Below are 115,343 nucleotides of genomic sequence, written 5' to 3' on the forward strand. Positions count from 1 at the left end.
AAGGCACCGGTCTTGAAAACCGGCGTACCTTCACGGGTACCTAGGGTTCGAATCCCTATCTCTCCGCCATTTTATATAAATAATTATTTTTAGCTTGGAGAAGTACTCAAGTGGCTAAAGAGGCGCCCCTGCTAAGGGTGTAGGTCGGGCAACCGGCGCGCGGGTTCAAATCCCGCCTTCTCCGCCAAGATAGAACGATATAATCGTTCTATTTTTTTTTGTCTAAAACATAATATAGTAGTATATAATAATTATAGATTACTTATTTTGACAGGGGGTAAGTTAAAGTGTTGAAGGGTGAAATGGTATATCTAAAAGCTATTGAAAGAAAGGATATGAACATAATATATAATATTTGTTCAGAGAAAGAGGTAAGATTATATGATGGTGGTGGTATGGAATTACCTCCATATAAGGATATAATGAAGAATTACGATAAGTTCATGACTATTGATAGAAAAAGCCTTACAATAATAAATGAAAAGAATGTAATAATAGGATACATTAGTTATAAAGAACTTCAAAATACAGTTGGAGTATATGATATAGGAATAACCATCGGGAGCAGATATTGGGGAAGAGGTTATGGGAAGGATTCTGTAAGAACATTAATTAAATATTTGTTTGAGACTCAATCAGCTCATAGAATTGAATTAGAGGTAGTGGTTAACAATGAGAGAGCTGTTAACTGTTATAAAGCGTGTGGATTTATAGAGGAAGGCAGAAAGAGAGAAAAGTATTATAATAATAAAAAATATTATGATACATTAGTGATGAGTATTTTAAAACAGGACTATAGAAGCCATTAAGATTAGCGAAAGAGCCAATTTTAATGGCTTTTTCTAAATTAAAAAATAAATTTTGAAAACGTATTGACTAAACTTGTACGTACAACTATAATGTAAATATAAAGAACTTGTACGTATAGGTATTGAATGATAATGTTTACTAAAATTTATCAAGTTACAAAAATATTGTGGGGGGAATAACAATCATGGGAAAATTCAAAAGTGACGCAGAGCAATTACTTAAGTTCGTTGGTGGAAAAATAAATATATCAGCAGTAACCCATTGTGCAACAAGAATGCGCTTTGTACTTGCTGATCCAAAAGTAGCTGATGTTAAGGCTATAGAAGCACTTAAAAGTGTTAAAGGTACATTTACACAAGCAGGACAATTCCAAGTAATAATCGGAAATGAGGTTCCAACATTCTATAATGAATTCGTAGCTGTTGCTGGAATTGATGGTGTTAGCAAAGATGAAGTAAAGGTTGCAGCAAAAGGTAATATGAGCTTTATTCAAAGACTACTTGCTGGACTAGCAGAAATCTTCACACCACTTATACCAGCATTGGTAGTTGGAGGTTTGATATTAGGTTTCCGTAATGTAATTGGAGATATTAAATTATTAGAAAATGGGACAAAGACTATAGTAGAGGTATCTCAATTCTGGGCAGGAGTACATTCATTCTTATGGTTAATCGGTGAAGCAATATTTCATTTCTTACCAGTAGGTATAACATGGTCTATTTCTAAAAAAATGGGTACAACTCAAATCTTAGGTATTATATTAGGTATTACATTAGTTTCACCACAGTTATTAAATGCATATGCAGTAGCTGGAGCAAAAGAAATTCCATTTTGGGATTTTGGATTTGCTAAAGTTCAAATGATAGGATATCAAGCTCAGGTTATACCAGCTATGTTAGCAGGATTCTTATTAGCATTCTTAGAGACAAAATTACGTAAGATAGTTCCAGAATATATATCAATGATAGTAGTTCCATTCTTCGCATTGGTTCCTACTGTATTGATTGCACATACAATTTTAGGACCAATAGGTTGGAAGATAGGATCAGCAATTTCATTTGTTGTTTATACAGGTTTAACATCAAGTTTAAAATGGTTATTTGCAGCACTTTTTGGTTTTGCTTATGCACCATTAGTTATTACTGGATTACACCACATGACCAATGCAATAGATATGCAACTTGTAGCTGAATTTGGTGGAACAAACTTATGGCCAATGATTGCATTATCTAATATAGCTCAAGGATCAGCTGTTTTAGGTATGATTTATGTTAATAGAAAAGATGAGGATGAAAAACAAGTATCAATACCAGCATGTATATCATGTTATTTAGGTGTAACTGAGCCAGCTATGTTTGGTATCAACTTAAAATATGTATATCCATTCCTATGTGCTATGACTGGATCTGCACTTGCAGCAGTTGTTTCAGTTGGATCAGGTGTAATGGCAAACTCAATAGGAGTTGGAGGACTTCCAGGAATACTATCTATAAAACCTCAATTTATGGCAGTGTTTGCAATATCAATGTTAATCGCAGTAGTAGTTCCATTCATATTAACAGTAATAATAAGTAAAAGAAAAGCAGCAACAGTTTTAGCAGGAAAAGAAGCAGTAGCTAAATAAGATAAATAATATTAACGAGGTTAATCTAAAGACCTTCTCATCTATGGTTTTTGAATTGACCTCGTTAAGAAATTTTTGACATTGTAAAGAGGGGATGTTTTATATGAAGGATTTCAAGAAAAGTGTAGTCTATCAAATTTATCCAAAGTCCTTTAGTGACTCAAATGGAGATGGTTTTGGAGATATAAAAGGTGTAACTGATAGATTGGACTATTTGCAGAACTTAGGAGTAGATTATATATGGCTAACACCTTTTTTCATATCTCCTCAAAGGGATAATGGCTATGATGTAGCAGATTATAAAAATATAGATCCGAGATTTGGAACCATGGAGGATTTTGAAGAGCTTGCATCAGAAGCTAAGAAAAGAAACATAGATATAATGTTAGATATGGTATTTAATCATACTTCTACTGAACATGAATGGTTTAAGGAAGCTTTGAATGGTAATGAAAAATATAAAGATTATTATATTTTTAAAGCTCCAGTGGATGGACAAGAACCTACAAACTGGATATCAAAGTTTGGTGGTTCTGCATGGCAGTATGTAGAGAAATTTGATGAATATTATTTACATCTTTATGATAAAACACAAGCTGATTTAAACTGGGAAAATCCACAAGTTAGAAATGAAATTTATGATATAGCTAATTATTGGATTGAAAAGGGAGTAAAAGGGTTTAGACTTGACGTTGTTAACCTTTTATCTAAACCAGAAACACTTGAAAATGATTATAAAGGTGATGGACGTAGATTTTATACTGATGGACCTAAAATACATGAGTATTTAAAAGAACTAAATAGAGAAAGTTTTGGTAAGCATAAAGATATATTAACAGTAGGGGAAATGTCTTCTACCTCAATTGATAATTGTATTAAATATTCAAATCCAAAAGAAAAAGAATTATCCATGGTATTTAATTTTCACCATTTAAAAGTTGATTATAAAGATGGTGATAAGTGGACATTAATGAAATTTGATTTCTTTGAATTAAAAAATTTAATTAATACTTGGCAGATAGGAATGGAAGAAGGAGATGGATGGAATGCACTTTTTTGGTGTAACCATGATCAACCACGTATAGTCTCTAGATTTGGAGATGACAAAAAATATCCTAAAGAATCTGCTAAGATGTTAGCAACTACCCTACATATGTTAAGAGGAACTCCTTATATTTATCAGGGTGAAGAGGTCGGAATGACTAATGCTTATTTCGATAATATTGAAGATTATAGAGATGTAGAATCTATAAACTATTATAATATTTTAAAGAAAAATGGTAAAAGTGAAGAAGAAACTATTGAGATTCTTCAAGCTAAGTCAAGAGATAACTCTAGAACTCCGATGCAATGGAATGACGATAAATATTGCGGATTTACAAAAGGAATTCCATGGATACCAATAGGGAAAAACAAAACTATAAATGTTGAAGCAGCGCTTAGAGATGAAAATTCAGTATATTATCATTATAAAAAGTTAATAGAATTAAGAAAAAGTTATGATATCATAGCTTATGGAGGTTATGAGCCTTTATTATTAGATAATGATAGAGTTTTTGCCTATACAAGGCGTTATAAAAATCAACTATTAGTTGTATTAAGTAATTTTTATGGTGAAGAAATAACAATAGATTTAAGCAAAGAGGTAGATATAAAAGAATATAATACTAAAAATATATTGATATCTAATTATAAGGATTCAATATTGGAAATGAATAGTATATTACTTAGACCTTATGAATCAATAACATACCTTCTTGAGAAGTAGAAGAGTACATGTTAAAATATTTATGGTGATTGAAAATGAATAGTAAATATTTTACATTGTATAATAAAATTGTTGAAGAAATTGAAAATGGGACTTTGGATCATGGTTCAAAACTTCCTTCAGAAAGTGAATATATGGATAAGTTTAATATATCTAGGGATACAGTAAGAAAGGCTCTAAACATGCTAGAGCAGAACGGATATATTAATAAGGTAAAGGGTAAAGGATCTTTTGTGCTAGATATTAATAGACACAATTTTTCAGTGTCTGGATTGATTAGTTTTAAGGAAATGTCTGAAAAAATGGGTGAGAAAACTAGAACATATGTTAAAGAACTTGAACTTATAGATGGAGATGATTTCCTTAGTAAAAAACTTAATACCGAGGATAAAATTTGGAAAGTCTTTAGAGTAAGAGAAATAGGTAATAAAAAAATAATATTAGATAAAGATTATTTAAATAGCGCCTACGTAAATGAATTAACTAAGGAAATATGTGAAGATTCCATATATAATTATTTAGAAAATGAATTAGGTCTTAAGATTGGATTTGCTAAAAAAGAGATAACAGTTCAACCATGCTCAGATGAAGATAGAAAGTATCTTAATGTAAAAGGCTTTGATATGATGGTTGTAGTAGATACAGTAGTGTATTTACAAGATGGAACATTATTTCAGTATACGCAATCACGACATAGACCAGATAAGTTTAAATTTGTAGATTTCGCTAGAAGAAACTATTAATTAAATATTTTATATATTTATGGAAAAGATAGGGTGTATCAAAATTATTTTGATACGCCCTATTTTTAATTTATAATGTATATAATTAGAATATAATGAAAAGGAATTATTTAAAAGGAGAGATGCTTATGGGCATTAAGTTTATATATGGAAGAGCTGGAGTCGGTAAGAGCTATTTTTGTCTTCAATCAATTAAAAAGAGAATTGATGAAAAAAAAGAAGGAAAATTTATATTAATAGTACCAGAGCAGTTTACTTTTAGAACTGAAAGTAATCTTCTTAAGTTTGCCACAGAAAAAGCTTTGCTACAAACTGAAGTTCTGAGCTTCAAGAGAATGGCCCATAGAGTATTCTCTGAGTGCGGTGGAGCTTCAATCATTAAGATAAATGAGTCTGGCAGAAGTATGATAATATATAAGGTTCTGCAGGAATTAGATAAAGAATTAAAGATATTTAATAAGGCCTCAAAACAAAATGGATTTATTGAAGTAATATCAACCCTAATAACAGAATTTAAGAAATATAATGTAACTCCAGAAATATTAGAAGATTTGTCAAAGTCTTTAGAGGATAGGGATACAGAGCTTAAATACAAACTTGAGGATTTAAAGCTCATATATTCTAAGTTTGATACTTATCTGCATGAGAACTACATTGATAGTGATGATGAACTTACAATGCTTGCTGAGAAGCTATCTGGGTGCACTATATATGATAAAACAGAGATATGGATAGATGAGTTTACAACATTTACCCCTCAACAGTATGAAGTAATAAAGATATTAGCTAAGAAGGCTAAGAATGTTTACATAACATTAGTAGGGGAGCAATGGAACAACTTAGACGATATTGATAATACTGATTTATTTAACGTAACAAAGAATACTGAAAAGAGAATTCTTAGGTTAATGGAGGAGAATAGAATTCCTTTTGATGGGGTAATTGACTTAAATAATGAAGTTCCTTATAGATTAAGAAATTCAGAAGAGTTAGCTCATCTAGAGAGGTACTTTTATTCATACCCTTTTAAGGCATACCCAAAAGATAATAAAGATCTAACAATATATAAAGCAGCTAATAGTTATGAAGAGATAGAGGAAATTGCTAAAAATATTAAAGAATTAGTTAGAGATGAAGGCTATAGGTATAAGGATATTTCTTTAGTATGTAGGAATATTGAAGACTATGAGAAAATAACTGCTGTTATATTTAATGAATATGAAATTCCATATTATATCGATAAGAAAAAAGATATATTAAATAATCCATTTGTTATATTAATTACATCATTATTTGAACTACAAAATAAAAACTGGAATTATGAGAGTATGTTTAAATATTTAAAGACAGGGTTAACAGGAATAGATAAAACCTACATTGATATAATAGAAAACTATGTATTGGCTAATGGAATTAAGAAGGCTAATTGGCTTTCAGAAGATGAATGGGAGTACTATCCACTAAGCTTTGGAGAAGTTACTGAGGAAGATCTCAAAATGAAGGTACTAATTAATGAGATAAGAGATGAGATAAGAACTCCTTTAATTAATTTCTATAAAAAGACTAATGGGAAAAGGACAGTTAGAGAATTTTGCGAAGGTGTTTATGATTTTCTTATAGAAATTAAAGCAATAGATACGGTAAAAAGTTGGATAGATAAGTTTTCAGAGAGAGGACTTAAGGAGAGGGAAAAAGAGTATTCACAAATTGTTTCAATAGTAATGGAAGTGCTAGATCAAGCAGTTCAAGTTATGTCACAGGAAAAGATGGATCTAAAGAAGTTCTCCATAATCATTAATGGAGGTTTTGAAAAGTATGAGCTTGGATTAATACCATTATCATTAGATGAGGTTACAATAGGGGATATTGCTAGAGTTAGAAGTAAGGAAATTAAGATATTATTTTTAGTTGGAGTAAATGATGGAGTTATACCTGCTGCCATAAAAGATGAGGGAATACTATCTGATAAAGATAGAGATACAATGAAAACTAGAGGTATACCACTAGCTTCTGATACAAAGGTTAAAGCCTTCGAAGAGCAGTTATTAGTATATACTGCACTATCCTTTGCCAGTAAAAAGCTAATAATTAGTTATCCTATGGCTGATTTTGAAGGAAAATCTCTTAGAGCGTCAATAATAATACCTAGACTTAAAAAGATTTTTCCAAAACTAATTGAAGAAAGTGATATTAGTAGAAATCAAGAAAAATATAATAAAGTTATATCGCCAACGCCAACCTTCAATAATATGATAGAGGCTTTAAGAAGAAATTATGATGATGAAGAAGTAGAGGAATATTGGGGTGAGGTTTATAATTGGTATAAAAATCATGAAGAATGGCATCAAAAAGCCCAAAATGTTGAAAGGGCTTTATCATATACCAATATGGAAGACGACATAGATGAAGATAAGGTTAGAAAATTATATTCTACTGCAAATGGAAGAATGATGTTCTCTGTTTCAAGGCTAGAGAAATATGCACAATGTCCTTTTTCTTATTATGTTCAGTATGGATTAAAGGCAAAGGATAGAAAAATATATGAATTTTCAGCTCCAGATCTAGGATCATTTATGCATGAGATTCTAGACGGATTTACTAATTACGTTAAAAATGAAAAGATCAATTGGAGCGAATTAAATAAAGAAAGATGTACGCAAATAGTTTCTACTTTAGTTGACAAGAAACTAGAAGAGAATCAAGGATTTATACTAAATAGTTCAAAAAGATATAAGTATTTTACAGATAGATTTAAGAGAATTCTATCAAAATCAGTTTCAGCAGTCTCAGAACACATGAAAAGAAGTACCTTTGAAATATATAAAAATGAGTTTGAATTCTCAAGCTTTAAGGATGCTGAGCCAATAAAGATTAAGGTGAATGATGGAGAAGAGGTCTTCTTAGTAGGTAGAGTAGATAGAGTTGATGTGGCAGAAATAGATGGGGAAAGTTATATAAGAGTTATAGATTATAAGTCTGGAAGCAAAAAGTTTGATTTAACAAAGCTTTATCATGGGCTTCAAATTCAACTTTTAGTATACTTAGATGCATTGATTAAAAACTCTAAATACTTTTTAAATAAAAATACTTTGCCTGGAGCCATCTTATACTTTAGGATAGATGATCCACTAATTTCAGTTGATAAAAGAATAACTGAGGAAGAGATAGAGAAGAAAGTGTTGTCGTCATTTAAGATGGATGGGTTAGTTTTAAAGGATCCTAAGATAATTAAAGCTATGGATGATGATCCAGGACTATACTCAGTAGTTATTCCAGCAGGAATAAAGAAGGACGGAGAGGTATCCTCAAGTAGTTCAGTAGTAACAGAAGAACAGTTTGAGGTTTTAAGAAATTATGTTAACCATAAAATTAAAGAGTTATGTTCAGAAATGCTTAAAGGAAATATAAAGATAAATCCCGCAAAGGAAAATACATTTACTTATTGTGAGTTTTGTGATTACTCATCAGTATGTCAGTTTGATCCTAACCTTAAAGATAATAAGTATAAGTTAATTAAGCTTAAAAAGAAGGATGAGGTTTGGGAGGATATGAATAAGGTGATTAATTCAGAGAAGAAAGGAGGGGAATAGAAATGGCAACAAAGTGGACCAATGAGCAGCTTATGGCTATTGATACTAGGGGATGTAATTTATTAGTTGCAGCAGCAGCCGGTTCAGGAAAGACTGCTGTACTAGTTGAGAGAATAATAAAGATTATTACTGATAAAGAAAATCCAGTGGATATAGATAGACTTCTAGTTGTTACATTTACTTCTGCAGCAGCAGGAGAAATGAGAGAAAGAATAGCAGATGCTATTTCAAAGGAATTAGAGAAAGATCCTAATTCTAAGATATTACAAAAACAGCTTACATTGCTTAGTAGAGCTAATATAACTACAATGCATTCTTTCTGTTTAGATGTAATAAGAAATAACTTTCATGAAATAGATTTAGATCCATCCTTTAGAATTAGTGATGAAACAGAAGGAACACTAATGAAGCTTGAGGCTATTACTGAAATATTTGAAGAACTCTATGAAGCAGAAGATAAGGAATTTTTAAACTTACTAGATGCTTATGGAGGGGGAAAAGATGATAAAAGACTTCAGGATTTAGCACTAAATTTATATGAGTTTTCTATGAGTGGACCGTGGCCTGAAAAGTGGCTAAATGAAAAGGCAGAAGAATTTAATATAACTAGCGAAACAGAACTAGAAAATTCTAGTTGGATAAGAGTGTTAAAGGAATCAATTAGTACAGAATTACAAGGAGTAATTAGGAATTTAGAAGCAGCTTTAGAGTTAGCAGAAAATTCTGCTGGATTAGAGCCATATGGGGAAAACCTTAGGGAAGATATATCACTTATAAGGGATATAAGTGAAAAGCTATATTCTGGCAGCTTAGAAGAGTTATATAGGGCAATTAGTTCCATAGAATTTTCTAAACTTAAAAGAGTGTTAGCAAAAAATGTTGAGGAACCAAAGGTTCAAGAGAGAATAAAGAAGGTAAGAGATGAAGCTAAAAAGTCCCTGGGGACTATTTCCCAAGAAATATTTAATGCCCCTCCAAAGGATATAATTAGTGACTTAAGAATTACCTATCCATTAATGAAATCTTTAACTAAACTAGTTATTAAATTTAAAGATACTTATGAGGAAAAGAAAAGAGAAAGAGGAATATTAGATTTTAATGATCTAGAACATCTTTGTTTAAAAATACTCATAAATGAAGAATCAGAATCAGTAGAACCATCACAAGTGGCTCTAGGTTTTAGAGAAAAGTTTGATGAAGTATTAGTTGATGAATATCAAGATTCTAATAATGTTCAAGAAACCATAGTATCATTAGTATCAAGGAAAGAACTTGAAAATCCAAACTTGTTTATGGTTGGAGATGTTAAGCAAAGTATTTATAGATTTAGGCAGGCAAAACCAGAACTGTTTTTACAGAAGTATAACAGTTATTCTGCTGAAGTAGGAAGTAAAAACAGAAAAATAATGCTTTATAAAAATTTCAGAAGTAGAGAAGAGGTAATAAGCGGAGTAAACTTTGTATTTAAAGAGCTTATGTCTGAAACTCTAGGAGAATTAGAATATACTGAGGAAGAAGCTCTAAATCTAGGGGCTTCCTATCCAGAAGCAGATATAGATGAAGCAATAATAGGTGGGGCACTTGAACTTCATATAGGAGAAAAAACTCCAGAAGAGGCTCAAGTGGTTGAAGAAGAAAGTGAAGAAATAGCGGAAGAGGATGAAGATTTAACAGGCGTACAATTAGAAGCAAGAATAGTGGGAAAAAGAATAAAGGAACTTATGACAGCTAAAGATGATAAAGCTTTCATGGTTATGGATAAGACTACGGGAACTTATAGAAAAGTTAGGTTTAAGGATATAGTAATTCTTTTAAGAGCAACTAAAAATTGGTCAACTGTGTTTTCGGAAGAATTAGGAGCTTTGGGGATTCCTGTATATTCTGATACAGGTACAGGATATTTTGAAACTATAGAAATAAGAACTATATTATCACTATTACAAATTATAGATAATCCACTTCAAGATGTACCTATGCTTGCATCCTTAAGAAGTCCTATTTTCTCATTTAATGCAAATGAATTAGGAGAGCTAAGAATACTTGGAGAAAATAAATATTTTTATGAAACTATTGAAGATATAGTAGAAGGTAGAATAAAGGCATCAGAAGAATTTAAGGAAAAGTGTAATTATTTTATCACAAGTTTAAGCAAGTGGAGAAAAAGGGCTACATATACGCCTATAGATGAATTCATATGGTATCTTTATATGGACACATCTTATTATGGATTTGTAGGGGCTATGCCAAATGGAGCTCAGAGGCAGGCTAACTTGAAGATTTTATTCCAAAGGGCAAAGCAATTTGAAACCACAAGTTTTAAGGGATTATTTAATTTTATAAACTTTATTCATAAGCTAAGAAAGTCTTCAGGAGATATGGGAAGTGCAAAGATACTTGGTGAAAATGAAGATGTAGTTAGAATAATGAGTATTCATAAAAGTAAAGGGTTAGAGTTCCCCGTTGTGTTTTTAAGTGGTACTGGTAAGAAATTTAATCTGATGGATTTAAATAAAGAGGTTATGTTCCACGATGAATTAGGCTTAGGGCCACAAGTTATAGATCTAGAACATAGGTTAACATATCCGTCCATAGCTAAGAATGCTATTAAGAGAAAAATTCTTTTAGAAACCTTATCAGAAGAAATGAGAATACTTTATGTTGCATTAACTAGAGCAAAGGAAAAGTTGATTTTAACTGGCTCAGTAAGTAATTTTGAAAAGGCAGCAGAAAAATGGAATTCTTCAGCATCAATGGGTGATGAAAAGATACCAGCAGCGGAATTAATAAAGAAGAGAAGTTTTTTAGATTGGATTGGGATAGCTCTTTGCAGACATAAGGATGGAGATATGCTAAGGGGTTCTAACGAAGTATCTAAGATAATTGATGGTGATAAATCTAATTGGAACATTAAGTTGTGGATAAAATCTCAGCTTGTTGGGGATGAAATTTCAACTGATGTGGATAAAACAGAAGAAAAAGAATTATTTGTAGATAAGAAAATAAATAAAGTAGATGAAGAGATTGAAAGAAGATTAGGATTCAAGTATGAATATATAGAATCTTCAATACTACCATCTAACATATCCGTTTCAGAACTAAAGAAAAGGGCTTATAGTGAAATAGTTGAAGAAGTTTCTCAAGATTTATTTAAAACTGATTTTATAGCTAAGCCTAAGTTCTTGCAAGAAGAAAGAGGATTATCTGCAGCGGAGAGAGGTACAGTTATTCACTTTTTCATGCAAAAACTTGATTTATTAAAAGGTAATACTTTTGGTGAAATAAAAGAACAGTTAGAGGAACTTGTATCAAGAGAATTACTAAGAGAAGATGAGGCAAAGGTAATAAATATAAATAAGGTAAGAAATTTTATAAATAGCAGTTTAGGAAGAAGAATGCTTGAGTCAGCGAGTCAAGGTAAAAAAGTTGTTAGAGAACTTCCTTTTTATACAGAAATAAGTGCATTAGAATTTAATAAAGAGCTTGGAAAAGAATATAAAGATGAAAATATAAGACTTCAAGGAGTAATAGATGCTTATTTTGAAGAAGAGGATGGTATAGTTTTATTAGACTATAAAACAGACTATGTAGAGGAAGGAACCATCGATAAAATAGTAGATAGATATAGACTTCAATTAGATTACTATACTCGAGCTTTGGAGAAAATTACAGGTAAAAAAGTAAAAGAAAGATATTTATATCTATTTGGTATAGATAGAGAAATTAAGATATAAAAACAAAGGCTGAGGCACTAAATAATTAGTGCTTCAGCTCTTTTTTATATCTTAACAATTATAGAACCTAAGTAAAATCCTAATACACCCAAAATAAGAGAGCCTAAAATATAAATAAAAGCATTTAGCTTTTCCTTGTCTTTAAATAAATTAAAACCTTCATACATAAAGGTCGAAAAAGTTGTGTATGCACCTAAGAAGCCATCAGCTAAAAGCAGCATAGTGTTATTGCTTACTCCTATAGAACTAACTATTCCTAATAAAATAGCACCTGTAACATTTATAATAAATGTTCCTAAAGGAAAAGATTTATTAGATTTTTCACTTATGTATTTTCCGAGAATATATCTTACGATACTTCCAGTTCCTCCGCCTAATGCAACTAAAATATATGACATCTATTAAACCTCCTCATCTATTGAAGCTTCAGCATCTATTTCATTTAAAGTATTATTCTTAAGTATAAACTTAGAAATAACCTTTCTAGTAAAAAGGACTCCTAAGTAAGCTGCTATTAGGCCAAGAATAACTGAAGAAAATAAATAGAATATAGAAGAATAATAGTGTCCTTGGCGTATAAGGTTAACAGATTCCTTACATAAAGTAGAGAATGTTGTAAAAGCACCAAGAAAACCAGTTGCTATACCTAGTCGTATATTTGAATTAAAATCGTAAACTTCTAATGCTGTTGTTAAGACTAATGCTAAAATAAAGCTTCCACAAATATTTATAACTAATGTATTTAGTGGAATTACTCCTGAATAGAAGCTTGTAATATCAATATTTTTTATTAAATATCTTAAAATAGCTCCAAGCATTCCACCTATAAAGATAAAAATATATTTTTTCATAAGTCATTGTCATTCCTTTTTTTATAATATTCAGTAGCAAGTGATATTAGTGTATGCTTATTATTGAGATTTGGATCTTCAAGAACCATATCCATTAAGTAGTCTAAAATAACGCCGACTTCTTTACTAGGTTTTAAGTTTAGAGAGTCCATGATTACTTTACCATTTACCTTTAATGAATTTTTACTTAAAGGTTCAGAGGACTCTATTATTTCTTTAGTTCTCTTCTCCATATAGTCTAAGTCAGACAAAACTTTAAATGGAGGTGCTGATGATAATATATCAGCTCGTTGTAGTTTAAATAAATCAAAAACTAAGTCTATAGAAACTCTATTAATTAGTCTTTTGAGTGCAGCATCTGAAGGGTTGAATAAAATATTCATATGTTCCTTAACTAAGATAGATGCTTTATTAATAGTATCATTATCAAAGGTTAGTCTTTTTAAAATACTTACGCACATTTCTGCTCCAATATTTTGATGATTATAAAAGTGTCCGTGACCATCTTCTCCAATAAAGAAGCAAGGTGGCTTAGCTATATCATGGAATAAGGCAGCTAACCTTAAATGAACTTTATTAGGAACCATCTTAACAACAGAGAGTGTATGTTCAAAAACATCCTTATTATGATACGGAGTTTTTTGATCAAAATCAACAGTAGATTGAAGTTCAGGTAGTATATGTTTTAGAATACCAGTAGAATTTAACAACCTTAACCCACTAGTTGGATAAGGTGAAGTTATAATCTTAAGGAATTCTTCTCTTATTCTCTCTGAACTTATATTTAGAATGAGTTCAGAATTTTTTTTAATTGCGTCTAGAGTGCTTTTTTCAATGGTAAAACCTAATTGGCAAGAAAAACGAATAGCTCTTAGCATTCTTAAGGCATCTTCATTAAATCTTTTATCTGCATCTCCAACAGCACGTATAAGCTTTGAGTTTAAATCATTAATACCATTGAAATAGTCCATTAATCCATATGTTTCATTGTATGCGAAAGCATTTATAGTGAAATCTCTTCGAGCTAAATCTTCTTTAAGAGAGGAAACAAATGTTACTTCCTCGGGTCTTCTATTGTCTTTATATTCACCATCAATTCTATAGGTAGTAACTTCAAAGGGAATAGAGTTCTCCATTACTGTAACAGTTCCATGCTTTAGTCCTGTAGGAATTGTTTTATTAAAAATTCTTATAACATCCTCTGGAAGAGCATTTGTTGTTATATCAAAATCCTTTGGAGCTAAGGATAATAAGGAATTTCTAACTGATCCTCCAACCAAGAAGCCTTCAAAGCCATTATCATTTAACTTATCTATAATATACTTAACCTCTTTTGGGTAAGAGATAAACATAAATATCACCTCAAATATTCTAAAATAAATATTTAAACTTATTCTACTATAAATAAAAGGGATGTATCAAATTATTTTAATACATCCCATGAATTGTTAATTAATTATGACTTTAGTTCCTTTATTTATATTATCATATAGCCATTTTGCATCCTCTAAAGATAAACGAACACAACCATGTGATAATGGAGCTCCTAATGAAGGATCTATAACTGTCTTTTTATCTTCTTCGAAAGGAATTGAATGGAACAAGTAGTTACCTTGGAACTGAACCCAGTACTTAGCACCTTGTTTATATTTGTCAGAATAGAACCAATCTCCTTTTTCTTGAACTTGATAAACTCCTTTTGGAGTATCTGTATCATCTTTACCTGTTGAACAAGAAAGAGTTTTTAATAATTTCCAATTATTTTTTGTTCCTTTAAAAACATAAGTCTTTTGATTAGTAATATTAACATAAAGCATATAAGAGGTTAAGCTAGTAAGATTTAGAGTATTAATATTACTAAGGCTTAATGATAAGGGAGCTGTTGATGCAGCCTTTGAAGAATTAGATGTATTTTTACTTGCTAAGTAATCAGCTTTCTGTTTTTCATAGGATGCAATAGTATCTGAGATTTCCTTATCATCATTGTAATAATCTTTAAGATCAGATTTTATGAGATTTATGGCATCAGTATAATATTTCTGGCTTGCCAAATCATTTGCTTTATCTAGAGTAGCCTTTTTAAACTTATCTAGGGAACTTTTTTCATATTCTAAAGCTAATTTATAATTTGAATCATACTCAGAAACTTTTGAAAAATTCGTAATTGAGGCTTTGTAATCTTCACTTTTAATAGCATCTAAGCCCGCTTGAAAGTTTTTATTTGACTCCTTAATGGTAGGTAATGTTGCTTTAAAGTCTTCGATCTCCTTTGAAAAAAGTCCATAATAATCAATTTTTGATACTAAGTAAAGTGCTTCACTTTCTGAGATATCAGCATTTTTATATGAATTAATAGTGCTACTCAGAGAGTCACTTAAGAAGTTTTTTAAATCTCCTTTAAACATCAAAAGCTTAACAGGATTATATGTCTGACTAGATATGGCTATTTTACTTGCTTCAGTATAATCCCCATTATTAAACTTTGCTTTGAAGTTTTGAATTAGATATGTATAATTTACTACTGAAAAAATAACTAAGGAGGTAGATATGGATAATATTAAAATGTAGAAGAATATAAAAACTTTGTTTTTATTTATAAGTGATTTAATAGAAAATTTTTTATTCATATAAAGCCCTCCTGATTGGAAAAATTTATTATGATTATTGACCAAAAACTTAAAGAATAAACAAAAGAAAGATATTATAAATTTTTTTAATGGTTAGAATAATAACTAAAGTAGTACTTATTCCATAGGAGGTGAGATTTAGCCAAGTATGTAATTTGGCATTAAGTTATGGAGAAAATTAATTTTTTAAAAAAGATTTACATAAGCATTATCAAGCCAAAGGATTACTATATTTTAATTAGAGAAACAGTAATTAAGGCTATTCTATATATGATGATCCTAACATTAATAACAGGAATTATAAGCTTTATAGTACCTGCTATGGGGTATTATAAGTTCATATCGCTAATGGAAAATGAAATAAATAACGGATTTCCTGAATTTACTCTTAAGGATGGAATTTTGGATGTAAAAGAAAGAGAACCTATAGTAATAACAAAGAAAAATAAGCCTACTATTATAATTGATACGTCAGGAAATACTTCAGAGAATGTACTTAATAAGTATGATAAATGTATACTTATATTAAAAGATAGGGCCATATCAAAGAGAAATAGATATAAAATAGATAGGGCTACATATGACTTTTTAGATGGAATGAGCTTAGATAAGAAAAAAGCACAACAATTTATTCCTAGGCTAAAATATGTAGTATACTTAATAGTATTTTTAACACCCTTATTAATTGTTATATTAAATTTATTTTTAGCACTTATGATATCATTAATTGGAACATTAATTAATGCAGTACTCAAGTGGCCGTTAGAATATAAAAATATTTATAAAATATCAATTTACTCTATAACACTTCCAATTATTATTGCAGCTATTCTTAGAGTAACAGGAATATCAATAAGTTATAGATATTATTTTTATATAATAATTGGAGGAGTATATGTAATGATTTCAATGACTAGAGGGTTAAAGAAAATGGTGGAAAATACATAATTCTATAGGTATTTGCATGTAAATAATGTATAATAATAATTACATGGAAAATTAAGGGGGAATTATATAGTGGAAAAATTGAATATTTTTCAAAAGTTTATATATAGTATCACCAATATAAAAGGTTATCTAGTATTTTTAAGAGAAAAGACTGCTAAGGGAGTATTATATATACTATTATTAAGCGTGATTTTTGGGGGAATTAAAGGTTATGATTTATCAAGAGATGTAAAAATCTATTTTGATAATGCAAGAACATATTTAGAAGAAAATAAAAATAACTTTAAACTTGAGAATGGAAAATTAACTATAGGAACAAGACCAATTCTAAAAGAAGAACAGAATACATTATTATTTATAGATACAAGTTATGATTATGATCAATATGATCAAAACAAACTTGCTCAATTAAACATAGAGAAGTATATGACATCTACCCTTATATTTAGAGATAAAGTTATAGTAAATAATAATGGAAAACAAACAGTTCAGAAGTTTTCAGAACTTGGATTTAACCTGGATGTTAATATGATAATAAATATATTATCAGCAACTACACTTGTAATGATAATTTTAACTATATTTACAATAATTCAAGTATTTATTGGAAATATATTATGGGCAGTGGTACTAGCTTTAGCAGGATTAAGCGCAGCTTACTGGTTTAAGGTTAAGATTAGATTTAAAGGCTTATATAGAATTTCATTATATGCATTAACTGCATCTATAATTTTAGATACCATTATATTTTTAACCAGAGTAGTCATACCATTTTTTGATATTATATATATAGTTATAGCTTTCGTATATTTAATTTTAGCTTTGAAGCATATAAAAGAAGAAGTTTCAGAAGAAGAATTATTTATTATTGGATAAAGAAAAAGGAGAAATTAAATGAAAAGAGTACAGGATAGATTTTTAGAATACGTTAAAATAAACACAACAGCAGATGAAAGTACAGGAACAACTCCAAGTTTTAAGGGCGAATTTGATTTGGCAAATGTTTTAGAGAAAGAATTAAAGGCATTTGGCTTAAAGGATGTTGAAGTATGCGAACATGGATATGTTTATGGAACACTTCCAGCTAATACTGATAAAGAAATACCAGTTATAGGTTTTATATCTCATATGGATACTTCTCCAGATATGACAGGAGAAAACGTAAATCCACAAGTAGTTAAATATGATGGCGGAGATATAATACTTAATAAAGAAAAAAATATAGTGTTATCACCAAAAGAATTTCCTGAGCTTGAGGATTATAAGGGAAAAGAACTTATTACAACTGATGGAACAACCCTTTTAGGTGCAGATGATAAAGCAGGCATTTCAGAAATAATGACTGCAATAGAGTATTTAGTAGAGCATCCTGAAATTAAGCATGGGGAAATAAGAATTGCATTTACTCCTGATGAAGAAATTGGTGAAGGAACTAAATTCTTTAATGTTGATAAGTTTGGAGCAAAGTATGCGTATACAATAGATGGTGGAACTATAGGAGAATTAGAATACGAAAACTTTAATGCAGCTAGTGGTAAGGTTATAGTTAAGGGAAGAAATGTACATCCTGGGTATGCTTATAACAAGATGATAAATTCTATGAAAATAGCATTAGAATTTGATGCACTTTTACCTCAAATGGAAGTGCCTGAAAAAACTAAGGGATATGAAGGATTCTTTCATTTAACAGATATAAAAGGAGAAGTAGAAGAGACTACTTTAAGCTATATAATAAGAGATTTTTCTTTTGAAGGATATAAAAATAGAATGAATCTAATGAAAGAAAAAGCTAAAGAATTAAATGAAAAATATAAAATGCAGTTAGTTGAAGTTGAAATAAAAGAAAGTTATAGAAATATGAAGGAAAAAATAGAGCCGGTAATGTTTGTAGTTGAAAATGCTAAACTAGCTATGGAAATGTCTGGTGTAGTTCCTAACATAAGACCAATAAGAGGGGGAACAGATGGAGCAAGACTTTCATTTATGGGAGTACCAACACCAAATATATTTACAGGCGGAGAAAATTTTCATGGAAAATATGAATATATTCCAATAGAGTCTATGGAAAAGGCTGTAGAAGTAATTTTAAATATCGTTAATGTTTATACAAAATAAAAAGTTATCGGATAATATTAGTATTATCCGATAACTTTTTTTAGTTAAGGTCAACAATATAGGTATCTGAAGTATTAATAACTACATAAACTTTGTTTTCTGAAACATTAAAATATAGCTTTAAGCTTTTAACTTTTAATAAATCAGTTTTTCCTTCTAGGGAAGAATAAACTCTAGATATAAGATCTTCTTGAGATATTTGATTTCCTTGATATTCTATAAATAGTTCAGGTTTTAATGTAACTTTTTTAGCTTTTCTTGCAGTGGTTTTAACTACTTTTTCCCCTTCTTCAGCTAATCCACCAACTGTATCTTTTACTCCATCTACAGCTTTTTTTACACTTTCTTTGTTAAGAGTAGTAGATATTTTTTTTGAAGTAACCTTTGCAGCGGTATTTACGCTATCTATTACTTCATCAAGAACTTTTTTTCTATGTGGCATTTTGATTCCCCCTTAGTATCTATTACTACCATAATTATACTATAGCTATAGATAAATGTAAATAATTGGATATTTACATAAACCTTAACTCTAAATTAAGTTTCATATAAAAAAATCTATATGTTAGAATTAAATTATAGAATTAATTATGTAAAGCTCATAATTAAGAGGAGGAATTGAAACATGAAGTTCATTCATACAGGCGATTGGCACATTGGAAAAATAGTAAATGAATTCAGTATGCTACAAGACCAAAGATTTATGCTTAATCAATTGGTAGATATAATTGAAGAGGAAAAACCATCAGCATTAATTATAGCGGGTGATTTATACGATAGATCAGTTCCACCTGCAGACGCAGTAGAGCTGTTAGATGAGATATTTAATAAAATTATAATGGATTTAAAGGTGCCTATATTAGCTATTGCAGGAAATCATGATAGTCCAGAAAGACTATCATTTGGAAGCTCATTACTTAAGGATAGTGGACTACATCTAGAGGGAATACTACAAAGCAAAATCAGGAAAGTAACCTTAAAGGATGAACATGGGAATGTAAATTTTTATCTTATGCCTTATGGAGATCCAGCCTATGTAAGAGAGTTATATGGGGATTGTGAAATAAAAACTCATGAAGATGCTGTTAAAAAGATATTAAACAATATAGAGTTAAATGAAGAAGAAAGAAATGTTTTAATAGCTCATGGCTATGTTACAAATATGAAAAATATTGAGGATGAAGATGAGAATGAATTTATGAGAGCAGGGCTTATAACATCTTCCTCAGAAAGACCTTTATCAATAGGGGGAACGGATTTAATATCAGCAGGTATATTTGAAAACTTCAATTACGTTGCGTTAGGTCATTTGCATGGGCCGCAAAAAGTAGGTTCTGATAAAATAAGATATTCAGGATCACTACTTAAGTACTCTTTCTCCGAGGTTAATCAAAGAAAGGGAGTAACTGCTGTTGAAATAGATGACAAGGGAGAAGTAAAAATAGAGTTTAAACAAGTTAGACCATTAAGGGACATGAGAATAATAAAGGGGCCAATTAAAGATCTAATTTCTCCAGAAGTATATGAAATTGGTGATAAGGAAGATTATATTCAGGCAATACTTACAGATCAAGGAGAAATATATGACCCAATATCTAAACTAAGAGCTGTATATCCGAATATAATGGCTCTAGCAAAAGAAAATAATTTTAATGAAGATTCCAGCATAACATCTGCAAAAGAAGGTTATAAAGAAAAAAATAAACTAGAACTATTTAATGAATTCTTTGAAAGTATAGAAGGAAGAAAATTAACCTCAGAACAAAGATCTTATATGGAGGTTGCATTAGATACTTTATGGAAGGAGGATAAATAATGAGGCCTTTAAAGTTAACAATAAGTGCATTTGGACCTTATGCATCAAAAGAAGTTATAGATTTTAATGTACTTGAAGGAAGAAATATATTCTTAATTACAGGTCCCACAGGGGCAGGAAAAACTACTATTTTTGATGCAATTAGCTATGCATTATATGGAGAAGCTAGTGGAACTAGTAGAACTATAGATAATTTAAGAAGTGACTTTGCAAAGGAAGAGGATATAACCTATGTTGAACTTGAATTTTCACTAAGGGGAAAAGTTTACTATGTTAAGAGAGTTCCTGTTCAACCTAAAAAGAGAACTACTTCTGCTGAACTTATTTATCCTGATGGTTCCATAGTAACTGGAGCAACAAATGTAACCAAAGAAGTAATAGAATTAATAAGAATAGATAAAAATCAATTCAGACAAATAGTAATGCTTCCTCAGGGAGAATTTAGGAAGCTACTAGAATCAGAATCAAAAGAAAGAGAAAAGATTTTTAGAGAAATATTTGGTACAGAGGAGTTTAATAGAATTCAGTTTCTATTAAATATAAAGAAAAAAGAACTAGAGGAAGAATTAAAAGCTATAAATGAAAGAAGAGCAACTAACCTTAGAAATATAAATCCAGGTGAAGACACTTTCTTAAAGGAAAAAATTAAAGAAAAAGAACTTAATATAACTGAAGTATTAGGTTTATTAGATACATTGTTAGTGCTGGATAAAGAAAGCTTAGAAAAAATATCCCAAGATAAAAATAACATTAATGAAAAGCTTAATAACTTAAGAGAAAAATATATTAAAGCTCAAGAAAGAAATTTAAAGTTACAAGAGAAAGAAAATCTTATAAAAGAAAAAGAAGTTCTAGAAAATCAAAAAGAAGAAATAGTAAGTATAGAAAAGAAAGTATCCCTAGCTAAAAAAGCACTTGAAGTAAGTTTCATAGAGAAAGATAGGAATCAAAAGAAAGAAAAATTAGCTAAGTTAAAGGAAGAACTTATTTTAAATACCAATAGAGTTAAGGACGGAGAAATAGAATTAACCAATGCAACAAAAGTTCTAGAAATAGAAGAAAAGAAGGAAGACAATAAGAAAGTAATACAAGAAAAAGTAGCTAATCTTAATTCTATTAAGGAAAAGATAGTTGCTTATGGAGAGAAAAAGAAGGAGCTTCAAAGTCTTAATATAAATTTAGTAAAAGAAAAAGAAGAGAATGAAGCATTAAAAAAGAAGCTAGATTTAAATAACGCAGAGATTCTTAAAATAGATGAAGAGCTTAAGGAAGCATTAAAAGCTGAAACCTTAAAAGAGAGATTAGAAAGTAAGTATAGAGAAATAAATAACTCACTAAAAGAAGTTAGAGAGTTATATTCAGCAGAGGATAAAGTAACTAAACTATTAGAAGACCACAATATACTAGCTAAGGAGTATTCTAAAGTTGAGGAAGAATATAAAATATCTAAAAATAGATATGAAATGCTAGATGAAGCCTACAAGAAGGGCCAAGCTGGACTATTAGCTAGTGTATTAATTGAAGGAGAACCATGCCCAGTATGTGGGTCTACTGACCATCCTAAAAAAGCAATTATACATGAAGGGGTTCCATCTGAAAAGGAGCTCAAAGAGTCAAAGGAAAGCTTAGAATTAATTAATAATAGGCTAAAAGAAAAGCTAAATAAAACAACTGTTGTATTTACATCAATAAAAGAGCAAAGAGAAAATATTGAAGGTAAAAAACAAAATCTAAAAGCTTTATTTAAAGATGATATATGGAACTTAGAGGGGACAGAGGCACTAAAAGAAATTGCTGTTATAGGTAAGGAGTTAGCTAAAGAAGCTAAGGAATTAGAAGAAAAACTTAAAGAAATTAAGCTTAAGATTTCAAATAAAGAAAAGTTAGAAAAGGATCAAATACTATTAGCTGAAGAAGTTGAGAAGCTAAAGAAACAACAAGGGGAAAGAGAAAGTATAATATTAAATCTATTTGGAAGGATTCAAGGAGAAGAGAAATTAGTTAAATCCATTGAAGAAGAAATTCCAGAAGAATTAAGATCCTTAGAGAGTTTAAATAAAAGTATTAATGGGCTAAATATTGAGATAGATAATATAGATAAAGAAATTAAGTCAGCAAGAGAAAAGGTGACTTCCTTAAAGGCTAAATTGTCAGCTGCGAATGAGGCTTTAGTATTAAAACAAAAGCAAATAGAGGATACAGAGAAAGAACTAAAGGAAGTAATTAGTGAATTTGAAAATAAACTTAAGGAAAATAGATTTTTATCTGAAGAGGAATATAGAGAATGTTTTATAGCAGAAGAAACTATAAATTCACTAGAAGAAAAAATAAAAGTTTATTATCAGAACATGAAATCCTTAAGTGATAGATTAAATAAAAATATTGAAGAATGTAAAGGCCTAAAGCTTGAAGATTTAGAGATCTTAAACAACATTATTGAAGGAGAAAAAAAGGTACAAGAAGATATATTTAATAATGAAAAAGAATTATATACAAGAATATCAAATAATGAGGCTATATTAGAAAGAGTAAAAGCAATTAATCTACAGTGTGAAAAGGAAGAAAGTAAGTATAACATTGTAGGAGAGATAGCAAGAGTAGCAAATGGAGATAATAGTCAAAGAATCACCTTTGAGAGATATGTCCTTGCAGCATATTTTGATGACATAATAAAAGCGTCTAACTTAAGACTTACCAAGATGACTGGAGACAGGTATTTACTTAAGAGAAAAGAAGAAAAGGGTAAGGGAAGAAAGCAGGAAGGCTTAGAGCTTGAGGTGTTTGATAATTACACTGGAAAAGCACGTCATGTAAAGACTTTATCAGGAGGAGAAAGCTTTAAGGCTTCATTATCATTAGCATTAGGCTTAGCAGATGTGGTGCAAAGCTATGCTGGAGGGGTAACGGTAGATACTATGTTTGTAGATGAAGGATTTGGAACATTAGATCCTGAATCATTAGATAATGCAATAAACTGTTTAATAGAACTTCAGAATAATGGAAGATTAGTAGGAATAATATCTCACGTACCAGAACTAAAAGAGAGAATAGATGCTAGATTAGAGATAACACCTGCTAAGGAAGGTAGTAAGGCTGGGTTTAAGATTTAAATATTTAATATAAAAAAATCCCTTTAGTTCAAAACTAGAGGGATTTTTTATGATATTAAGGCTCTCTATGTTCACCTAAGAAGAATAATGCTAGAGTTCCAGCACCTGTATGACTTCCTATTACTGTTCCAATATAATTTATTATTACTTTTTTTACATTAAAAATTTCTTTTATAGACTTAGCTAAAGCTTCAGCATCTTCAGGGCAATCAGAATGAGTTACCATGATTGTTTGATCTTCTGGATTAACAATATTTTTTTTCATATTATCTAATAAGTGAGCAGTAGCTTTTTTCCTACCTTTAGCCTTAGCAAAAGGAACAAGGGACCCCGCATCATTAATATACATAATAGGTTTAATATTTAATATTCCACCTACAACTGCAGTTGTTGAGGATATTCTTCCACCTCTTTTTAAGTGGTTTAAATCATCAACAAAGAAGAAATGATTAACCTTAGGTATAGTAGCTTCTATCCAAGAGACCAATTCTTCCTTTGAACATCCTTCTTGTCTTTTCTTAGCAGCTAAGTAAACTAAAAGACCTTCACCACCAGAGGCAGCTTTGGAGTCAATTAAGGTTATATCTGCATCAGGATATTCTTCTAATACTTCGTTTCTTGCCATAACTGAGCTATTAAAAGTTCCGCTTAAGGCAGAGGAGAAGCCTATATATATAATTCCTTTTCCTTCTTTAACATGTTTAGTAAATTCTTCTGCGAATCTATATGAGTTAATTTGCCCAGTTGTTGGTTGTTCCAAATTTCTTATACCATCATAGAAGTCTTTGTATTTTAATGTTATACCGCCATCGTCTACATACTCTTTTCCTTTAAATAAGCAAACTAATCCAAGTGATGTGACTTCAATTTCATTAAGTAAATCTGCTGATAAATCACTAGGTGAATCAGTTATGATAACATAATCTTTCATATCTACTCTCCTTTAATATATAGGATTTTAGCTTATAAACCTAATATATACTTTTTAGTAAAGTATATGTATAAAATATAAACTTAGGATAATACTTTTATAATATCAATTTAATTCTAATGTATTAGAATTAATTATTCAATGCACTAATTTTAATGAAAAGCTTTAACTGCATATATTTTATAAATAAAGGGAATAATTTAGAAGGTACAAATATATGGACAAATTTTCCAATTTACTGTAAAATTGTAAGGGGAGAAAATTATATAAAGTGTATGCACTATGATAGAGGAGTATATGCCATGGTTGAATTAAGGGAAGAGACTAATTTTTATGAGATTTTGGGAAATACCTTAACTGATTATGAAAAGAAAGTAAACTTGTGCAAGGATCTTCAAGGGGTAAGAGAAGATTTTATTTTAAATATAGCACATGACCTAAGAACTCACTTAAATGTAGTTTTAAGTGTTATTCAGTTACTTAAAATTAAGCATAAATCAGTAAATGAAGGTGACAAAAAGTGGGAAGAGTATACACAAACTATTACAAAGAGTTGTTACAAGATGTTAAAGCTTGTGAATAATCTTATTGATGTGACGAAATTAGAAAATGACTATTTCATATGTAATAAGGAAAATCTAGATATCATATGTTTAGTAGAGAATATAGTTAATTCTGTTAACGAATATGCTAAATGTAAAAATATATCTATAATTTTCGATACAAATGAAGAGGAATGCAAAATGTCAGTAGACCCTGAAGTTATTGACAGAATAGTTATGAATCTACTTTCAAATGCAATTAAGTTTTCTCCAAAAAATTCAGAAATTCTAGTTAATCTAACTGTTAGTGAGGAAGAGGTAAAGATAGAGTTTAAGGATCAAGGGCCTGGAATTCCAAAAGAAGAAATGGAGTTAATATTTAATAGATTCCACAAGGTTGTAAAAAATATTACTTCAGAGTATGAGGGAAATGGAATTGGACTAAATTTAGTATATAATTTAGTAAAAACTCACAATGGAAATATATCTGTATATAATAATACAGATAAGGGATGTAACTTTGTAGTAACATTACCTAGGTGCATTGACGAAGAATGCGGATGCAGCAGAAAAATAAAAGCAAATACTAAGGTGCAAGTATTAGAAATCGAATTTTCAGATATTTACTAGCTTCATGTATTGACTTTATAAAATTATATATGATATTATAAAACTTGTGAATTAAATATTTGCGGCGATAGCTCAGCTGGATAGAGCATTTGACTACGGATCAAAGGGTCGGGAGTTCGAATCTTCTTCGCCGCACCAAAACCAAAGGTGGTTAGGCTTGCAAAGGGGTGCTTGTTTATCCACTTTTTTATTTTGGATAAATATGGCTTTTGCAGGCCTTTTTTTGTTATTTTGTTGTTGAATCTAATTTTTTAAATTGTTTAATATCATCATCATTAAAATCATTTATATCTAGAGACTGTTTTATGTCACCTGTTTTACTATCAACTTTTGTATATCCTTTTTTTCCAACAACATAACCAATACCGGAAGTGATTTTATAATCATATACTCTAGGTTCAATAGTATGTGATTCAGAAAGAACATCTGTTGACTCATCATCCAGAAGTACATATTTATTACCATTTTCATCATATCCTCGTGAAAATTGAAATCTACCGTCTCCAATATATTTAAGAACATCTTTCCCATCTACAGGATATTTAGTTTGACAGCCTATAAGTGCTGAAATAGAAAATAATATAATAAGTAATAAGAATAAAAATCGGTTGCTTTTTTTCATTTAAAATCCTCCAAAAAGGCTAGTCCCATATAGCATTTAATATGTCTAGTAACTTATCACCAGGTAGTAATGGACCAACAGGACCGTATCCATCACCTTCAAATGACATTTCATTACTAAGAGTATCATTTTTATCTAAATTAAAGTAAAGCTTGGTATAAGTGAAGGTCTCCTTTTCACCATTGTCTTTAGTGTATTCAAAGGTGTGTTTTTCAGGATAATCAAGTTCTAGAAGAATACCTTTCTTTTTTAAATCATCATTTAGCATAAAAATACTTGAGTATGAACCTTTAATTCCTTTAGCTCGTGCGTTAAGTTCATTAACTAGTGCATTAAATTTATTATCATCTTTTGTAAATGTGGTTGTATTACCTTTACCATAATAAATTATGCTTTCGGGTATAGCTAAACTATGGGTATCTTCATTAGTCTTATTTTCACTAGAATTAGTAGATGTATTTGTAGTATTAGGCTTTTGTGATGAGCAAGCAGCAAATAATGATATAGAAAAAGTCAAAACTAACAGTAGTAGTGCAAAGCGTTTATTCAAAAAATCCACCCCTTCAATTTTATTTAAAGTTTGAAGTATTCTTTAGCCCTGTCATAAAGTTTAGTGTCATATGAAAAGTTATAATTACTTGATTTAAATTTGTTTCTAACTCTTATGGGAAACTTCCTCATAGAATCTGAACCTGCTGCTTCAGTGGATATATAAAAATCCTTTAAGGCATAGGTATTATTTTCTTTCTTTAGATGAAGGACAGCGGGATCTATAGTTCCAGTTCCATTTTTTATTTTATTAGAATCAACATAAAGTTCTTGGCTGTAAAGCCATAGATAAACATTTACTTCACCATATTTTTCTTCAGATGTAACAATAGAATAATCACAAAATACTTTACCACCAAAAGACTTTACACCTGCAGCAGGTTCTACGTTATTTTTAACTATATTTTCTATAACATTACTAGGTACATTAACTGTATTTAAGGAATTATTATAGATTATCAAAGATGTTATAATTACTAAAATAAATAAAGATGAAATTATTAAAGGATGTTTTTTCATTAAAGGAATCTCCTTTTTATTGTTTACAGTATTAGCTATACTACTTAAATTTTAGTACTCAACAGCAAATCTTTTAAAAAGTGTGTAATAGTTGAAGCAAATATAGAATTTGATTTAGCACAAATAAAAGTATAGTAAAAGTGGCTAATACAATAAGTTGCAGATTGAATTATTAGTGAAGTAACTAAAAATCTGTCTATATTTGGAAATGGTATATATTGACACAAGTGAATTAATGCAAACATTAGGGATACTAAGAAAATTGATAGAAATTTATTTTTAATAAGACAACTAATTCTACTTTGTAGATATCCTCTAAATATTATTTCCTCAACTAAAGCTACTTGTACAAGAAGAATAAAAGTATCTATAATCAAGGTTAAGTTAAAATTTATACTATATTTAAGCCTAAAACAAAAGGTATATATGAAAATAATAGGTATAAAAAACAAAATACCTTTAATGCAATCCATTAATATATTAGAAAAGTTTATTCCAACGCTTTTTAATGAATTATTAAACTTTTTTAATAAGATGTATAGAGGTATTAATTCAAAAAATACCATTATAAAACCTATAGTCAACTTAAATATAACCTTATTTAAGCCTACTAAAAGAAATGAGCTTGAATTAAGAACATATTTAATGATATGCCAATATACTAGAACTAAAAATATTAAGTAAATATAGTAACATATAGCTAGTATACTTTCATTTTTCGAGTATTTTGGAAAAGACAAATAATCTTTCACATAATCCCCCCCCTCTAAAATAATAACAGAATTATTATTGTTAATAGTAACATAAAAGTAAAAATTTTACTAAAGTTATTTTACATATATGAATTTTAATAAAATTAGACTGATTAGATAACAATGTTAGGAAAAAATGTTTATATAATGTTATTATGTGCTACACAATTATGATATAATTTCCATAATAGGTAAAATGTTGAGAGGTGCTAAATGAGAAGAGAACCCCTTAGTCAAGAAGAAAACTTAGATATATTTACGGAGATGCTGAAAGAACCATCCTTAAGTAGAATAAATATAAGTAAAGTAACCATAGGATTAGTATTAATAATTTTAAGCCCAGCACTTGGAGCTTTGCTTTTTTCAGTTTACCTTGGTTTTGCAGGCTATACTATATCTACAGATATGGGAGTATCAGTTTTTATGTTCAGTTGTATATTAGCAGTTGCTTTATTTGGACTAGCTTTAGTATTAGTCGGAATTAGTGAAAAACAAAGCCAAAAGGCAGAGTTAAGGGATATCCTTGATGAAAATAGAGATAAGACTCAGAAGTCTGTAAATCATGAAGAAATTAAGGGAAAAGAGGAATAGCTTATTTAGTCAATAATTTTATAATGGGGGTAAAGTATGATCTTTATAAAAGTTATCGTTAGTATAATTTTAATTATTGGAGTAATTAATCCTAGACTTTCGTGGAAGATATCTGAAGGATGGAAGTTTAGAGATGTGGAGCCGAGTACATTGTATCTTATTATGACTAGAGTTATGTCCGTAGTAATGTTGATTGTAGTATGGCTAGCAATTCCTAATTAAGAAATTATATTACATTGATTGGAAGTGGGGTATAAAGAATGGGTGAAATAGATAAAAGGAATAAGTTAGATGAAGAACCTTTTAATTTTAATATTTCAAAGGATAATAAAGTATTTATATATTGGAGTGGAAAATTAATTAAGATTCTAAAAGGTAAAGAAAGTGAGAAATTTCTACAAAGAATAAAGAATGTTGACACTAAGGAAGCTCAATTAATCATGGCAAAGGTAACAGGTAACTTTAAACATGGCAATGAAAAATATAATAAAAAAATGTAATATTATACACTAATTTGCGATATTTTATATTTGAAAAACTAAAAAGTGCAGTGCTATAATTTTATATGACATTAGAATTTACTGCAGAGAAAATGGGAGAAATTTATATTTAATCAGATTTACAAAGGTGAATAAGTTTGCAAAGGGGGCTTACTTATTCACTTTTCGCGTTTGAAAATACTTATTGTATATATATATAATTTATGATAATATTTTATAGATGTTAAGAGGGAGTAACTGCCTTTTTTGGTGATAAAGTCAACATACTGACCTTTGGTCTGGCTTTATCGTGGCTTATTTTAGTCAAGTGAGACTTTTAGCACAATGGTTTTATTATTAGAATTAAAGACCTTTATATTAATTTACAGGTTTTTAATTCTAGTAATGAGATTTCGTTGTGTTAGAGGTCTTTTTTATTTTTAAATTTTAAGTTAAGAGGAGGACAAAAATGGCGGAGTTTATTAAGGCTTTGTTTTTAGTTGTAGTTGCAGAAATGGGAGATAAAACTCAATTACTTGCAATGGCTATGGCTAGCAAATACAAAGTAAAGCAAGTAATGATAGGAGTTTTAGTTGCTACTGTATTTAATCATGCCCTTGCAGTAGCAGTAGGAAGTTACATAGGTTCATTAATACCTATGGGAATAATTAAGATGGTTGCAGCTATATCGTTTTTGATATTTGGTCTTTGGACACTAAGAGGAGATAAAATAGATGAAGATGATGATAAAAAGCGTAAGTTTGGCCCAATTGTAACAGTTGCAATAGCATTTTTCTTAGCAGAAATGGGAGATAAGACTCAGTTAATGACAATAGCTATAGCAGCAGATAACAGCAATCCATTAGTTATATTAATGGGAACAACAACAGGTATGTTAATTGCTGATGGTATAGGTATTATTGGTGGAGCATGGATGTGCAGACATATACCTGAAGTATATATAAAATGGGTTGCAGGAGTTATATTTATGTTCTTCGGAACCTTAACCTTATATAACATAGCACCTATATGGATGATCAGCCCACTATATATAATTCTGTATTTCTTATTACTAGGAGTATTTATTTATATATTTGGAGTAAAGCTTGCATATCATGGACAAGCGTGTGATATAGTATTAGCAAATGAAAATTCAGAAGGTGAAGTAGGCTAAAGAATATGCCTAATTTGATACATAAAAGCCCTATTATTAGGGCTTTTATTATTTTAGGCAAGAAAATATTATAGCTTCTTATAGAAAAATCCAGAATAGTAAAATATAATTAATGATAATAAGATGGATAAGAGAGGCGTAAGCTATGAAAATAAAGATAATAATAGCAGATGATAACTCCTTTATAAGAGAAGGAATGAAAATAATTTTAAATACCTATGAAGAATTTGATGTAGTAGAGACGCTAAATGACGGTAAAGAAGCACTAGACTACTGCATTAATAACCAAGTGGATATTGCTATACTAGATGTTAGAATGCCTAATATGAATGGTGTAGAGGCAACAAAACTAATTACTGAAAAGACTAAAACAAAACCATTAATATTAACAACCTTTGATGATGATGAGTATATACTTGAAGCTATAAAAAATGGAGCTAAAGGGTATCTACTTAAAAATAATGAGCCAGAAAGAATCAAGGATGCCATAATAAGTGTTTATAATGGAAACAATGTTATGCAGGATGTAGTTCTTGATAAGATAAAAGAAAATTTAAAAGAGGATAAAAATGAAAAAGAAGGAAAAATAGATAGAAGTTTGTTTACAGAAAGAGAGCTGGATGTTATGAGTTTAATTGCAAAAGGAAACTCAAACAAAGAGATATCAAAAGCGTTATTTATATCCGAAGGTACAGTAGCAAACTATATAACCTCTATACTTAATAAAACTTCTCTAGAACATAGAACTCAGATAGCTATATATTATTTAAAAGGTAAGCTAGAATAGTATGGTGCAGTAATGGAGAAGTGGATTATAGTTAATAAATTTATTGTTACCTTATATATTATTATAGAGCATATTAATACTGGTAAAGAAAACAGAGCATTAGTAGTATTGTGGCTCCTCATATATTGTTCTATTAATAGTAGCATCTATATAATAAAACCAGAAAAATATAAAAAAGTGTTTATCGGGCTTTCTATGATATTTATCATTCTTGGATATATGTATATAAATCCTCTATTTATGGTGTTCTTACCTATAAATATATATGAATTATTAGATTATTATGTAGAGAAAAGAATCTTCTCATTAGCAGTAGCCTTAGTTCCGGGATTGTTTTTAGATAAACCGGTAGTGTCTATATATGTCCTTATACTAGGATTTAGCTTTGTTGTTTTTACAATGTCAAGAAATTACACAAGTAGATTAGATAGTTTAGAAAATCAGGCAGATAGTATGAGAAAAGATATGCATAGATTAACGAAGAACTTTAATGAAAACAAGGAATATCTGAGGCAATCAGAATATACGTTTAAGCTTGAGGAGAGAAATAGATTATCCCAGGAAATACATGATAAGATAGGACATTCTATGACTGGGGCTTTAATTCAAATGGAGGCTGCTAAGTCATTAATAGATAGGGATAAGGAAAAGGCAAAAGAACTCTTAACTAATTCAATAAATATATCTAAAGAGGGAATAGAGGATATTAGAATTACCCTCAAAAATTTAAAGCCACCAAAAGAGCAGATAGGAATAAATAGACTTAAACTTATGATAGATGAATTTATTGAGAAAAGTAGAATTAAAACTACATTAATATACAAAGGTGATATTGATAAAATATCCTATATTCAGTGGAAGATAATAATTGAAAATATATCTGAAGCTCTGACAAATTCTATGAAATATTCTAATGCAGATAATATTTTAGTTAATATTGAAGTATTAAATAAATTCATAAAAGCAGAGGTAAAAGATAATGGAGAGGGATCAGCTCTTATTAAAAAGGGGCTAGGGATAGTTGGCATGGAAGAGAGAACTGCAACTATTGATGGTAAGATAATTGTTGATGGAAGTAATGGGTTTTCTGTAACAACGCTACTACCAATAAAATAGACCATGTAAAATCTCATATATAAAAAGTGAATATTATCATGTATGAAAGGTGAACTTATATACTAAATAAGTCCACCTTTTTTCTATATAATAAACTCATAAGTTAAAGAAATGAATTTAGAGGTGATTAAATGAAAGCGTTAGAAATTAAAAATCTTACAAAGAAATATGGAGATTTTATTGCAGTAGATAATATGTCATTAACAGTAGAAGAAGGAGAGATATTTGGTTTTCTTGGTTCAAATGGAGCAGGAAAAAGTACAACTATAAATATGATATCTGGGCTTTTAAGAAGTAATGAAGGAAGCATAAGTATACTTGGAAAAGATATTAAAAAGAATAGTAGATTTACAAAAATGAACTTAGGGATAGTTCCTCAAGATATAGCGATATATGAAGATTTAACTGCTTATGAGAATGTAAAATTCTTTGCAGGATTATATGGCTTAAGAGGGGAAAGTCTTAGGGCAAAGTCAGAAGAGGCACTAAAATTTGTTGGACTTTCAGATAAGATGAAGGAATATCCAAAGAACTTCTCTGGTGGTATGAAAAGAAGATTAAATATAGCTTGTGCTATAGCTCATAAGCCTAAACTTATAATAATGGATGAACCTACAGTTGGGATAGATCCTCAATCAAGAAACTACATCCTTGAATCAGTTAAGGAATTAAATAGAATGGGCTGCACAATAATTTATACAAGCCACTATATGGAGGAAGTTGAGGAAATCTGCTCAAGAATTGCTATAGTTGACCATGGAAAAATAATTGCAGATGGAACAAAGGAAGAATTAAAACTTATAGTAACTGATACAAGTGAGCATTTAATTAAAGTTAAATCTACAGATAAATTAAGCAAGGAAGAAATAAAAAAGATAAACGGAGTAAAGGCAGTAACAATTGAAGAGGATTCAGTAACGATTAACTCAGAAGTTGAAGTTAATAATTTAAATAAGATAATTCAATATTTTATAAATAATGATATAGAAATAAGGGATGTTGAAACCAAAACACCTAATTTAGAAACTGTATTTCTAACTTTAACAGGAAGAACATTAAGAGATTAATATAGGAGGAATAATAAGTGAATATAATAAATTTTGCTATTAATGAGATAAAATCTACATTAAGAGATACAAGAACACTTACCTTTATGCTGGCTTTTCCAATAATATTAATCTTAATATTAGGTACAGCTCTATCTGGAGCTTTTAGCAGTGATAATGCAGTATCACTAGATAAGATAAGTATAATATATAAAGACAATAGTACAGGAGAATTTTCTAAGTACTTTGGAGAATTTGTAAAACAAGCTGAAAGGGAAGGAATAAAGTTTGAACAGGTTAATGATGAGGTAGAAGCTAAAGATAAGGTAGAAAAACGAAAATATCAAGGATTTATTGAAGTAAGTAACGATAGTGTTAAATTATATGAAAATGATAGAACTTCAATAGAGGGTAATATCGTAGAAGCAATGTTAAAAGGTTTTATAGATAAATATAAATTAGTTTCTGAAGTGGTAAAAGTTAAACCGCAGGGGGTTGGAGTAGTAGTTAATGATAATAGTGAAGGAAGCTATATTAAAGAGTCTTCATTAAACTCAAAAGGTGCCCCAGGAGCTATAGATTATTACTCTATAGCTATGACAACTATGATAGCTCTATATGGAGCAATCTCAGCTTGTTTCTTAATAAGAGGAGAGAGAATGAATAAAACAGATACTAGACTTATTGCAGCACCAGTAAGAAAAAGCGAGATATTAATTGGGAAAGTTCTTGGAGGGATAGTATCTAATTTACTTTGTGTGCTTGTAGTTATGCTAGTAAGTAAATATGCCTTTAAGGCAAATTGGGGCTCAAATATAGGACTCGTGGTATTAGTTCTTTTAACTGAAGTTATATTAGCAACTAGCTTTGGACTTGGAATAAGTTATATAACTAAAAAACCAGAAACACCTAGAGCAATTGTCATGCTAGTAGTACAAGTAGCTTCATTCTTGGGAGGTGCATATTTCCCAATTACATCGGAAAATAGCACTGGAATTTTAAGCTTTTTAGTGAAGTTATCTCCACTTTCTTGGAATAACCAAGCAATAAATAAATTAATATATACCGCAGATAATTATGCAGTTATACCAGCGATAGTTATAAATATGGCAGTAGCGTGTTTGTTTTTAGTAATCTCAGGAGTAATAGCAGGAAGAAGGGAGGCTCTTTAAGATGAAAGATATATTATGGTTAGTTAAAAATGGATTAAAGGTCACCTTTAGAAAAAAATCGAATATTTTCTTATATATATTTGCTCCTTTGATTGGAATATTAATATCTTTAGTTGCTTATGGTGGAAGTAGTCAAACGAGCTTAAGAGTTGGAGTTGTAAATAAGGATAGTAATTATATAGCTAAAGATGCTGTAGATTATATGCAAAAGTCAGGAAATTTTAAAATAGAAAATATTGAAGAATCAGATATAAATGACAAAGTAACCTCTGGTAAGCTAGATTGTGTGATAATAATTACAGATGGATTCTCTAAAAGTGTAGAAGGTGGAAATCCAAGTAATATAGAAATAACTTCAATAAAAGGGGCACAGGCAACAGCCTATGTTAAATCATATCTTTATAATTATATAAATAATATTAGTGATATAAGTAAAGTGGCTGGTGGAGATAAGGAAACCTTCAAAAAAATTTATACAAACTATAGAGATAATGATTTTAACCTGTCAGTAAATAATCTAAAGGATACCTCAAAATCTAAGGCTATGACAGCACAATCCATAGGATTTTTAATTATGATAGTGCTTATGTCAGCAGGAAATTTATCAGAAGTAATAATTAAGGAAAAGCAAAACAGAACCTACTTTAGAATATCTAGTGCACCAATAAACTCCAGAAAATATATAATGGCAAATGTTTTCTTAAGCATGATCATTGTAACCATTGAAATAATTTTAACCTTACTTGTTTTAACTCAGGTGGTAAAAATAGATATAGGAATGCCATTTATGCTAATGCTGGGGATGCTATTCTTATTTGGATTTGTAGCAGTAGGCTTCTCACTACTTACTGTTTCTTTTGCAAAGAGTACAAGTGGAGTTGGAGCAATGCAAAACCTTTTAGTAACGCCTACTTGTTTACTTTCAGGATGTTTCTTTCCAATAGATATTATGCCAAAATATGTTCAAAAAATTTCAGATTTTATGCCGCAAAAGTGGATATTAACTGGGCTAAGTAGTTTACAGGATGGAAATAGCATTACAAGTATATACATGAATATATTAATAATAATAGCTTTTGCAGTAGCGTTCTTCTTAATTGCAATATACAAGTTCTATAGCAATGATGATATAAGAAATGTAGCATAGTTATATTAAAAAGAGTTTTAAGGATAGACTTAAAACTCTTTTTCTTTTTTAATAAAAAAATAATCAAGTGGCAAACTAATAAAAAAAAGAAAGGTAAGACAAAAATGAGTTATGATATTTTAATAAGTAAATTACAGGAACATAACCAAGAAGCAATCTTACTTACTGAGGCCTTTAAACCTAAAAAGGTTATATTTTTACATGGAGAGAATGAAAAAAATGAAGTTAATCATATAAATGAACTTTATAAAGAAAAATTCCCGGAAGTTATTGTTGAATTAGTAAAGTTAGAAGTTATATCCCTTGAAGCTGTTAGTGGATTAATTGAAAAATTTAAAGAGGAAAAGATTGCAATAAACCTTAAGGATTTAAACAGTTTGTCAATGATTATTCTTGTGCATTTATGTGAAAGCTTTAATATTGAAGGCTTATATCTAGACATCGTAGAAGAAAAATTATTAAAACTAGATAAGGGGCATTTAAGCATAACAAAAACTAATATTAAGGATTTAAATATTAAAGAGGTAATACAAAGTAATGGAGTAAGCATAATATGCGAGACAACAGATATTAATAGAAATAGCACATTAAAAGAAATGGCTAATATCATAGCTAATAATTTAAACTTTTGGGAAGATATAAAATATAAATTAAATGATAAAAAAATATTTATTAATGATATTGAAGACCCTTTTGTAGTAAGAATAGATACAAAATTATTTGAAGATAAGGAAAAAAGTATATGTGATAAAGCAATTGATTATCTAAAAGAGAAAGATCAGCTAGAATATAATAAGGATAATGATGGCATAATTACAGTAAAGTTCTCCAACAATTATATTAAAGGCTTTATATTTAAGAGTGGAAGCTGGCTTGAATTATATACCCAAAATATTATTGAAGAGATACAAGAAATTGAAGAGGTGAAAACAGGAGTTTTATTTTTATGGGGAGATGAAGAAGTAAGGCTTAAAAATGAAATTGATGTAATGGCGATAAAGGATTCAAAGCTAATATGTATTTCTTGTAAGGATAGTGCAAAATATGATGATGTGGCTTTAAATGAACTTGATGTATATAGTAATAAAACTGCAGGACAGGTGGTTAAAAAGATTCTAGTTGCAACTAAAGCGCCTATGAAGATTTCTATTTTAGAGAGAGCGAAGGAAATGAATATAGACATTATAATATTTAATGGGAATAGAAATGAGTTTAAAAAAGCTTTAGAGGAAAGCTTAAAATAAAATGTATATTATGGATACATATAATTAGGTGTTGTCATTATAAAATTCTTAAAAATCTTGACAACACCATTAAATTTAAAAAGTCATTAGAATGTAAAAATTCCTTAATTAATCAAGTTGTTAATTAAGGAATACTGAAAAAAATGAAAAGATAATATAACCTATTAATAATAAAGAGATTGCAATAAATAATAACAATACTTTTTGGCTTTTTTTGAGTTTACTAAAATATAGAAAACATAAAGAAAGTGAAATAGCACTAAAGTAAATACCAAAAAGTATGTATTTAATTAATATAAGGGAGCCTGTCATAGTTGGATACAATATATTATTTTGATGATAAATATTGTATTGATGCTTCCCAATGATGAAAAATAGAGTAAAAGTAATTAGTGGTATAATTACTAAAATAGAAACTCTTATTAATCTCTTATTATGAATCTTACTCACATCTTTTTCCTATGGTTTCGCCCATTAAGACTCTTGTTTCAAAACCTAATTCGGTTTGTTCTACGATTTCCTCATCTATCTTTACCGTACCTTTTTTGAAGAATAACACAGTAGTAGATCCTCCAAACTTAAAGTATCCTTTTTCTTGCCCTTTTTTAACTTGCTCATAAGGTTTATAGGTTTGAATTATTGTTCCAACACAAGTAGCACCTACTTCAACATGAATTATGTCGCCAAAGTTTTCAGATTTAAATATACTCCATTCCCTTTTGTTTTGGCAGAATAGTTTAGGAATATTCTTTAACGCAATAGGGTTAACTGAATAGTAATGGCCTTCTATTTTTTTAGATTCTAAGCAAACCCCGTTATCAACAAAATGATATCTATGATAATCAACTGGGCATAATCTTAAAATCAAACAAGTTCCTCCATTATATTCGTTAGCAACTTTTTCATCTAAAAGAAGTTCTTTTAAGGAATATGTTAAACCTTTTATCTGAACAACATTATCCATATCGATATTTTCAAAGGCACTTAATCTTCCATCACCAGGAGATACTAAAATATCAGGATTTTTATCTATTGGTCTAGCCTCTTCAGTTAATTCTCTTACGAAAAAATCATTGAAGCTAGTAAATTCTTCAGGTCTCTTTTTAGAAATCCTCATATCAATATCGAAGTCTTTAATAAATGCAGGAATCTTTTTTATACTTCCTCTAGTATCGCAATGAGCTCCATATATTTTTGTAAATAATTTTTTCTTTACGAAAAGTTCAGTTATACTCTTTCCAATAGGAGAACCATAGGACCATTCTATGTATTTTCCTCCTGCAACATTTTCTACTTCATAGCTTTTAGTTTTTCTATTATATATTTTAATCATTAAATAATCCTCACTTTGAATTATAATTACGTGATTAATTTTAGCACAAAGAGAATAAAATATTAACATTTATATGTTAAATTTTTAAATTGTAAGTAAATGAGATAGTTATTAAAAGGATATAGTGCTATAATTTAATTACTTGTATGTTTAAGTGTATTGACTAGTCAAAAAACATATGGAGAGGATAACTATGAATAAGACGAAAAAAGGAATTTTTGAGGCAGCTATAAAAATATTTTCTAAGAATGGATATAAGGGAGCAACCATGGATGAAATAGCTCTAGAGGCTGGAGTTGCAAAGGGAACTTTATATTACCATTTTAAAAGTAAGGAAGAGATATTTAGATTTATAATAATCGAAGGTATCGGTGTTCTTACTGATGAAATATCTGTAGTAGCAAATATAGATAATAACCCTGAAGATAACCTTAGGGAAATATGTAAAACACAGCTTACTGTTTTATATAGAAATAAAGACTTTTTCAAGGTTTTAATGAGTCAGCTTTGGGGACAAGAAATAAGACAAATAGAGCTTAGAGAGCATTTGCAAAAGTATATAAAGAATATAGAAGTTTATATAAAAGATGCAATGGATAAAGGATTTATTAAGAATGGTGATTCATATTTTATTGCGTATACCTTTTTTGGAAGCTTAGTTTCTGCTGCAATTTATGAATTAGTAAATCAAGATAAAGAGATAGATGATGTAGTAAATAACTTAATTGAATATACTTTTCACGGCTTAAGTGCAAAATAGATAATATAGAGTTTATATGAGATTTTCATATAAACTCTTATTTTTTTGCAAAAAAATAATATGAGATGAAAAACAAAGAAAAACTGAGAAAAATATACATGAAATCCTATACTTCACCTAAAACTAGACTACACAGTACAAAGAAATGTTTTACAAAAACCCAAAAAAGTCTCAAAATAGAACTGACTAGTCAGTACAAAAAGTGGTGAATGAGGTGAAGTTATGAAATTTTTAAAAGTTGCAAAGGAGGATCTTTCTTCAATTTATAAGAATAGATTCTTAAGATTTGCTATCGCAGGAATAATTATAGTACCGTTACTTTATAGCTTACTTTACTTGGCGGCATTCTGGGATCCATATTCTAGAATGGATAAACTTCCAGTTGCAGTTGTAAACCTCGATGCGGGAGCCACAATGGATGGAAAAGAAGTAAACTATGGTAAAGATATTACAGATGAACTTAAAGATAACAAGGATATGGGGTGGAGATTTGTTAGTTACCAGGATGCAGTAGACGGAACAAAGGGAGATAAGTATTACTCCATGTTTGTAATCCCAGAGGATTTTTCAAAGAATATAGTTACTGCAAAGGACTCTACACCAGTAAAAGCAGATATCATTTATACATCAAACAATAGAAAAAACTTCTTAGCATCTCAAATAGGAAGTAAGGTAGAAGATAAGCTAAAGGCAACAATTAATGAAAAGATTTCTAAGGAATATGTGAAAGTTACTTATGAAAATCTTGATACTGTAAAATCTGGAATGAATGATGCAGCTGATGGAAGCGGTAAGTTAGCAGATGGATTAACTACGCTAAAAGGAAACATTCCAGCATTAGAAGATGGAGTTAATAAGCTTTATGATGGATCAAATCAATTAAATGGAGGATTAGCTGAACTTAATAAAAATGTTTCAACTATAAATCCTGCTGAGCTAGTCAAGATCTCAAGTTATTTGACTCCAGAAAATAAAGAAAAAATCACAAATATAATAGCTACAGCAAGACAATTTGAAAACAAGGATTTATCTTCTTTAGATAAAATAACACCAGAGACTATAAATCAGGTTAATAAGAGCTTTACTGATTTACAAGCTGTAACTAATTCAAATGGATTAAAGGTAATTCTTAGTCAACCATCAATACAAAAGTTAGTAGTACAAATGAATCCTAATAATCCAGATGGATATCAGCAGATAGCTTTAAGAATGCAAAATGTTGATAAACTACTTGCTGATGCAACAGCTCTTCAAGGAACCTTAACAGATTTACAAGGAAAGATTCCAAAGGAATTATTAAATGCAGATGCTAATGCACAATTAGAGAACTTAAAAGTATTAACTGTTGCAGCAAACAATCTACAAAGTGCAAGTAAGCTTATAACTAATGACGATATAACTAAACTATCTGCACTTTTAAGTAATCCAAGCTCTATGCAGGCTTTAATTACAAAAATTGAAACAACAAATAATCAACTAAAAAATATAAATGCTGGCTTAGATCAAATGCTTAAACCTTTAAAAGATGCAGGCATGACAGATGACCAAGCTATAAATGCATTAAATACTAATATTCAAGGATTAATAAATTCAATAAGAACTCAAGCAGCAGCTGCGGCAAGTACAAATGCACCAACTATACAAGTTCCAACAAGCTCAGCAGCATTAATTGCAGGTTCATTAACCTTAACTGAAGGATTACTATCTAATAAAGCATTATTAACTGATGCATCAACTCAGTTAACAAGCTTAGATACTTTAGTTAAATCAAAAGCATACGTAATGGCTCAAAATCCAAATAGCGTAACAGCTTTAAAGAACTTGCTAGACAATTATAATCCTACAATGACTGCTATAAATAATGAGGTTCCATTATTAAATTCACTAGGTCAGTTAATGACACCAGATAATATTAAAGAAATTAATGGACTTATGGCAAACGTAGGAACACTAAAAACAGATATAGCTAATAATCAAGATAATCTAAATCTACTAATGGATGTAGCAAGAGTATCAAAAGATCCAAGTGTAAAGGCTCTAATTCCAAAATTAATGTCAGTTCAAACTGATATTAATAATGCAAAACCTATATTAAGTGATTTATCTTCTCCACAAACTATGGAGTTATTACAAAACAGTCCTAAGTATGTAGGTATGGTAAAGGGACTTCAAAAGGATCTTAAGACAAATGATCAGATGTTAGCTGCGGCAAATACAGCAATAAGTCAAGGAAAGATTGAGGAAGCTAAGACATTAATTAATGGACTACCTGCCTTAACAAGCGGAGTTAGTCAATTATATGATGGATCAACTCAGTTAAAAGGTGGACTTGGAGACCTTAAAGGAAGTGTTCCTGAATTAAAAGATGGGGTAACTAAGCTTTCTGATGGTTCAAACGAACTTTCCTCTAAACTTAAAGATGGAGCAAGTGACTTAGATAAAGGATTAGTCAATACTCCAGATGAAATGGGCACATTTATTTCAAATCCAGTAAACATGGATAATAAGATAATTGATGAGGTAAAAAATTACGGAACAGGCTTTGCACCATACTTTATACCATTATCTCTATGGGTAGGAGCTCTTATGATGTTCTTTGTACTTTCACCTAAGTCAAAGGCTGAAAGAGAAGGAAAGAAGATGAGTTCAATTTCAGTAGTTTTAGGTAAATATATGACACTAGGACTTATAGGTGTGGTTCAAGCAATACTTGCAAGCTTAATAGTATTAGCATTAGGCTTAAGTCCTCAAAACATGGCACTATATTTCTTGTTTAATATGCTAATGTCATTAACTTTTGTAGCTATGATTCAATTCTTCATAACTACACTAGGAGATGGAGGAAAATTAATAGCAATAGTGTTATTAATACTTCAATTAACAGCTTGTGCAGGTACTTTCCCATTAGAAGTAGTACCAAACTTCTTCAAAGTACTTAATCCATATATGCCATTCACTTATGCAGTAAAAGCATTAAGAGAAGCTATTTCAGGAACAGATGTATCTGTAATAGCTCAGTGTTCAGGTGTATTTGCATTAATTTCAGTAGTATTTGTATCACTAACTATAGTATTTAAGAAAAAAGGCGACTATATATCAGATAAGATAGAAGAAGTAAAACAAGCAGCATAGAATAATGAATTAATGAAGCAAAAACCTTTGAGTTTTTGCTTCATTTTTAATTTCCCGGAAAATATTGACATAGGCAAGTCCTAATGATAGTATTAACGTATAAAAGGTTATTCGATACCATATAATAATTTGAGGTGGATTTAATGAGAGTAGAATTACAAGGTAAGTTAGAGTTAATGACCTATAATTATTTTGAAGCAAAAAAAGAATTTAAGTGGGATATGGCGATACTCAATCACTTTATAGCATTGAGTTATGCTTCAAGAAACAGAAGAATAGAAGCTAAAAAAATTAAAGAAATAAGAGACTTCATTAAAGATACAACAGGAGTATTTTCAAAATTTAGAGGAAATAACCTATCTTTGATGTCTTTATTATTATCTTTTGAAGATAACTATAAGGAAGTATTTAAGGATATAGAAGAATGGACACAAAAGCTTAAGGAAAGAGGAATATCTTCTTATGAATATAGTCCAATGATAGCTTATACCATTTTAAAGAACACAAGCTTTGATAATAGAGAAGAAAAAATAGAAAGAACTAAACTTTTCTATGAAGATATGAAAAGAAATCATATGTTTTTAACCGCCAAGGATGATTATGTATATGCAGCACTTCTTGGATGTACGGATTTAGATGTTAAAGAGACTACTGAAAGAATAGAATATATCTATAATAAGTTAAGTAAGATGAGATATAGCAAAAGCAATGGACTTCAAACAGTATCTCATGTTTTAGCCTTAAGTGAAGATTTTGACTATAGAATAAGCTTATTTGATCATATGGTATCAGAATTAGAGGAAAAGAAGGTCAAGGTTAAAGCTTATACTCTTCCATCAGTAGCTTTAATGGCATTGATAACTGATGATGCGACTCTTATATGCAGTGAAGTTTCTGAAATATATGAGGAACTTAAACGTATGAAGGGATATAAGTATGGGGTTGAAAGTTATATAAAAACCATGTTTAGTTGTATATTAGCTACAAGCATGTATACCGAAGGAGAAAATAAGATGGCAGATATAACTACAGGGTTATCAATGCAACTAATAGCAGTAGCACAGCAGCAAGCTATGATGGCAGCAGCTTCAGTAGCGGCAGCTTCTTCTGCAGCATCAAGTTCTTAATATATTTGGGGGGAGAATATGAGAAAAGCAGGTAAAGTATTTAAAGTTTTAGCAATAAGTTTTATATGCATTTTGTTTATAAATCCAATTCATGCCTTTGGGGCATCGAAGGAATATTCTATATCTAATATTGATATTAAAGCAACAGTAGATGATAAAGGAAATATGCAGGTTAAGGAAACTTATAAGTATAACTTTACGGGAAGCTTTAATGGAATAAAGAGAAATATAGAAACCAAAGATTCAGATGGGATAGAAAATGTTAAGGTTAATATTAATGACAAAGAGGATATTAGCCAAAGTGATAGTGAAAATAATAATACTTATAAGTTAAGTGAGTCAGGAAATAGTGAAGAGGTTAAAATCTTTAGTAAAAGCCAAGATGAAGAAAAGGTATTTAATATAAGCTATACAGTAAAAAATGTAGTTACAAAATATAAGGATTTGTCTGAAATTAAGTGGGTTTTTTATAAAAATGAGGATGATGTTAAGACAGATAATATAAATGTTTTTATTACCTTACCAAAAGATATTACAAAGGATGTTAGCTTCACTGGTGAAGGACCTAATAGAGGAGTAGCAGAGAATATTGATAATAAGTTTATTAAGCTAAGCTTAAGCGATATGGGGGAAAATGAAGTAATAGGTGCAGCTGTACACTTTCCAGCAACTTGGGTAAATACTTCAAAAACTATAGATAAAACTTATGATGACTATAATGATAGCTTAGATAAAGAAAAAACTAAAACAAACATAGCAATAATGGTTGCGATAACCCTAGGAATGATATTAATAGGTGGCTCAATATATACTGTTAGTAATAAGAGAAAAAAAGAAATAGCAAAATATAGAGAAGACTATCTATTCTTTAATGGGAATTATTATGAGGATACACCAGCAGATATGACTCCAGCCTTAGTAACCGTCTTACTTGATAATAATGTTGAGATGAAGGATTTCTTAGCAAGTATATTATATTTAGCTAATAAAGGATTTATTAAGTTTGAAGAAAAGATAGATGAAGATAATTATGAGGAAGTTGCCTTTCATCTAGTAGATGGAGTAGATAAAGCTTATTTATTAAAGAGTGAAAAGTATTTATTATACTGGTTAAATAAACTATCTAAAAATGGTAGAGTAGATTTTTCTACGCTAATGGAAGATGCAGGTGAGAAGAGCTTTAGGGATAGATATAATGAATGGGTTAGCAGAGTAAATGAGGATGCTTATGACCTTAATATGTATGTCCATCTAGCAGGAAAAGATAGATTAACCAATGAATATGAAAATGAAAGACTTAAATGGAAAGCCTTTAAGAGATATTTAGTAGACCTAGATGATAAGCAAGGACTAAAGAAATTGGATGTATGGCAAAGAATACTGCCTTATGCTATTTCATTAGAAGTATTTGAGAGGATATCAGAGCATATAAGAAAAACGCCTGGATATAATGATGCATATAATCCTATGTGTAATTATGGATTCTTATATTTCTATACAATGTCTTATCAGGATAACTTTAATGATCAATTTAGTCAAAGCGCCCCTAATACAAGTTCAAGCTCCAGCTTCACAGGAGGAGATGGGGGAGGATTTGGAGGAGGCGGAGGAAGTAGTGCCTTCTAAAAATCATTAACTATGATATAATTTAATATAGAAATTTAAATAGTGGGCTTATATAATAAAAAGCTCACTTTTTATTTGGGGGAATAAATTATGAAAAGAGTAGCAGCAGTACATGATCTATGTGGCTTTGGAAAAGCATCATTAAATACAATAGTTCCTATATTATCCTCTATGGGAGTTCAGGTATGTGCATTACCTACAGCAATTTTATCAACTCATACTGGTGGATATGAAGGTTTTGTCTTTGAGGATTTAACAGAATATATGGGGAAACATATAGAACATTGGAAAAAGCTAAACTTAAATTTTGATTGTATATATACAGGATATTTAGGTTCTTACAAACAAGTAGAACTTATAAAGGATTTTATAGAGTATTTTGAAAGAAAAGATAATTTGGTGTTAATTGATCCCGTAATGGGGGATGATGGAGAACTATATCCGTCAATAACTGAGGATATGGTTAAAGAAATGAGAGAGCTTATAGCTCATGGTGACATAATAACTCCAAATGTTACAGAGGCGCAAATGCTGCTGAATATAGAATATAAAGGCTGTAGAAATATAGCTGAGTGGAAGGAAATATTAATAAAGCTATCAAAACTGGGAGCAAAAAAGGTAGTATTAACTTCTGCAAAGGAAGATGGTAATGATAAGGTATTAACCTTGGCTTATGATGGAGAAGCGGGAAGCTTCTATAAAATAGAAAATCCTCATGTGGATGTATCCTTCCCAGGAACAGGAGATACCTTTGCTTCACTTGTGGTTGGATATATGCTTAAGGAAGAGGGTTTTAAGGAAAGCTTACGAAAGTCCTGCAGCTTTATATATAAGATGATAACTGAGAGCAATGGCAAGGTTAAGGATATAAGAGAAGGCTTACCACTAGAAAGCTTCATGAGAGAGCTAATTATGGAGGAATTTGAGTTATTAGAGCTTTCTGAGATATAATTTGTAAGTTGACAGTAAAACCCTAATATATTAAAATTTAATAGTGATTTCCATGGTGTATTCTATGAATACACCATGATACAGTTTAATATATGCCTTCGTAGTTAAATGGATATAACAGTCCCCTCCTAAGGGACCGTTGTGGGTTCGATTCCCGCCGGGGGTACCAGTTGTTTATTAAAAAGCTTAGCCGTAGTGGTTAAGCTTTTTTGTTTTTTTTAAGAATTGAAATGTTTAATAAGAAATAAAAATAAAAGAAATACTAATAGTTATTATGATAGACATTTAGTTCAAGAACTAAGGGGGAAGCTAATAATGACTAAAAAGATAGTGATATTTTTAATACTCGTAATACTTATAACATTCTCTATGAGCAATATAGCATATGCTCAAGCACCAATTCAACCTTCACCCTTTGGACCAAAGGTGTCAGAATTAAAGAACAAAGAAGATATTCTTAGAAGTTTAGAGGATATAAAGAAAGTAAGAGCTACTTTAACAGTAATAAATATTAGTGCAAATACACCTCAAGGGGAATTAAAAGCAATTGATACTAGCTTACAAGGTTATATTAAGCAATTACAAAATATTAAAGTAAGCTTAGAAAAGCACGCTAATACATATTCAAATTCATTTCCGTATGTATTTTTTTCAGAGCAAATTTCATTTATAGCTGATAGTTATATTATAAGCATTAGACATCAACAAGTATTGGTAAGAGCACTAGCAAATAATATAGAAGAGGCATCAAAATTATTTTATTTAAGTTATATGATACCAGTTTATAACTACCTTACCTTGGGTGATGAAATGACCGCCTATATTCAAACTTATTTTGTATATGGTTAAGGCTTTTAGAAACGGATTTTGAGTGGTAAAAGTACAAATCTAATAAAAGAATAATGGAAAATGGATTAACTAAAATAATTAATCCATTTATTTTTATATTATATGTAATTTATTGTATGTTTGGAGCGTTATATATATTGAGAGAAATATGATATTAAGTAAAATCTTAATTATGGAAATGAGACAATGAGAATTGGTATATTAGAATGTTTGTTTATAAAATTTAACCTAATTTAAAAATTAGGTTAAAGATGAGTAGAAGTAACAGTAATAGAATAAAAATAGTAAATAATATGTAAAATGGTAAATGAAAATGTATTACAAAATATTGTATAAAATTCAAATAATTACAAATTACAACATGGTTGTTATGATATCATTTATTAGACAATATGTGCACAAATTGTTAAAAATGTGAATAATGAGGAGAGGATCAAATGATTAATGTAAAAAAAGTAGCAAAGGTGACTTTAGGGCTATTGTTATGCTCATTTATTTTAGGAAAGGATAATATATCACAAGCCAAATCATTTAATATGGCATTAGCTCCAGGTAGTGTATACAGGGCTGTTGATGCACCAGATACTAAGGATACTAAAGATTATTCTAATTACTATAGTGGATATATTAATTTAGCAAAAATATATGATGCAGACTCATATTGGGTACAAGCTAAAGCAGTAGGAAATCCTTATGGAAATCTAGAAAATGATGATAATAATATATATTCATCAGCGGTAAAAGCACAGCAAGGAGCAGGAAATGTAGCAATTCCTGAAGGCTGGAAGGGAAAGCAAATGAGTATAGGTTCTACTTATTATCTTGCTCTTAAAAATTTAAATAATACTAGTGATTATAGAAATGCAAGTGGTACATTTGGGTGGTATTAAGAGCAGATTAATTTATAATTAGAAAATATAAATTAAGCAGTAATTCAAAATATATATTTGTAGCTATGATATTATTAGATGATTTTATAGCTACAAATATTTAATCTATGCACAGTAAGGAGAAAAAATATGCTTATTAATGAAATAAAAAGAGGATTGAGTAAAAAAAGTTTTGTTTTCTTTACAATAGGTATGGTTATAGTTTACTTATATGCTATTTATCGTAATGTCCCAGGAATTATTCCTTATACACCAGCTTATTCAAATATACAAGATGCGATTAACTATGGACAATTAAATCAATTCACAATATTTACGGAAGCAAACTCATTGTATATAAATTTCATACCCATAGTATGTTCATTTATATTTGGAATTTCTTTTTTACAAGATAGAAAAAAAGGATTTAATAAATTTATTAATGTAAGGATATCTAATAAAAAGTATTGCATAAGTAAATTTTTAGCTAATGGAATTATTGGAGGACTAAGTGTAACTTTACCAAGTATGATACTTTTTTATATTCTTAATGTTTTTGTGGGAGGGAAAATAAAAGATACGACAACTGCAATTGGAGGGATTTTTGATAATTTATTGATGGAGAAACCATACATGTATATTTTGCTTTTTTTTATAGTTGAATTTATTATTGGATTTGCCTATTCAACTATAGCATTGGCAGTTTCTACAATAGTAAATAATGAAATTATTGTTTTACTGTCTCCTGGAATATTATTCTATGTGACTGATTATGTTACAGAAACATTGAAGTTACCATTACAATTTAAAACAAAAGTAGCAACTGATTTTGTCATACTAGCAGATGGAATAAGAGGATATCAATTAATTATGCAATTCATATGTATTATATTAATTTTTGGAACTACATTTTTCTATTTTTCTAGGAAGGAACATATATATGAGAACTAATGTAAATATATTTAGCTTAATAAAATATAACTTGATGAAATGTTACAATAAGAACTTAATTATTGGAAGTTTTGTAATTACTTTAATTACATGTAAAGTTTATATGAGTAAGGTTACAGAATATTATATAACAACTGGCAAAGAGGTGAATGAATGGGATTATTTCTTTAGAATATTTTCTAATCCATTTGTTTTAGTATGGTTATTAATTCCGCTACTTTTCTTTATAACATCTCCAGTTTCTAACGTAAATAGTGAAAATAAGTATATTTACATAAGAGCTTTAAATAAATATAAAATTATAATTTCAAAACAAATTGCAAATTTAATAATTATCTCAGCATGCATAGTAGGTATTAGCATTTTAATATTTTTGCTGGGGATTTATTACAGTAAATTTGAACTTGCGTGGAGTAGTGCAATATTAAGTGAAAAGAATGTTGAAGTTGCAAAAAAATACCTATTTTTTAATAATTTTATAGAATATTATAATCCAGTAGAAGCAGCAGTACTATCAATTTTAAAATTCTTAGGGACTACTTATTTAATAGTATTGTTAAGAGATTTGATAATATATATTTTAAAAAACTATATATTATCAATAATAATATGTTTTATTTATTTGCTTATTAACTATAGGGATGTAACAACACTTAGATATTTTTCAATAGGGGAATTAGGAACGCTTTGGTGTCATGATTTTAGTGGAAATAGACTTGTTGAAAATGCATTGCCTAATGCTTATAAGCTTTCAACCGTTGCTTTTTCTAATATATTATTGATAATAATGATAATTATGTTATTGATAATGACAATTGTTAGCTTTAGGAGGAGTGAAGTTGAAAAACTATAGAGTGTTTTTTCTTAATATAAAGTATTTAAATAAGAAAATGGGAGTTTACGGGTTATTTGTAGCGATATTATTTGGTTTATATGCGGTAAGTTATTTTCACAATAATTCAAAGGAAGTTAGTTTTTGCTTTGGGGATATCTTTTTACTTTTATTTGGAGGCGTTGAATATAAAAAAAGTTCAATAATTAATTATTCAACTTGGTTTGGAATTATTATGATTTTATATTATCCAATTATAGCATTTATAACAAATGAACTTGCAGAAAAAAAATTATTTGCCTTTTATAGAATTAAAAAATACAAGTATTGGTACTATTCAAATATAATGAATGCATTACTTAAGGTACTCGTATATCTTATATTAATATATGTGGTGGTCTTTATAATTGCATCTATATCTATAGGATTCGATGGTATAGTAAAAATTGATGAATTTAATAGCCTTAAAGTATCAATGACTATTAATAAGTTAATTATTAATATTTTTTTGTTAAACTACCTGTTTATGGTAGCAATTGTATTACTTACAATTAGTACTTATTTTTTAACAAAAAATATTAAAGTATCTACATTGATAGTGATTATAATAACATATTTAACTAGTTTTATTGATAATGGATATATTGGAAAATTTCTTATAGGAAATGTGGCTATGTTAAGACAAAATTCTAGCTTTATTTCAGGAAACAAGAATATAACATATATATATTCGATAGAAGTATTTATTTTTATAATAGTTGCTAGCTTAATTTTAGGACATCTTCTATATAGAAGAAATATAGAAATATAACTGAGTGGAGGATATGATGAAAGACATTGTTATTAGCTTTGAAAAATACACTAAAAATATAAAAGGGACAACTATCTTAGATAATATAAATTTGCAATTAGAGAAAGGTAACATCTATGGCTTTATTGGAAGAAATGGTTCTGGAAAATCAATGTTATTTAAAGCTTTATGTGGATTAATTAAAGCATCAGAAGGCAAGGTAAAAGTAAATGGAAAAGAAATAGGAAAGGAAGTTGATTTCCCAGAGAATATTGGAATTTTAATTGAACATCCAGGATTTTTAGAACACTTAAGTGGATTTGATAATTTAAGGTATTTGGCGGAAATTCAAAATAAAATTGATGAGAAAGATATAATTAATGCTTTAGATTTAGTAGAACTAGACTATAAAGATAAAAAAAGTGTAAAAAAGTATTCTCTTGGGATGAAACAGAGGTTAGGCATTGCTCAAGCTATTATGGAAGATCCGGAGATTATTGTTCTTGATGAACCTATGAATGGTTTAGACAAAGATGGGGTTAAAAAAATTAGAGAGCTTATATTAGAATTAAAAAATAAAAATAAAACAATAATATTAGCCAGTCACAATTCTGAAGATATACAGCTATTATGTGATAAAGTTTATGAAATTGATAAAGGACAAATCCAAAATTAATATAGGAGAAAATAAATGAAAAATATTAAGAGAAAGAATATAGTTATAACAGCAATTATAGTGGCTATATTGGTTTCATTAAAGATTATTGTTAAGCCAATAAACCAAGGAGCAAAAAAAATAGAACCAGTGAAAGTTAATATTACTGAAAATTCTAAAGAGTGGATGGAAAGATTAGATCCTAAGATTAATGAACTTAACAAAGTAGCTAAAGAAAATACTATAATTTGTGATTATCAAAAAGTAGAAAGGCAAACATATATAGTTTCAACAAAAAATAAGTTACCAATAGATAATTTGACTTTTAAATTCTTTTTAAATATTGTAGATGAGAACAAAACTGGAGAAATAGGTAGGATTATATTTGACTTAAAAGATGGAGAAAATTTTGATATTAAAAATTATAAATTTATAACTGAATTAATAAATAGCATAACTGAAGAAAAAGGTAATGACTATACAAGTTTTAACAAAGAAATAAAGGAAGCAATAAAAAACTGTAAAGCAGTAAATAAGGGTGAAGTAGTAAATGAAAAGATTGGTGAATATAATATTAAGCTTGAAACGTTTATAAATGGGGAGAATAATGAACAGGGATTTGATTTTGAGATTAGAAGGGATTATGATTTATCCCAAACAAGTAAAAGCCAAACATAGTATTTGACTCATCCAAATATACAAGTAATAACTAGTGTTAAAATAAAAAAGCCTAACCACACAAGGGTTAAGCTTTTTACTATACTTCAGTACACAGTATATAATATCCACCTCTAGCCATATTCACCTTAGCTTCATATTTAGTACCATCTAAGCTAAAAGTAACTGGATTAGATTTATCTATAAATTGGAGTTTTTCCTTAGATTTATTACAATGTGCTTCAATAACTTCACATATTTTTTCTGATGTTGGGTAATCTAGAGCATCCTTAAGCTCAATAGAAAAAGATTTTTTCAAAAGTCTTTTAAAGAATGTACTCAAAACTCAAAGTCCTCCTTAACATTAAACTTAGTAATATATATTATGCTCGTAATATATATAATGTCAAACCTCTAGTTTTATCTAATAAAATAGTCCCACCTTTTCTATAAGTGAATATCATGATATAGGAAAGGAGATGTATAAAAATGGAATATACAATAGGGGAATATGAAAGAGACGGAATGTCTTTGCATGATAAGTGCAAAAAATATATGAATTATCATGCTGTTTTAAAAATGAAAGATGGAAAGATGGTTGATGGAATCATTGTAGGCATGGATGAGGATAACATTATCATGCTGATTCCTGAAGATGTAATGGAAGAATATAATGACGACGATAATTATGGGCAGCATAGACAATTTGGCGGCTTTGGACATGGGGGGCCTGGAAGGTTTAGACGTTTTGGAAATAGGAGTTTCCCATTTGCTACTTTAGCAGCTTTATCCTTATTCCGTTATCCATACTACTATCAATACCCATATTACTATCCATATTATCCATACTACTATCAATATTATACTTATTAAAAATAATACGTAATAAACATAAGCCTAGTATCAGTAGGATTGATGAATAATAGATAAAAAAATGAACATTATCATTAAAAAAGCTTAATCATTAGTATTAAGCTTTTTTAATTTGTAAAATATTTGAATCCCTAGTTAATACCAGATATAATTAAACAAAGGCAATATATTACAACATGATGATATAATTAAATATCTTATTGGGGGGATAAAGTTGAAGAAATTATCAGGTATTTTAATTCTAATCATGCTATTAATACTTACTGGGTGTGCAAACAAAAAGGTTACTAAGATCAGCTATACCTATAAAGGAGAAAATGATTATTGGATTGCTGAATATAAAGTTAGTGGAAATAAGGTAATTACAGAAAAGAAGGATAAGAGTGAATATAAGAATGAGGCTGATAATGCTTTAACAGTAACTTATAAAAAAGATGTATCTGAATTATCTTCAGTGAAACATTTAGAAATATCATATAAAAGCTCTGCTGGAAGTGGGAATTTAACTCAAGATTTTGATGATAATACACCAATGGGAAAGACTTATACACTTAAATCAAGTAGTGTAGGGGCATATGTTGAGAGTGAAGATGAAATAATAAAAGTTGATATAAATATAGATGGAAAGATTCAAACCATTGAATTAAAGAATCCTAAATAAATGTAATTAAACAAGGGAGGTCTAAATTAAGTAGACGTCCCTAAAGTTTTTATTTATCAACACTTTTCTTTAACAGAGCATTAGTATTTTAAAAACCCATCTTACTTTTCACCTTATTACAGTTTTCTTCAGAAGTAAGCATTTCTAATAGCTTAAAAGCAACAGGGAAAGCTGTTGAAGGATTATAAGAAGTAATTATATTTTTGTCTACTACAATTGGTTCGTTAGGTATAACATTAACCTTATATTCTGCTAACTCTTTTTGTCTTATGCCGTTATTTAAATTATAGGTTGTGGCGTTTCTATTAACTAAAACTCCACTTTTACCTATGGGTAATGCTGCAACGCAAATAGAAGCTATTATTTTACCTGCCTTGTCAAATTCTCTAATTATATTTAAGAAATCTTCACTATAAGCATCTTCATAAAAGCCAGCTTCCTCAAAGCCTCCTGGTATAGCAAGGGCATCAAACTCATCAATATTAACTTCATTTATAAGCATTTCTGGAATTACCGTAAAGTTAAAAGTACACTTTAGTTTCTCTTTTAGTCCAACAGTTACTAGTTTAGTTGATCCATCCCCATCTGTTTCATTCCATCCAATAACATCTGTAAAAACACTTGCTTCTACAGCCTCAAACCCATTAGCAAGAAGCAACAATACCTTTTTCATAAATATCCCCCTTTATCTTCAATGTATTAGTATATTTTAACATAATTATTAATTTTTATAAAAAATACTATTTTCCTTGTATTAAATATTTACTGTTTGTCCATAATCATAACGAGGTGATGATAATGGATGAAGAATCTTTAAGTGCATTAGTAGTTTTTTCAGTTGCATTTATACTTCTTTTGGTTTTAGCTTTAATGGATATAGCATTAATGGTATTTATACTTGGAACTTATTAAAATATACTATATTTTCACATTAGAGATTTATATAATTAATATATAAAGTTTTAATGTGGCGAGGTAGTTATGAATAAAAAACTAAGTTTAAAACTTACTCTGTTTTCTTTAATATATATAGTAGTACTTATTTTTGATTATTTAAGGCATGAATATCTTTCAAGAACTTCTTTTAAGAATTATTCATGGCTTTCTTATTTTATATATAATTCTAAGGGTGATTTTAAATATTCCTTAGATGTTATCATATCTTTTATTTTGTTTGTTTTTGTAATTTTTTATTTTATTAGAAACAAACGATTTAATAATTGGATTTTTATAATTTTCCCTATAATTTTTATTATTCTACATATAATTTCTCTTTTGTAGTTTTATGAAAAAAAGAGTAGATATCTTTATATAGATACTACTCTTGATTTTTTCATTAAATTACATTTATTTTGTTTTCAGCATTTCATGACATTTATTGCAAGGAAAATCATTTTCAATGCAAATATCAATATTACAGGTTGAAGTCTTCTTTATATATCCAACTCCCCATTCCATAATATGAGACATTACTGGAATAAAGCTTACGCCTATACCAGTTAAGGAGTATTCAACCTTTGGAGGGACTTCTCTATAAACTTCTCTATGAATAAGACCATCATGTTCGAGTTCTCTTAACTGCTCAGTAAGAACTCCCCTTGAGATTGTCGGAATAAGTCTTTGAAGTTCATTAAATCTTCTTGTCTTATTATGTAAAATCCATAAGATTGTTAGTTTCCACTTCCCCATAAGAACATTTTGAGTTACTGTAACTGGACAAAGAACAGAATTATTATCCAAGAAAAACCGCATCCTTCCTTAATAGTCTTATTTACATGACTATGTCATATAAACCTACGTACTTGTAATATGATTACTTTGATTTTACCATAATACTTATAATAAATATTTAAATTAATGAGGTAATTAAAATGGAAGAAGTATTAAAGTTATTAAAAGAAAATCCTAATGGATTTTTAGCAACAGTGGATAGTGGAAACCCTAGAGTAAGACCTTTTGGTTTTATTTTAGAGGAGGAAGGAAAGCTATATTTTTGTACAAATAGCTTGAAAGAAGTCTATAAACAGCTATTAGAAGTACCTTATGTAGAATACTCAATTATATCAAAGGATATGATAACTCTTAGAGTAAGTGGAGAAATAAGATTCACTGAAGACTTAGGTATGAAAGAGAAGATACTTAATGTATTTGAACCTATAAAAAAGGGATATAAGACTGCGGATAATCCTATATTTAAAGTGTTTTATATTGAACATGGAACTGCAACTATTGCAGATTTTTCAGGAAATCCCCCAAAGAAAATAGAATTTTAGTATAAAAAATTAGTAGTTCCACAATTGAAGTAGGAGCTACTATTTTTTATATTATCTTATAACTGTAAGTACTCCCGAATCCATTTCGCATACGGTATCGCAAAGCAAGTCGATGTCCTGAGCATTATGGCTAGCAAGTATGATTGTTTTTCCTTTTGTTTTTAAATCCTGAAGTAAGGCTCGTATGTCTGCTATACCTTTTTTATCTAAACCATTAAAGGGTTCATCTAGAATTAATAAAGATGGGTCTTCCATTATGGCTTGGGCTATACCAAGTCTCTGACGCATTCCTAGAGAATACTTGCTTACAGGTTTTTTCATTTCGGGATCTAAACCTACTAGCTTAAGAGTATCTTTTATAATTTCATCTGAGATTTTTCGCTTAAGTGAGGCAAGTAATTTCAAATTATTCATTCCAGATAGTTGAGGTAAAAAGCCAGGAGTTTCTATAATTAGACCTAAATCTTGTGGAAAGTCCATATCTTTACCTACTTGTTTATCTTGTACTAAAATTTTTCCTTTAGTGGGAACTAAAAATCCACAGATACATTTCATAAGCACAGTTTTTCCACTACCGTTATTGCCTACTATTCCATGAATTTTCCCTTTTTCAAAATCATGACTTACATCACTTAAGATTTGTTCTTGCCCAAAGTTTTTAAAAATATGTTCTATATGAATTGCAGTACTCATTTTTATACCTCCGTACCAGTAAAATTAAAGTTGTAATTTCTTATACATCTAAGAGTTATCCCAAAACATATTAAAATTAGAAGGATGAATATCAAACAGCTTTGCCACAGGGTAGGTAATAAGTCATACCCAAAGTTATGCATGTTATAAGTAGCATGATTTAAGGGAGAAATCCATCCTATTGCAACATTTGCTTTATACATTAATTCATCAGGTAAATTAAATATAGCTCTAATCAATTGGGGATTAAGTATAAATCCATATAAACTAAAGATAAATACTCCAACAACACTTAAAGATTGGCCTTTTATGATATTTAGCATTAACATCATAAAAGCCATAAGTAGAGTATAAAGTAACATTAATAAGAATATGGTAAACATTGTTTCATATGGTGTAGACATTTCTAAAGTCTTAACAAGAGAAGGAAGAGCTATAGTTTTGCCTGAATCAGAGTAGCTAAGTATTGCAGCAGTATCACTCCACATATTGCTTATAAAGGAGTTACTCATGCATAATAGCACCGTTGAGAACAGGATAAAAATTAAATATACGCCTGTTGCAAGCACTACATATAATGATTGCCCCATAAGCCAAGTTTTTCTGTCAATTCTCATTAGGTAAAAGGGAACTCCGGCACCTAAAAACGGTATATCTGCAAATAATAAAAGTAGTAAGAGTGAAGAAAGTAAAATAGAATTACTATCACCAAAAGTCCAAACAAAGGCTTCTACAAGTTGCATGGTAGTATTATATTCATGAGCAAATCGCACAGTTTTATCAGATAGTAAAAAACAAAGTATAAAAGCTAATGCAAAAGTTACTATAATACGAGGGTTCTTGTGCCATCCCCTAAAATTGTAGGCAGCAACAGAGCCAACCTTTCTAAGCTTATCCATTAATTAATTTCCTCCTTGCAAATATTCCAAAAGCTAAACTAAGTAGTATAGCAAATAATAATAAAAAGATAATAAGTCCTCCGTTGCCTAGTGGCCATAAGTGAGTAGGATTAAGCCATTCCTTTGGATAGAGGTAGTAGAAGAAATCAAGATATCTTTCATAAATTATTACAAGCACATAATAGATGATAAATGGTGAAGAATAGGCAATATATCTACTTTGAGTAAAGCTTGCAAGAGTAAAACCAACTAGTGACCAAAACATCCCAGAGAAAAAGAAAATATATAATTTCTCAAGCAGAATTATCAAATATGAGGTAGCGATAGCTCCCTCTATAGAAGGCCCTTCCATATGAGTAATTACTAGTGAGGAAAAAATATAGGAAATTATAATCCCCAAGGAGATAACTAGACCTCCTGACAGAGTACATGCAATAAGTTTTCCACTAATATATGAATTCACACCACTTCTAGGTAAAAACTGTTTTATAAATCCGCTTTGAATATCATCTACAAAGGCAGAAGTAAAAGGTAAAGACGCGATTATTGGTACTGCGAGCATAACTGGTTCTGAAGTTAGTACATTAATAATCATAAGCGCGTGATATCCACTTGGCAAAGTTGGAGAGTTTGCCAAGCTAGAGAATATGCCTTCAAGGGAAGAAAGAGCTATTACAACTACCATGCTCAAGGTTCCTGCTAAAAAACCTTTTGAGTAAATGGCACGTTTAATATCGGAACCAATAGTATATAACATGAGAATCCCTCCATTTTGTGTATTTAAAACGTAGTCTATGAAAACCACACTATATTTACATAGTATATTTAAGGGTTGCGACATCTTCGTATAGAAGTTGTATCAAAGTTGTATTATCTGAAAAAAATATTAAAAGCAGTATACAACTTTGTTACAATTGGGGTATAGAATTTATGATATATAAATTAGGAGGATAGATTAATGAAGGCTTTAATTGTTGAGGATGATATAGCAATAAATGATTTGATTTGTATGAATTTACGGGACATGGGTTTTATATGCACTAGTGCTCATGATGGACTCACTGCAGCTAATTTATTAGAAAAGGAAAGTTTCGATTTTGCTTTACTAGACATAATGTTGCCTCATGTAGATGGATATGAACTATTAGAATATACACGTCAGCTTGGCATCCCAGTAATTTTTATTACAGCTAAAAGTTCTATTCAGGATAGGGTTAAGGGATTGAAGCTTGGGGCAGATGATTATATTGTAAAACCTTTTGCTATATCAGAACTTACAGCTAGAGTAGAAGCCGTTCTTAGAAGGTATAATAAAGGGAAGAAAATTTTAGTTATAGAGGATGTGGAGATAAATACAGAATCTAGGCAAGTTACTAAAAGGGGTGAAGTTATAGATCTTACTCTAAAGGAGTATGAACTCTTAGTAATGCTAGTTAACAATAAGAATATGGCTCTTTTTAGAGAGACTCTGTTTGAGAGAATATGGGGTTCAAATTTTATGGGAGAGACTAGAACATTAGATTTACATATACAAAGGTTACGTAAAAAGTTGGGCTGGGAAGAGAAGATTAAAACAGTATACAAAATAGGATATCGATTGGAAGTGTAGGAATGAAGTTTTCAATTAAAATATTCATAAGCACAGTTCTAGCAGTAGCTATTTCTTTTTCAATTGGAGGGTACTTACTTATTTACACAAGCTTTATTTCTTCAAAGGATAGAGAAATTAGTCGTGCTTCAGATGAACGCTTATCAGTACAATACATGCTTGAGTCTGCTATTATTAGCAAGGAAATGCAGGGAAAGAGTATGACAAACTTAGAAGTGTTTTCTTCAGTTCAGGATATTGCTAAAAGTATTGAGCAGAGCAAGCAAGGTGGAAGAAAAATTATAGTTTATGATAAAGATGGGGCTGAGATATACCCTACCTTAGGGAAAAAAGATAATAGTATATCAGGGCTTACTTCATTAAAAGCTGGAGATAACCTATATAATATACGCAAAGAGGATGGAATATATAATCTTTATGTAACTGGGATAATTAGTAATAGTTCTGGAAGTATTTACTTAAGCTACGTGAGAGATATTAGTGATGTATTTATGGAAATGAATACTCAGTTACATATGTTTATGATTTATCAATGTGTAATTATATTTTTAAGTGCAGCTGTAGTTTTCATAATTTCATGGTTACTTACTCGTAATGTACGTAAACTTACAGAGGTTAGCAGAAGAATTGCTACAGGGGAATATGATAAAAGAGCAGATATAAAATCTTCAGATGAAATAGGAGAATTAGCTAAAAGCTTTAATAGCATGGCAATATCAGTAGAGGATAAGATTAGTAAGCTAGAACAATCTTCTACTGCAAAGGATGAATTTATAGCTAATTTTACTCATGAATTTAAAACCCCCATGACTTCAATAATTGGATATGCTGATATGTTAAGAAGTAAGGAATTAGATTCTAAAACTACATTTAAGGCTGCAAACTATATCTATAGTGAGGCTAACAGGCTAGAAGCATTATCACTAAAAATGCTTGATCTAGTAATGATGCAAGGGAAGGATTTTAAGTTTATTCCTATTAATACTAAGGAACTAATAAGATATGTAGTTGAGGTTGCTATGCCATCCTTTAAACAAAGTGAGATTACATTAAAGTCATCTGCAGAAGAGGGAACTGTAGTAGTTGAACCTGACCTTATGAAGACTTTATTAAACAATATTGTAGATAATGCAAGAAAAGCCTCAGAAATAGGATCTACAGTTGAACTATTAGGTCATAAAGATCATGAAAGTTATACATTTACTATAATTGATCAGGGTAAAGGTATACCAGAAGAAGAATTAAGTAAGATAACTGAAGCTTTTTATATGGTAGATAAGTCCCGTTCGAGAGCACAGCATGGGGTAGGGTTAGGGCTAGCTATAGCAGAAAGAATTACAAAATTACATAATACAACCTTAAAGATTGATAGCATAGTAGGAGTTGGAACTACAGTAAGCATTAAATTGCCATGCTATAAAGCTCAAGGAGGTGATAGCAATGAATAAGGCAGTAAAATATACCTTAATGGTCTTAATAGCATGCATTATTATTACCTTAAGTGTTCTTATGCCAGGGATTATGCTCAGTAAATCAGAAGAAGGTATACTAAATCATTCAGTTGTGATGAGTGGTGAAAACAATTCGGTTAAACAAAATCCTTCAAATAACTTAGAACCAAGAGCTGAAAGTCTTGCAGAAAGTTTAGCTAAAAAGGTAGCTTTATATGAGAAATATTCACATGAAGGTACTTTGGTTAAGGAATCTACTGAAGGCAGTATGGGAATGAGAGAAGCTATTGCTAAATCCACAAAGCAGATATCAGCTATAATAGACAAACAAGGCTTACCTAACTTAAGCGGATTTCCAGAGTCCTATAATGTTGACGCGGAGCTTAGAGAAATAAAAGAGAATAGCACTGTACTTCAATATTGGAATATTAACTTAAGTCCAAAAAATAATAAAGGTATATCTCTTGCTATAGATGCAAATACAGGCGTACTCTTAGGGTTTAAATTTACTATAAATGAGAGTAGTACAATTAATATAGAGGATATGGCAGAAGTCATAGCAAATCAAATGAATATGCCGGGACGGCTTGTTTCTTTAAATAATAAGCAATATCAAAATGCCGTTTGGAGCTTTGACAATTCATCTCTTTCAATGAATTTACTCATAAGTGAACAAGTTGGGTATACAATATTTTCAATGGATTTATCAACAGAAAGCCAGAAAGTGAAATAAATTAAATAATATGCAATTATGATACAACTTATATACTATCATGATGCAGTGCCCCTTTACGCTTTAGTAAAGGGGTATTTTTCATATAAATAAAAAGGAGGAAAAGATGAAAAGGTATTTTGTTAAGGAATTAATTCATAGAAGCATAAATTTTAGCGGTATTAAACTAATAAGAAAGGTAGCACTATTTACAGTATTGATAGCAACAATAGGATTTATGGTTGCTTGTCAGAAAGAACCTGAAAAGCCGCCAGTCACAAGTAAGCAGCAAGATATTAATGGTAAGGTAGTAGATAATACGGATGGAACTAATATATTCAATAATTTATCTGATACTATAAAAGAAGATATTAAAAATGGGGGAACAAGCTTAAAAATTGATGCAAAAGTGCAGGTGCCTAAAACATCAAAAGTCTCAGTAGTTACAGTAAAGCCAGATGGAATCGATCAAGCTAGGGTAGATAAAATAATAGATACCTTTATGAAAGGAAAACAGCTATATAAACCAAATGAAGTTATGACTAAAAAGGGAATCCAAGATTATATTACATTAATGAATGCATATAGCTTGCCAAATAATGAAGAGGATGAAATAAAAAAGAGTGATGGAGAGCCAATTGATCCGGTAGCTATAGGAGGAAAGACTAAAGCTAGATTAACTAAACAGGCTGAACCAGGAGCTAGTACTATGTATCAAAAGGAAGCACAGGAACTTTTATCAAAAGCGCCAGAAAGTCCAGAGAGAAAAGCGGCCACAAAAACATTAGAAAATGTTGATGAAAGTGATCTTAAAAGCAATGGAAAGATATATAAAGGCTTTCATGGGAAATCACTCAATGTAGTAGTAGATTCAGGAAAAGGATATGATGAAGAACTTTACACCTCTACATCAAATTCTTTAAAAGACTCTATGGCTCGTATTATAAATCACGATAGCACTCAAGTATATAAATTTCATGAATATACAGGAAGTAGTGCTAGAGGAATGAAGATGTCTTTAGAGGAAGTAAAAAAATTAGCACAAGATACTCTTAGTTCAATTGGAGTTACAGACTTAAAGCTTACAGAAATTAATTTAGCTACATTAATGCCATTAACAAAGGAGGATGATCCCAATAAAATGAATCAAGCATATGGGTTATGGTTTACTCGAGATGTAGCAGGTGTACCTACAACTCTAGACTTAGCAGAGGAAAAATTACAAAATGATGAGTCATATGGGTATGAACGTTTATTTATGCTTATTGATGATACTGGTGTAATTGAGTTTCACTGGCAATCTCCTGCAAAAGTAACTGGAACTATATCCTCTGATGCAAAGATAAAGCCTTTTAATGATATAATGGAAATCTTTAAGAAACAATTCTTTATACGATATGCTCAAAGTGATAAGAATAGTGAAAATACTGCTTATAACATAAATCGTATAACCTTTGGAATGACGAGAGTAAATGTTAAAGGCAAAGAAGGTGAATTTACTATGGTGCCAGTTTGGGATTTCTTTGGATCAGAAAGCTCAAAGGATGGGAAAGTAGATCATACTTATAATAGTTTTATGACCATTAATGCTATAGATGGTTCAATAATAGATAGAACCCAAGGATATTAATTAAAAGGAGGTTAAGTTTGACCTCCTTTATACTTTTTGGTTGGGACTATTAGGAATTTTAAATAATATGTTATAATATAACCTATCATACGTTCATATTATGGTGCGTATTTAATTATGTAATGCAAAAGGAGGTAATTTATATGAAGCCAAAAGAAATACTTTATAAGTGGGTTGATGCATTTAATAATGCAGATGTAGAAGCCATTGCAAGTTTGTATGACGATAATGCAATAAATCATCAGGTTGCTAACGAGCCAGTTAGCGGTAAAGAATCTATAAAGAAAATGTTTGAGCAAGAATTTTCTCAAGCAAAAATGGTATGTATTGTTGAAAATATTTTTGAAGACGGACAATGGGCAATATTGGAATGGCGTGATCCACTAGGATTAAGGGGATGTGGCTTTTTTCAAATAGTTAATAACAAGATAGTATTTCAAAGAGGCTATTGGGATAAATTATCTTTTTTAAAACAACACAATTTGCCTATTGAGTAGGAAACTACTGTTAAAATTAATATTATATTTAAAAATAGTGAGGAAAATGTAAAGTCCTCACTTTATTTATTAATCAATCTACAAATTTTTATCTTCCGGGAAGACTTAAGGCGGTTTCTGTAGTTTTCATGTCTACTTTAAATTGTTCCTTTAAGTCATTGGCATTATAATAGCCTTTTTTCTCCATATATCTAAATATTTTTTCATGAGTAGCTATAGCATGGTTTAATTGATTTCTTAAGGTTTGCCTTACCTCAGGTGAAGTAGTTTCTATTATTCCATTTAGTTTAAGCCTCCTTATTATAACTATTAAAAAACTTTAAGGTTTAAGAACTACTTTTATATAAACTTCTGTTTTTGTGTCAAAAGCTTCGTAGCCATGAGCAGCATCTTCCAGTGGAAGTCTATGGGTTATAATGTCGCTTGGGGCAACTTTTCCTTCTTGCATCAAGGTATATAATGTAGGCATATACTGTGAAGTTAATAGCAAAGTAATAGTACTGCTGGGATAAATCTCTAGAGGTTATATTATAAGGATTATATATTTTATAAACAAAGCTTTAATGATATAGTTGTTATTAGTAGTAATAGTTATATAATAAAAGATACGGGAAGTAATATTATATCTAAGTTTGGGATATGAGGAGTTTTTATGGAGAATTTCATCAATATTTTTATAAGCATTATATGCATTTTTATCTCTATAATGAATTTAGTTACGATTAAGTTCACTAAAAAAGAAGTTCTAATATTTATTTCTATAGCAATATTAGGATCATTTCCTTTTGGATTCATATATCCATATTTATCTATAATTCCCATGAATTTAATTTTAATATTTTGTTTATATAAGAAAACTCATAATATTGGAATGAGTGTAATATTACCATTAACAGCTACAATAATATGTGTGGTGGCTACATATATTTTAACTTTTATAGCTATGTTTGTTTTTAAGATTAATATGGGAGAAAACTATAGAGAAACAAATATTTATTATGTCTTGATAGTTTTAATTTTCCCACTGATAATTGTAATAAGTAGTGTTATTGGAATGATAATAAACAGAAAAAATGTTGAACAAGCCCTAAAATTTAAAAATAGACCCCTATATTTAATTATTGCTATGTTAGTCTTCACGCTTATAGTTTTTTATATAAATATAATAATTGAGGATAATAGTGAAGCAACTAATAGAGCTGCCAAGATAAATGTAATATTATTTCTAGTATATTTTGGGATTCTTATAGCAATAATGTATGTATTGCTTAGAGGGGTAACTAAAGATTTAGAAATTAAAAATAAGCAAACACAGATGCAAAATCTGCAAGAATATACGGTAAATCTTGAACGACTATATTCAGAAATGAGAGCATTTAGACATGATTATATAAATATAATATCCTCTATGATAGGGCATATGGATACTAATGATATGGAAGGCTTAAAGAAGCATTTTTACGGTAATATTATTCCCTTAAGTGCAGGTATGGAAAATAATAATTTTAAAATAGGACACTTAAAGAATATTGAAATACCAGAGGTTAAAGGCTTGCTATCTTCTAAACTCGTTAGAGCACAAGAAATAGGCATAGATGTAAATATAGATATAGCTGAGAGAATAAGTGAAATCAAAATTAACGTAATAGATGCAACTAGAGCACTAGGTATATTATTAGATAATGCAATAGAAGCAGCCCAAGAGTGTGAAAAACCCAAGTTAGATATAGGCTTTGTTAGGGTATATGAAACTCTTCTTATCGTAATTAAAAATAATTGCGTAAGTGTCCCTAAAATATTTGAGATAAATAAAAAAGGCTTTTCAACTAAAGGAAAAAATAGGGGATTGGGACTTAGTAATTTAAGAGAAATAATTGATAAATATGATAATGTTTTTTTAGAAACTAATATAAAGGAAACGGAGTTTATACAAAAGCTCACTCTAAGCTAGAGTGAGCTTTTTACAATTAGGGCATTAGATGTTTATTTTTGTATTTGAACTTAAAAATTATATAAGCTATGAAGTTTGGAATAATGTGTATACTCTGAGTGTTAGCGTGAATATTAAGCTCTTCAAAGGACATTTCATCGTATAGTTTTGCCTGAGAACCTGCTCTTAGCTCCTTTTCATATAAAGAAACTAAATAGTGGTATTGAAGTGGTATCATCAAAATTAAATATAGTGCAAATATTCCAATAAGAATATAAACAAAAACTGGACTCATAACCATACCTCCACACTTTTTCGAATAACTCTTTATAAGTTATATTATACCATATGAATATCAAAGATAAAAGATTCAAAGTAATTTTTATGATAATTAAGACAATCTTAATATAATAAAATTATGAAAAAAGATAAGGAATTATGTATAAATTAATATCTGTTTTTGCGTTTATTACTATAAATTAGTCTTTTACTACAAATAGAATAAATGGTACCAAATAGGTGTTAAAATAAGAGCGGAATCTATAATTTCAATTTTATGGTATAGATTAGAGAGAATATATGGGGGAATATAATGGTGGCCAGGTTAACAATTAATACACCAGACTCAAGGAAAGATGAATTTGATATATACATAAATGAAAGAATGGTTAAACTACAGAATAAAAATTGTTATGAAGTCCTAGAAATAAATAAAGATAGATGTAGAATAAAAGTTATAAAAAAGCATGTATGTGATTATGATAATTGGATTGTTAAAGGGCTTTTAGGATTTATGAAAGATATGGTGTCAAAAGCAGGAATATATTCAAGAAAAGGCGATGTGATAGGAATATTTAGAGCAGTTTGTGAAGGGGTTCTTATATTAGATGGTGATACAGATTTAAATATAAAATTAGATAGAAATAGAATATATTTCGCATCTAATGCAGAGGGTTTTTTAATTAATGTGAGTACTGATAATAAAAAATCAATATGGAAAGAAGAAATGAATAGGTTAGAGTTTCCTGAGTATCTAAGAAAAAGATGGGATATTATAAAAATACCTTTCTTAATATTGGCGACAATTTTATTAATATTGTTTTCCATTATTCTAATAAATGAACTAAAATTCTTAGTTAGATAAAAACTTTATTCAAAAGTTCTAATAAAATATTCAATAAAAGAGGTGGGTTTATCCCATCTTTTTTATTGCGTTTATTTCAAGCATAATAAGAATAGGAAGATTATATATACCTAATAAAAGTATAGACATTTAAAAAATAAATTCATATAATAAGGGTGTTAATAATATAAAATAGAAGTTAATACTTATTAAAGAATGGAGGGTCAGAGATTGAAATACAATTTTCCTGAAAACTTTTGGTGGGGGGCTGCTACTTCAGGACCACAATCAGAAGGAAGATTTAACAAGAAGCATAGAAATGTATTCGATTATTGGTATGATATAGAACCTAGTGAATTTTTTGATGAGGTTGGACCCAATATAGCATCTAACTTCTATAATAGCTATAAATCAGATTTAGAAATGATGAAAAGTATTGGCTTTAATTCTTTTAGAACATCAATTCAATGGACTAGATTGATAAAGGATTTTGAGACATTAGAAGTTGATTATGATGGCGTTAATTTTTATAACTCAGTAATTGATGAATGTATAAAAAATGGAATGACACCAGTAATGAATCTTCATCATTTTGACTTGCCAATTGAATTATATGAGAAATATAGCGGATGGGAATCAAAATATGTTGTGGAGCTTTTTGCTAAATTTGCAAGAAAGGCATTTGAACTTTTTGGAGATAGAGTGAAGTATTGGACAACATTTAATGAACCTATAGTTATAGTGCAAGGACAATATATAGGAGAATTTCATTATCCAAAGATAGTTGATGGAAAAAAAGCTATGCAGGTAGCTTTCAATTTAAATCTTGCGTCAGCTAGAGCTATTGAGGAATTTAGAAAAGTTGAGCACAATAAGGATGGAAAGATAGGAATAATATTAAATCTTACTCCAGCATATCCAAGATCAAATTCAAAAGAAGATTTACTTGCAGCAGATTATGCAAATAAGTTCCATAATGAATTGTTCCTTGATCCAGCAGTTTTAGGTAAGTTTCCTGATGGAATAGAGGAAACACTTAAAAATGATGGGGTGCTATGGGAAGCTACTAGTGAGGAATTAAATATTATAAAGAGCAACAAAGTTGATTTCTTAGGAGTTAATTACTATCAACCTATTAGAGTAAAGGCTAGAGAAAGTGAATTTGATTATTCTAACGGATGGTTCCCAGATAAATATTTTGAAGAATACGAAATGCCAGGAAGAAGAATGAACCCTCATAGAGGGTGGGAGATATATCCTGAGGCCATTTACGATATAGCAATAAATATTAGGAATAATTATGGGAATATCCCTTGGTATATTTCTGAAAATGGAATGGGTGTACAAAGTGAAGAAAGATTCTTAAATGCAGAAGGAGTCATTGAAGATGACTACAGAATAGATTTTATAACTGAGCATCTACAGTTTTTGCATAAGGGAATAGAAGAAGGAAGTAGTTGTTTTGGATATCATTTATGGACACCTATAGATTGTTGGTCATGGATAAATGCTTATAGAAATAGATATGGATTTATCTCTTTAGATTTAAAAACTCAGAAAAAGACTATTAAAAAGTCTGGATACTGGTTTAAAGAAGTTACTGAAAATAATGGATTTTAATTAAGTTATAAAGTAAAAACGAGAGAATTTAAGATTAATTCTCTCGTTTTATATTAATTATCTTACTATTACAGTTTCAAAAGCAAAACGATCATACCTATGTATTGATATAGAATATTCAAAGGCAGTACCATTTTCTAGATAAGCAACTTGTTCAACAACTGCTACTGGATCATCTGCTTTAAGTTTTAAATACTTTTGTTCAAGTTCATTTGACTTTCTAACTCTAATAGTTCTGTGAGAACTTTGAACCTTAAGACCAAGATCTGATTCAATATAAGAATAAATTGATCCCATAGTATGCTGCTTCCTAAGACCAGGAACCAGGTTTATCGGCATAAAGGTATGTTCAATAACATAAGGTTCTTCATCAACATATCTTACTCTTAATAAATTATATACAAATTCTTCGCTTTCTAAGTTAAGCTTTTGTGTAACTTCTTCATTACTAGAAACAACATCAAAGGTAATAAGCTCACTGGTTACCTTGCGGTCACTATATAAAGCAGTAAGACCTCTAAATTGATTAGAAACCAAAAGTCTATTCATATCTATATTACTAATGCTTTTAACAAATGTTCCAGAACCTCTTCTTTTGACAATCAGCCCTTCAGCTACTAAAATATCTAAGGCTTTTTTTACTGTCATTTTGCTTGCGTTGTATTTTATACATAAATCTTTTTCAAAAGGCAATTGCTCATTGGCTTGAAGCACGCCTTTAACAATCTGAGTTCTAATATCATTTGCAATTTGTGTATATTTTGTCATAGCAATCTCCCTAAAATATAAATATTATATAAATTAATAGGTATATACTTAGATAATATCACAATATATCTAGAACATATACTTATATTTATTAAAAATAAGGGATTATCAATAAATAAGCCAATTTTATTTATTGATATCAGCTAAATTCACTATACTTATTTATAGACAAAACAAAAAGAGTACCGCAAAGATAAAATCCTTCCCCAAGAATTTTAACCTTAAAGTACCCTTTTCATTTTGGGAGAAAAATTATATTTAATCAACAGTGTAGACTTAATTAAATATTTATATTGTTACCCTTAACCCCTATACCAAAAAGTGCTTTTTTCTGGTTTATAAATACACCCATAAGAATTGGCAGAATTAAAGATATTAATATGCTTAAATTAAACCCATTTAAAATCAATGAGTATATAGTGTTGAGTGTTACTGAAGTAAAGTAAAGGAAAATGCCTATAACTTTTTTAAATAATATAAAAATAATACCGGTTATTATGATTAAAACCAATATGGCAGTTAAAATTACTTGTCCAAAACTGATTTTGGCAGCTCCTTCTGCTCCGGCAATTTGTACGATTTGATCTTTAAGTAAATAAGTAGATGTTAGTAAAATTATTGATAAGATGCTGAAAAATAATTGGAGTACAACAACAGCTATTATGCCACCACCTAGGGTTTTATCTTCGTAATTTTCCATACTTATTTTTCACCTCTTCTTGCACAACCTATTTTATTTACTCCTTATGTGAATTATAGCAAGAATATCATAGCTTGTTTCAAAAAAGTAATAAGTGATGTTTTTTTTGTAATAACCGTTCTAAATTTATATTTATATGCAAATAAAATCAGATAAATAGCTATATTCCCTTATAATTACCTAATTCAAAAGAAGCCTTTATATACACACAAACTTCCAGACATTTTTCTTCTTGATAATATATGGAAGACATATGGTATAATAAAATTGTGCTGTAATCATGATGGGGGGGAGTAAGTCTTGCTCAATGTATTTATTTGTGAAGATGATGCAAGTCAAAGGGAAAATTTTAAGAGAATAATAGAGAACATAATTACAATAGAAGATTTTGATATGTGGTTAGCATTAGAGACTGGAAATCCAAACGAATTGGTAGAGTACGTAAGTAATCATAAGGGAAGAGGTTTATACTTCTTAGATGTAGACTTAAGTTCAGACATAAATGGTATCGATTTAGCCGTGGAAATAAGAAAACAGGATCCTAATGGATATATAGTTTTTGTAACCACCCATGGAGAACTTAGCTACTTAACATTCCAGTATAAGATTGAGGCAATGGATTATATAGTAAAAGATGATTTTGAAAACTTAAAGAATAAAATTCACGAGTGTATAAAAGAAGCAGATAAAAGATATCACATTAAAACGGCTGATGAAAAGCGGTTCTATATTAAAATAGGTGATAAGGTTATAAATATTGAATTTAATAAAATCCTATTTTTTGAAACTTCTAACGTTATACATAAAATCATTCTCCATGGTGTGGACAGGCAGATTGAATTTTATTCAAAGATGAAAGAACTTGAAGAAATGCTAGATAATAATTTTTATAGATGTCATAAATCTTACATAGTAAATAAGACAAATATAAAAGAAATAGATTTAAAAAATAGAATAGCTTATATGGTAAATGGAGAAGAATGCTACATTTCAAGCAGATATATTAAAGGATTAGTTAAATAATATAATTGGTTTTAAGTTTAACTAATAGTTTATTCATGTATGAATAAACTAAGTTTCCTATAAAAAACCTATATAAAAGGTACTTAAGGTTAATTATGACTTTAAGTATCTTTTTATTTAATTTAAATCTAAATCATAACGGTTATTACAAAAAAACTACTTTTCATTATATAAATAATATTTTAAAACACTCTTCTTATATAATTAAATAAACAATATTTTAGAACACAATCAGTCGAAATTTTTGTAATTAGGAGGAGTACCATGAGAAGGATAATTGAAAATATTATTTTATTCATTTCCTTTTTTCTAATTGTACATTTTACCGGAAGATTAATAAAAAACTATTTAATGGCGGCAATGATTTGTGCGATTTTAAGTACCATAGTTTTATTTGTAAGAAATCATGTTAAAAACTATGATTAAAATAGCTTGTACAGGTAAGAAAATACATTTATTATTAGCTGAGTTAAAAGATTTTAAGTAAAATCCCTTTTATGAAGTAAGGATATATAAAGAAATAATAAATTGTTAAAATGAGAATTAAGCTTATTGACTATATAAGGATATTCTAATATAATTATTTCGTACTGGGGGATTAATATGAAAGATAATATAAATTTAACAGAAGGAAAAATAACAACAGGTCTTATTAAACTAGCATTACCAATTATTGCGACTAACTTTATTCAAACTGCCTATGGGATGGTTGACATGATATGGGTAGGTAAGCTTGGAAGTAAAGCAGTAGCTGCAGTAGGGACGGCAAGCTTTTTTATAAACCTAGCATTAGCTTTGTTTGCAATTATCATGATAGGGAGCGGAGTTAAGATAGCCCAGAGTGTTGGGGCGAACAAAAAAGAGGAAACATTAATATATATAAAAAATAGTTTTATATTATCAGTAATTTTAGCGGTGGTTTATTCAATATTAATAGTAGTACTTAAAAATAAGCTTATAGGCTTTTTTCAACTGAATGATATAGAAATAGAAAAAATGGCAAAGGATTTTTTAGTTTATTCAGCTGTAGGCGTTATTTTTATGTATTTTAATTCAATCCAAAGCACTATATTAAATAGCTTTGGAAATAGTAAGCTACCTTTTAAGGCAAATACAATTGGCTTTATAACAAATATAATACTAGATCCGATACTTATTTTTGGGATTGGACCAGTAGCTGGAATGGGAGTTGCAGGAGCAGCTATAGCTACAAATCTATCAAGAATTATAGTATTTATTATTTTTATCTTTACAGCAAAGGAGTATTTTAGTTTCAAGGGTATTTCTGTAAAGTTTGATTTTATTAAAGCTAAAGAAGTATTAAAGATGGGTATGCCGGTTTCACTTCAAAGGGTTAGTTTTATAGGAATATCAATAATTATTGCAAGACTAATTACAAGCTTTGGAGCCACAGCCATAGCAGTTCAAAAAGTAGGAGTACAATTAGAATCTGTATCATATATGGCAATAGGGGGAATACAAGGAGCTATAGCAGCTTACGTAGGTCAAAACTATGGAGCTAAGAAATACAAAAGAATAGAAAAGGGTTATTTTAGTGCTTTAACGACCACAATAATATTTGGACTTATAATTTCAATTATTTTCATTTTATTCCCAAAGGAATTGTTTAGTATTTTTATTCAAGAAAAAGCAGCAGTGGATTTAGGTACTAGTTATATGCGAATTTTAGGGTTTTCCCAAGTGTTTATGTGTATGGAACTTCTTACAGTAGGTGCTTTTAATGGAGTTGGGAAAACTTATGTTCCGCCGATTATAAGTATTGCATTTACAGCTTTAAGAATACCCATGGCAATGATATTATCAAAAGATAGCATACTTGGGCTTAATGGAATATGGGCAAGTATAAGTTTAAGTAGTTTAATAAAAGGAATAATATTAGTTACTTGGTTTATTATATTTTTAAGAAAAACCTTTGTAGTAGATAGGAGCGAACAGTGTAATGGAACGTATTGATAATAAATTATTAGAATCAATTTTAACTGAAGATATAGTAACAAAATTATTTAAAGGAAACTTTGGACTTGAAAAAGAAAATGTAAGGGTTAGTAAGGATGGTAAACTATCACTAACTCCCCACCCTGCAATATTTGGAGATAAGTTAAAGAATCCATATATTAAAACTGATTTTTCAGAAAGCCAAGTAGAGGTAATTACACCAGTCTGTAATAGTATAGAAGAACTTTATGATTATATAGAAAATCTTCAAAACATAGTATCTCTATCCATTGGAGAAGAATATTTGTGGCCACAAAGTAATCCACCTATCTTACCAAGTAATGAAGAAATACCAATAGCTGTTTTTTCTGAGGAAGGTAAGGAAGAGAGATTATATAGAGAGAAACTATCAGAAAAGTATGGTAGAAAGAAACAACTTCTATCAGGTATACACTACAATTTTTCATTTAAAGAAGAGTTTATAAATAGTTTATATAAAAGCCTTGGAGAGGGAGAAAGCTTAAAAGAATTTAAAAATAAAATTTATCTTAAGATAACAAGAAACTTTATCAAATATAGATGGTTTTTGATTTATTTAACAGGAGCTAGTCCAGTATTCCACGAGACTTATTTAGATAGATGTACAGATGATATTCAGGAGTTAGCAGACAGAAGCTGTTACTTTAAAAATATGATGTCTTTAAGAAATAGTAAATGGGGATATAAAAATAAAGAAGATTATTTAGTTAATTATGATTCATTAGAGCAGTACATTGGAAGTATTCAAAAGCTTATTAATGATGGAAAATTAGATAATGCTAGTGAATTTTACGGTCCAGTTAGATTAAAAAGTACTTGTAAAAGATGTTCTCAAGAGAAACTTATGAAGGATGGAATTGAATATCTAGAAATAAGAATCTTAGATCTAAATCCTCTTAATAAAAATGGAATATTTATAGAAGATTTATATTTGGTGCACTTATTTATGATATACATGTTGTTCATGAAAGAAGGCACATTAACAGAATCTGAGCAAAAAATTGCTAATATAAATCATAAAGTTGCAACCATGGCAGGAAGAAGAGAAGATAGCTTTATCTATAACAATGATGGAGAAAAAGCTTCATTCAAGGAAGAAGCCCTAAAAATAATTGATGACTTAATAGATATAGTTAATAAGTTAGATTATAAAACTGATTATCTAAGAAAGGTTATAGAATCAGCTAGAGAAAAAGTTTTAGACGTAAGTAAGACTTATGCGGCGGTTATTACTAAGGAAATAATAGATAGTAGTTATGTAAGCTTTCATCTTGATAAGGCAAATGATTACTATGAAGAAAGTAAAAGGCAGGATTTTAGCTTAATAGGATATGAAGACTTAGAACTTTCAACTCAAATATTACTTAAAAATGCTATAAAAAGAGGAATAGGGGTTGAAGTTTTAGATAGAGAAGAAAACTTTGTAAGATTAAAGAAAGATAACAAGGTTGAATATGTAAAGCAAGCAACTAAGACTTCAAAGGATTCTTATAGTACCGTACTTGTTATGGAAAATAAGGTTGTAACAAAGGAAGTTCTAAAAGAAAATGGAGTAAGAGTTCCCTCAGGAAAGAACTATAACAATATTGAAGATGCAAGGGCTGACTATGAATTGTTTAAGGATAAACAAATAGTAGTAAAGCCTAAGTCGACTAATTTTGGAATAGGGATATCTATATTTAAGGAAGAATTTTCAAAGGGCGATTTTACTAGAGCTCTAGAGATAGCCTTTGAAAATGATAAAACTGCATTAGTAGAGGAATTTATAAGTGGTAAGGAATATAGATTCTTAGTGATAGCTGATGAAGTTGTAGGAATACTTCATAGAGTTCCTGCAAATGTTCAAGGGGATGGAGCAAGAACTATTAGTGAATTAGTTAAGGAGAAAAATAAACATCCATTAAGGGGAAAAGGATATAAGACTCCTCTTGAAAAAATATCTTTAGGAGAAATTGAAGAAATGTTCCTTAAAGCGCAAGGAAAGAACTTTGATTATGTTCCTAAAGAAGGCGAAATTGTTTATTTAAGAGAAAACTCTAATATAAGCACTGGAGGAGATAGCATTGACTTTACGGATGAGATGCATGAGAGCTATAAAACTATGGCTATAAAATCTGCCAAGGCAGCTGGAGCAACTATTTGTGGAGTTGATATGATGATACAGGATATAAAGGTTCCGTTAAATGAAAGTAATTATGGGATAATAGAATTGAATTTTAATCCTGCTATACACATTCACTGTTATCCTTATATAGGAAAAAATAGAGGAGCTGGAGATAAGGTACTAGACGTACTATTTGGAAAATAAGAAATAGGAGTGAAGTTTTAATGGATGAATTTCAAGTAAATATCTTTAAAGCTTTAGCTCATCCTGTAAGACTTAAAATTGCAAAAAGACTTTCTGAAGGAGAGATGTGTGTTTGTGAGATGAATGAAGATATTGAGTTCAGTCAAGCAAATCTCTCACAACATCTAAAGATACTAAAGGATGCTAAAGTGGTTAATGCAAAAAAATGCGGTATGTTTATGTACTACAGCATTAAGAGTGGAAAAATAAAAGAATTAATTAGGCTAACTGAAGAATTATATTATGAGAAAGAATAAGATAACCCCAAAGTAGAATGGAAAATTCTATTTTGGGGTTACTTTTTATAATATTTCCTTTTTATTTTTAGAAAGCATTAATGAGAATATTAAGCCTAGTAATGCAATAATAGCGGCACCTATAAATAATTTTGAATATCCAGAATTTAAAGTACTTTGGAATACATTTTCTATAGTTGCTCTAGCGTCTTCGATTTGTTTTAAATAACCATCTTTTATAGTTGATAATAATACATCAGCTTTTGGCCCTTTATAATTAGGAGCAGAGGTTATGCCCTTAAGTGCTGGTGCAACTTTATCATTTATCATTGATTCACTGAATTTTTTAATAGAATCAACAATTGTGGTTACGTCTGAGTTTTGCAAAGTCTGTAATTGATCTGGAGATATTCCCCCTGAACTCATGGACATGCTTCCGGAAGGGGCTGATGGCATGCCAGGAATCTGTGGAGCTTGTGCTTTTGGAATAACATCCATTAGTTTAGTAGACATGTTTTTGCCTGCTTCAGATATAAAGCCTATAAGTATATTTGGAGAAATAGCAACTCCTATAGATCTTACTAAAGAAAGAGTTGATTGGGCAGTTGCAGTTTCATTAGCGCTTACATTAGTCTGAACTATGTAGTTAAGTGGAGCACCCATAGTACAGCCCATTCCTAGTCCTACAAAAATCAAACCTATAACCAAGCTAAAGAAACTTGGATGATTTGCAGTATATAAAGCCAAAGTTAAGGTTCCGATACCAGATAATATGAACCCTACTATTAGAACTAGTTTTGCTGAGAATTTATCTATAAGCCTTCCGCTTATAGGAGCACCTACTCCAGCAAATATAGCCATGATTGTTACGATATATCCTCCAGAACCAGATTTGATTTTTAGAACATTTTCTCCAAATTGAGGTACAAAAACTACTCCCATCATACCAGCACCAACAATAAAGCCTATTATCAATGCTAAAGTAATTTCTCTATTAGTGAAGTATTTTAAATTAAGCACAGGATCCTCAGCCTTTTTTTCTATGAAAATTAATACTGGTAAAAGTATTATAAAAGCTAATAAGAAAGGCCATACATTATTAGATTTAATACTACTAGAGAACTCATAGAATTTTAAGTTAGTTAAGCCGTACATTAGTGAAAGTATGGTTAAGCTTATAACTATACTTCCCCATATGTCAATTTTCCCTGGTACAGTAACCTTATCATCCTTTGGAGTCATGGTAGAAAGTATTAAAATTATTATGCATATTGGAACGTTTATAAAGAATAAAAAGCCCCAATTTGATGAACCAACTAAGTTTAATATACCAGAACCAATTGTAGGTCCTAAGGTTGTTGCTATACCATAGATTCCTCCAACCATACCTAAGGCAGCCCCCTTTTTCTCAGGAGGAAAGCTTTCACCTATATATGCTGTAGCTATTGGCATTATTCCACCACCGCCTATAGCTTGAATTACTCTTGATATTAGTAAAAGGGTAAATCCGCCATAAAAATCTGAAATCCCGCATAGCATAGAACCTATTCCAAATAATAAAATGCTAATAATATATATTTTTTTCTTTCCAAACCTATCAGATAGTTTCCCGGCTATTGGCATTGCAACAGCATAAGCTAAGGTATATATTGTAATCATCCATATGGAGCTGCTAGCAGATATGTTAAATGAATTTGCAATTACAGTTCTAGCAGGTGAAACAATACCTGAATCCAAAGCTCCTATAAATATGCCCAGCAAGAATAATAGTAACATTATGTTTTTGTTTGTTTTTTTCATATAAATCTCCTTTCTGAACCTTGTTCATATAAAATTTAAAAAAATGCACTTATTATTATAAGTTTAAAAGTGCATAAAATTCGTCAAAAGTCATAAATTTTTGTTTTGATATATTCGTCAAGTTGTAAACTAAGAACTTAGTTAGTTTAGCTAATTCTACTGATGAAGTTATATCACCTTTATTTTTATGGAATAGAAGGATTTCTTCTATAGCTTCGTAAAGAGGAGCCATTACATCCACTTCGTTATAGGTATAATCTTCTTTAGACATTTCTACAAAAACACTAATATGGTTTTTAAGAAAACCATCTACATATAGAAATATTTGAAATAGTTTATCCTTAAGTGAGATATCAGCTTTTACAATAGCTTGAATAGAAATAATTATCATAGACCAATCTCTTTCAAAGACTTCTACAGCAAGTTCACCTTTATTATTAAAATAGTTATAAAAGGTTCCAGTTCCTATTCCACAAGCTTTTGTAATATCTCTAATGCTTGCATTTTTATAACCTTGCGTAATTAAAGCTTTTTTTCCCTCATCTAGTATTTTATCTCTTAAGTTCTCTATAATCTTTGGCATTGTTATCCTCCATTTTTTAAATGAACCCTGTTCATATTATACTATTTGTTACTAATTTGTTCAATATATTTAAGATTTTTTTTATTGCTGGGGTAATGAAATATAAAGTAAAATAATCATATGAATATATTTTATAAGTGAGGTAATATGGACAAAAAAGTTAAACGAATGGATCGTTATAAAAAGAAATCAAAGGTGAAAAAGGGTTTATTTCACATAGGTGCATTTATTTTAGCTAATATAATAATTACTATGTGTATCAGTTTACCTTTAGTGGTTTATGGCCCTCTTGAGAATATTAGAGAATATTATATAACTACTGCAATGACAACTCTTAGTCATAAATATTTAGCAACAATGCTATTTAGCCAAGATGAAATAGATAAAGTTATGGCAAAAAATAAGATTGAAGATGATAAAAATTCAACTGTTAATGATATTTCAGTTGAAGAAGATAAACCAGCTATGAGTGAAGCTGTTACTTCACCTTATGACGGAACAGAACTTATAGATATCTCAAACGGTAAATATAAAGGTTATGTCTTAATCATAAAAGATCCTAAAAGAGTAACACTAGGGATACCTGACACCATTGGAAAGAGTGGAAAGAAGCTAGAAGATATAGTTAAGCAGGAAGGGGCAATTGCAGGAATAAATGCAGGTGGATTTCAAGATGATAATGGAGTAGGTAACGGTGGGACTCCCTTGGGGGTCGTGATTCATAATGGAAAAGTCTTATATGGTAAAGAAAATAAAAAGTATGAAATGGTTGGATTTAATGAATCTGGAATCCTGGTACTAGGCAACTACACTTTAAGTGAAATGAGAGATCTTAAGATAAAAGAAGCTATAACTTTTTTCCCTTATTTAATCGTAGATGGAGAACCTACAATTAAAAGTGGAAATGGCGGTTGGGGAATTGCACCTAGAACAGCTATAGGCCAAAGGAAAGATGGATCAATAGTTATGTTAGTAATAGACGGTAGACAAATTTTAAGCCCTGGAGCAACATTAAAAGAAGTTCAGGACATTCTTTTAAAATATGATGTTTATAATGCAACAAATCTAGATGGGGGAGCTTCTACAATAATGTATTATAAGGATAAGATAGTAAATAAACCATCAAGCTCAGATACAGGAAGGTATTTGCCCTCAGCATTTATAATAAAATAGGGTATGTAAAAAGAAGGTTATCTACCTTCTTTTTTTATGTCTTTAAGCACATCAAATATATTCCGTTGCTTTTTAATAAAGGCAAATTTATGTTCAGGTATATTATCTTTAAGGGTATCTATAAGCAATTGCTTGTTTTGTATATTTTTAGGTATAAAGACACGACCATTTACTCCAATATAAAGATGAAAATATAAACTGTTTTCTAATACCTTGTCTACTGAAGTCCAATTATAAATAACAGTGGAATAGGAGCTAGTCACTTTAATTGACTCAGTAGTTAGTAATATTGAAATAATATAATTTCTACCTGATTTTAGATATCTCATTTCCATGGATTTTTTAAAAAGAAACCTGCAAAATTTTGAACCAAAAGATATAACTAGTAAATAAAAAAAGATAGTAGAAAGGATAAACATAAAGAAGTTATGTTTAAACACTAAATATACTATTCCGAACAAGATAAATGGAATGAAGTATATGCTAAAGAATTCTCTTAATAAGTAGTCATTTGTATTAAAATAATTATCACATTGAGCTTCTACATACTCTGATTTTGAAAAATTACAATCTATTTGCATTAGCAAGTCTCCTTTTTATTTAAAGTCATTAAATAAATTTTTGAACCTTTTATAATCCTCCGCAGCGCTAAAGATATTTCGTTTTTCCTTAATAGAACTGAATCTATCATCAGGTAGATTTTTCTTAAGTATGTCTATAATAAGCTGTTTATTTTCATTATTTCTAGGTATGAATAGACGCTCATTTACTATGGTAGTTGTATAAAAGTGAAAGTAACGGTAAGTTTCCACTACTTTTAGTACTGAAGACCAATCAAATTCTAATTTAGCATTACTGTAGGTTACTTTAATAGCTTCAGGATTCAATGATATTGAAATTTTTATAGAGCGTTCTAAGAATATATATTTTTTATTTACTGTCCTAGTAATAATATATTTAAATATAATGGGTCCAATGGGTATAAAGATTGTATAAATTACAATAAGGCAAATGGCAAAACCTATTAGGCCTATTTTTAAATCACCAATATACACTATAAGAGCTGCTAAAAAAGGTAGTATAGATATAAATGATACTTTTGAAAAAATATAGCTTGATGAATTAAAGATATAATCACATTGTGCTCTTATAAAATCACTTTTTGAAATTTCAAAGTTTATTTGCATTTATAAATCTCCCTTAATTGTTTTAAATAAGTTTAAAATAATTATACCATTAAACCCATATTATTACAAAATAGGCAACTATAGTAATGATATACTAAATATTAAGATTGTTAAGCTTGATTGTAAGTAAAGTATATGTGGTATATAATATATAATGCAGTAAAGATTAGTATATATAAAAGTATATATTTAGGAGGAAAAAATGATTATTTTTATAACCATTTTAATTGCTTTTATGTTAGGATCTATACCTACAGGATATTTGCTGGTAAAGCATTTTTGTGGGATTGATATAAGAACTCAAGGAAGTGGAAATATTGGGTCAACCAATGTAAAAAGAATAGTAGGAACTAAGATATCAATTGCAACTCAGGTAGGAGATATTGTTAAAGGGGTTGTGGCAGTAGCTTTAGGAATAGTTGCTTCAAAGCTATATGAATTACCTGTTTCTACAGATATATATCTTTCTATTATCGCAGTGGTTGTAATATTAGGTCATGATTATACTCCGTTTTTAGGTTTTAATGGAGGTAAAGGTGTTAATACAACCATGGGAGCCTTTATATTATTAGCCCCAATTGCAACCTTATCAGGAGTGGTAGTTTATTTTATTTTAAGAGCAACAACTAAGATAGTGTCAATAAGATCAATTTCACTTGGTGCGACAATTCCTATAATGTGTATTATTTTAAAAGAACCTCGTCCAATAATAATTGCAACTATATGTGCGAGTTTAATAATGATATATAGACATAAGGCTAATCTTGTTAGAATAATAAAAAAGGAAGAAAAATAATATATAAGGGACTATTTCATATACGAAATAGTCCCTATGTTTATCTCTTTAAATATTTGCTTGAAATATAGACTCCATACCCTTGGACAATTGCTAGAAGAGGAATCATAAAATATTTATACCTCGTTTGAATCTCAATAAAGAAGTGGACAGAGGCATAGCCTGCAATTAAAAGAAGGATTAATAAGTTTTTATTATACTTCTTTTCTTTAAATAAAAATAATGCTGCTATTATCGAGTAGAAAGCCATTGCAATGAATTGTATTCGCTCAGTTCCTATTATAGCAATATTTAAGATTCGTTTATTTAAATACTGACATGTCCAGTAAGTTGAATCATCAGGCCCTGACCACATAATAAGAACTTTATCTTTTATTAAGGATGCTAGTTTAGGTATATTTGATACTCTTTCTTTAATTAATGGAATCTCTAATTTTTTACGTTCTGCAGGTTCTTTTATACTATATAAATAACTATCATCTTTTTCAGAATATTGGCCTTTAGTTTCATAATTAAGCCCTGTTACAAATTTCCAAAGAGGATCCCTATTAGTTAATTTATAAGGAGTAATTCCCTTTGCAATAAATATATAACTAGCTAAGTTCATTATAACTAAGTATGATAAAACAATTAATATTAAACTTGCACAAGTGTGTTTTATGTTAATAAAGTTAAAATCTTTGATTAGCATTAAAATTAAATAAATAATTATGGCTAATAAAATAAGTGAACCTAAAGGTCTATTTATATTTCCAAGGGCAACTAAAATACCTAAAATAATTGCTCTAACAGGAAAAGATAAGTTGCTACATAAAAAGACATAAATACCTAATAGGAATAAAAAGGTCGCAATATGTTCATTTGTAAGAGCAGAGGTCATAACTAGGCTGGATATGTAAATTGAATAGAAAAAACCACTTACTCTTCCTGAAGTTTCATTAAAAATCTTGCTACCTATTTTATAAACCAATAAAGTAGTTCCTAAGCAATAAAATATATTTAATAATTTTATTATTAATGGGTTAGTTGTGTGGAATAAACTCATAACCAATGCTTCATAACCACTAAATCCAAATTGATAAACCCACAGGTTAAAGTAGCTTTTATCAATGGTTGAATAATCACCACTTATTAATTTAGTAGCAGTTTCGTACATGATTTTAAAGTCAGAGGTTATAGGGGATTTGATTAAAAGTACCCATATAATTCTTGTAATTAGAGTTAATAATATTAAGAATATAATATATTGTTTATTGGTTAATCTATTAGTCAGCCATACTATCACCCTTGATATTAAAATAAGAAGTGCTACCATTATAGCAAAACCAATAATAAATAAAGGGATTTTTAAAAAGATATTTATATTTAAAGCATTAACTGAAATACTAAAAAAGCCTAATATGACAAATAGTAAAAATAAGCTAACGAAAAAAATAATTATGTTACCTAATATATTAAAAATTTTATTTTCTTTAAAAAAAATCATAATTAGTCCTCATTCTTTACTTTAGATCTTTATTTAATATAGTTTCGATATTATATCTTGGTCTTCCTTTAACTTCTGTATATATCTTTCCAATATATTCTCCCACTAGTCCAATTGATAATAATTGAACTCCACCAATAAACCAAATAGATAAGATTAGTGATGTCCATCCAGAAGTTACATTGCCTGTAAAGTATGACACAAGAGAATATATCGCTGCAAATATGCTAGCAAAAGCAATTATAAAACCTATAGATGTAATAAATCTTATAGGTGTGACACTAAAAGATGTGATTCCTTCAAGTGCAAAATTCAGCATTTTTTTTAGTGGATACTTAGATTCTCCAGCAAAACGCTCATGTCTTTCATAATAGACAGAGGTTGAGCTATAACCAATCAAAGGAACAATTCCTCTTAAAAAAAGATTTCTTTCTTTATAATTGTCTAATTCTTCTACAGCTCTTTTGCTCATTAGACGAAAGTCTGCATGATTATAAACAGTTTTAACTCCCATAACGTGCATTAATTTGTAAAATGCTAATGCAGTATTCCTCTTAAAAAAGGTATCACTTTCTCGAGAAGAACGAACGCCATAAACAATATCAAAGCCTGCATGGTATTTATCTACCATTTCTTCTATCACATTAACATCATCCTGTAAGTCAGCATCTATTGAAACTATCATATCAGATGTTTTAGCAGCTTCCATTAATCCAGCCATTACTGCATTTTGATGGCCTGCATTTTTAGCAAGCTTTATTCCACAAGCATAGGTTGCAGAACTATTAAGTTCAGATATTAAACTCCAGGTTTTGTCCTTACTTCCATCATCAACATAGATAATTGTACTTTTGTTACTTATTTTTTCATTTTTAATTAACCTATCTAAAAGCATGGATAGTTCATGATGGGTTGTTGGTAAAACTTCTTCTTCATTAAAGCATGGGACGACGATAGATAAGATTGAATTCTTCATTATATTACCTCGTATATAAATTTAGTTAATTAGTCTATAGAAAGTTTTGTCTGTAATTTACCATAATATTATACAATATTTATGTAAAATTAAAACCTAAAAATGTAAAATTATGATTTACAGAAAAATTACACATTATATATTATAACATTTTGTGGAGTTAATATTAGGAAAAATAGAAAAGAACTAAGATAACAGATGTTTTCTTAGTCCTTTGTAAGCTAATTGTAAATGGGGGGTTAAGCTCTCCCTTGAACTCTAACACCTGTACCCTTAATTTTGAAATCTGCACTTTTAACTTTAAGCTCTTTACTAGGCTCAGGCTTAAGAGTTTTCCTCATAAAGTAAACTGAAGTTATTGCAGATATTCCATCTGATAGGGGGAAGGCTATCCAAGCACCAATGACACCAAAAGTATTAATAAGTATTAAGGCTATTGGAATAAACACAACTATTTGTCTGTAAATTGAAAACAAAAAGGAGGTTCTTGCATCATCAATTGCTTGATAATAATAGATAGCTATATAGTAAAGTCCTACTGTAGGCAGTATAGATATACATATTCTAAAGGCTATAACAGTTTGAGATAACAAAGTAGAATCCTCTAGGAAAACTCCTATTATATTTGGAGTGAATATCATTAGAATACTCCAGATAGCTAAAGAGAAAATAGTAACCCACTTTATTGAAGTTTTAAGGGTTTTAAACATTCTTTCTTTGTTACCAGCTCCATAGTTAAAACCAACAATTGGCTGCATGGAGGAACTTATACCTATTATAGTTACAAACATAAACATTGATATTTTTGTAATAACACCAATCATAATTATTGATGCATCTCCACCTTTTGATAATAGCAAGTTATTTAGTATAACTGAAACTACTGCATCAGATATTTCTATAACAAAGGTTGAGAAACCTACTGTAAATATATCTCTTATTAATTCAGGTGAAAAACTCTTAACTATATTTGAAGAAGAAAGAGATAGATTAATAAAATCTCTTATCTTTATGAATTTATAAACTATAAAGGAGAAGGCAATAAATTGAGAAATAATTGTAGCTATTGCAGCCCCTTCTATACCAAAGCCAATCATATCAATAAGAATATAGTTTATTATGATGTTTGCTAAAGCACCTATTGAATTTCCATATAAATTAATTCTTGTATCACCAAGTGAGGTCATAATGTATCCTAGAACAATAGATAGACCTTGGAATAAGGTACCTATTAATATTATTGAAATATAAGTTTTAGCTAACGGATATAAAGTTTCACTTGCACCAAGATTCATGATAATAGGCTTACGGAAAATGTATATTAATATGGATAATAAGCCTAATGTTATAAATGTAATTAAAATACTGTTAATTATGGTTTGTTTTATTCCAGTATAGTTTTTCTCTCCAAGATTTCTAGCTACAAAGGTAGATGTTCCTACGGATATTAACATACCTATGGCAGTCATAAACCTTTGTACTGGAAAGGCTATGGTTAATGCGCCTATGGCATTAGAACCAATATATCTTCCAACATATATGGTATCAACCATATTATATAGCTCAACAACTAATAGAGAAATCATTGCTGGGATAGCAAACTTTAATAGAGTTTTGCTAATATTTCCTTGAGAAAATATCTTGTCATTAACACCCATAATCGTCACCTCCTAAAAATTTTTCCTATAATACTATTATATTTGTTAAAAATAGTAATTCTCAGTGACTTAAAGGTGGTGTTTAAGGTATTAATATGGGGTGTTGCAGTATTTTAAAAAACACAAAAATAGCAGATTAGAACTTAAAAATATATAAACTACCCAGTAATAGTACTTTTTTTACTCAAAAATCATACTAAAAATAAAGTAAATATAAATATATGCTATAATATTATTAAAAAAACGTGCTTGTTGTATGTATTATGTGCATATTTTTAGAAAGGTAAAGAGAAGTATGAGTTTTATGGAGGCAGCTCTTAAAGAGGCTTATAAGGCAAAAGAAAAGATTGAAGTTCCAGTTGGGGCTGTGATAGTCAAAGAGGGGAAAATCATAGCAGAGGCGCATAATTTAAGAGAAACATTAAGATCTCCATTAGCGCATGCTGAGATATTAGCAATAGATAAGGCTAGTAAGTTTATTGGAGATTGGAGATTAAGTGGCTGTGAATTATATGTTACTTTAGAACCTTGTGTTATGTGTGCAGGTGCTATTATTCAAAGTAGGATAAGTAAAGTACATATAGGAACCTTTGATCCTAAGGCAGGAGCATGTGGAACTGTTGCAGATATTTTGAATCATCCGTATTTAGATAGTTTTATAGAAGTTAGTTGGGAATATAATGAGGAATGTAGTAAAGTATTGATAGATTTTTTTAAAGAGAGAAGAAATAAATAATAATGGCTTGCAAAGATAGAATAAATCTAATTTTTGCAAGCCAGTTCTTTAATTTGTAAATTGTAGGTTGTCTATAGAATAGTTAGCCAAAGGACCTTGATATATAACTTCAGCATCTGGAATAGTAAGTAGGTCAGAAGGCTCTACAAAGTTAAGCGGTTTTTCAAAGTCAAATACTTCAGTTTCTTTTAAAATATAGGCTATTAATTCTGAACAGAAAAACCTATCTTTTGCACTATATTCTTTTTTTATTACTCTATAAAATATACCCCTAAGGTTGTACTTAATTTTCTTTTTATTAAAATCCCAAATCATTTGGCGAATTTCATTATGTTGTTCCGCATTTACTTTAAGTTTAATAACTACAGCAGGACACTCTGGATAAAAGGAGAAGACTCCTTTATCAATCTCTTCTTTCTTGAAAACTCCTAAGAAGGGGTTACGATAATACTTTCTAGTCATACTGTACATATTGTTTAATGAATCATCCAGAGCAATTGATGAATGGGTATAGGATTTTTTTGTATATAGTCTAATAGCTCTAGCATAAATAGTATTTGTAGAAGTAAGTAATATATATATTTCTTTCACTATCCCATCAACTCCTTGTCCACAATTTTAAAATATAATTTAAACACATGGTAATTCTCAATATGAAACACAATAATATAATTATATATCAATATTATATAAAAAGAAATTTTTAATTTTTAAATATTTTCTTAAGAAAATCTTAATTGTTTGGAGGTAAGAATGAATCTAGTATTAATAGGTTATGGAGGAGTGGGAAAAGCATTTATACAGCTATTGAAAGATAAGAATGAAAAGCTTAAAAGTGAAGGCTTAGATATAAAAGTTAGGGGAATATTAAATTCTAAAGGTGGGGTATTAAGTAGCAAGCCACTAGATCTAATGGAAGTGTTAAATGCAGGCACATTAGAAAATAATAAAAATTGGAGATCAGGAATTAATTATAGAGATGTATTAATTAAAAGGGAATGTGATTTAATGGTTGAACTGACTCAAACAAATAAAGAAACTGGGGAGCCAGGCCTTACTCACATAAAATATGCATTAGAAAATAATATTAATGTAGTTACCGGAAATAAGGGGCCTATATTAGTTGATTATGAAGGGTTAAAGAGAATTAGCGAAGAAAAAGGGGTATCCCTTGGGGTTGGTTGTACTACAGGTGGAGCTTTACCTAGCTTAAATTGTGGGTTGATGGATTTAGCAGGTGCTAACATTAATAAAGTAGAAGGAATATTAAATGGGACTAGCAATTTTATTTTAGAGGAGATGGAAAGCGGATTAAGTTTTAAAGAAGCACTAGATAAAGCTCAAATTTTAGGAATTGCAGAGAAAGATCCAACTCTAGACATTGAAGGATATGATACAGCAATAAAGATGATGATTCTTTCAAAGGTAGTATTAAAAAAGAACATTGATATTAATGAAATAAAAATTAAGGGAATTACTGCAGTTTCAAAGGAAGATATATTAAAAGCAAAATATGAAGGAAAAAGATATAAACTAGTAGGAAAAATCGAATGCACTGGGTATGAAACAAGTATGGAAGTCTCTCCAATACTTGTAGAAAGAGAAAATATGTTGTTTAACATAAATGGTAAAAATAAGGGAGTTAAGTATTATACTGATACACTAGGAGAAATTACTGTAATAGGTGGTGCGTCAGGAACTGTTAATGCAGCTGCATCAATACTTAGAGATATAATAAATATTCATAATGGATATAAATTTTAGTAAATAAATTTAGTAGACATATTTAACTTTTTTTTAACCATAACGAACACTTAACATGCATCCTCCATATTATATTAATGAAATAAGTTAAATATCCTAAGAATGTAAGAGGAGGATAAATATGCAAGATAATTTTGAAGTAAATAGTACAGCTCAGCATATTCAACTAAAAGAAGAATGTATAATTGCTAAAAAAGTATATGGTAGGTGTAGACAACAAGATTGCTTAACTCCTGTTGATGATGTTACAGTAATTCCACCTGGAAAGACAGTTATAAGAATAGACTCATCTTCTCTTGGAGGACAATATAGTATCACAGCTCCATTTTTAATCAGTCATCTTCCTGGACCAGCTACAGATACTACAATTGCCTTAAATGAAGTTATTGCATTTACTAATGCAGTAAGAAGTATTAGAGTAGATTGTTGTGATTTTAGCGTTGGAAACATTGCTGTAACTAATATTGAACCAAGTTGCTTTGGACAAGAAGGCTTCTTTGATGTAAGTATAACTTATAGATTTAACTATATCTTAAATCTATTAGATGCAGCTGGAAATGCATTAACAGTTACTGTAAATTCACCAACTCCAACAACTACTGCAGATATACCTGCTTTCACAACATGGGAAAAGAAAGTATCCCTATATGGTGGATGTGTTGGTAATAAGATAGTATCTACTTTTGATTCAATTTATAGCCCAGCGACAACATACTGCAATGGAAATACTCCACTAGTTTATATTCAAGCAACTGGAAATCCATTAACAGCAGTACCTGGAACCTATACAGTATTAGTAAATAATGTTCCTACAATAGAATATCGTGCAGATGTAACTATAGGTCTATTTACAATTATTAAACTTTACAGATTTGTTAATCTAAATGTTCAATCTTCAGGAGATTGTGATATTCCAACATGTGCTAATATATTACCAGATGATCCATGCGAATACTTCAACACTTTACCATTTCCTTTTGACGAATTTGATCCACCATCACATGGGGACTGTTGCTAGTAAAAAAGCCTGTTGAAAGTGGCTCCTTTAATAACTTGGAGCCACTTTTTAACAATTTCTTAATTAAAAAGAATGTAATTATATGTATAACATATTTAAATAAGAGAAGAGATGGATTAAAATCCATCTCTCTTTATTTATAAAGGTAAGGAATATCTGTAATATATCATTTATTTCAAATAATTAGTTGAACTTAAGAGTTATATTATACGAAAACTACTTCTTCAGAAGCAGAAGCGTCAGATCTAACTACAGTAATAGTTGCAGCACCTAATGTTATACCGTTATTTAAAATACTAGCTCTTACATAATAGGTAGCTGGACTTAAGCCATCAGGAAGAGGATAAGGTGCAGGAACATAATTAGTAGTATTTTCATTATCAGTAAATTGGAAAGGAATTACGTTTCTTATAGCACCTAAAATACCAGTTATTGCTACAACATTTACTAGAGTTTTTGTAACAGAATAAATTCTATCACTAGCTAAAGTAGATGTTGGGGTACGGTAAACATCTATTGTTACAGCAAGAGTACCAGTTATAGCAGCTAGAGTTATAGCATCAATATTAACTTGAACAACTCCTTCTACAAGAACATCACTATCAGTGTAATTTCGAATTAATGATAAACTATTAATTAATACTGCGGTAGCCTGTGAGGTTGCAGCAGTTATAGGAAGTGGAGCAGCTGGAAGGAATTTATCTGAAGTATAATTAGGTAATTTTGTAACCAAACTTAAAGGGTTAGTGCATCTATCAACACAACATGCCATAATAAAAAATCCTCCTTAGTTTTGTATTTCAGTACATAATATGTTTTATATGGGAATAGTGTGTAGAATTTTAATAAGAAAGTTAAAATTTAAATTATTGTAATATATAAATGTAGATTTAAGTAGGTGTAATGAATATATTAATAAAAAGGATAAACATGAGGAGTGATTTTATGGATAATGTGTGTATAATTGTGTTCTATTCCTCAAGTGCAAGTTTACAATTGTTTAAGATATTAAAAGATAAAAGATATAAGGTTAATATAATAGCGACTCCTTGTTCCGTTTCATCAAGCTGCACTAGAGCTATAGAGTTTAGAAAACAAGATTTTGATATTATAACTAAAGAGATAAAGGATAGTGGAATAGAAATAAAAGCTGTATATGAAAAAGTCCTAGAGGGCAAACGTTATAAATATATTCAAGTTATGATATAGGAGTATGAATTATGATATATCTAGATAATGGAGCAACGTCTTTTCCTAAACCTAAGGAAGTGAGTGAAGAGGTTGAAAAATGTCTAAAGGAGTATTGTGCTAATCCTGGAAGAGGGGCTCACAATATGTCAATTGAGTGTGATTTCAAGATAATGAAATGCAGAGAAAATATATCCAAGCTATTTAATGTAAAAAATCCGCTAAATGTGATATTTACTTCTAATACTACAGATGCTTTAAATATAGTTATAAACGGATTAATAAGGGAAAAAGATCATGTAATTTCATCTTATCTTGAGCATAATTCAGTATTGAGACCTTTAAGGCATAAGGAAAGGCAGGGAACAGAGGTATCTTTAATAAGAGGAGATAAAAATGGGAAGCTTTCAGTTCAGGATATTAAAAGGGAAATAAAACCTAATACAAAAGCAATAATATTAAATCATGGGTCTAATGTTATTGGAACAATACAAGATATTGAGAAAATTGGGCAATTAGCAAAAAATAAGGGGATTTTATTTATAGTAGATGGAGCACAAACCTCTGGAAAGATAGAAATTGATATGGAGAAATATAATATTGATTTTCTAGCAGTGCCTGGACATAAAGGGTTACTTGGACCTCAAGGAACAGGTGCTTTATGTATTAGGAATAAAATAAGTTTTGAAGCTTTAAAGTATGGAGGAACTGGAAGTCAATCAAGCAGTATGGAACAGCCGGAGTTTCTTCCAGATAAATTTGAAAGTGGTACATTAAATACCCCAGGAATTGTAGGCTTGTCTAAAGGAATTGAATTTATTAATAGGGTAGGGTTAGAAAAGATAAAAGAAAAAGAAATTGAGCTTACTAATTATTTAATTCAGGAGCTAAGAAGTTTAGATTTTGTTGAATGTTATGGACCTTTGGATGAGAAGGAAAAAACATCAATAGTCTCATTTAATTTAAAAGGAATGGAAAGCTCTGAAGTAGGAAGAGGGCTAAATGATAGAAATATTTATGTAAGAACTGGATATCATTGTTGTCCATTAGTTCATAAATTAATCGGAACTGAAAATAGAGGAACAGTTAGGGTAAGCATTGGATATTTTAATTCAAAGGAAGATTTAGATGAGCTGATTTTCTCTGTAAAAGAGATATATAATGAAAAAATTCAGTAGCTTACATTAAAAGTGACGATTAAAAAGTTTGTATATAAACTTTTTAATCGTCATTATTATTTAAAAAGACGTTTAACAAAGGAGACTTTAGTATCTTTTTCTATTGATAACATATCAATTTGTTGGGTTAATCTATCAATTTGTACTTGAAGGGAAGAATTTAAGTACTTAAGATTTGCAATATCCTTATCCTTATCTTGTAGTAAAAGTGTTAGGTTTGTGGTATCAATCCTACTTTCTTGGGCTAAGGTTAGTGCATCACTAAGTTCTTTGTTTTTTAACGTCAATGTATTTATAGTACCTTCATAAGATTGCAGCTTATTTTCTAATACAGATACTTGAGTTTTAAGGTTATCAATGACTAATTTTGTATCTTTATATTTACTTTCATAATCAGCTAATAATTTATTAGTGACATGAATGTTGGATTCTTTTGTTACTATTTCTTTTTTTAAGTTTTGAGCTTCTCTCTCAATAGTATTATTTATTGTAGCAACAGTTTCTAGCTTTTTTATATGTGTTTGAAGAGAATTTACCTGATCTAATAGTTTTTGTATGGTCTTATTTTTTGAAATAATTTGTTTTTCATAATAAGTAGAAATAGATTCATTAGTCTTTTTATCATCACTTTTTTCAGGCTTTATTAGCGTCATATTTAATATTGATAATGGTGAGAATAGTATGTTGTTTTTATCATTTACTATGAAGCTTGAAAAGGAGTTTAAAGTTAAGCTATCAGATTGCAAAATGTATTTTTCTATAATAGAGCTTGAACTATATGGAACTCTTTCTACTACATCTAAATCTCCATTAACAAATAAGGATGTTATAAAAATAGTATTTTTAAAGTTATATATTAAATAATAAACATTGTTTTTATATATTAGGCTTGAATAAGTATCTATACTCTCATTTGATTTTAAAGCTTTTGCTGAAAAGTTGTTATCTATTAAAAATCCATACTTTAATAAGGAGGCCGAGGAATCCTTGATTGAATAACTAATAGCAATTACATTATTTTCGTCAATGGCAAAGGAATAGTCATAGGGTTTTGTGGGGCACCTATCGATGGAAGTGTATTTACCCCAAAAGTTCTGTTGAGGAGAGTAGGTTCTATAACCTATGTAATAGGTCTTTAGCTTTTTTACATACAAAGTAATTATTTCCTTCTTCTGAACGTATGCTATAAAAGGAAACCCTTCTAGCTTCTCAACTATATCAAGCATTATTGGAGGTGTAATTGTAAGGTTAGAGGTTATTATTCTGTGATAAAGACAGTAAGTATTATTATCATACTTAGTATAAATCAAATTCAAAGCATTATTTAAGGATATTACTTGAATGTGATCAACTTCAAAAGAAAAATTAAGTAATACATTTTCTGAAAAATAATTTTCTTTATAAGTATATAAAACCAGTGATTTTGATGAGGAAATAGAAAGTATATAGATTGATCCATTTGCGCTTAATATAACAGAAAGAAGTTGCTCACAGCTATCTACAAGCTCAATTTCTTGACTCCAAGAATTATCTTTTAAAATACTATAACAAATAGATCCCTCGTCATTTTTGTAAAACTTCCATAACTCATCTTTTATATAAAGTAGGTACTCATTATTTTTATATGAAATCATAGAACCTCCTAACTAAAAAATTTATATCAATATAAAATATGAATTTAAACTGCAATTATACTATAAATCAATGATTTTTAAGCAATTCAAACAATAAAGTAATAAATAAAAAAGTATATACATATACATATTAAGGTAAATTGCAGGTTAGATTATATAAATTAATTCTAAGGGGTGAGACCAATAAAGATTGACATTATTTCTGGTTTTTTAGGTGCAGGGAAAACAACCCTTATTAAGAAACTTATAAAAGAAGCATTATTTAATGAAAAAGTAGCTATTATAGAAAATGAATATGGTGAAATAGGGATAGATGGGGATATTTTAAGAGAAGAATCTATTCAAGTAAAAGAAATAACTTCAGGATGTATATGTTGCAGCATTTCTGGAAGTTTTGAGAGTGCAATTGAAGAAATTGTAGATAAATATAATCCTATGAGAATAATAATAGAGCCTTCAGGAGTGGCAAAACTTTCTCAAATAATTGCTACATTAAAAAAGCATAGAGATAGAGGAAAAATTAACTCGATAATTACGGTGATAGATGTCAAACAATTTGAAGTATATATGACAAATTTCGGAGAGTTCTATATTGATCAAATAAGAAACGCAAAAACTGTTGTATTGAGTAGAACACAGGATGTAGATAATAAGCACATTTTGCAGGTACTTAAAGGTATAAAGAAGGTGAATCCTGGATGCTCAGTTATAATAACACCTTGGGATAAACTAAGTGGAGAAAATATACTCGAGGTTTTAGAGGATAGAAGAGAGTCAAGCTTAAAGGAAATTCAATTTATTAAGAAACCTTTAAATAATGCATATGCAAGGGCTCAAATAAGAAGTGAAGGATTGGTTGCTAAAGACGTATTTGAAACTTGGGGACAGGAGACTCCAGAGATATTTGATAAAGAAAACTTAAAAGGGATACTGAAAAAATTAGGCTTAGGGGAATATGGATATGTATTAAGAGCTAAAGGAATAGTTCGGTCTTCTGAAAATAAGTGGATTGCTTTTGACTATGTTCCTGGTGAGGTTGAAGTAAGAAACATTTCACCAGACTATAATGGAAGGATATGTGTAATTGGGAAAGACTTAAGGGTAGATAAGCTTCAAAAGCTTTTTAGTAGTGAGGAATAAAATGAAAAAGATTTGTTCCGTTGAAATTGTAGGAGGCTTTTTATCATGGGGTAAAACATCTTTTATAAATAGCTATCTTGAAGTCACTAGATCTAATGAAGAAATTTTAGTGATAATACAGTGTGAAAAAGGCAATTCAAAAATCAATGAGGAATTTTTAAGTGAAGACAAAATTGTTATAAAGCAATTTAAGAATAATGATGAAATAACTGAGAGAGCATTAAATAGAATAATTAATTTTAATAATCCTAATAGGATAATCATTGAGGCTAATGGGGTGCAATCAGTAGATTATATAATTAGGGAAATTCATAAATCTAGAGGAAGACTAGGAGCAGTTTTTGCAATTTTAGATGGAAAAACTGTTGATATTTTTATAAGAAGTATGGGAGTCATAATGCTTCCATTAATTCATATGGCAAATATGATAATTATAAATAACTGTGAAGATATCTCCTATGAAAAGAATAGGGAGCTTAAGGTTTTGTTAGGGCAGCTTAATAAAGAGGCGTATATTGAGCAAAGTTCATCAAGTAAAGATTTCTATAGAATTATTAGTTCAAGTAGGGTGATAAATAAAGGGCTATATAAAAAAATAATAGATTTTATAAACAGGGGGTAAAAAAATGAGGGAGCTTCAAGTCTTATTAAATAGCTTTTCTGGGGTTTTCATAAGCATTTTTATTGAGGCGCTACCCTTTGTTTTATTAGGTTCTTTGGTAGCTGGAGTAATAACCACATTTTTAACTGAGGACATTATTAAAAAAGTCTTGCCTAAAAATAAGGTAGCAGGGGCAATTGGAGCAGCACTTTTAGGGCTGTTCTTTCCCTTATGTGAATGTGCGACAGTTCCAGTTACTAGAGGACTCGTTAAAAAAGGAGTACCAATAAATATTGCAATAACATTTATGATGGCAGCACCGATAATAAATCCAATTGTTATGCTTTCAACCTATGAGGCCTTTGGAGAAAACATAAAGATTTTATTGTTAAGAGTTATAATTGGTTTTGTTTTATCTATAGCAATAGGATTTCTAATGGAAGCCTTGAGTGATGGACAAACTATTCTTAGTAGCAATGATAATGAGATAATTTGTGATTGCGGATGTGAAGACTTAAAAAAAGACAAAAGTTTAAAGATGCTTATATATCATATCTCTCAGGAATTCTATACAATTGGTAAATTTCTAATAATAGGATCTATTTTAGCATCACTATTTCAAGTTCTTTTACCAAGAGAGGTTTTAGATATATTATCTGTAAATAAAGCATTAGGTATCATTATAATGATGGCATTAGCATACTTATTGTCAATATGTTCCGAAGCTGACGCATTTGTGGCTAGAAGTTTCTTAGGGCAATTTTCACTAGGGGCAGTTATGGCTTTCTTAATATTAGGACCAATGTTGGATTTAAAAAATAATCTTATGCTATTTTCTGTGTACAAAAAAAGCTTTGTGCTTAAAATGATGTTTGTTGTATTTTCACTTACCTTTTTAGTAGCTTGTTTGATATAGGAGGGATTAAAGTGAAGCGATTTAATATAAATGAATTTATTTGGTTTTTAATTTTAGTATTTATAGATATATATTTGTATTATTTAATTTCTACAAGAAGAATATTTGAATATGTTAGTAGTAAAACAGAATATTATATATGGAGCGCAATAGTTATACTGGCAATTGTAGCGGTGTTTCAGTTTTTTAAAATATTCACAATCCCAACTAGAGAAAAACTAAGAAAAGGATATTTAATTTTTGTAGTAGCTTTTATATTAATGATTAATTCAAAGAGCATTAAAGAAATTGATACATTACAATTTAAAGGAGTAACAGTAGTTATAAATAATACCTCCTTTGAACATAGTCATAACGGAGAAGAAACTATACCAAATGAAGGAAGAATAAGTCTTACAAAAGAAAATTTATATTCTTATATTGAGCAGCTTCAAGAAGATCCTCAAAAGTATGTGGGAAGAGAAGCAATAATAAGTGGTGTAGTTTATCAAGTACAAGGAGATGAAAATACTTTTTATATAGGGAGAAATGTAATAAGTTGCTGTATCGCAGATTCGCAAAATGTTGCAATTATATGTAATATTAAGGAGAAAAAGCTTCCTGAAAAAGGACAGTGGGTGGAAGTGTCAGGAAAGATTGAAATGGGAAGCTTCAATTATAAAAATAAAATGATTAAAATCCCTATTATTAAGGTCAATAGTTATAAAAATGTTAACGAGGAGTGAATAAAAATTTTTATGTTAAAATAGTGTTGGGTTTGTGATAATATAAGAATAAGGTTTTGAATTATCCCATAGATTTTTTTGAAGCTTATGGGTAATGTAAATAGAGGCCTTTATTAACTTAAGGGAGGACAAAAAATGAACCCAATAGCATTTGAATTGTTTGGAATAGAGTTTAGATGGTATGGAATATTTATATCATTAGGAATAATAGCAGCATTTATATTAGCGTACTACAATGCTCCAAAAAGAAAGGTAGATTTTGAAAAGTTAATTGATATTTTTATAGTAGCATTTCCCCTTGCGATAATTGGTGCCAGAGGATATTATGTTCTATTTGAATGGAATTATTATAGTCAGCATACAAATGAGATAATTAATATTAGACAGGGCGGGCTAGCTATTCATGGCGGAATACTAGGAGCAATGCTAGGAGCATTCATATATACTAGATGGAAAAAAATACGTATGATAGAATATGCAGATTTAGTAGCACCATCGATAATCCTAGCACAAGGTTTTGGAAGATGGGGAAATTTCTTTAATGGAGAGGCACACGGAGACATAGTTTCTAAAGAGTTTATAAGTAAGTTTCCTGCATTTATACAAAAAGGTATGCTCATAGATGGAAGTTATTATCAGCCTACATTTTTATATGAATCTATTTGGAACATCCTTGTATGTATAATACTAGTATGGATATACAGAAATTATAATAGGGACCTAAAAGGAAGGTTATTTTTTGCATATGTGATTTTATACTCAATCGGTAGATTCTTCATTGAAGGAATGAGAACTGATAGCCTTTATTTTATGGGTTTAAGAATAGCTCAAGTAGTGAGTTTAATTGGAATAATTGGCGGAATTATATATATTGCAATAGTAACATATAGAGATAAGAAGAATGCATTTTAAAGGAGGGGTAGCCCTCCTTTGTTTTATATGTTGGAAACTTAAATAAAGAGAGTATTTTACCTATGAAATGAATAACATTCAAACAGAAAAATAATAATAAAGTGTTGACAGGAAAACATATATAAAGGGCAAGTAAATAACTCCGATTAATAGAGTATGTGTTGTTATTAAGACTATATTAAAGTACTTAAATAATGGAGGAGTTATTATGATAAAAAAGCTACAAAATGGAGAATTAGACCTAGAAGTTCTTGAAATAAAAGACTTAATTGATATTAAGCTGCTTCAAACCTTCCAAGATAATTTTGCTATTGGAATGAACATTGCAAGCGTAACAGTTGATAAGGATGGTACACCAGTAACTAATCCAAGTTCTTATACAAGATTTTGTAAGGGGTTAACTCAATCTACAAAGACTGGAGAAGGAAGATGTGCTGAATCCCATAAAAAAGGTGGTCAAGAAGCTGTAAAACTAGGAAGACCATACATATATACATGTCATGCAGGGTTAATAGATTTTGCTGCTCCAATATTAGTGGAGGGACATCTTATAGGAACAATTCTTGGAGGACAAGTATTAACAGAAGATCCCCAAGAATTAAAATTTAAGAAAACAGCAAGTGAAATAGGAGTGGATGAAGAAGATTATGCAGATGCTGCTAGAAATGTTTATAGAACAAATGAAAAAAATGTAAAAGCAGCTGCAGAGGTGTTATTTATTGTTGCAAATGCACTTTCTAATTCTGGTTATGAACAACTAAAATTAAACAATATGTCTGAAGTTTTGGCAGATAATTTTGGCCAAATATCAGCTAGTATGGAAGAACTTAGTGCTTCAGCGGTTAATGTCAGCAATAATCAACATAACTTAAATGAAGAAATAGAAAATATTCAAAAGATATCTGTAGAAATAAACTCTATATTAGATTCAATAAAAAGCATAGCTGATCAAACAAGAATGCTTGGCTTAAATGCAGCTATAGAGGCTGCAAGAGCAGGGGAAGTAGGTAGAGGGTTTGGTGTTGTTGCTAGTGAAATAAGAGCACTATCAAATAACACAAAAGAAACTGCAACAAAAGTAATACAGCTAACAGGACTTATACAACAATCTGTAGCTAAGACAATTGAGACTTCTAATGAAACGTTAGAAACAACAGAACAACAAACAGCAGCAATTGAAGAGGTAGCTGCAAGCTTACAAGAAGCAACATCTTTAGCTGAAGATTTAAGAAATCATAGCAAATAAATAATACATATGAAAAAAAGTGTAGCTCCATTAAGCGAGCTACATTTTTTAAAAGAATTTTTTAATAATTAAGGATTGATTTTCCGTATTGACTAAGTATCATTAAACATATATAATAAAGTTCGTGACACTTTAGTAAGTGAGTAACTGTTGAAGGTTTAAATACAAGCTTATATAAAGTGTGGCATACATTGTATGGAGAGATGTCTGAGTGGTCGAAGGAGCTCGCCTGGAAAGCGGGTGTAGGGGAAACTCTACCGGGGGTTCGAATCCCCCTCTCTCCGCCAACGCCGTGCTAGATGGGGAGTCAGCGGTGCCCTGTAACCTGCAATCCGCTATAGCAGGGTCGAAGTCCTGGTTTAGGTTTTAGCCTGTAGGGTCTGCCCTAAGTAAGTGGTGTTGAGGGCTGGGTCCCACGCAATGTAAGCCCGTGAATCTCGTCAGGTCCGGAAGGAAGCAGCGATAAGCGGTGTCTTGCATGTGCCGTGGATCAATCTGGTCTGAGCTTACTGCTTAGGTAACGCCTATAAGCTACTATCGATGCCAGGTGCACGGTTTATTTATTTCTAAAAATAAAACTCAGCGAAAGCTGAGTTTTTTTTGCGCAAAAAATGGAGAATATAATTGAAAAAAGTTATCAACAACATATTGTGCATAATGTTGATAATACACACAATATCATGGGGGAAAATATAAAAATGTGGATAACTTTAAAGAATTTTATATATAGAGGTTAATAAGTTATTGGCAAACATTACATTAATAAAACCTCCTTTTATAGAAGATAATATTTTCTATAAAAGGAGGTTTTTTTATGAAAAAATTAGTATTAATTTTTTTAGGATTTATTTTAATTATGAGTTCAACTATAAATGTTAGTGCAACTGAAGCCTTTAAAGAAGATATGTCCTATGAACTCTTATCAGAATTATATAACTTAAAGTACCCGTATGAAGTGCCAGCACTAAAGTATAAATATAATGCGTTAGAACCTTATATAGATGAAGCGACAATGATGCTTCACCATGATAAACATCATAAAGCATATGTAGATAATCTAAATAAAGCTTTAGAAAAATACCCTGAACTTCAAGCAAAAACATTAAAAGAGCTACTTTCAAATATAGAAAAGATTCCTCAAGAGGTAAGAGAAGCCATAAGAAATAACGGGGGAGGACATTTTAATCACAGCTTTTTTTGGCAGGTCATGGCTCCTAACAAAGGGGGAGAAGCCAAGGGTGAGTTAAAGAATAAAATTGATAAAACCTATGGTTCTTTTGATAAATTTAAGGAGCAATTTAAAAAGGCTGCATTAGAAAGATTTGGTTCAGGTTGGGCTTGGCTAGTTAAGGATCAGCAAGGGAACTTGAAAATTATATCTACAGCCAATCAGGATACTCCACTAGCATTAGGAGTTAAACCAATAATAGCAATAGATGTATGGGAACATGCATATTATTTAAAATATCAAAATAAGAGAGCAGAATACATTGATAATTGGTGGAATGTAGTTGACTGGGATAGAGCAGAAACATTAGCAAATAGTTAAAAATCAAAGTTGGAAGTTTGTTAAAAAAACAGGCTCCCAACTTTAATTTTGTCAACAAAAAGCTGTTTTGCTTGACGGTTATTGATAAAATAATATATTATTATAATATAGAGAAAAAAGAAATCAGTTAGGAGGAGGATTATTGGTTAAAAACAAGAAATTAAATCTTATAACAAAATTCATTTCTATGATGATAGGCTGTGCCTTAGTTTCAATTGGGTTAGAGATATTCTTATTACCAAATAACTTAATAGATGGTGGCGTAGTCGGAATCTCAATCATGGTTAGTCATTTAACTAAACTCCCTCTTGGAGTATTCACTTTTATATTAAACATTCCATTCTTTATTTTAGGATATAAACATATCGGAAAAACCTTTACCTTATCAACCATATTTTCAGTTATTTGTTTGTCTATAGGAGTTAGTGTTCTTCATCCAGTACCAGGAATAACTCAGGATGTCTTATTAGGGACTGTCTTTGGAGGCGTAATTATGGGTTCAGGTGTTGGACTCATAATAAGAAGCGGTGGTTCTTTAGATGGAACAGAAATAGCAGCTATTATATTGGACAAAAGAATAAGCTTCTCCATAGGAGAAATTGTTATGTTTTTCAATCTATTTATATTAGGAGCATCAGGATTCCTATTTGGATTTGATAAAGCCATGTATTCTCTTATAGCTTATTTTATAGCTTTTAAAGTAATTGATATAGTAGTAGAAGGATTTGATGAATCAAAGGCGGTAACTATTATTTCAGATAAGCATCAAGATATTGCTGAAGCAATAATGGACAGACTAGGTAGAGGTGTAACCTTGCTAGATGGAAAAGGAGCATATAAAGGAATAGAAACAAGCGTTGTATATGTTATTGTATCCAGACTAGAGATAGCAAAAGTTAAGACCATAGTGTTGGGTTTTGATGAAGATGCGCTTATAACTATAGGAAGTGTGGAAGTTGCAGGAAAAAGGTACAAAAAGAAGGCTATACATTAGAATATATATAGAAGAATGCCAGAAAAATACTTTGGGCATTCTTTTATATATGAAGAAATGAAAAGGTTTAAATAAGTTGTTGACGATGAAATTTTATGGTGCTATAATCAAAACATAAAATGCAATAAAAAAGGCGGAGTATAGAGAGCCATGATTTTAAAAGATATGTGTATTTAAATACCTTATCTTTTGAGGTCATGGCCTTTTGTTTTGAATGGAGGGGTAATATGTTTGATGTGATTATTGTAGGAGCAGGAGTTGTTGGAAGTAGCATTGCAAGGGAATTATCCAAATACGATTTGAAAACTTGTGTGTTAGAAAAGAGTTCAGATGTTGCAACAGGAACATCTAAAGCAAATAGCGGAATAGTTCATGCTGGTTTTGATGCTAAGCCAAATACTATTAAAGGGAAATTAAATGCAAAAGGGAATGCGATGTTTGATAAGTTGTCAAAAGAATTAGATTTCCCATTTAAAAGAAATGGTTCGCTAGTTTTGTGTTTTGATGAAAATGAAATACATAAATTAGAGGAACTTAAAGAACAAGGAGAAAATAATGGAGTACCTAATCTACAAGTATTAAGAAAAGAACGCTTATTGGAATTAGAGCCTAATTTAAAAGAAGATGTAGTAGCGGCACTATATGCACCAACAGGTGGAATTGTTTGCCCTTATGAGATGACTATAGCATATGCAGAAAATGCTTACACAAATGGAGTTGAGTTTAAATTTAATACTAAAGTTGAAAACATAAAAAAAGTAGAAGATAAGTTCCTTTTAGAGACAAACGAGGGGAATATTGAAGGTAGAGTAGTAATAAATGCTGCTGGATTATTCTCTGATGATATAAATAATATGATAAGTAGTAATAAAATAGATATAATAGCGAGAAAAGGCGAATATTGTTTATTTGATAAGGAAGCAGGTTCAATGGCAACTAGAACGCTATTCCAATTACCAACCAAGATGGGGAAGGGAGTACTTGTAACACCAACTGTTGATGGTAACTTGCTTATAGGACCAAATGCAGTAGACTTAAATGATAAAACTAATATGGATACAACACAAGAAGGATTAGATGATATTTTAGAAAGAGCAAAAATAACCTTCAAAGAAATTCCTATGAGACAAGTTATTACATCTTTCTCAGGGCTTAGATCTCATAGTGCAGCTGATGATTTTATAATAGGAGAAGCAAAGGATGTTGAAAACTTTATAAATGTAGCTGGAGTAGAATCACCTGGACTTTCAAGTACACCAGCTATAGCAGAAATGGTTGAAAAAATAGTGGTTAATAAGTTATTGCCAGCAAGAAATGATAAATTTAATCCCATAAGACATGGAGTACCTAAGTTTAGAGAGATGAATAATAAGGAGAGAAATGAACTTATAGCAAAGGATTCAACTTATGGACGAATTGTTTGTAGATGCGAAACTGTTACAGAAGGTGAAATTTTAAATGCAATAAGAAGACCTCTTGGAGCAAGAGATTTAGATTCAGTTAAGAGAAGGACAAGGGCAGGAATGGGAAGATGTCAAGCTGGCTTCTGTTCAACAAAGATAGTTAGGATACTAGCGACAGAATTAAATGTGCCTGAGTATGAAATTACTAAGTTTGGTGGAAAGTCTAAACTTTTAATAGGTGAAAATAAGGAAATTTAATATCTTTACTGAAAACAATATATCTAGGTTTGGAGGATTAAAAGATGATAGAGCATGATATAGTAATAATTGGTGGAGGACCTGCTGGTCTTGCAGCCGCAATAGGTGCAAGAGAAGAAGGTATCGAGGACATTTTAATAATAGAGAGAGATAACTGCATTGGAGGTATATTAAACCAATGTATTCACAATGGATTTGGACTTCATACCTTTAAAGAAGAACTTACAGGGCCAGAGTATGCAGGTAGATTCGTTGAAAAGGTTAATCAAATGAATATACCATACAAATTAAACACAATGGTTATAGATATAAGCGAAGATAAGAAGATTACAGCAGTTAATGAGAATGATGGTGTTTTAGAGATTAAAGCTAAGGCAATTATTTTAGCCATGGGCTGTCGCGAAAGGCCAAGAGGAGCTATTAATATACCTGGCAGCAGATGTGCCGGAATATATTCGGCAGGAACTGCACAGAAATTTGTAAATATAGATGGATATATGCCAGGAAAAGAAGTAGTTATTCTTGGATCTGGTGATATAGGGCTTATAATGGCAAGAAGAATGACATTAGAGGGGGCAACTGTTAAGGCCGTCATAGAGCTTATGCCATATTCGGGTGGATTAAAAAGAAATATTGTACAATGCTTAGATGATTTTGGAATCCCATTAAAGCTTTCACATACTATAACTGATATAAAAGGGAAGGATAGACTTGAAGGGGTTACAATAGCAAAAGTTGATGAAAATAGAAAGCCTATAAAAGGAACAGAGGAATATATTCCTTGTGATACATTACTTTTATCAGTAGGGCTTGTTCCTGAAAATGAGCTATCTACAAAGGCGAATGTAGAATTATCAAAAGTTACAGGAGGACCAATAGTAAATGAAAGCCTTCAAACTAATGTAGAGGGAATATTTGCTTGTGGTAATGTACTACATGTTCATGATTTAGTTGATTTTGTTACAGAAGAGAGTGTAAATGCAGGAAAAAATGCTGCAAAATATATTAACGGACAAACCTTTGATGAAAAGGGAATAGAATTAGTTGCAACAAGTGGTGTAAGATATACAGTTCCAAAATTCATTAATCCTAAAAATGTAGAAAAAGTTTTAGATGTAAGGTTTAGAGTGGGAGATGTTTATAAAGAAAGCTATATTTCTGTTTATTTTGATGATATAAGAGAAATGCATATAAAGAAAAGAATACTTTCTCCAGGAGAAATGGAAACAGTTAAACTTACAAAAGCTTTATTTGAAAAACATCCTAACTGTAAGAAGATAACTGTTAAGGTGGAAGGGGAGTAATAGTAATGAAGGAAAAGAGAGAATTGACTTGTATAGGATGTCCTATGGGTTGTATGCTTGAGGTAAGCTTAGAAGATAATAAAGTAGTTGATGTCAAAGGCAACACCTGCATGAGAGGAAAGGTTTATGCAGAAAAGGAATGTACTAATCCTACAAGAATTGTAACATCCTCAGTGAAGGTTAGAAATGGAGAAGTAGGTGCAGTTTCTGTAAAAACTGATGCTGATATTCCTAAGGATAAAATTATGGAATGCATAGAAGAACTTAAAGGCGTAGAGGTGGAAGCACCTATAAATATAGGAGATATAATTGTTAAAAATATAGCAGGAACTAAAGTAAATATAATAGCTACAAAGGGTATTGCAAAAGGTAATTAGTCGATATACAATTATATTATGAGTAATAATTAGATATAGTTAAGCATAAAGATTTAGAGTGAATATTTGGCGGAGAGATGAGAGCCATCATTTGTAAAAGGGACAAAATCCCTTTTATAAATGATGGATTTTTTTTCATCGAACACTTGGAAAACGATTTCTGAAAAGGACAAGACTCTTATTAACATTATTGATATTAAATATATGTAACACAACATATATTTAAAATATATTAAGTATTAATTTATATAGGGAGGATTTATTATGTCCGTTTATTTATCAGAATTTTTAGGCACAATGATCTTGATTTTATTAGGAGATGGAGTTGTAGCAGGCGTAGCTCTTAATAAGAGTAAGGCACAAAATGCAGGGTGGATGGTCGTAACAGCAGCATGGGCTACAGCAGTAGCAATACCAGCATGGATATTTGGAGCAACAAGTGGAGCACATTTTAATCCAGCACTTACAATAGCATTAGCAGTTATAGGTAAGTTTTCTTGGTCTTTAGTTCCAGGATATATAGCTTGTCAATTCTTGGGTGCTATGGCAGGAGCTACTTTAGTATGGTTAGCATACTTACCACATTGGAAAGAGACAGAAGATAAAGCAACAAAACTTGGAGTATTTTGTACAGCACCAGCTATTAGAAATACTGTAGGTAATGTAATAACAGAAATAATAGGAACTTTTATATTAGTATTTGGTATACTAGGACTTGGACAAGTTAAAATGACAGACGGACTTGGAACACTTGCAGTAGGATTATTAATTTTAGTAATAGGTCTTTCTTTAGGAGCACCAACAGGATATGCTATAAATCCAGCAAGAGACTTAGGACCACGTATAGCACATGCAATACTTCCAATAGCAGGAAAGGGAGATTCTGATTGGGGATATGCATGGATACCAGTAGTAGCACCTATAATAGGTGGAGTACTTGGTGCACTTGTATTTAGTATGGTTTTTTAAATAACAATATATTTTAAGTAAATGTAAACCTTTAAATTTCGGAAATATAGGGGGAGAAGCAAAATGGAAAAAGAAAAGTATATAATGGCTCTAGATCAAGGTACAACAAGTTCAAGATGTATAATCTTTAATAAACATGGTGAAATGGTTGCTGTTTCACAAAAAGAATTTGAACAAATTTATCCAAAGGGCGGATGGGTTGAGCATAACGCTATGGAAATTTGGGGAACTCAAATAGGAGTTGCAGGAGAAGCTTTAGCAAAAGCTGGTCTTGATGCAACAGATGTGGCAGCTATAGGAATAACAAATCAAAGAGAAACTACAGTAGTATGGAATAAGAGGACAGGTATTCCTGTATATAATGCAATTGTATGGCAATGTAGAAGAACTGCTGAATATTGCGATGAGTTAAAAGCTAAAGGTTTTGATAAAAAAGTAAAAGAAAAAACAGGACTAATTTTAGACGCATATTTCTCAGGAACAAAAGTAAGATGGATACTTGATAATGTTCCTGGAGCTAGAGAAAAAGCTGAAAAAGGCGAATTACTTTTTGGAAATATAGATACTTGGTTAATGTGGAACTTAACTAAGGGAAGAGTACACGTTACTGATTACACAAATGCATCAAGAACAATGATGTATAATATTCATGAATTAAAATGGGATGATGAACTTCTAGAAGAATTAGGTATTCCAAAATCAATGCTTCCAGAAGTAAAAGCTTCAAGTGAAGTTTATGGAGAAACTGATGAGCTTATCTTTGGTTCACCTATTCCAATAGCAGGGGATGCAGGAGATCAACAAGCTGCGTTATTTGGACAAGTTTGTTGTGAGGAAGGTACAGCTAAAAATACGTATGGAACTGGATGTTTCCTACTAATGAATACTGGAAATAAGCCTGTAGAATCCAAGAATGGATTACTTACAACTATGGCTGCATGTTATAATGGAAAACCTGAATATGCACTTGAAGGAAGTATTTTTATAGGAGGGGCTGTTATTCAGTGGTTACGTGATGAACTTAGAATGTTAAACAATGCAGCTGACTCTGAGAAATATGCTACTGAAGTTGATGATACAAATGGAGTATATCTAGTTCCAGCATTTGTTGGACTAGGAGCACCATATTGGGATCCATATGCAAGAGGAACAATAGTTGGTCTTACAAGAGGAACTAAGAAAGAACATTTTGTAAGAGCAGCAGTTGAATCTATGGCATATCAAACTCATGATGTTTTAAAAGCTATGGAACAAGATTCAGGAATAAAGTTACAAGCATTAAAGGTAGACGGAGGAGCATGTGCGAATAATTTCTTAATGCAATTCCAAGCAGATATCTTAGATACACCAGTTGAAAGACCAGAGGTTATAGAAACTACAGCTTTAGGAGCAGCGTATCTAGCAGGTCTTGCAGTAGGATACTGGAAAGACTTGGATGATATATGTACAAATATAAAATCACCAAAAACTTTTGTTCCTAATATGGAATCACAAAATAGAGAAGAGATTGTTAGTAAGTGGCATAAGGCCGTTGGAAGATCTAGAGATTGGGAAAAATAAAAAGTTAAATATAGTAATGGACTTCTATGGAAATCTATAGGGGTTCATTACTATGTAATATTTTAGTCGTATTTATGATAGAATGGTATTACAATTACTTAAGACGGGTGGAGAGTGCATGAAAAATGAATTTTATAATAGACTACAGGAGAACCCCATAATAGCAGCTATAAAAACAAGTGAGCAGCTAGAGAGAGCAATTAAATCTCCTTGTGAAGTTATATTTGTTTTGAAGTCAGATATATTTAACGTTAAGTCAATTGTGGATAGAGTTAGAAACTCAGGAAAAGTTGTATATGTACATGTAGATTTAATAGATGGGCTGTCAAAAGATACATTAGCTTTAAAGTACATTAACGAAAATATTAATCCAGATGGGATAATTACCACAAAAACAAATTTGGTAAAAGCAGCAAAGAGTCTTAATATGTTTGTAATACAAAGATTTTTTATAATAGATCATCTATCCTTAGAGACTGGAGTACATTCGGTTGAAGCTATAAGGCCTAATGCAATAGAAATATTACCAGGAATAATGCCAAAGGTTACGAAGGTGTTTAGTAAGACAACTAATGTTCCTATTATAACTGGTGGTCTTATAATGGATAAAGAAGATGTTATACAAAGCCTTAAGTCAGGAGCTGTTGCTATTTCTACTAGTAAGGAAGATATTTGGTATATATAGGGTTTCTTATAGGAAACTTAACTTATACTTGTTTGAAAATGTCGGCTTCTGGACATTTTCAGGCATGAATAAGTTAATAGTTGAACTTAAAACCCTATATAAGTTAAGCAAAGTGAAAATTATAATAAGTTAAAATAGATAAAGTGCATATAAAATATCATCTTAAAAAGATATAATTTTTTTAAGATGATATTTTTTTTATATCGGTGCAACCTTTTTATTAGCTATAACCGTCAAATATATGAAAGAAACAATCCACGTGGAGTATTTTGAGGTGAAGTATGAGTAGTGAAAGTGAAATAGAAAAGGCCATAAATGGGGATAGAGAAGCTTTTATAAATTGTATTAAAAAACTTGATAGTAATTTATACAAGATAGCAAAAGCCATGTTAAAGGATGATGAGGAAGTAGGAGATGCTATACAAGATACTATTCTTCAAGCATTTAAATCTTTAAACAAACTTAAAGAACCCAAGTATTTTAAAACTTGGATTATAAGAATTTTAATAAATAAATGTAAAGATATAATTGGTGCTAAAAACAAGACTGTATTGCTAGATAGTTCATTAAAGATAATGGATAAGGGCATTTATGAAGAGGGATATGATAATGTTGATGCTAGGGATATGTTAAGTAGGCTACCAGAAAATTATAGAGTTACGTTGGTGTTATTTTACTTAGAAGATATGTCAGTTAAGGATATAGCTGTAACGCTCAAAGTTTCAGAGGGAACAGTTAAATCTTGGCTCAGTAGGGGAAGGGGTCGACTTAAAAGTTTACTAGAAGAATCTAAAGGGGGGTTATGCTATGAAGGATAGTAATATTGGGATAAAAAATAATTTAAATAAGCTGTATGAAGATAATGTACCTAGAAGTGTTTTAGATAAAATGGAGTTAGCATTTAATGAAATAAGAGAAATGAAAGATACAGAAATAAAGCAGGAAAGAACAATAAAAAAATCTTGGAGAAGACCATTGGTTGCAGCAGCTACAATTACTATACTAGTAGGATTAAGTTTCTGCAGACCTGTTGTTGCAGCTGTAAAAGCTATTTTCAATATCAATGACAGAGGAATTGAAAGGGCTGTAGATAATAACTATGTCCAAAACAATTCAAGCGTTGTAGAATACAAAAACATAAAAATTTCTATAGATAATCTTGTTATTGATAACAGTAAATTGGCATATGGAGTTTCAGCTGAATTTAAGGATAAAAGTATGCTTAAAGATGGAGACAGGATATATTTTCAAGGGATAATAAAAAATGCAGAAGGAAAAGTAATAGATAATTCATTGAGTGATAATCAAGAAGTACCTAATGACTATACGACCATTATAGGAAGCAGCCAAGAAGAAGGAAGCTTTAATAAAGAGGGGGATAAATATAGTGCAAAAACTTTACTAATATCACCAGAAGGCATGATTACTAAAACATCAGCATTAAAGTTTGAAATAAAGAATATAGTAGTATTCAAAGATAATAAAGTTGTAAATAATATAGCTGGTGATTGGAAGCTAAATGTTAAAGTTGATGATAAGTTCTGGGATGTAAAAACTGTTAGATATAATGTAAGTAAAAAGGTAAATGATGTTGAAATACTTAAGGCAGAAGCTGGTACAACATCATTGAATATTAAATTTAAGGTGCCTGGAAGAATAGATGAAAATATAGCTTTTTCGTATATTAAAGATGATAAAGGACATGTCTATCATATAGACAGAGACTTGAGTGAAGGGTATGAAGATGGGTACACTATAGCGAGTACAAACTATAGTATAACAAAGTTTGATAATGTAAATAATCTTAAGTTATATATTAATTGTGATGATACAGATAAAAAGACTAAAAAAGAGATTGTTGTAGATTTAGAAAGAGAAAAATAGTATATTATTTTAGGGATAAGGGCATGGTTAGCCCCTATCCCTAATCTTTTTCTGAACTACCATAAATAGCATAGAGTTAAATCTTCCTATATCGCTTTAAACCTAAAATGTTTAGGATGGAGAATATCACAGCAAACAAAAGTAAAATTGATAAATAAAATTGTAAATCACTAAAAGTATATGCCTTAACCATTATTCCCTGCAAGGCTTGTGCTCCATAATATAAGGGCATAATGTGTGCAAAATATTGAAGCCAATTTGACATGGTTTCTATAGGTATTAGTCCTGTGAAAAATATTTGAGGAATAACCACAACAGGAATAAATTGCATCATCTGAAATTCTGAATTAGCGAAGGTTGATAGCAATATTCCTAAAGATAAAGCAACAAAGGCTATAATGATATTAGTAAGCAGTACTAGAAAAATATTACCTTCCATTCTTATGTTTAGTACATATATAGAAAAGAGTACTACTATAACGGTCTGAATTATTGCAAATATTCCATAGCCTAATAAATAGCCAAATACTATATCACTTCTTTTAATTGGCGTTGATAACAACTTTTCTAAAGTTTTTGAGGTTCTTTCTTTTAATAAAGATATCCCAGATATTAAAAATACAAAGAAGAATACAAAGAAACCTATTAATATAGGACTAAGTGTGTCAAAGAAAGACAAATTTTCATCTCCATATACGTAACTACTTTCTATTGAAATAGACTTTTGTTGCATGGCTGCCTTACCACTTACTTGGGATATCTTAGAGGATAAAGTTTCTAGTTGTTCCTTTGCAAGAGTGCCTTGAACTTTAGCTTTAATTTGTGTGCTATCAGAGGGAGTACTATTTTCGTAGGTTATATTTAACTTATCGTCATCTTTGCTTATAAAGGCTTTTAAGCTATCAGAAGTTATTTTATCTTTTATATTTGCAGTATCATCATATTTTATTATGTTTATATCATTTGCTTCTAGATCTTTATTAAAACTCTCGCTAGTATTATATACTCCAACATTCAGTGTGGATTTATTGTTTGAATTAAATAAAAAGTTTACTAAGGTTAAGAGTATTAAAGGAGCAATCATCATAAGTGCTAAGGTTCTTTTATCTCTGATGGTTTGTATTATAATTCTTTTTATTAATGCTAGTATTATCATATTGGGCTCCTCCTTTATAGAAATATTTCTTCTACTGTATTTACTTTAAATTGTTGTTTTAGTTCGTCCACGCTTCCAGTTGCAATAATATTACCTTCTCGTATTAAAACTAATTTATCACATTTTTCAGCTTCGTCTATAACGTGAGTTGTTAATATTATTGTCTTGCCATCAGCTTTTAAAGACTTTAATTCTTCCCATATACTAAATCTTAACTTGGGATCAATTCCTACAGTAGGTTCATCTAATATAAGAAGTTTAGGGTCTTGTATTAAAGAAATTGCTAGAGAGAGCCTTCTTTTCATACCGCCTGAATAATTACTTACCTTTTTAGATAATTCATTTTCAAGATTAACTAGCTTTGAAGTATATTCTATTCGGGATTTAATTTGATTTTTAGATAGCCTGTATAATTTACAGAAAAATTCTAAGTTTTCTTTTCCCGTTAATTCTTCATACAAAGCATCTGATTGTGCCATATAGCCAATATCATTTAGAACCTTTAAGTTAGGAATTTTTTTACCTAATAGTTCAATAGCCCCATTGTCTACTTTTTCCATACCTATTATGGATTTTACAAGGGTAGTTTTTCCGGAGCCAGATGGGCCAATGAAACCAATAATTTCACCCTCATTAAGGGTAAGATTTATATTGTTTAGAACGGTAATATTAGAATATTTTTTAACTAAATTTGAAATTCTTACAACATCCATTTTTATCCTCCTATTAAAGGGTTCCATATAAGGAATCCCAAACGCTATAAATTAACAATGTGTTGATTAGTTTCTCATACTTCTATTATAATTAAGCTATGGTAAAGAACAATAATCACCATAGTTACTAGTGTTCATTAATAGACAAATAATATGTATGTGTTAATTATCTTACTTTTAAGGAGAAGTTATATGGATAGAAGAAGTGGTAAAACTAAAAAATTACTAGAAGATGCCTTAATAAAGCTAATGATAGAAAAAGGCTTTGATAAGATAAGTATAAAAGATTTAACAGAAGAAGCAGACATTAATAGGGGGACATTCTATCTGCATTATAAAGATAAGTATGACTTATTAGAACAAAAAGAAGATGAATTTCTAAAAGAATTCGCTAAATTAGCAGAAAGTATATCTGAAAAATATCCTAGGGATTTTAAGTTACTTTCAAAGAAAGAAAATTTGCTGCAAGTTTTCAATTTTGTATATACTTACATAAAGCAAAATTCTGACTTTATGAAAGTTTTATTAGGAGCTAATGGGGATTTAAATTTTCAAATGAAGCTTAAAAATTTCATTGAAAGTATGTTAATAAAAAATGTAGAAGTAGAATTTGTGGGAGAAATAAAATTAAAATATATAGGCGCAGTTGCAGCATCAGCTCAATTAGGTATTATTCAAAAATGGCTTAGAACTGGCATGGAAGAAAGTCCAGAAGAATTAGCAGTATTTGTGAGTGATGTTGTATATACCATATATAATGGAGTATTAAAGGCAAATGTTGATATAAAATAGTTATTAAATTAAATTTTCAAGGTTAAATAGGATTAATAACACTAGGAGACGGATGATAACATCACCCGCCTCCTAGTTTTTATTTTCTAACTAAGTCAGTAAATTGATATGTTAAGTTATTTTCTTCAAAAACTTTACTTTCTAATACAGGCATCCACTCATTCTCATTTATGTTTGGGAAATAAGTATCTGCACCGAAATCTTTAAATACCTTTGTAAGATACAGCTTGTTTGAATAAGGTAAGAACGCAGAGTAAATTTCACCCCCACCAATTATAAAAGCTTCTTCTTCTGAGTGGTGATATTTTTCAACTACAGCATCTAAGGAATTAATAACCTCTACCTGAGGGTCATCTACGGAAAAGTCATTATCTCTAGTTAAAATTACGTGATGTCTATTAGGTAAAACTTTAGGCAATGATTCAAAAGTTTTTCTACCCATAATGATAGTTTTACCAGAAGTAATCTCCTTAAATCTCCTTAAGTCACTCGGTAATCTCCAAAGTAAGTCATTATTTTTACCAATAGCATTATTTTCAGCTACTGCTACTATTATTGAAAGCATGATATAAAACCTCCTTCTATTGGTTCAATAAATTCTTAAGTTTCTTAGTATTCTTATATTTTAAAGTTTATATAAATATTCCTTTGTTAAAGAAACTTAGCATACACTTAATCTTAATTTGTAGTTTATTATGTTAATTACTATATCCCCAATTCAAACTTTAATTGTGGTTTAACTGGCTCGTAATCAAGCATTTCAAAATCATCTATAGTAAATTCATAGAAGTTTGTTTTACCTTCTTTAAGTATTAGTTTAGGTTGTTTACTACTAGGTATTCTAGCTATTAATTCTTTTGCCTGATCTATATGTCTGTCATAAATATGTAGATTATCAACAACGTGCATAAACACACCAGGTTTTAAACCAACATGTCTTGCTACCATCATCATTAATGCAACATATTGAATTTTATTTATATGGCCAGCAGTGCAATAATCTGAACTTCTTTGATGAAGAGTTACATCAAGATACTCTCCTCTAACAGACCAAACTGTAAGGAATGCACAAGGATACAAGCCAGCAGTTTCTTCAAAATCTGCATATTGATATAAATCTATAATATGTCTTCTAGTATAAGGCTCATTTTTTAATCCATTCAAAAGCTTATTCATTAAGTCATATTTTTTTACAGTAGCACCATACCTTTGTCCAATAGTTCTGGTACCATTAATTTCCCAATCTGCCCACCAGGTAATGCCCATTTCCTCTAATACGGAAAGTTCATTTGAAGCCTTTTGATATATCCATAAAATCTCTTTGATGCTAGATTTCCAAGCGATTGGTCTAAGTGTGGTGATAGGGAAATCCCCTTTAGATATATCATATTTTTCTACAACTTGGTTTATGTATATTGTGTGAGCTGGTGTACCATCTTTATATTGTGGTCTTATTTTATGACCTTGAGTACTTATTCCATCAGTAAGAATATCATTTAGTGTATCTTTAAATAATTTATCTGTTTTAGATATAAAATGTGTCGTCATAAATTCACCTCTAAATTAGATTTAATAATATTATAACATAGTTAAATATTTAGTTATAATAAATAGTTATTTTAATAGCTAAAAATGATATAATATTAAGTAGTTTAAATAGAAGATGAGGTGAGTTCCTTGGCTTATAGAGCTTTATATAGAGAGTGGAGACCACAAAAATTTGAGGATGTTGTTGGGCAGGAGCATATAACTACTACCCTAAAAAATCAGATATTAACAAATAGAATAGCGCATGCTTACTTATTTTGCGGGACAAGAGGAACAGGTAAGACTTCAACTGCTAAGGTATTTTCAAAGGCTTTAAATTGTTTAAACCTTGTGGATGGTGAGCCTTGCAATGAATGTGAAATGTGTAAGAAGATAAATGCAGGTTTAGCTATAGATATAAATGAAATGGATGCTGCATCAAGAAATAAAGTAGAGAATATTAGAGATATTATTGATGAAGTTCAATATCCACCACAAGAAGCTAAATATAAGATATACATAATGGATGAAGCTCACATGTTAACGACAGGAGCTGTAAATGCATTTTTAAAAACACTAGAGGAGCCGCCAAGTAATGTAATATTTATTTTGGCAACTACAGATCCTCAAAAATTACCTATAACAATTCTTTCTAGGTGCCAAAGATTTGATTTTAAGAGAATTTCTAATGAGCATATGATTGCTAGGCTTAGAAAGATAGTCAAAGAGCAAGGCGTTTTTGCAGATGATAAGAGCTTAAGTCTTATTACTAGAGTTTCAGATGGAGCAATGAGAGATTCTTTAAGTATATTAGATCAGGCTATCTCTATGGGAGATGGTAAGGTTGATTATGAGCAGCTAGTATCAATGCTTGGTCTTGTAACCAATGAGTATTTATTTAAAATTACCAGTTCTATCATTGAAAGAGATATAGAGAAATCTATGAAGACTATTGAAGAAATAGTTCTTTCAGGAAAGGATATTGGACTTTTTATAAAGGACTTAACTAGCCATTTTAGAAACCTTCTAATGACTAAGGTTACAAATAATCCTGAAGAAATATTAGATATGTCAGAAGAAAATATAGATTTGTTAAAGACACAAGGAGAAAGACTACGATATGAAGAAATCATGAGGGATGTCAGAATTCTTCAAGAAGCAGAGGAAAATTCTAAAGCTAGTAAGCAAGCTAGAATATATCTAGAATTAGCAACTATAAAGATGTGCAAAATAGAGTTTGATATGTCAAAGGAAACTCTATTAGCAAGAATAAATAGATTAGAAGAAGCATTAAGATCTGGAAAGGTTACAGTAGCTGCTAAATCACAGGGAGATTCTCAGGGGATAGAACCAGAGAAGAATCCAAAAACTATAAGGAAGCAAGAAGTTCAAAGAGAAGCAACTATCACACACAGCTTTAATGAAGATTCAAAGGTTACTCTAGATGATGTAAAAAGATACTGGAGAGATATTCTAGAGAGATTTAAAGCTAGAAGGGCAATGGTTATATATGCATCATTATCAACTGGAAAACCAGTAGCTTGTAAAAATGGTGTGGTTGAAATTCTATATGATGATGAATATGCCTTCAACAAGAAGAGACTAGAACAGCTTGAAAATTCTAAAATAGTAAATGAAGTGTTTAGTGAGATACTAAAGGATGGAGTTAAGGTAGTTTACACAATAATTAGTAAGGAAAGTACAGAAAAGAATACTGAAGATATACTTAGAGAAACCATAGGGGAAGAAGCTTTAGAGATTTTAGATGAATAGACAATTAGGAAATTTTTGAGGTTTTTAAATTCAACTAATAATTTATACACATCATTAAATCGTTAGAAACCACGATTTTCTAATATGTATAAATTAAGTTTTATTAAAAAAACCTCTAGATTATATATATATAGCAAAATCAAATAATATAATATATAATAATGAATAGATAAAATTTAAGGAGGGTATCACATGGCAAAAGGTGGTTTTCCAGGCGGCGGACTTGGAAATATGAATAATTTAATGAAGCAAGCTCAAAAACTTCAACAACAAATGGAAGAAATGCAAAAAGAATTAGAAGTAGCTGAATTCGAAGCAACAGTTGGAGGAGGAGCCGTTCTAGTTAAAGTTAATGGTAAGAAGGAAGTAACTCACATAGAGATAAAACCAGAAGTAGTAGATCCAGATGATGTAGAAATGCTTCAAGATTTAGTACTTAGTGCTGTAAATCAAGCAATGAAAAAAGCTGATGAAGAAACAAGTAGTAAAATGGGAAAATTAACTGGCGGCATGAATATGCCAGGATTATTTTAATTAACTATAGGCATACAGGTGTATCTGTATGCCTATTTTATAATCCTTTAAATTCTCCATTATGAGTATTAAAGAAGCTCAGCTATATTGGTGCGACCACAAGATTCTTTAATACGAAAGATGGTTAGAATTTTTGGATTATAAACATTTTATAATTACAAAAAAGTTTTTATATAAAGAAATAATCTTAAATATTAGATATGATAGTACAGAAAGGAAGTTGTAAAGTTATGGATTTCTATCCAGTTGCTATAGAAAAGCTTATTGAAGAGTTTGCAAAGTTGCCTAGTGTAGGACAAAAAACTGCCCAAAGGTTAACGTTACATATACTTAACTTACCTGAAGAGGAAGTAAAAGAATTTGCTAGGGCATTAGTGCAGGCAAGAGGAACTATTAAATATTGTTCTATTTGTGGTAATTTCACAGATAAAGATCCTTGCGCCATATGTTCAAACCCTAACAGAGAGAAACAAGTTATATGTGTGGTTGAGCAACCAAAAGATATTATGACTATGGAAAAGGTTAAAGAGTTTAATGGAGTA

The 115,343-nt window shown here is 30.0% G+C and carries 113 protein-coding genes, 4 tRNA genes and 1 other RNA gene (1 of these 118 cut by a window edge); 82 read left to right on the forward strand and 36 right to left on the reverse strand.

Annotation, left to right across the window (positions count from 1 at the left end; all coding sequences use genetic code 11):
* Positions 1–96: 96 nt before the first annotated feature.
* The 7 genes from L1S47_RS09445 (at position 97) to addA (ending at position 12,266) form a co-directional block, all read left to right on the forward strand.
* Positions 97–187: transfer RNA gene (locus L1S47_RS09445), tRNA-Ser, on the forward strand.
* 100 nt (positions 188–287) lie between these two features.
* The gene (locus tag L1S47_RS09450; RefSeq protein ID WP_238883339.1) at positions 288–809 is read left to right on the forward strand and encodes a GNAT family N-acetyltransferase; all 522 of its coding nucleotides are present in this window, start codon (positions 288–290) and stop codon (positions 807–809) included.
* A 185-nt stretch (positions 810–994) separates the two neighbouring features.
* A complete protein-coding gene (gene treP / locus L1S47_RS09455) occupies positions 995–2,434 on the forward strand; it encodes a PTS system trehalose-specific EIIBC component (protein WP_238883340.1) in 1,440 nt (479 codons plus the stop codon).
* Positions 2,435–2,537: 103 nt separating this feature from the next.
* Positions 2,538–4,202 carry an alpha,alpha-phosphotrehalase gene (gene treC, locus L1S47_RS09460; protein ID WP_238883341.1) on the forward strand — a complete coding sequence of 555 codons (1,665 nt, stop codon included), beginning with the start codon at positions 2,538–2,540 and terminating at the stop codon, positions 4,200–4,202.
* A 35-nt stretch (positions 4,203–4,237) separates the two neighbouring features.
* Positions 4,238–4,945, forward strand: a complete 708-nt coding sequence (gene treR / locus L1S47_RS09465; RefSeq protein WP_202769046.1) for a trehalose operon repressor — start codon at positions 4,238–4,240, stop codon at positions 4,943–4,945.
* A 128-nt stretch (positions 4,946–5,073) separates the two neighbouring features.
* The gene (addB, locus tag L1S47_RS09470) at positions 5,074–8,535 is read left to right on the forward strand and encodes a helicase-exonuclease AddAB subunit AddB (protein ID WP_238883342.1); all 3,462 of its coding nucleotides are present in this window, start codon (positions 5,074–5,076) and stop codon (positions 8,533–8,535) included.
* Between the two features lie 2 nt (positions 8,536–8,537).
* Positions 8,538–12,266 carry a helicase-exonuclease AddAB subunit AddA gene (addA, locus tag L1S47_RS09475; RefSeq protein WP_238883343.1) on the forward strand — a complete coding sequence of 1,243 codons (3,729 nt, stop codon included), beginning with the start codon at positions 8,538–8,540 and terminating at the stop codon, positions 12,264–12,266.
* A 44-nt stretch (positions 12,267–12,310) separates the two neighbouring features.
* Here addA and crcB (L1S47_RS09480) read toward each other — a convergent pair whose 3' ends face one another.
* The 4 genes from crcB (L1S47_RS09480) to L1S47_RS09495 form a co-directional block, all read right to left on the reverse strand.
* The gene (gene crcB, locus L1S47_RS09480) at positions 12,311–12,664 is read right to left on the reverse strand and encodes a fluoride efflux transporter CrcB (protein WP_238883344.1); all 354 of its coding nucleotides are present in this window, start codon (positions 12,662–12,664) and stop codon (positions 12,311–12,313) included.
* A 3-nt stretch (positions 12,665–12,667) separates the two neighbouring features.
* Positions 12,668–13,117: a fluoride efflux transporter CrcB gene (crcB, locus tag L1S47_RS09485; RefSeq protein WP_238883345.1), complete on the reverse strand. Its 450-nt coding sequence runs from the start codon at positions 13,115–13,117 to the stop codon at positions 12,668–12,670.
* Entirely contained in the window at positions 13,114–14,469 is a 1,356-nt protein-coding gene (locus L1S47_RS09490) for a CCA tRNA nucleotidyltransferase (RefSeq protein WP_238883346.1), read from the reverse strand. The genes crcB (L1S47_RS09485) and L1S47_RS09490 overlap by 4 nt, the downstream gene beginning before the upstream one ends.
* 96 nt (positions 14,470–14,565) lie before the next feature.
* Entirely contained in the window at positions 14,566–15,744 is a 1,179-nt protein-coding gene (locus tag L1S47_RS09495) for a L,D-transpeptidase (RefSeq protein ID WP_238883347.1), read from the reverse strand.
* Between the two features lie 168 nt (positions 15,745–15,912).
* Here L1S47_RS09495 and L1S47_RS09500 point away from each other — a divergent pair, with 168 nt between their 5' ends.
* The 3 genes from L1S47_RS09500 (at position 15,913) to pepT (ending at position 18,807) form a co-directional block, all read left to right on the forward strand.
* The gene (locus tag L1S47_RS09500; protein WP_238883348.1) at positions 15,913–16,692 is read left to right on the forward strand and encodes a DUF1189 domain-containing protein; all 780 of its coding nucleotides are present in this window, start codon (positions 15,913–15,915) and stop codon (positions 16,690–16,692) included.
* Between the two features lie 69 nt (positions 16,693–16,761).
* Positions 16,762–17,568 carry a DUF1189 domain-containing protein gene (locus tag L1S47_RS09505; protein ID WP_238883349.1) on the forward strand — a complete coding sequence of 269 codons (807 nt, stop codon included), beginning with the start codon at positions 16,762–16,764 and terminating at the stop codon, positions 17,566–17,568.
* Positions 17,569–17,586: 18 nt separating this feature from the next.
* Positions 17,587–18,807 carry a peptidase T gene (pepT, locus tag L1S47_RS09510; RefSeq protein ID WP_238883350.1) on the forward strand — a complete coding sequence of 407 codons (1,221 nt, stop codon included), beginning with the start codon at positions 17,587–17,589 and terminating at the stop codon, positions 18,805–18,807.
* Between the two features lie 40 nt (positions 18,808–18,847).
* On the opposite strand, the gene L1S47_RS09515 is transcribed toward pepT, so the two are convergent.
* On the reverse strand, positions 18,848–19,249 hold the full coding sequence (locus L1S47_RS09515; protein WP_202769056.1) for a DUF6465 family protein: 402 nt from the start codon (positions 19,247–19,249) through the stop codon (positions 18,848–18,850).
* Positions 19,250–19,432: 183 nt separating this feature from the next.
* On the opposite strand from L1S47_RS09515, the gene L1S47_RS09520 reads away from it, so the two are divergent.
* Together L1S47_RS09520 and L1S47_RS09525 are read left to right on the forward strand one after the other, a co-directional pair.
* Positions 19,433–20,623: an exonuclease SbcCD subunit D gene (locus L1S47_RS09520; protein ID WP_238883351.1), complete on the forward strand. Its 1,191-nt coding sequence runs from the start codon at positions 19,433–19,435 to the stop codon at positions 20,621–20,623.
* Entirely contained in the window at positions 20,623–23,733 is a 3,111-nt protein-coding gene (locus tag L1S47_RS09525) for an AAA family ATPase (RefSeq protein WP_238883352.1), read from the forward strand. The genes L1S47_RS09520 and L1S47_RS09525 overlap by 1 nt, the downstream gene beginning before the upstream one ends.
* Positions 23,734–23,788: 55 nt before the next feature.
* On the opposite strand, the gene L1S47_RS09530 is transcribed toward L1S47_RS09525, so the two are convergent.
* A complete protein-coding gene (locus L1S47_RS09530) occupies positions 23,789–24,664 on the reverse strand; it encodes a DegV family protein (protein ID WP_238883353.1) in 876 nt (291 codons plus the stop codon).
* A 302-nt stretch (positions 24,665–24,966) separates the two neighbouring features.
* On the opposite strand from L1S47_RS09530, the gene L1S47_RS09535 reads away from it, so the two are divergent.
* Both L1S47_RS09535 and L1S47_RS09540 read left to right on the forward strand, forming a co-directional pair.
* Complete coding sequence (locus tag L1S47_RS09535; protein WP_238883354.1) at positions 24,967–25,836, forward strand: sensor histidine kinase KdpD; 870 nt, start codon at positions 24,967–24,969, stop codon at positions 25,834–25,836.
* A gap of 61 nt (positions 25,837–25,897) precedes the next feature.
* Positions 25,898–25,974 (forward strand) — tRNA-Arg (locus L1S47_RS09540).
* Positions 25,975–26,062: 88 nt separating this feature from the next.
* Here the strand turns inward: L1S47_RS09540 and L1S47_RS09545 are convergent.
* Genes L1S47_RS09545 through L1S47_RS20595 form a run of 4 tightly spaced genes read right to left on the reverse strand, consistent with a single transcriptional unit; the run spans position 26,063 to position 28,278 of the window.
* Positions 26,063–26,458: a hypothetical protein gene (locus tag L1S47_RS09545; RefSeq protein WP_238883355.1), complete on the reverse strand. Its 396-nt coding sequence runs from the start codon at positions 26,456–26,458 to the stop codon at positions 26,063–26,065.
* 19 nt (positions 26,459–26,477) lie between these two features.
* Entirely contained in the window at positions 26,478–27,008 is a 531-nt protein-coding gene (locus L1S47_RS09550) for a hypothetical protein (protein WP_238883356.1), read from the reverse strand.
* A 23-nt stretch (positions 27,009–27,031) separates the two neighbouring features.
* Complete coding sequence (locus tag L1S47_RS09555) at positions 27,032–27,526, reverse strand: hypothetical protein (protein ID WP_238883357.1); 495 nt, start codon at positions 27,524–27,526, stop codon at positions 27,032–27,034.
* A gap of 44 nt (positions 27,527–27,570) precedes the next feature.
* The gene (locus tag L1S47_RS20595) at positions 27,571–28,278 is read right to left on the reverse strand and encodes a CPBP family intramembrane glutamic endopeptidase (protein ID WP_238883358.1); all 708 of its coding nucleotides are present in this window, start codon (positions 28,276–28,278) and stop codon (positions 27,571–27,573) included.
* A 213-nt stretch (positions 28,279–28,491) separates the two neighbouring features.
* On the opposite strand from L1S47_RS20595, the gene L1S47_RS09565 reads away from it, so the two are divergent.
* The 10 genes from L1S47_RS09565 to L1S47_RS09610 all read left to right on the forward strand — a co-directional run bounded on the left by L1S47_RS09565 (position 28,492) and on the right by L1S47_RS09610 (position 37,034).
* Positions 28,492–28,869 carry a hypothetical protein gene (locus tag L1S47_RS09565; RefSeq protein ID WP_238883359.1) on the forward strand — a complete coding sequence of 126 codons (378 nt, stop codon included), beginning with the start codon at positions 28,492–28,494 and terminating at the stop codon, positions 28,867–28,869.
* A 36-nt stretch (positions 28,870–28,905) separates the two neighbouring features.
* A complete protein-coding gene (locus L1S47_RS09570) occupies positions 28,906–29,091 on the forward strand; it encodes a DUF6199 family natural product biosynthesis protein (RefSeq protein WP_238883360.1) in 186 nt (61 codons plus the stop codon).
* 38 nt (positions 29,092–29,129) lie between these two features.
* Positions 29,130–29,369 (forward strand): hypothetical protein, encoded by a 240-nt coding sequence (locus L1S47_RS09575; protein ID WP_202769065.1) that lies wholly within the window; start codon positions 29,130–29,132, stop codon positions 29,367–29,369.
* 448 nt (positions 29,370–29,817) lie between these two features.
* A complete protein-coding gene (locus L1S47_RS09580) occupies positions 29,818–30,522 on the forward strand; it encodes a TMEM165/GDT1 family protein (RefSeq protein ID WP_238883361.1) in 705 nt (234 codons plus the stop codon).
* Between the two features lie 145 nt (positions 30,523–30,667).
* A complete protein-coding gene (locus tag L1S47_RS09585) occupies positions 30,668–31,309 on the forward strand; it encodes a response regulator transcription factor (RefSeq protein WP_238883362.1) in 642 nt (213 codons plus the stop codon).
* Between the two features lie 12 nt (positions 31,310–31,321).
* Entirely contained in the window at positions 31,322–32,425 is a 1,104-nt protein-coding gene (locus L1S47_RS09590) for a sensor histidine kinase (RefSeq protein ID WP_238883363.1), read from the forward strand.
* 131 nt (positions 32,426–32,556) lie between these two features.
* A complete protein-coding gene (locus tag L1S47_RS09595; RefSeq protein WP_238883364.1) occupies positions 32,557–33,492 on the forward strand; it encodes an ABC transporter ATP-binding protein in 936 nt (311 codons plus the stop codon).
* 17 nt (positions 33,493–33,509) lie between these two features.
* Entirely contained in the window at positions 33,510–34,643 is a 1,134-nt protein-coding gene (locus L1S47_RS09600; RefSeq protein WP_238883365.1) for an ABC transporter permease, read from the forward strand.
* Between the two features lies 1 nt (position 34,644).
* Positions 34,645–35,790: an ABC transporter permease gene (locus tag L1S47_RS09605; protein WP_238883366.1), complete on the forward strand. Its 1,146-nt coding sequence runs from the start codon at positions 34,645–34,647 to the stop codon at positions 35,788–35,790.
* Between the two features lie 104 nt (positions 35,791–35,894).
* Positions 35,895–37,034 carry a Card1-like endonuclease domain-containing protein gene (locus L1S47_RS09610; protein ID WP_238883367.1) on the forward strand — a complete coding sequence of 380 codons (1,140 nt, stop codon included), beginning with the start codon at positions 35,895–35,897 and terminating at the stop codon, positions 37,032–37,034.
* Positions 37,035–37,476: 442 nt separating this feature from the next.
* Here the strand turns inward: L1S47_RS09610 and L1S47_RS09615 are convergent, their stop codons facing one another.
* Positions 37,477–38,367, reverse strand: a complete 891-nt coding sequence (locus L1S47_RS09615) for a phosphatidylserine decarboxylase (protein WP_238883368.1) — start codon at positions 38,365–38,367, stop codon at positions 37,477–37,479.
* A 193-nt stretch (positions 38,368–38,560) separates the two neighbouring features.
* On the opposite strand from L1S47_RS09615, the gene L1S47_RS09620 reads away from it, so the two are divergent.
* The 13 genes from L1S47_RS09620 to L1S47_RS09680 all read left to right on the forward strand — a co-directional run bounded on the left by L1S47_RS09620 (position 38,561) and on the right by L1S47_RS09680 (position 51,587).
* Positions 38,561–39,127 carry a TetR/AcrR family transcriptional regulator gene (locus L1S47_RS09620; protein ID WP_238883369.1) on the forward strand — a complete coding sequence of 189 codons (567 nt, stop codon included), beginning with the start codon at positions 38,561–38,563 and terminating at the stop codon, positions 39,125–39,127.
* A 222-nt stretch (positions 39,128–39,349) separates the two neighbouring features.
* A complete protein-coding gene (locus tag L1S47_RS09625) occupies positions 39,350–42,259 on the forward strand; it encodes a YhgE/Pip domain-containing protein (protein ID WP_238883370.1) in 2,910 nt (969 codons plus the stop codon).
* Positions 42,260–42,402: 143 nt separating this feature from the next.
* Entirely contained in the window at positions 42,403–43,386 is a 984-nt protein-coding gene (locus L1S47_RS09630) for a DUF4003 family protein (RefSeq protein WP_238883371.1), read from the forward strand.
* Positions 43,387–43,404: 18 nt separating this feature from the next.
* Entirely contained in the window at positions 43,405–45,012 is a 1,608-nt protein-coding gene (locus L1S47_RS09635) for a DUF2207 domain-containing protein (RefSeq protein ID WP_238883372.1), read from the forward strand.
* A gap of 90 nt (positions 45,013–45,102) precedes the next feature.
* A complete protein-coding gene (locus L1S47_RS09640) occupies positions 45,103–45,963 on the forward strand; it encodes a pyridoxamine kinase (RefSeq protein ID WP_238883373.1) in 861 nt (286 codons plus the stop codon).
* 94 nt (positions 45,964–46,057) lie between these two features.
* Positions 46,058–46,132 (forward strand) — tRNA-Arg (locus L1S47_RS09645).
* 146 nt (positions 46,133–46,278) lie between these two features.
* On the forward strand, positions 46,279–46,812 hold the full coding sequence (locus L1S47_RS09650; protein WP_238883374.1) for a hypothetical protein: 534 nt from the start codon (positions 46,279–46,281) through the stop codon (positions 46,810–46,812).
* Between the two features lie 437 nt (positions 46,813–47,249).
* Positions 47,250–47,702 (forward strand): hypothetical protein, encoded by a 453-nt coding sequence (locus L1S47_RS09655; protein ID WP_238883375.1) that lies wholly within the window; start codon positions 47,250–47,252, stop codon positions 47,700–47,702.
* 129 nt (positions 47,703–47,831) lie between these two features.
* Positions 47,832–48,632 (forward strand): hypothetical protein, encoded by an 801-nt coding sequence (locus L1S47_RS09660; RefSeq protein ID WP_238883376.1) that lies wholly within the window; start codon positions 47,832–47,834, stop codon positions 48,630–48,632.
* A gap of 103 nt (positions 48,633–48,735) precedes the next feature.
* Positions 48,736–49,485, forward strand: coding sequence for a hypothetical protein (locus L1S47_RS09665; protein ID WP_238883377.1), 750 nt, complete (start codon positions 48,736–48,738; stop codon positions 49,483–49,485).
* A complete protein-coding gene (locus tag L1S47_RS09670) occupies positions 49,472–50,275 on the forward strand; it encodes a hypothetical protein (RefSeq protein WP_238883378.1) in 804 nt (267 codons plus the stop codon). The genes L1S47_RS09665 and L1S47_RS09670 overlap by 14 nt, the downstream gene beginning before the upstream one ends.
* Before the next feature lie 16 nt (positions 50,276–50,291).
* On the forward strand, positions 50,292–50,930 hold the full coding sequence (locus L1S47_RS09675) for an ATP-binding cassette domain-containing protein (RefSeq protein ID WP_238883379.1): 639 nt from the start codon (positions 50,292–50,294) through the stop codon (positions 50,928–50,930).
* A gap of 15 nt (positions 50,931–50,945) precedes the next feature.
* A complete protein-coding gene (locus L1S47_RS09680) occupies positions 50,946–51,587 on the forward strand; it encodes a hypothetical protein (protein WP_238883380.1) in 642 nt (213 codons plus the stop codon).
* A 79-nt stretch (positions 51,588–51,666) separates the two neighbouring features.
* Here the strand turns inward: L1S47_RS09680 and L1S47_RS09685 are convergent, their stop codons facing one another.
* Entirely contained in the window at positions 51,667–51,909 is a 243-nt protein-coding gene (locus L1S47_RS09685) for a DUF4318 domain-containing protein (RefSeq protein WP_238883381.1), read from the reverse strand.
* 146 nt (positions 51,910–52,055) lie between these two features.
* Here L1S47_RS09685 and L1S47_RS09690 point away from each other — a divergent pair, with 146 nt between their 5' ends.
* Positions 52,056–52,439, forward strand: a complete 384-nt coding sequence (locus L1S47_RS09690; RefSeq protein ID WP_238883382.1) for a hypothetical protein — start codon at positions 52,056–52,058, stop codon at positions 52,437–52,439.
* Between the two features lie 214 nt (positions 52,440–52,653).
* On the forward strand, positions 52,654–53,100 hold the full coding sequence (locus L1S47_RS09695) for a hypothetical protein (RefSeq protein ID WP_238883383.1): 447 nt from the start codon (positions 52,654–52,656) through the stop codon (positions 53,098–53,100).
* Between the two features lie 88 nt (positions 53,101–53,188).
* Here the strand turns inward: L1S47_RS09695 and L1S47_RS09700 are convergent, their stop codons facing one another.
* Positions 53,189–53,773, reverse strand: a complete 585-nt coding sequence (locus tag L1S47_RS09700) for a DJ-1/PfpI family protein (protein WP_238883384.1) — start codon at positions 53,771–53,773, stop codon at positions 53,189–53,191.
* A 674-nt stretch (positions 53,774–54,447) separates the two neighbouring features.
* Positions 54,448–54,840 (reverse strand): helix-turn-helix domain-containing protein, encoded by a 393-nt coding sequence (locus L1S47_RS09705; protein WP_306796794.1) that lies wholly within the window; start codon positions 54,838–54,840, stop codon positions 54,448–54,450.
* Positions 54,841–54,971: 131 nt separating this feature from the next.
* Here L1S47_RS09705 and L1S47_RS09710 point away from each other — a divergent pair, with 131 nt between their 5' ends.
* The gene (locus tag L1S47_RS09710) at positions 54,972–55,373 is read left to right on the forward strand and encodes a pyridoxamine 5'-phosphate oxidase family protein (protein WP_238883386.1); all 402 of its coding nucleotides are present in this window, start codon (positions 54,972–54,974) and stop codon (positions 55,371–55,373) included.
* A 51-nt stretch (positions 55,374–55,424) separates the two neighbouring features.
* Here L1S47_RS09710 and L1S47_RS09715 read toward each other — a convergent pair whose 3' ends face one another.
* Genes L1S47_RS09715 through L1S47_RS09725 form a run of 3 tightly spaced genes read right to left on the reverse strand, consistent with a single transcriptional unit; the run spans position 55,425 to position 57,722 of the window.
* Positions 55,425–56,066 carry an ATP-binding cassette domain-containing protein gene (locus L1S47_RS09715; protein ID WP_238883387.1) on the reverse strand — a complete coding sequence of 214 codons (642 nt, stop codon included), beginning with the start codon at positions 56,064–56,066 and terminating at the stop codon, positions 55,425–55,427.
* A gap of 2 nt (positions 56,067–56,068) precedes the next feature.
* The gene (locus L1S47_RS09720) at positions 56,069–56,965 is read right to left on the reverse strand and encodes a hypothetical protein (protein ID WP_238883388.1); all 897 of its coding nucleotides are present in this window, start codon (positions 56,963–56,965) and stop codon (positions 56,069–56,071) included.
* Positions 56,958–57,722, reverse strand: coding sequence for a hypothetical protein (locus L1S47_RS09725; protein WP_238883389.1), 765 nt, complete (start codon positions 57,720–57,722; stop codon positions 56,958–56,960). The genes L1S47_RS09720 and L1S47_RS09725 overlap by 8 nt, the downstream gene beginning before the upstream one ends.
* A 201-nt stretch (positions 57,723–57,923) precedes the next feature.
* Here L1S47_RS09725 and L1S47_RS09730 point away from each other — a divergent pair, with 201 nt between their 5' ends.
* The 5 genes from L1S47_RS09730 (at position 57,924) to L1S47_RS09750 (ending at position 62,864) form a co-directional block, all read left to right on the forward strand.
* The gene (locus L1S47_RS09730) at positions 57,924–58,574 is read left to right on the forward strand and encodes a response regulator transcription factor (protein ID WP_238883390.1); all 651 of its coding nucleotides are present in this window, start codon (positions 57,924–57,926) and stop codon (positions 58,572–58,574) included.
* Between the two features lie 2 nt (positions 58,575–58,576).
* Positions 58,577–60,022, forward strand: coding sequence for a HAMP domain-containing sensor histidine kinase (locus tag L1S47_RS09735; RefSeq protein WP_238883391.1), 1,446 nt, complete (start codon positions 58,577–58,579; stop codon positions 60,020–60,022).
* The gene (locus L1S47_RS09740; protein ID WP_238883392.1) at positions 60,015–60,758 is read left to right on the forward strand and encodes a hypothetical protein; all 744 of its coding nucleotides are present in this window, start codon (positions 60,015–60,017) and stop codon (positions 60,756–60,758) included. The genes L1S47_RS09735 and L1S47_RS09740 overlap by 8 nt, the downstream gene beginning before the upstream one ends.
* Positions 60,759–60,864: 106 nt before the next feature.
* A complete protein-coding gene (locus tag L1S47_RS09745; RefSeq protein ID WP_238883393.1) occupies positions 60,865–62,367 on the forward strand; it encodes a DUF6034 family protein in 1,503 nt (500 codons plus the stop codon).
* Positions 62,368–62,510: 143 nt separating this feature from the next.
* Positions 62,511–62,864 (forward strand): nuclear transport factor 2 family protein, encoded by a 354-nt coding sequence (locus tag L1S47_RS09750; protein WP_238883394.1) that lies wholly within the window; start codon positions 62,511–62,513, stop codon positions 62,862–62,864.
* An 88-nt stretch (positions 62,865–62,952) separates the two neighbouring features.
* Here L1S47_RS09750 and L1S47_RS20600 read toward each other — a convergent pair whose 3' ends face one another.
* Positions 62,953–63,174 (reverse strand): spore coat protein, encoded by a 222-nt coding sequence (locus L1S47_RS20600; protein ID WP_373689060.1) that lies wholly within the window; start codon positions 63,172–63,174, stop codon positions 62,953–62,955.
* A gap of 9 nt (positions 63,175–63,183) precedes the next feature.
* Positions 63,184–63,333 carry a hypothetical protein gene (locus tag L1S47_RS09760; protein ID WP_238883395.1) on the reverse strand — a complete coding sequence of 50 codons (150 nt, stop codon included), beginning with the start codon at positions 63,331–63,333 and terminating at the stop codon, positions 63,184–63,186.
* Between the two features lie 183 nt (positions 63,334–63,516).
* Between L1S47_RS09760 and L1S47_RS09765 the strand changes: the two genes are divergently transcribed.
* Positions 63,517–64,815 carry a sensor histidine kinase gene (locus L1S47_RS09765; RefSeq protein ID WP_238883396.1) on the forward strand — a complete coding sequence of 433 codons (1,299 nt, stop codon included), beginning with the start codon at positions 63,517–63,519 and terminating at the stop codon, positions 64,813–64,815.
* Between the two features lie 16 nt (positions 64,816–64,831).
* Here L1S47_RS09765 and L1S47_RS09770 read toward each other — a convergent pair whose 3' ends face one another.
* Complete coding sequence (locus L1S47_RS09770) at positions 64,832–65,089, reverse strand: DUF3949 domain-containing protein (protein ID WP_238883397.1); 258 nt, start codon at positions 65,087–65,089, stop codon at positions 64,832–64,834.
* A gap of 297 nt (positions 65,090–65,386) precedes the next feature.
* Between L1S47_RS09770 and L1S47_RS09775 the strand changes: the two genes are divergently transcribed.
* Both L1S47_RS09775 and L1S47_RS09780 read left to right on the forward strand, forming a co-directional pair.
* The gene (locus L1S47_RS09775) at positions 65,387–65,938 is read left to right on the forward strand and encodes a hypothetical protein (RefSeq protein WP_238883398.1); all 552 of its coding nucleotides are present in this window, start codon (positions 65,387–65,389) and stop codon (positions 65,936–65,938) included.
* A gap of 210 nt (positions 65,939–66,148) precedes the next feature.
* On the forward strand, positions 66,149–67,537 hold the full coding sequence (locus L1S47_RS09780; protein ID WP_275297814.1) for a glycoside hydrolase family 1 protein: 1,389 nt from the start codon (positions 66,149–66,151) through the stop codon (positions 67,535–67,537).
* A gap of 57 nt (positions 67,538–67,594) precedes the next feature.
* On the opposite strand, the gene L1S47_RS09785 is transcribed toward L1S47_RS09780, so the two are convergent.
* Both L1S47_RS09785 and L1S47_RS09790 read right to left on the reverse strand, forming a co-directional pair.
* Positions 67,595–68,305: a GntR family transcriptional regulator gene (locus L1S47_RS09785; RefSeq protein ID WP_238883400.1), complete on the reverse strand. Its 711-nt coding sequence runs from the start codon at positions 68,303–68,305 to the stop codon at positions 67,595–67,597.
* 280 nt (positions 68,306–68,585) lie between these two features.
* Positions 68,586–69,005 carry a hypothetical protein gene (locus L1S47_RS09790; RefSeq protein ID WP_238883401.1) on the reverse strand — a complete coding sequence of 140 codons (420 nt, stop codon included), beginning with the start codon at positions 69,003–69,005 and terminating at the stop codon, positions 68,586–68,588.
* A gap of 300 nt (positions 69,006–69,305) precedes the next feature.
* On the opposite strand from L1S47_RS09790, the gene L1S47_RS09795 reads away from it, so the two are divergent.
* From L1S47_RS09795 to L1S47_RS09815, 5 genes are all read left to right on the forward strand, one after another.
* On the forward strand, positions 69,306–70,028 hold the full coding sequence (locus L1S47_RS09795; RefSeq protein WP_238883402.1) for a LytTR family DNA-binding domain-containing protein: 723 nt from the start codon (positions 69,306–69,308) through the stop codon (positions 70,026–70,028).
* A 264-nt stretch (positions 70,029–70,292) separates the two neighbouring features.
* A complete protein-coding gene (locus L1S47_RS09800) occupies positions 70,293–70,454 on the forward strand; it encodes a hypothetical protein (RefSeq protein ID WP_238883403.1) in 162 nt (53 codons plus the stop codon).
* 177 nt (positions 70,455–70,631) lie between these two features.
* A complete protein-coding gene (locus L1S47_RS09805; RefSeq protein ID WP_238883404.1) occupies positions 70,632–72,002 on the forward strand; it encodes an MATE family efflux transporter in 1,371 nt (456 codons plus the stop codon).
* Positions 71,989–74,331, forward strand: coding sequence for a bifunctional glutamate--cysteine ligase GshA/glutathione synthetase GshB (gshAB, locus tag L1S47_RS09810; RefSeq protein WP_238883405.1), 2,343 nt, complete (start codon positions 71,989–71,991; stop codon positions 74,329–74,331). The genes L1S47_RS09805 and gshAB overlap by 14 nt, the downstream gene beginning before the upstream one ends.
* A gap of 20 nt (positions 74,332–74,351) precedes the next feature.
* Positions 74,352–74,627 carry a metalloregulator ArsR/SmtB family transcription factor gene (locus L1S47_RS09815; RefSeq protein WP_202769113.1) on the forward strand — a complete coding sequence of 92 codons (276 nt, stop codon included), beginning with the start codon at positions 74,352–74,354 and terminating at the stop codon, positions 74,625–74,627.
* A gap of 45 nt (positions 74,628–74,672) precedes the next feature.
* Here L1S47_RS09815 and L1S47_RS09820 read toward each other — a convergent pair whose 3' ends face one another.
* Together L1S47_RS09820 and L1S47_RS09825 are read right to left on the reverse strand one after the other, a co-directional pair.
* Positions 74,673–76,406 (reverse strand): MFS transporter, encoded by a 1,734-nt coding sequence (locus L1S47_RS09820; protein ID WP_238883406.1) that lies wholly within the window; start codon positions 76,404–76,406, stop codon positions 74,673–74,675.
* 55 nt (positions 76,407–76,461) lie between these two features.
* Positions 76,462–76,989 carry a TetR/AcrR family transcriptional regulator gene (locus L1S47_RS09825; RefSeq protein ID WP_238883407.1) on the reverse strand — a complete coding sequence of 176 codons (528 nt, stop codon included), beginning with the start codon at positions 76,987–76,989 and terminating at the stop codon, positions 76,462–76,464.
* A 147-nt stretch (positions 76,990–77,136) separates the two neighbouring features.
* Between L1S47_RS09825 and L1S47_RS09830 the strand changes: the two genes are divergently transcribed.
* Positions 77,137–78,162 (forward strand): phosphodiester glycosidase family protein, encoded by a 1,026-nt coding sequence (locus tag L1S47_RS09830; protein WP_238883408.1) that lies wholly within the window; start codon positions 77,137–77,139, stop codon positions 78,160–78,162.
* Positions 78,163–78,179: 17 nt separating this feature from the next.
* Here L1S47_RS09830 and L1S47_RS09835 read toward each other — a convergent pair whose 3' ends face one another.
* Both L1S47_RS09835 and L1S47_RS09840 read right to left on the reverse strand, forming a co-directional pair.
* Positions 78,180–78,743, reverse strand: coding sequence for a hypothetical protein (locus L1S47_RS09835; protein ID WP_238883409.1), 564 nt, complete (start codon positions 78,741–78,743; stop codon positions 78,180–78,182).
* Positions 78,744–78,758: 15 nt separating this feature from the next.
* On the reverse strand, positions 78,759–79,349 hold the full coding sequence (locus L1S47_RS09840) for a hypothetical protein (protein WP_238883410.1): 591 nt from the start codon (positions 79,347–79,349) through the stop codon (positions 78,759–78,761).
* A gap of 202 nt (positions 79,350–79,551) precedes the next feature.
* Here L1S47_RS09840 and plsY point away from each other — a divergent pair, with 202 nt between their 5' ends.
* Positions 79,552–80,145 carry a glycerol-3-phosphate 1-O-acyltransferase PlsY gene (plsY, locus tag L1S47_RS09845; RefSeq protein WP_238883411.1) on the forward strand — a complete coding sequence of 198 codons (594 nt, stop codon included), beginning with the start codon at positions 79,552–79,554 and terminating at the stop codon, positions 80,143–80,145.
* Positions 80,146–80,185: 40 nt separating this feature from the next.
* Here plsY and L1S47_RS09850 read toward each other — a convergent pair whose 3' ends face one another.
* The 3 genes from L1S47_RS09850 to L1S47_RS09860 form a co-directional block, all read right to left on the reverse strand.
* Complete coding sequence (locus L1S47_RS09850; protein ID WP_238883412.1) at positions 80,186–81,631, reverse strand: hypothetical protein; 1,446 nt, start codon at positions 81,629–81,631, stop codon at positions 80,186–80,188.
* Between the two features lie 16 nt (positions 81,632–81,647).
* Positions 81,648–82,607, reverse strand: a complete 960-nt coding sequence (locus L1S47_RS09855) for a glycosyltransferase family 2 protein (RefSeq protein ID WP_238883413.1) — start codon at positions 82,605–82,607, stop codon at positions 81,648–81,650.
* A gap of 239 nt (positions 82,608–82,846) precedes the next feature.
* Positions 82,847–84,265, reverse strand: a complete 1,419-nt coding sequence (locus L1S47_RS09860) for an MATE family efflux transporter (protein WP_238883414.1) — start codon at positions 84,263–84,265, stop codon at positions 82,847–82,849.
* A 295-nt stretch (positions 84,266–84,560) separates the two neighbouring features.
* On the opposite strand from L1S47_RS09860, the gene L1S47_RS09865 reads away from it, so the two are divergent.
* Positions 84,561–85,001: a nucleoside deaminase gene (locus tag L1S47_RS09865; RefSeq protein WP_238883415.1), complete on the forward strand. Its 441-nt coding sequence runs from the start codon at positions 84,561–84,563 to the stop codon at positions 84,999–85,001.
* Positions 85,002–85,049: 48 nt separating this feature from the next.
* On the opposite strand, the gene L1S47_RS09870 is transcribed toward L1S47_RS09865, so the two are convergent.
* Complete coding sequence (locus L1S47_RS09870) at positions 85,050–85,592, reverse strand: hypothetical protein (RefSeq protein WP_238883416.1); 543 nt, start codon at positions 85,590–85,592, stop codon at positions 85,050–85,052.
* 162 nt (positions 85,593–85,754) lie between these two features.
* On the opposite strand from L1S47_RS09870, the gene L1S47_RS09875 reads away from it, so the two are divergent.
* Together L1S47_RS09875 and L1S47_RS09880 are read left to right on the forward strand one after the other, a co-directional pair.
* A complete protein-coding gene (locus tag L1S47_RS09875; RefSeq protein ID WP_238883417.1) occupies positions 85,755–86,765 on the forward strand; it encodes a homoserine dehydrogenase in 1,011 nt (336 codons plus the stop codon).
* Positions 86,766–86,886: 121 nt separating this feature from the next.
* Positions 86,887–87,783 carry a hypothetical protein gene (locus L1S47_RS09880; protein ID WP_238883418.1) on the forward strand — a complete coding sequence of 299 codons (897 nt, stop codon included), beginning with the start codon at positions 86,887–86,889 and terminating at the stop codon, positions 87,781–87,783.
* Between the two features lie 205 nt (positions 87,784–87,988).
* On the opposite strand, the gene L1S47_RS09885 is transcribed toward L1S47_RS09880, so the two are convergent.
* The gene (locus tag L1S47_RS09885; protein ID WP_238883419.1) at positions 87,989–88,555 is read right to left on the reverse strand and encodes a hypothetical protein; all 567 of its coding nucleotides are present in this window, start codon (positions 88,553–88,555) and stop codon (positions 87,989–87,991) included.
* A gap of 173 nt (positions 88,556–88,728) precedes the next feature.
* Between L1S47_RS09885 and L1S47_RS09890 the strand changes: the two genes are divergently transcribed.
* The gene (locus L1S47_RS09890; protein ID WP_238883420.1) at positions 88,729–88,992 is read left to right on the forward strand and encodes a DUF3343 domain-containing protein; all 264 of its coding nucleotides are present in this window, start codon (positions 88,729–88,731) and stop codon (positions 88,990–88,992) included.
* Between the two features lie 11 nt (positions 88,993–89,003).
* Positions 89,004–90,149, forward strand: a complete 1,146-nt coding sequence (locus L1S47_RS09895; protein ID WP_238883421.1) for an aminotransferase class V-fold PLP-dependent enzyme — start codon at positions 89,004–89,006, stop codon at positions 90,147–90,149.
* A 56-nt stretch (positions 90,150–90,205) separates the two neighbouring features.
* Here L1S47_RS09895 and L1S47_RS09900 read toward each other — a convergent pair whose 3' ends face one another.
* Positions 90,206–91,783 (reverse strand): hypothetical protein, encoded by a 1,578-nt coding sequence (locus tag L1S47_RS09900; protein WP_238883422.1) that lies wholly within the window; start codon positions 91,781–91,783, stop codon positions 90,206–90,208.
* 174 nt (positions 91,784–91,957) lie between these two features.
* On the opposite strand from L1S47_RS09900, the gene L1S47_RS20750 reads away from it, so the two are divergent.
* The 18 genes from L1S47_RS20750 (at position 91,958) to L1S47_RS09990 (ending at position 108,306) form a co-directional block, all read left to right on the forward strand.
* Positions 91,958–92,923 carry a CobW family GTP-binding protein gene (locus L1S47_RS20750; RefSeq protein WP_238883423.1) on the forward strand — a complete coding sequence of 322 codons (966 nt, stop codon included), beginning with the start codon at positions 91,958–91,960 and terminating at the stop codon, positions 92,921–92,923.
* A 1-nt stretch (position 92,924) separates the two neighbouring features.
* Positions 92,925–93,545 (forward strand): CobW-like GTP-binding protein, encoded by a 621-nt coding sequence (locus L1S47_RS09910; RefSeq protein WP_238883424.1) that lies wholly within the window; start codon positions 92,925–92,927, stop codon positions 93,543–93,545.
* 4 nt (positions 93,546–93,549) lie between these two features.
* Positions 93,550–94,440, forward strand: a complete 891-nt coding sequence (locus tag L1S47_RS09915; protein WP_238883425.1) for a permease — start codon at positions 93,550–93,552, stop codon at positions 94,438–94,440.
* 11 nt (positions 94,441–94,451) lie between these two features.
* Positions 94,452–95,165, forward strand: a complete 714-nt coding sequence (locus L1S47_RS09920; protein WP_238883426.1) for a TIGR03943 family protein — start codon at positions 94,452–94,454, stop codon at positions 95,163–95,165.
* A 135-nt stretch (positions 95,166–95,300) separates the two neighbouring features.
* On the forward strand, positions 95,301–96,077 hold the full coding sequence (lgt, locus tag L1S47_RS09925) for a prolipoprotein diacylglyceryl transferase (RefSeq protein WP_238883427.1): 777 nt from the start codon (positions 95,301–95,303) through the stop codon (positions 96,075–96,077).
* 208 nt (positions 96,078–96,285) lie between these two features.
* Positions 96,286–97,323, forward strand: a complete 1,038-nt coding sequence (locus tag L1S47_RS09930; RefSeq protein ID WP_238883428.1) for a PocR ligand-binding domain-containing protein — start codon at positions 96,286–96,288, stop codon at positions 97,321–97,323.
* A gap of 197 nt (positions 97,324–97,520) precedes the next feature.
* Positions 97,521–97,610, forward strand: a tRNA-Ser gene (locus L1S47_RS09935).
* A 3-nt stretch (positions 97,611–97,613) separates the two neighbouring features.
* Positions 97,614–97,878, forward strand: an RNA gene (gene ffs / locus L1S47_RS09940) — signal recognition particle sRNA large type.
* A gap of 349 nt (positions 97,879–98,227) precedes the next feature.
* On the forward strand, positions 98,228–98,872 hold the full coding sequence (locus L1S47_RS09945) for a superoxide dismutase (RefSeq protein WP_202769263.1): 645 nt from the start codon (positions 98,228–98,230) through the stop codon (positions 98,870–98,872).
* A gap of 187 nt (positions 98,873–99,059) precedes the next feature.
* Positions 99,060–99,866: a YitT family protein gene (locus L1S47_RS09950; protein WP_238883526.1), complete on the forward strand. Its 807-nt coding sequence runs from the start codon at positions 99,060–99,062 to the stop codon at positions 99,864–99,866.
* A 227-nt stretch (positions 99,867–100,093) separates the two neighbouring features.
* Positions 100,094–101,527: an NAD(P)/FAD-dependent oxidoreductase gene (locus L1S47_RS09955; RefSeq protein ID WP_238883429.1), complete on the forward strand. Its 1,434-nt coding sequence runs from the start codon at positions 100,094–100,096 to the stop codon at positions 101,525–101,527.
* 44 nt (positions 101,528–101,571) lie between these two features.
* Positions 101,572–102,831, forward strand: a complete 1,260-nt coding sequence (locus tag L1S47_RS09960) for an NAD(P)/FAD-dependent oxidoreductase (protein ID WP_238883430.1) — start codon at positions 101,572–101,574, stop codon at positions 102,829–102,831.
* A 5-nt stretch (positions 102,832–102,836) separates the two neighbouring features.
* A complete protein-coding gene (locus L1S47_RS09965) occupies positions 102,837–103,208 on the forward strand; it encodes a DUF1667 domain-containing protein (protein WP_238883431.1) in 372 nt (123 codons plus the stop codon).
* A 264-nt stretch (positions 103,209–103,472) separates the two neighbouring features.
* Entirely contained in the window at positions 103,473–104,177 is a 705-nt protein-coding gene (locus L1S47_RS09970; protein WP_238883432.1) for an MIP/aquaporin family protein, read from the forward strand.
* 63 nt (positions 104,178–104,240) lie between these two features.
* On the forward strand, positions 104,241–105,737 hold the full coding sequence (gene glpK / locus L1S47_RS09975; protein WP_238883433.1) for a glycerol kinase GlpK: 1,497 nt from the start codon (positions 104,241–104,243) through the stop codon (positions 105,735–105,737).
* A 118-nt stretch (positions 105,738–105,855) separates the two neighbouring features.
* The gene (locus L1S47_RS09980) at positions 105,856–106,422 is read left to right on the forward strand and encodes a glycerol-3-phosphate responsive antiterminator (RefSeq protein ID WP_238883434.1); all 567 of its coding nucleotides are present in this window, start codon (positions 105,856–105,858) and stop codon (positions 106,420–106,422) included.
* A 281-nt stretch (positions 106,423–106,703) separates the two neighbouring features.
* The gene (locus tag L1S47_RS09985) at positions 106,704–107,240 is read left to right on the forward strand and encodes a sigma-70 family RNA polymerase sigma factor (RefSeq protein ID WP_238883435.1); all 537 of its coding nucleotides are present in this window, start codon (positions 106,704–106,706) and stop codon (positions 107,238–107,240) included.
* Positions 107,230–108,306, forward strand: a complete 1,077-nt coding sequence (locus L1S47_RS09990; protein WP_238883436.1) for a DUF4179 domain-containing protein — start codon at positions 107,230–107,232, stop codon at positions 108,304–108,306. Before L1S47_RS09985 ends, L1S47_RS09990 begins: the two co-directional genes overlap by 11 nt.
* 76 nt (positions 108,307–108,382) lie before the next feature.
* On the opposite strand, the gene L1S47_RS09995 is transcribed toward L1S47_RS09990, so the two are convergent.
* Together L1S47_RS09995 and L1S47_RS10000 are read right to left on the reverse strand one after the other, a co-directional pair.
* Entirely contained in the window at positions 108,383–109,462 is a 1,080-nt protein-coding gene (locus tag L1S47_RS09995; RefSeq protein WP_238883437.1) for an ABC transporter permease, read from the reverse strand.
* Positions 109,463–109,476: 14 nt separating this feature from the next.
* Positions 109,477–110,175 (reverse strand): ABC transporter ATP-binding protein, encoded by a 699-nt coding sequence (locus tag L1S47_RS10000; RefSeq protein ID WP_238883438.1) that lies wholly within the window; start codon positions 110,173–110,175, stop codon positions 109,477–109,479.
* A gap of 192 nt (positions 110,176–110,367) precedes the next feature.
* Here L1S47_RS10000 and L1S47_RS10005 point away from each other — a divergent pair, with 192 nt between their 5' ends.
* The gene (locus L1S47_RS10005) at positions 110,368–110,967 is read left to right on the forward strand and encodes a TetR/AcrR family transcriptional regulator (RefSeq protein WP_238883439.1); all 600 of its coding nucleotides are present in this window, start codon (positions 110,368–110,370) and stop codon (positions 110,965–110,967) included.
* Positions 110,968–111,046: 79 nt separating this feature from the next.
* On the opposite strand, the gene L1S47_RS10010 is transcribed toward L1S47_RS10005, so the two are convergent.
* Together L1S47_RS10010 and L1S47_RS10015 are read right to left on the reverse strand one after the other, a co-directional pair.
* Positions 111,047–111,532, reverse strand: coding sequence for a dihydrofolate reductase (locus L1S47_RS10010; protein ID WP_238883440.1), 486 nt, complete (start codon positions 111,530–111,532; stop codon positions 111,047–111,049).
* A gap of 140 nt (positions 111,533–111,672) precedes the next feature.
* Positions 111,673–112,515, reverse strand: coding sequence for a thymidylate synthase (locus tag L1S47_RS10015; protein WP_238883441.1), 843 nt, complete (start codon positions 112,513–112,515; stop codon positions 111,673–111,675).
* A gap of 129 nt (positions 112,516–112,644) precedes the next feature.
* Here L1S47_RS10015 and dnaX point away from each other — a divergent pair, with 129 nt between their 5' ends.
* From dnaX to recR, 3 genes are all read left to right on the forward strand, one after another.
* Positions 112,645–114,267 (forward strand): DNA polymerase III subunit gamma/tau, encoded by a 1,623-nt coding sequence (dnaX, locus tag L1S47_RS10020; protein ID WP_238883442.1) that lies wholly within the window; start codon positions 112,645–112,647, stop codon positions 114,265–114,267.
* A 192-nt stretch (positions 114,268–114,459) separates the two neighbouring features.
* Positions 114,460–114,801 carry a YbaB/EbfC family nucleoid-associated protein gene (locus L1S47_RS10025; RefSeq protein WP_202769147.1) on the forward strand — a complete coding sequence of 114 codons (342 nt, stop codon included), beginning with the start codon at positions 114,460–114,462 and terminating at the stop codon, positions 114,799–114,801.
* A 230-nt stretch (positions 114,802–115,031) separates the two neighbouring features.
* A protein-coding gene (recR, locus tag L1S47_RS10030; RefSeq protein WP_202769148.1) for a recombination mediator RecR crosses the window boundary here: on the forward strand, positions 115,032–115,343 show its 5' portion. It continues 285 nt past the right edge of the window; 312 of the gene's 597 nt are visible here — the first part of the coding sequence; its start codon is at positions 115,032–115,034; its stop codon lies off the right edge, out of view.

This window comes from Clostridium sp. YIM B02551, from assembly GCF_022324735.1.
GTDB lineage: Bacteria > Bacillota > Clostridia > Clostridiales > Clostridiaceae > Clostridium_T > Clostridium_T paridis.

Coding starts and splice junctions, on each gene's coding strand:
- treR (WP_202769046.1), top strand. CDS start 4,238: ATGAATAGTAAATATTTTACATTGTATAATAAAATTGTTGAAGAAATT.
- L1S47_RS09660 (WP_238883376.1), top strand. CDS start 47,832: ATGCTTATTAATGAAATAAAAAGAGGATTGAGTAAAAAAAGTTTTGTT.
- L1S47_RS09495 (WP_238883347.1), bottom strand. CDS start 15,744: ATGAATAAAAAATTTTCTATTAAATCACTTATAAATAAAAACAAAGTT.
- L1S47_RS09915 (WP_238883425.1), top strand. CDS start 93,550: ATGAGGGAGCTTCAAGTCTTATTAAATAGCTTTTCTGGGGTTTTCATA.
- L1S47_RS10015 (WP_238883441.1), bottom strand. CDS start 112,515: ATGACGACACATTTTATATCTAAAACAGATAAATTATTTAAAGATACA.
- L1S47_RS09825 (WP_238883407.1), bottom strand. CDS start 76,989: ATGCCAAAGATTATAGAGAACTTAAGAGATAAAATACTAGATGAGGGA.
- L1S47_RS09770 (WP_238883397.1), bottom strand. CDS start 65,089: ATGAGTCCAGTTTTTGTTTATATTCTTATTGGAATATTTGCACTATAT.
- L1S47_RS09580 (WP_238883361.1), top strand. CDS start 29,818: ATGGCGGAGTTTATTAAGGCTTTGTTTTTAGTTGTAGTTGCAGAAATG.
- L1S47_RS09675 (WP_238883379.1), top strand. CDS start 50,292: ATGAAAGACATTGTTATTAGCTTTGAAAAATACACTAAAAATATAAAA.
- L1S47_RS09735 (WP_238883391.1), top strand. CDS start 58,577: ATGAAGTTTTCAATTAAAATATTCATAAGCACAGTTCTAGCAGTAGCT.
- L1S47_RS09985 (WP_238883435.1), top strand. CDS start 106,704: ATGAGTAGTGAAAGTGAAATAGAAAAGGCCATAAATGGGGATAGAGAA.
- L1S47_RS09835 (WP_238883409.1), bottom strand. CDS start 78,743: ATGCAAATAGATTGTAATTTTTCAAAATCAGAGTATGTAGAAGCTCAA.
- L1S47_RS09945 (WP_202769263.1), top strand. CDS start 98,228: ATGTCCTATGAACTCTTATCAGAATTATATAACTTAAAGTACCCGTAT.
- L1S47_RS09850 (WP_238883412.1), bottom strand. CDS start 81,631: ATGATTTTTTTTAAAGAAAATAAAATTTTTAATATATTAGGTAACATA.
- L1S47_RS10025 (WP_202769147.1), top strand. CDS start 114,460: ATGGCAAAAGGTGGTTTTCCAGGCGGCGGACTTGGAAATATGAATAAT.
- L1S47_RS09725 (WP_238883389.1), bottom strand. CDS start 57,722: ATGTTATATACTATTGGTTCCGATATTAAACGTGCCATTTACTCAAAA.
- L1S47_RS09895 (WP_238883421.1), top strand. CDS start 89,004: ATGATATATCTAGATAATGGAGCAACGTCTTTTCCTAAACCTAAGGAA.
- L1S47_RS09785 (WP_238883400.1), bottom strand. CDS start 68,305: ATGACAAAATATACACAAATTGCAAATGATATTAGAACTCAGATTGTT.
- lgt (WP_238883427.1), top strand. CDS start 95,301: ATGAACCCAATAGCATTTGAATTGTTTGGAATAGAGTTTAGATGGTAT.
- L1S47_RS09655 (WP_238883375.1), top strand. CDS start 47,250: ATGATTAATGTAAAAAAAGTAGCAAAGGTGACTTTAGGGCTATTGTTA.
- L1S47_RS09900 (WP_238883422.1), bottom strand. CDS start 91,783: ATGATTTCATATAAAAATAATGAGTACCTACTTTATATAAAAGATGAG.
- treP (WP_238883340.1), top strand. CDS start 995: ATGGGAAAATTCAAAAGTGACGCAGAGCAATTACTTAAGTTCGTTGGT.
- L1S47_RS09590 (WP_238883363.1), top strand. CDS start 31,322: ATGGAGAAGTGGATTATAGTTAATAAATTTATTGTTACCTTATATATT.
- L1S47_RS09730 (WP_238883390.1), top strand. CDS start 57,924: ATGAAGGCTTTAATTGTTGAGGATGATATAGCAATAAATGATTTGATT.
- L1S47_RS09765 (WP_238883396.1), top strand. CDS start 63,517: ATGGAGAATTTCATCAATATTTTTATAAGCATTATATGCATTTTTATC.
- L1S47_RS09885 (WP_238883419.1), bottom strand. CDS start 88,555: ATGGCATGTTGTGTTGATAGATGCACTAACCCTTTAAGTTTGGTTACA.
- addB (WP_238883342.1), top strand. CDS start 5,074: ATGGGCATTAAGTTTATATATGGAAGAGCTGGAGTCGGTAAGAGCTAT.
- L1S47_RS09650 (WP_238883374.1), top strand. CDS start 46,279: ATGACTAAAAAGATAGTGATATTTTTAATACTCGTAATACTTATAACA.
- L1S47_RS09565 (WP_238883359.1), top strand. CDS start 28,492: ATGAGAAGAGAACCCCTTAGTCAAGAAGAAAACTTAGATATATTTACG.
- L1S47_RS09595 (WP_238883364.1), top strand. CDS start 32,557: ATGAAAGCGTTAGAAATTAAAAATCTTACAAAGAAATATGGAGATTTT.
- L1S47_RS09700 (WP_238883384.1), bottom strand. CDS start 53,773: ATGAAAAAGGTATTGTTGCTTCTTGCTAATGGGTTTGAGGCTGTAGAA.
- L1S47_RS09930 (WP_238883428.1), top strand. CDS start 96,286: ATGATAAAAAAGCTACAAAATGGAGAATTAGACCTAGAAGTTCTTGAA.
- L1S47_RS09500 (WP_238883348.1), top strand. CDS start 15,913: ATGGAGAAAATTAATTTTTTAAAAAAGATTTACATAAGCATTATCAAG.
- L1S47_RS09875 (WP_238883417.1), top strand. CDS start 85,755: ATGAATCTAGTATTAATAGGTTATGGAGGAGTGGGAAAAGCATTTATA.
- L1S47_RS09760 (WP_238883395.1), bottom strand. CDS start 63,333: ATGCCTACATTATATACCTTGATGCAAGAAGGAAAAGTTGCCCCAAGC.
- L1S47_RS09990 (WP_238883436.1), top strand. CDS start 107,230: ATGAAGGATAGTAATATTGGGATAAAAAATAATTTAAATAAGCTGTAT.
- L1S47_RS09625 (WP_238883370.1), top strand. CDS start 39,350: ATGAAATTTTTAAAAGTTGCAAAGGAGGATCTTTCTTCAATTTATAAG.
- L1S47_RS09955 (WP_238883429.1), top strand. CDS start 100,094: ATGTTTGATGTGATTATTGTAGGAGCAGGAGTTGTTGGAAGTAGCATT.
- L1S47_RS09570 (WP_238883360.1), top strand. CDS start 28,906: ATGATCTTTATAAAAGTTATCGTTAGTATAATTTTAATTATTGGAGTA.
- L1S47_RS09515 (WP_202769056.1), bottom strand. CDS start 19,249: ATGCCACATAGAAAAAAAGTTCTTGATGAAGTAATAGATAGCGTAAAT.
- L1S47_RS09535 (WP_238883354.1), top strand. CDS start 24,967: ATGGTTGAATTAAGGGAAGAGACTAATTTTTATGAGATTTTGGGAAAT.
- L1S47_RS09855 (WP_238883413.1), bottom strand. CDS start 82,607: ATGAAGAATTCAATCTTATCTATCGTCGTCCCATGCTTTAATGAAGAA.
- L1S47_RS09620 (WP_238883369.1), top strand. CDS start 38,561: ATGAATAAGACGAAAAAAGGAATTTTTGAGGCAGCTATAAAAATATTT.
- L1S47_RS09615 (WP_238883368.1), bottom strand. CDS start 38,367: ATGATTAAAATATATAATAGAAAAACTAAAAGCTATGAAGTAGAAAAT.
- L1S47_RS09910 (WP_238883424.1), top strand. CDS start 92,925: ATGAAAAAGATTTGTTCCGTTGAAATTGTAGGAGGCTTTTTATCATGG.
- L1S47_RS09585 (WP_238883362.1), top strand. CDS start 30,668: ATGAAAATAAAGATAATAATAGCAGATGATAACTCCTTTATAAGAGAA.
- L1S47_RS09840 (WP_238883410.1), bottom strand. CDS start 79,349: ATGCAAATAAACTTTGAAATTTCAAAAAGTGATTTTATAAGAGCACAA.
- L1S47_RS09775 (WP_238883398.1), top strand. CDS start 65,387: ATGGTGGCCAGGTTAACAATTAATACACCAGACTCAAGGAAAGATGAA.
- plsY (WP_238883411.1), top strand. CDS start 79,552: ATGATTATTTTTATAACCATTTTAATTGCTTTTATGTTAGGATCTATA.
- L1S47_RS09530 (WP_238883353.1), bottom strand. CDS start 24,664: ATGAAAGATTATGTTATCATAACTGATTCACCTAGTGATTTATCAGCA.
- L1S47_RS09640 (WP_238883373.1), top strand. CDS start 45,103: ATGAAAAGAGTAGCAGCAGTACATGATCTATGTGGCTTTGGAAAAGCA.
- L1S47_RS09610 (WP_238883367.1), top strand. CDS start 35,895: ATGAGTTATGATATTTTAATAAGTAAATTACAGGAACATAACCAAGAA.
- L1S47_RS09665 (WP_238883377.1), top strand. CDS start 48,736: ATGAGTAAGGTTACAGAATATTATATAACAACTGGCAAAGAGGTGAAT.
- L1S47_RS09820 (WP_238883406.1), bottom strand. CDS start 76,406: ATGAAAAAAACAAACAAAAACATAATGTTACTATTATTCTTGCTGGGC.
- L1S47_RS09715 (WP_238883387.1), bottom strand. CDS start 56,066: ATGAGTACTGCAATTCATATAGAACATATTTTTAAAAACTTTGGGCAA.
- L1S47_RS09635 (WP_238883372.1), top strand. CDS start 43,405: ATGAGAAAAGCAGGTAAAGTATTTAAAGTTTTAGCAATAAGTTTTATA.
- L1S47_RS09490 (WP_238883346.1), bottom strand. CDS start 14,469: ATGTTTATCTCTTACCCAAAAGAGGTTAAGTATATTATAGATAAGTTA.
- L1S47_RS09880 (WP_238883418.1), top strand. CDS start 86,887: ATGCAAGATAATTTTGAAGTAAATAGTACAGCTCAGCATATTCAACTA.
- L1S47_RS09960 (WP_238883430.1), top strand. CDS start 101,572: ATGATAGAGCATGATATAGTAATAATTGGTGGAGGACCTGCTGGTCTT.
- L1S47_RS10000 (WP_238883438.1), bottom strand. CDS start 110,175: ATGGATGTTGTAAGAATTTCAAATTTAGTTAAAAAATATTCTAATATT.
- crcB (WP_238883344.1), bottom strand. CDS start 12,664: ATGTCATATATTTTAGTTGCATTAGGCGGAGGAACTGGAAGTATCGTA.
- L1S47_RS09630 (WP_238883371.1), top strand. CDS start 42,403: ATGAGAGTAGAATTACAAGGTAAGTTAGAGTTAATGACCTATAATTAT.
- L1S47_RS09605 (WP_238883366.1), top strand. CDS start 34,645: ATGAAAGATATATTATGGTTAGTTAAAAATGGATTAAAGGTCACCTTT.
- L1S47_RS09740 (WP_238883392.1), top strand. CDS start 60,015: ATGAATAAGGCAGTAAAATATACCTTAATGGTCTTAATAGCATGCATT.
- L1S47_RS09680 (WP_238883380.1), top strand. CDS start 50,946: ATGAAAAATATTAAGAGAAAGAATATAGTTATAACAGCAATTATAGTG.
- L1S47_RS09995 (WP_238883437.1), bottom strand. CDS start 109,462: ATGATAATACTAGCATTAATAAAAAGAATTATAATACAAACCATCAGA.
- L1S47_RS09575 (WP_202769065.1), top strand. CDS start 29,130: ATGGGTGAAATAGATAAAAGGAATAAGTTAGATGAAGAACCTTTTAAT.
- gshAB (WP_238883405.1), top strand. CDS start 71,989: ATGGAACGTATTGATAATAAATTATTAGAATCAATTTTAACTGAAGAT.
- L1S47_RS09720 (WP_238883388.1), bottom strand. CDS start 56,965: ATGGATAAGCTTAGAAAGGTTGGCTCTGTTGCTGCCTACAATTTTAGG.
- crcB (WP_238883345.1), bottom strand. CDS start 13,117: ATGAAAAAATATATTTTTATCTTTATAGGTGGAATGCTTGGAGCTATT.
- L1S47_RS09980 (WP_238883434.1), top strand. CDS start 105,856: ATGAAAAATGAATTTTATAATAGACTACAGGAGAACCCCATAATAGCA.
- L1S47_RS09745 (WP_238883393.1), top strand. CDS start 60,865: ATGAAAAGGTATTTTGTTAAGGAATTAATTCATAGAAGCATAAATTTT.
- L1S47_RS09860 (WP_238883414.1), bottom strand. CDS start 84,265: ATGGGTGTTAATGACAAGATATTTTCTCAAGGAAATATTAGCAAAACT.
- treC (WP_238883341.1), top strand. CDS start 2,538: ATGAAGGATTTCAAGAAAAGTGTAGTCTATCAAATTTATCCAAAGTCC.
- L1S47_RS09790 (WP_238883401.1), bottom strand. CDS start 69,005: ATGGAAAATTACGAAGATAAAACCCTAGGTGGTGGCATAATAGCTGTT.
- L1S47_RS09950 (WP_238883526.1), top strand. CDS start 99,060: ATGATGATAGGCTGTGCCTTAGTTTCAATTGGGTTAGAGATATTCTTA.
- L1S47_RS09545 (WP_238883355.1), bottom strand. CDS start 26,458: ATGAAAAAAAGCAACCGATTTTTATTCTTATTACTTATTATATTATTT.
- L1S47_RS09710 (WP_238883386.1), top strand. CDS start 54,972: ATGGAAGAAGTATTAAAGTTATTAAAAGAAAATCCTAATGGATTTTTA.
- L1S47_RS09830 (WP_238883408.1), top strand. CDS start 77,137: ATGGACAAAAAAGTTAAACGAATGGATCGTTATAAAAAGAAATCAAAG.
- L1S47_RS09525 (WP_238883352.1), top strand. CDS start 20,623: ATGAGGCCTTTAAAGTTAACAATAAGTGCATTTGGACCTTATGCATCA.
- addA (WP_238883343.1), top strand. CDS start 8,538: ATGGCAACAAAGTGGACCAATGAGCAGCTTATGGCTATTGATACTAGG.
- glpK (WP_238883433.1), top strand. CDS start 104,241: ATGGAAAAAGAAAAGTATATAATGGCTCTAGATCAAGGTACAACAAGT.
- L1S47_RS09805 (WP_238883404.1), top strand. CDS start 70,632: ATGAAAGATAATATAAATTTAACAGAAGGAAAAATAACAACAGGTCTT.
- L1S47_RS09865 (WP_238883415.1), top strand. CDS start 84,561: ATGAGTTTTATGGAGGCAGCTCTTAAAGAGGCTTATAAGGCAAAAGAA.
- L1S47_RS10005 (WP_238883439.1), top strand. CDS start 110,368: ATGGATAGAAGAAGTGGTAAAACTAAAAAATTACTAGAAGATGCCTTA.
- L1S47_RS09965 (WP_238883431.1), top strand. CDS start 102,837: ATGAAGGAAAAGAGAGAATTGACTTGTATAGGATGTCCTATGGGTTGT.
- L1S47_RS09520 (WP_238883351.1), top strand. CDS start 19,433: ATGAAGTTCATTCATACAGGCGATTGGCACATTGGAAAAATAGTAAAT.
- L1S47_RS09690 (WP_238883382.1), top strand. CDS start 52,056: ATGGAATATACAATAGGGGAATATGAAAGAGACGGAATGTCTTTGCAT.
- L1S47_RS09800 (WP_238883403.1), top strand. CDS start 70,293: ATGAGAAGGATAATTGAAAATATTATTTTATTCATTTCCTTTTTTCTA.
- L1S47_RS09890 (WP_238883420.1), top strand. CDS start 88,729: ATGGATAATGTGTGTATAATTGTGTTCTATTCCTCAAGTGCAAGTTTA.
- L1S47_RS09815 (WP_202769113.1), top strand. CDS start 74,352: ATGGATGAATTTCAAGTAAATATCTTTAAAGCTTTAGCTCATCCTGTA.
- L1S47_RS09555 (WP_238883357.1), bottom strand. CDS start 27,526: ATGAAAAAACATCCTTTAATAATTTCATCTTTATTTATTTTAGTAATT.
- L1S47_RS09970 (WP_238883432.1), top strand. CDS start 103,473: ATGTCCGTTTATTTATCAGAATTTTTAGGCACAATGATCTTGATTTTA.
- pepT (WP_238883350.1), top strand. CDS start 17,587: ATGAAAAGAGTACAGGATAGATTTTTAGAATACGTTAAAATAAACACA.
- L1S47_RS09750 (WP_238883394.1), top strand. CDS start 62,511: ATGAAGCCAAAAGAAATACTTTATAAGTGGGTTGATGCATTTAATAAT.
- L1S47_RS10010 (WP_238883440.1), bottom strand. CDS start 111,532: ATGCTTTCAATAATAGTAGCAGTAGCTGAAAATAATGCTATTGGTAAA.